The following is a 115,343-nucleotide window of genomic DNA, read 5'->3' as shown; positions in this document are numbered from 1 at the left end:
CAGCGAAAGAAACGTTAAAAATCATGCAAGGTCTATACGAGTCGCACAAAGTCTTAACCTATCCTCGTACAGATTCTCGCTATTTATCTTCGGATATTGTCAGCACAATCCCGGAACGACTAAAAGCATGTGGAATAGGCGAATACCGTTCACTTGCTAATAAAGTACTGAACAGACCCATAAAGCCTTCTAAAGCGTTTGTAGATGATAGTAAGGTAAGTGATCACCATGCCATTATCCCGACTGAAGGATACGTTAACTACTCTTCTTTCTCTGATAAAGAGCGTAAAATCTATGATCTAGTAGTGAAACGTTTCATAGCCGTGCTTTTCCCTGCTCATGAGTATGAACAATTAACATTACAAACGACAATTGGAAAAGAGAAGTTTATTGCGAAAGGTAAAACAGTTATTAACTCCGGCTGGAAAGAAGTATATGAAAATCAATTTGATGATGAAGATTCTTCAGATGATGTAAAAGAGCAATTACTGCCTTATATTAAAAAAGGTGATGTATTAAAAACCAAATTATTTGCACAAACATCCGGGCAAACAAAACCACCTGCCCGATTTACAGAGGCCACCTTATTATCTGCTATGGAAAACCCGGCAAAATATATGCAAACGGGTAATAAAGAGCTTGCAGATACATTAAAAGCGACAGGTGGACTAGGTACAGTTGCTACACGTGCGGATATCATTGATAAACTATTTAATTCATTCCTAATCGAAAAACGCGGCGGCAAAGAAATATACATTACTGCAAAAGGCCGTCAACTGCTAGATTTAGTTCCCAAAGAATTACGTTCACCCTCTACAACAGCAGAGTGGGAACAAAAACTTGAATTAATTGCAAAAGGCAAGCTAAAAAAAGATGTCTTCATCAATGAAATGAAACAGCATACAAAAAAGATAGTGGCTGAAATTAAAGCCAATGATAAGAAATACAAACATGAAAACATCTCTACCAAGTCATGTCCTGATTGCGGTAAGCCTATGCTTGAAGTTAACGGTAAAAAAGGAAAAATGCTTGTATGCCAAGATCGTGAATGCGGCCATCGTAAAAATGTTTCACGTGTTACGAATGCACGCTGTCCACAGTGTAAAAAGAAACTTGAGCTTCGCGGTGAAGGAGAAGGACAAATTTTCGTATGTAAATGTGGCTATCGCGAAAAATTATCTGCTTTTGAAGCAAGACGCAAAAAAGAATCACGCGGTAAAGTAGATAAACGTACTGTTCAGAAATATTTAAAACAACAAAATGAAGAAGAACCGGTAAATAATGCACTGGCAGAAGCGTTAAAAGGATTGAAGTTCGATTAATAAAAAAGGCTTTACCATGCTCTACCATAGAATCAACTAAAACAGCATAAAAGAATAGAAAAAGCGTGTATTGATTAAATTCCATCAAAACACGCTTTTTCTATTCTGCTAAATCATCACCCTAAAATCAGGACGCTTGTTCACCAATTATTTCTGGTATTCCTTTATTAATTCATTCAATATTAATTGTTCTGTATGGCTATAATTGAGATCTGCTTTAGCCAGCTGTTCTTTAGAGCCTACTCCCACTGCAAACATACCTGCGCTCTTAATAGCTTCGACACCTGCTGCGGCATCCTCAATCCCTATGCATTCATAGGCTTTAACTCCGAGCATATCAGCAGCTTTCAGGAAGATTTCCGGATCTGGTTTGCCCCTTTTAATGGTATGAGCATCCACCATATAATCAAATTGGTCACTCAGCTGCAAAGAGTTCAACACAGCCGGTGCATTTTTACTGACAGAAGCAAGACCCAGCTTATATCCGGCATCTTTAATATCAATTAGCAGTTGCTTAATGCCAGGTAAGATATCACTCGGCGTGATCTGCTTAATCAGATCCACGTAATGCGCATTTTTCTGTGCAGCCAGCTTTTCTTTTTCTTCATCAGTATAGGAAGATTGTTTATTCCCAATCTCCAGTATGATTTCGAGAGATTCCATCCGAGAGATACCTTTTAATCTCTCATTATCTTCTCTTGAAAATTCAATCCCCAGCTCACTGGCAAGCTGTTTCCATGCACGATAATGATATTCTGCTGTATCTGTAATAACGCCATCCAAATCAAAGATAAACGCTTTTAATACTTTACTCACGAGATTTCCCCCTCCTTTTTCAGCGGTACATTTACTACACCATCAGCAGGCAATTCGAGCTCACTACCGTAAACTTTGAGTTTCATAACCGGCCCGGTTTGAGAAAAGCTCACGGACTCCTGATTTACTTCAATAGTTATGTGGTGATTTCTGTAATTGATAGTAAAGGAATAACGTTCCCAAGCCGCTGGGATAAATGGCGCAAAGGAAAGCTCTTCATTAAATGTTTTCATACCAGCAAATCCCTGTACAATTCCTAACCAGGAACCCGTCATACTTGTAATATGCAGGCCATCCTCAGTGTCATTGTTATAGTTATCCAAATCAAGCCTTGCTGTCCTTGTATACATCTCATACGCTTTCTCTTCCATACCGAGCTCAGCTGCCAAAATCGCATGAACGCACGGAGACAGAGAGGATTCATGTACAGTCATGGGCTCATAAAATTCAAAATTACGGCGTTTTTCTTCTTCTGTAAATTCATTATTCAGGAAATAAATTCCTTGCAAAACATCTGCCTGCTTAATAAAACAGCTGCGCAAAATTTTATCCCATGACCATTTTTGATTTAATGGGCGGTCTTCAGGCTTTAATTGTGATGCTGGCATCAAATCTTTATCCATATACGTATCATGCTGAACAAATACTTTATTTTCATCATCATATGGATAGTACATTTTATCCTTGATTTCCTGCCAGTTATTCAACTCTTCTTCCGTAATAAATAGGTCTGAAAATCTCGCTTCGTGCCCATTTTCTTTTAAATAGGCAATGACTTCGAGGGTGTAACGTAACGTCCATGCTGCCATTGTATTTGTGTACCAGTTATTATTGACGTTATTTTCATATTCATTAGGGCCTGTTACCCCATGGATCATGTATTGATCCTTCTTTTTATGATAATGAACACGATCAGCCCAGAAGCGTGAAATGCCAACCAGCACATCTATGCCATATTCGTTCAGATAGTTCTTATCCCCCGTATAATTCACATAATTATAAATCGCATAGGCAATTGCTGCATTACGATGAATTTCTTCAAACGTAATTTCCCACTCATTGTGGCACTCTACTCCCGTGAAGGTCACCATAGGGAATAATGCCCCTTTTACGCCCTGCCTTTCTGCGTTAAGATAGGCTCCTTCCAATTGAGCATGACGGTAGATTAAGAGATTGCGAGCCACTTCGGGCTGAGCTGTTGCCAGATATAATGGAATGGCATAGGCTTCAGTATCCCAATACGTTGCTCCGCCATATTTCTCGCCTGTAAATCCTTTGGGCCCGATATTTAATCGGGCATCTTCCCCATAATAGGTTGAAAACAGCTGAAATAGGTTAAAGCGAATTCCCTGTTGTGCTTCAATGTCTCCATCAATTTGAACATCTGCCAAGTCCCAGCGCTCGGTCCATTTATCGCAATGTGCTTTCAAACAGGCTTCAAAACCTTGCTGCTTAGCCGCGTTAACGATCTCCAAGCCCTTCTCACATAGAAATCCGGCATCATGGTCACGATCTGTTGTGATTGCTACATATTTGGTTAAGGTAACCGTTTTGCCCTCTTCTGATGAAACTTCAATTTTATTATCTACATATTCTTCATGTTTGAACGGATTGATCGCGGCTGTGTTACCATCCACTTCAAGAGCCATAGTTGCGGAAACGGTAAAGCGCGCTGTTCCGAAAGGGTTTTCATTTGTTTGCATCACCAAATTGCCAGTGAGCTCAGATGAGCTGGATGATATATATTTCCAAAAGTCTTCTTCATAATTGGAATCTTCATTACGAACTTCCCCATCTAAATAGGGAATAAACGTAATCGTGCTGTCATGGTTAATTGGTGTAACCGCATACTTAATTACGGCTAATTGTTTCTCTGCAATTGATAGATAGCGGACTACTTTCACAGCTGTTTCTTTTCCTGCTTGTGAAATGGTAAAGCATCTTGTGAGAACACCATTTTTCATATCCAGTTCACGGCTGTAATTGCTCACTTCTGACTTATTAAGGTCCATTTCCTCTTCACCTATGAAAACACGGATTCCGATAAAATTGATTGTATTAATGACTTTTCCAAAATAATTGGGATATCCATTCTTCCACCAGCCTACCCTTGTTTTATCCGGAAACCATACACCTGCTATATAGGTTCCTTTATGAGTATCACCTGTATAGGTTTCTTCAAAATTACCTCTTAGCCCCATATGCCCATTACCAAGGCTCGTCATGCTTTCTGCCAATCTGAAATCATCTTTATGCATCTCTTCTTCAATAATCTTCCAAGGATCTATTGAAAACAGCCGTTTCATGCAGTACCCCTTTCCATCTTGACTCGATCATTTATTTTAACTAGTGGTATATTGGCTTCATTGATTGAATTGTGCAATCGGTTGCACGAAAGTACAGTTTTATTATAACTCATTCATTAGTTTATGAAAGTATTATTTTGATAATTCTTAAATTTCCCTAAAATACATTACATAGAAGTGAAGCCAAAGTTTAAATAGTGACAAATGGTCTATATATGAACATTAGCTTCGGGCTCCACATAATAGGTCTTTCCCTACTACGCTTGATCTAACAGACTAAATATAAAAAACCTCTGAAGGATTACTTAATGGAGTAATCCTCTAGAGGCTGAATCCTGCTTTTTATTCATTTGAACGGATATCAGGACTATTTTCGTGCGGTGGCTTGCCGGGATGCATTGGTCCAAAGTGAGGCGGAATGTACCCATTTTCCTGAATCCTTTCAAATCGTTTATTCATATGATTTGTTAACATATCGGCAGACTCTTTAGACATAACACCGAATTCTACATACTTTGCAATAATAGCCTTTTCCTTCTCATACACTTCTTTATGCATCGCAGCCAATTCAGATTTTTGTTGCTCCGTTAATGTTGGTTTTGTTTGTTTATTGCTGTTTTCTGCCGCTTTTACAACCGTATTTGGTAATCCTATGGATGTAAAACTTAGTATAAAAGCCATTATCAAAAGCAGAGACCCTTTTTTCACTCATCCCACTCCTTCATTAGATTCTGACTCTAGTTTTTACCACTCTTCATTAATTATGCATGAGCTTTTCTCTCGTATATAAGTAAAAAAGGCTGTACCCGTTAAGAGCCAGCCTGTTCTTACTTATTTTCTTTTTCCTGGATTTGATTTCTTCTTTGTGAATTTTGGCTTTTGATCATATACAGGCCGAGTATCCACAATCTTTCCTTTATACAGTTCTTTTTTCTGAACGGTTATATTCAGTTCGCGCGCGTATTTTTTCAATTCACGTTCTTCACGTGCGGTTACGATAGAAATGACTGTTCCACTTGCTCCCTGACGGCCAGTCCTTCCTGATCGATGTATATATTGAGCAATCGTTTCAGGAAAATCGACATGGATAACAAATGGCAATCCTTCTATATCCAATCCTCTTGCTGCCACATCAGTAGCTAACAATATAGTAGACTCCTGCCTGCGAAAATCACGTATCGCTGCTTCCCTGTCCATTTTTTTAGAATCACCATGAATGATACCTAAATCTACTCCCTTATATCGAAGCTTAGATGCCAACACATCTAGATTTCCGATATCTTTACCAAAGACAAGAGCTCGCATATCAGCCATTTTTGTCAGTTTCTCAAGGATGAAAATTTTATCACGCGCCTCGGTGACAAAATAAATGTGATCGACTTTTGATTGCACGGTATCTTCCTTTTTAACTCTTACTTTAACTGGATCATTCATCCATTGGTCTGCTTCTTCCTCTAATCCAGCCGGCAGCGTAGCAGAAAAAAGAACAACCTGACGATCTTTCATTGTGCTCTTAATGATTGTTCCAACTGTAGGCAAATGTTCCGGAATCATGAGTTGATCCCCTTCATCCAATACAATTGTTTTGACCTCATGCATTTTTAGCTTTTTTTGCTTAATCAGTTCCTCAAGCCTGCCTGGAGTTCCGATAACAATATGAGGATGTTTTTTCAGCTTCTCCAATTGACGCTTTGGATTGGCACCCCCGATAAATGAGGCAGCTGTGATACCTGTCTCTTTTGCCCATGCTTGTACAACTTCAAAAATCTGCATAACAAGCTCTCTTGAGGGAGCCAGAATAACAGCCTGAACCTTTTGTTCATCCGCTTTTATTTTATTTAGGATAGGAAGGACATAAGCAAGGGTCTTACCAGTCCCTGTCGGAGACTCTGCCAACAGGTCCTTTCCTTCATAGATAGGGAAAAATGTTTCTTTTTGGACTGTCGTTGCTTCTTTAAACCCGGATAATTCCCATTGTTTTTTTAACCCATCTATTAACTCATTGATCATTAAATCATTTGTACTCATTATATTCTCCTAACTAAATCCTTACTTGTATGGTTCTTATTATACATATGCCAAACGATGAATATCAATAAAGGAGAGGCCTCGACACATTCCAAAGGAGTCTCTCCTTCCCAAACACAATTTTATACAGTCTTTAAACCTCAACCATTTGAAGAATCAAGTTCGTTATTTCCTGCGGCAGAGCAACTGTTTTAAGTATTGATTTGCCTTTTACCACTTCGTCAGTTATACACCTGCTGCTGCAACGGGTGTATCCACATAAACACCAGCCAATTTTAAATATGTCTCCTTCATATAGCCAGGGAAGCGTGCTCCAAGCGATACTTTTTAAGCAATATGATGTATTGGTAGAAGAAAATACAGTTATACTACATATATACAATAAAATTACTATATTAAAAGAACGCACAAAAAGTGAAAATGTATTTATTTATAGGCTTCTTGCGACATGGGATTATTTCCATTAGAATGAAACTACTAGTTTATGCGAAAGAGGTTGAAGATGGTGGAGCACAACAATACGTCAAATTTTATTCGTAACATTGTTATTGATGATATAAAATCAGGTAAAACAGAACAGGTTATTACTCGTTTTCCTCCTGAGCCAAATGGGTATTTGCATATTGGACATGCAAAATCCATAGTTTTAAACTTCGAACTTGCTGATGAATTTAAAGGCAAAACAAATTTACGTTTTGATGATACAAATCCGTTGAAAGAAGATACAGAGTATGTTGAATCTATTAAAAAAGATGTCAAATGGCTCGGGTTTGACTGGGACAACCTCTTCTTTGCTTCTGACTACTTTGAAGAAATGTACAATCGTGCGATCTTGTTAATCGAAAAAGGATTAGCTTATGTTGACGATTTAAGTGCAGACGAAATACGAGAGTATCGCGGATCTTTAACTGAGCCAGGTAAAGAAAGCCCTTATCGTACCCGTTCTATTGAAGAAAATCTGGATTTATTCAAACGTATGCGTAATGGCGAATTCGGTAATGGCGAAAAGGTTCTTCGCGCCAAAATTGATATGAGCTCACCCAACATTAATTTACGTGACCCGGTTATCTATCGAATAGCTCATGCTACACATCATAACACAGGTGATAAATGGTGTATCTATCCTATGTATGCATTCGCTCATCCAATTGAGGATGCGATTGAAGGTGTTACTCACTCCATTTGTACTTTGGAGTTTGAAGATCAGCGCCCGCTTTACGATTGGGTTATTAAAGAATGTGAAATGGAAAGTACACCAAGGCAGTATGAGTTTGGCCGCTTAAATTTAACGAATACCGTTATGAGCAAGCGAAAATTGAAGCAATTGGTTGAAGAAGGCTATGTAGATGGCTGGGATGACCCAAGGATGCCGACTATTTCCGGTCTGCGCAGAAGAGGATACACACCTGAATCCATCCGTAATTTCTGCCGTGAAATTGGAGTAGCGAAAACAAGCGGTATTGTGGATGAAAAAATGCTTGAGCACTTCGTAAGAGAAGATTTAAAATTAAAGGCACCACGAACAATGGGAATCTTAAAACCATTAAAAGTAGTCATTACCAACTATCCGGAAGGACAAGTTGAAATGCTTGATGCTGAAATCAATCCAGAAAATCCTGAGATGGGCACGCGTAAAATTCCATTCTCGAGAGAAATCTATATTGAACAAGAGGATTTCATGGAAAATCCTCCAAAAAAATATTTCCGTCTCTTCCCTGGAAATGAGGTACGCCTGAAGCATGCCTATTTCATTAAATGCGAAGAAGTCGTTAAAGATGAGGACGGCAATGTAATTGAATTACGCTGTACCTACGATCCGGAAACGAAGAGTGGATCAGGTTTCACCGGCCGTAAAGTGAAAGGTACCATTCACTGGGTTGAGGCAACACAGGCTGTTCCAGCTGAATTCCGTTTGTATGAACCGCTCATTCTTGATGAAGAAGTAGAAGACGGAAGTTTCCTTGATCATGTAAATCCGAATTCCTTACTCATTGAAAACGGCTTTGTTGAACCTAATATGAAAAACGTTCAACCAAATGAGAAATTCCAATTCTTCCGCCATGGATACTTTAATGTTGACAATAAAAACACAACAGCTGATCATTTAGTTTTCAACTTGATCGTATCTCTGAAGAGTTCCTTTAAAATTTAAACCTTTATACACTGAAGGACCGTGATAATACACGGTCCTTTGTCATGTTGATTTTGAATTGGAATCATGGTTGTTACTCATAATTGCTTGCTTTTAAATACTCCCTAGGCGAGAGCCCAAACTCCTTTTTAAAGGCCCTAACAAAGGTTGAGTAATCATTAAAACCTGCACTTTGGGAAATATGTGTCATCGATTCTCCCTTCGAGAGCATCGATTTTGCCAGATATAATCTCTTCTGCAGGATATACCGATGCAACGTGTACCCTGTATAGGATTTAAACTTTCTCATTAAATGATACTTACTCAAAAAACATTTTGATGCTAATACCGGTATGGAGAGATCCTCATTTAAATGTTGATTAATATACGTTAAGACGTCTGTTATATTTTTATCAAAAAGGATATCCTGTGAATGTATTGTTGCTTCATCATGGATAAAAATACGATTAAGAATAATCAGCAATTGCATTAACAGAGCTGATTTTAAAATATCATCTCCAAAAGCAGCTTCCCGTTCAGTCTCTATTAATTCCTGAACAATGCTTTTAATTTTTCCAAGCGGCTTATTCGAAATTCGTATCAGATTAATTTCACGGCGGGCAGCCAAATCAAAACACATCAACAAATTGCTATTTTCGCTGCTATGCCTGGAAACCATAGCTGGATCAAACCAAATGATAAAACGCTCATATTCTTCCGTTGGGTCGATAATTGGCTTATGGATTTGTCCATGCCCTATGATGAGCAAATCCCACGGTTTCAATTTATAAGCCTTCCCTTCTATCATGTAAGTGACATTTCCTTTAATAAAGATGATGATTTTATTAAAATCGTGATAATGGTATTCAAACTCATTCACAATTTGGTCCTTAATGTGAAATACTTTTAATTCCTGATTTAGGATTCCTCTTCTCTCTGATTGCTGTCTATCAAATTTAAGCATTACATTCCTCCTGCTTAAGAGCACTTTTTGCCATCTTTTAAGCAATATTTTCATAGAACGTGGTAAAATAGTCAAGTATGCTTATAGTAGTAATTATCGAGAGGCAGTGAACAGAATGAAACAAATTTTTTCAAATTATAAAGGCTCCATCATCTTACTGCTGGCTATCACGATTGGCGGAATAGCCGGATATATTATTGGTCCCGATATAGCAGTTATTAAACCATTCGGGGACTTATTTCTGAACTTATTATTCATGATTATTGTTCCGCTTGTGTTTTTCAGTATCACTTCCGCGATTGCAAATATGAGCGAAATGAAGCGACTGGGGAAAATCATGGGCAGCATTGTCATCGTGTTTTTCACAACAGCTCTTATCGCCGCTGTACTCGGCTTCCTGGGTACAACTGTTATAAACCCGATTGGAGATTCAGATGTATCATCCATTAAAGAATTAATGTCAACCGCTGAAGTACCGGAAACAGAAGAAATCTCTTTCCTGGGCCAATTAGTTAATACCTTTACGGTCAGTGATTTTTCGCAGCTATTATCTAAATCCAATATTTTGCAGTTGATCGTATTTTCCGTATTAGTTGGGCTGGCTACAGCAATGGCTGGGGAAAAGGGCCGTCCTGTTGCACAACTGATGACCTCAGCAACTGAAGTATTAATGAAGGTTGTCAAGATTGTCATGTACTATGCACCTATCGGACTGGGCTGTTATTTTGCCACGATTATTGGTGAGCTTGGACCGCAAATTTTAGAAGGATATGCCCGTTCATTCGTTCTTTATTTAATTTTGAGCGTTATTTATTTCTTTGGATTCTTTACATTATATGCCTATATTGCAGCTGGGAAAAATGGGATTAATATATTCTGGAAGAATATCCTCCCTCCATCAATAACAGCTATCGCAACATGTTCAAGTGCTGCTTGTATACCAATTAATCTGGAAGCTACGAAAAGGATTGGAGTACCAGACGATATCGCCGAAACAGTTATCCCCCTTGGCGCCAATACACATAAGGATGGTTCTGTATTTGGCGGAGTCCTGAAGATCGTCTTTTTATTCAGCCTCTTCGGTAGAGATATGACAAGTGTATCAAGTATTTTAAGTATTCTTGCTGTTTCCTTCCTTGTAGGTGCGGTAATGGGCGCTATCCCAGGCGGAGGTATGATTGGAGAGATGCTGATCCTTTCCGTATTTGGATTCTCACCAGAGGTGCTTCCAATTATCGCTGTTATCAGCACCATCATTGATATACCAGCGACCTTATTAAACTCAACTGGAAACACTGTATGTGCAATGCTTGTGGCTCGTTTAGTTGAGGGTAAGAACTGGTTGCAGAACTCACTTAGTAGAACAGCTAAAGCATAAATACTAAAATTACGAGAGTTGAAGTGAAACCAACAACATCAACTGTCACATTTTAAAGCCCCTTAAACTTTCAATAGTTAAGGGGCTTTTCTTTCTTCAATAGCTCCCGCAAACCGCCACAGGAGAATTTATAGTATGCCTGCTGTTTAGTCTACTTTTGGGCACGAATGATTCGGTAACCCAACGCGTCACGATATTGATGTAAAAATCTTTCATGCTGTTCCAATAAATCAAATATAGCAGTTGGAACGTCCTCAGATGGCTGGAATTCTGTCATGAGCTCCTGATCATCATAAAAGGATGGTAATGTTCTAACTTGTACGTCCACAAATCCTGCCTTTATCAAAGCGTCCTTCCACCTATCCTCGTTCCACATTTGCCGAAAACCATAAAACTGCCCAATCTGTTTTTGTTCTATTTCAGCAAGTTGTCTTTGCATGGTTAATTCAATGGCATATAATACGCCACCAGGCTTTAATACCCTTTTTATTTCTCTCAGAGCTGGCTCAATTTCAACGAAAGATAGCACAGACTCAGCCAAACAATAATCAACAGCTTTGTTATCCAGCGGGATTTCATCCAATGAGGCTTCTATAACCTGCACAGGTAAGCCTAATTGTGAAAACCGATACTTTGCTTTCTCTATCATGACTGGATGGGCATCAAGCGCAATCAGGTTTGCATGGTAAGTATTATACAAATAGGCACTGGTTTGTCCCGTACCACAACCTGCATCCAGGATGATGGTATCTTGCTGAATTGGCTCATTCTTCAGCATCATTTCTGTTGCTTTTAACCCACCCGGGTGCGCCCCTCCTATTCCAAGTTCAGATAGTACATCCATATACGTAAATTTGGCCATTTTACACCTCTGTCATTGTTTTTCACATTTTATGGCCCCTTCTTTATTTTGGTTCATATCTTACCATCGGATTTTTATCGTCCAATTAGGTAAACAAACAGTCAAGTTGTCCATCTATCAATACAATACAGAGAAAACATTATTTGAAAGGGGCATCAAGTGGATGAACTACTACAATCTTTGCAATAAACATATTGGACGAAATGTGCGCATTACCGATCGCCATAATCGTGTTCATAACGGCACAATTACAAGGGTCACTAGATCTCATGTATGGATTAAACCTCATGGCGGACAGCATGGCTATGGCTATTGGGGCGGCGGCTGGGGCTGGGGTGGAGGCTGGGGCTATCCGGTAGGACTTGGCCTTATTACCGGCTTTGCCTTAGGAGCTTTATTTTTCTAAACGGACATGGCCTCGTATCCTATTCCGATACGAGGCCATTTTCATCATTTGCTTAATTGGATAAAGACTACTTTCAAGTAATTACCCTCTGAATATTCTTCTATCGTTCTAAAATCCTCCGGCAATGAAAATTCTTCAACAATTTTATATTTCTGATGCATTTCCTTACAAGCCGTATCGATAAAGGCTTTGAATTTATCCATTCCAAACAGACTGCAATTGGTTGAGGCAACAATCATTCCGCCTTTTTCTGTAATTGCGATGGATTCCTTCAGTAAATTCGTATAATCCTTAGCAGCACTGAAAGAGAATTTCTTCGACTTGGCAAAGCTTGGCGGGTCGAGTATAACCATATCAAACTTTAACTCTTTTCTTCTTGCATATTTAAAATACTTAAAGACATCCTCTACGATAATGTCCTGTGCTTCATAGTCGATTCCATTCACACTGAATTGCTCAATCGTTTTCGCTCGGCTTCTATTGGCAAGGTCCACACTGGTTGTCTTTTTTGCTCCACCAAGTGCAGCAAACACCGAGAACGCCCCAGTGTATGAAAACATATTAACAACTTTCTTTCCCGCTGCATAGCGGTCCCGAATCGTTTTACGTACATCACGCTGATCTAAGAACACACCTACCATGGCGCCATCATTTAAATTAACAGCAAAGTTTACGCCATTTTCCTTAACGATGATAGGAAACTCACCTTTTTGACCTTCAACAAAATCATCGTCTTCAATGTATTTCCCTTTTGTATCAAAACGTTTTTTTTCATAAATTCCTTTAAAATCTGTTAATCTGCGCAAAGAGTCTAAAATATATTCTTTGAATGTGTAAATACCCTGACTGTACCATTGAATGACATAATACCCATCATAATAATCAATAATAAGACCCCCAATTCCGTCACCTTCACTATTGAACACACGGAAAGCTGTTGTATCTTCCATGCTGTAATAGTGCGCTCGGTTATCAAGTGCCTTACGAATCTTATCATCAAAAAATGCTTGATTAATAGAAAGATTCTCCTGTCTGGTCAATACCCAGCCATAGCCTTTGTTTTGCTTGCCGAAGTACCCTTTTGCAACAAAACGGCCCTCTTTATCAACAAGTTTAAGAATCTGGCCTTCCTCCTCCAGTTTATGAGGAGACACGATCGCTTCCTTTGATATTAGCGGAGACCCACTCCTTATTTTCTTACTGTCTCTTGGTTTTATTTCACAGATTAATTCCTTTTGACTTGAACTCATTTTTAATTCACATACTCTCTCTCTTTTGATCTTTTCTACTAACAGTATAACGAAAACTCCCTTCCTTCCCAAATTAAACATCATTAAAATGAAGGAATTTCCACTTTCTTCGTCTAATTCTTTATGATAAGTTCTCAGGAAGGAGGTCATTTTATGAAGATTAAACTACTTTCTCTTTTCATTTTATTAATGAGTATTATTTATATTTTCTTCATTCCATCTGAACCATTTGAACTCAAATTGCTATTTAAATTAATTCCTATGTGGATGATTATCTACTTTGCCTTTCTCCAAAAATCTGATGAGGTTCGGCAAAATAAAAGACTTATCATGATCGGACTGTTTTTTTGTATGCTCGGTGATGGACTGCTCCACTGGTTTATAATTGGGCTAAGCTTCTTTTTGATTGGGCATCTCATTTATATTGCTGGATTTCTAAAGCAATGGAATTTTTCCAAACTTCGCTTTTTATCGATCTTTCCGCTTCTCGCTTTTGACTTTATAGTCGGTAACAAACTGATAAATGCCCTGCAGCAGGCAGGAAATGATGAATTGGTTATTCCTATCATCTTCTATATTGGTGCGATTTCTATGATGGCATGGGCAGCCTTTATGACCGGAAATTTGTATGCAATTTGCGGGAGTCTGCTTTTTGTGATTTCTGATACTATATTATCCTGGAATATGTTTATTTCTGATGTATCTCACTCACATATCTGGATTATGACAACCTATTATGCAGCTCAATATTGCATTGCCTTCAGTATCGGAAAAACCTCTGAGCAGACAATTTATTCAACTATAAATCCTTCGAAAGGATAAGGCTCATTTCCTAGACTTAAGGTAAGGGATCGATAACCATAAGGGGGATATTCTATTCCACACTATTAAAAAAAAGCAGATTCAATTGAATCTGCTTTTACGTTTTTCTATATTAAAGAACCAACCCGACAATGATTCCTGATAATACGCTTACAAGAGTGGCTCCAAATAGCAATTTCAAGCCAAAACGTGCGACAACATTTCCTTGTTTTTCGTGTAATCCTTTTACCGCTCCGGAAATAATTCCGATCGAGGAGAAGTTTGCAAAGGATACAAGGAAAACGGAGATGATACCAAGAGTACGTTCGCTGAATGTATTCTCTATTTCTGTCAAGCTGATCATCGCAACAAACTCATTTGTTACTAGTTTTGTAGCCATGATACCACCCGCAGATACTGCTTCACTCCAAGGGACACCCATTATAAAGGCAAATGGTGCGAAAATATATCCTAATATTTGTTGGAAGGAAACTCCGATTGTCATATCAAACAAGGCATCTATACAAGCCATTAACGCAACGAAACCAATCAACATGGCAGCTACGGTAATCGCTACTTTAAAGCCGTCCATGATATACTCACCAATCATCTCGAAAAAGGTTTGTTTTTCTCCTTCTTCTGCCACAACGAGAATATCATCTTTATCATCTACTTCATATGGATTGATCAGGGAAGAAATAATAAATCCACCAAATAGATTGACCACTAAAGCGGTTACTACATATTTAGGATCAATCATCGTCATATATGCACCGACAATTGACATGGAAACGGTAGACATAGCTGATGCACATAAAGTATATAAACGGTGAGGCGGTAACTGCCCTAATTGTTTTTTCACCGTTATGAATACCTCTGATTGTCCAACCATTGCTGACGCTACTGCATTATATGATTCTAGTTTACCCATTCCATTTACTTTGCTTAACAGAAGGCCAATTCCCTTCATAATAAAAGGAAGAATTTTAAAATGCTGTAATATTCCGATTAATACTGATATAAAAACAATTGGCAATAAAACTGTAAGGAAAAATGGTGCTTCTCCTTCATTTGCCAATCCGCCAAATACAAAAGATATTCCTGATTCTGCAAATTTCAGTAAATGTCCAAAAACAGAGGCAATACCTTGGATTAAAACGAAGCCGAATTTGGTATTTAATAATAAAGCTGCTAATGCAATCTGTATAACAATCATTAGCCCAATATATTTATACTTAATTTGTTTCCTGTTTGAACTCACTAACAAAGCTAACCCTACCACTGCCAGTAACCCGATGATTGAAATTAGATATTTCATCATAATTCCTCCACTAAGATGTTTAGATTATTTTTGGTACACCTTAACTAAAAACCCATTCTACTTTACAGAATCCGGCTCCAATTATGTTTGGAGATTGGAGCCGAACACTGTTCTTTATAGTTGAATTAAATTATTTCCCCATGTCCGTTGATTTAAAAAATCCTGGTAGTAATTCTGTAATTGAAGTTTCCAATAAGTCACCCTTTAAGTTGGATAAATAGACTTTCGTATTGTGATCACTAAACTCGGCGATTACTTGTCGGCAAGCTCCACATGGTGATACCGGACCATCTGTATCAGCAACAATAGCAATCGCTTCAACTTTTGGTTCACCTTCTGAAACAGCTTTAAATAATGCTGTTCGTTCAGCGCAATTCGTCAGTCCATAAGATGCATTTTCAATATTACACCCACGGAAAACATGCCCATTTGCAGTTAAAACAGCTGCACCCACCTTAAATTTGGAGTACGGTGTATATGCCTGTTTCCGTGCCTCGATTGCTTCTTGAATCAAACTGTTTTTATCCATAAGGGGCCTCCCACATGCTTCTTCTACTAATTAATAGTCTGTGTTCGCTGTTTCACCTTTGGCAATTGAAACTCCAGAACTCGCACCAATACGGGTAGCACCAGCTTCTGTCATTGCTTTTGCATCTTCAAGACTTCTAACACCGCCAGAAGCTTTAACACCGATTTCAGCTCCAACTGTTTTTCTCATTAGAGCGATGTCTTCCACTGTTGCGCCGCCTGTAGAGAATCCAGTTGATGTTTTAACAAAGTCTGTACCTGCAGATACAGCCAGTTGACACGCTTTCTCAATTTCTTCTTTTGTTAACAGACATGTTTCGATGATAACTTTTACTAGAGCTTTCCCTTTTGCTGCATCTACTACTGCTTTAATATCAGCTTCAACGACATCATAACGGCCATCTTTCATAGCCCCGATATTGATGACCATATCCACTTCATCCGCACCATTTTCAATTGCATTTGTTGTTTCAAAAGCTTTTACTTCAGAAGTATTTGCTCCCAATGGGAAACCAATAACTGTACAAACTTTTACTTCCGGTGTGTCTTTAAGCATTTCTGCACATTTTTTAACCCATGTTGGATTTACACATACAGAAGCAAATTTATGCTCTTTTGCTTCCTCAACAATTGTCGTTATTTGTTCTTCTCTTGCATCTGCTTTTAATAATGTGTGGTCGATTAAAGATGTTAATTTTGTAGTCATTTACTTTTCCTGCCTTCCAAATCTTAAATTAATGAATTTCAGTATATATTAATGTTGGAGCTGTTACTTCTTCATCACTGATGCTGTATGCTCCATAAATCTTTTCTAATACGCTTGCGATATCTTCTGAATTTGAATGTACAGTTACGAGTGATTCACCTTCCGCAACTTTATCTCCGACTTTCTTATTCAGTACAATCCCAACAGCCAGGTCAATAACAGATTCCTTCGTAGCACGGCCAGCTCCAAGCATCATCGCAGCAACACCAATTTCCTCAGCCTGAATGCCAGAAACATATCCAGTAGCTTTTGCCGGAACTTCAATCTGGTATTTAGCTGTTGGTAGTTTGGATGGATCATCAATAACAGATGCATCTCCGCCCTGAGAAGCAAGGAATGTCTTGAATACTTCAAGCGCTTTTCCATTATGCATAACTTCCTCAAGCATGCCACGTGCTTCTTCAGTTGTTTCCGCTTTGCCAGCTAGTATGACCATATGGCTTCCCAATGTTAAACATAGTTCATGCAAATCAGCCGGACCTTTACCCACTAAAGTGTCAATCGCTTCTTTAATTTCCAGTGCATTTCCCACTGCAAATCCAAGTGGTTGACTCATATCGGATATGATTGCTTTTGTATTTCTGCCAACTCCATTTCCGATATCAACCATTGCTCTTGCCAATTCTTTTGCATCGTCAAGGTTTTTCATGAATGCTCCATCGCCTGTTTTAACATCAAGAACAATAGCATCTGCTCCGGCTGCGATTTTCTTACTCATAATCGAGCTTGCAATTAGAGGAATAGAATCTACTGTTGCTGTCACATCACGTAAGGCATATAACTTTTTATCAGCTGGTGTTAAGTCACCACTTTGCCCAATAACAGCGATTTTATTTGTATTAACGAGGTTGATGAAATCTTCATTTGAAATTTCCACATGGAATCCTGGAACAGCTTCTAACTTATCAATTGTACCGCCTGTATGGCCTAAACCACGTCCAGACATTTTTGCAACCGGTACTCCAAGTGCTGCTACCAAAGGTGCCAACACAAGCGTTGTTGTATCACCAACACCACCCGTACTATGCTTGTCTACTTTTACGCCATTTATTTGTGATAGATCAATTTGATCTCCTGATTCAACCATTAACTCAGTTAAGTTAACTCTTTCTTCCTGAGTCATACCTTGAAAATAAATTGCCATAGCAAATGCTGACATTTGATAATCAGGTATACTTCCATTCGTAAATCCTTCAATAACAAATTGGATTTCACTTTTATTCAACTCATGACCGTTACGTTTCTTTTCAATAACGTCAACCATTCTCATGATCTTACACCTCATTTTTGAATTATCGTAAAATAGCCACCATTACTTAGATTAAGTATGTAAGTGAAAATATTGGTAGCACTTACAAAACTAACTATACCATATAAATTGAACAAAAGTAATATTAAAGTTTGAACAAATGTAAAACAATTTTTCGTCATTCTATTTATCCTCTAAAATCCATTTTTTAACACAGAAAACCTCCTATTAATATAAACAGGAGGTTAGAACCATATTCACTTTTTTGTTTATTTATCCAAAATAAATTTGGCCGTATATTGATCTGTAATTATTACATTAGCAAACCCACCCTTTAGCGCCCCATGGATGGAATCTACCTTCTGGGAACCCCCGGCAACCAATATGGAATATTCCTTTTCCTTCAGCTCCTCCAAATCAATTCCCAATGTTCGTTCATTCAACGAATCATTGCAAATTTCCCCATTCTTATCGAAAAAGCGTGAACAAATATCTCCAACTGCTTTGGAATAAAGCATCTCTACATCTTCTTTCGTAAAATATCCCAGTTTAAAAAGCAGAGATTCTGTTTTAATCGGCCCACAAGTAAATAATGCGATATTAGCTTTTTTACCAGTATCTAAAATTCCTTTAATATGTCTGTCTGCCATCAGTGCTTGCTTAACAACTACCCGGTCTACAATTGCCGGTAAAGGTAAATGAAGTGGCATGGTATGAAAGGCTTTGCCGAATAAATAAAGAATTTCCGACACATAGGTATGTGTCTCAGAATGGCTGATTCCACCTTTGAGCTGCACAATCTTAACATTATTCACTATTTTCTTCTTCAACTCTACTGCGACATGGTAGAGAGTCGTTCCCCATGTTACCCCGATGATGTCGTGATCTTTAACGATTGTATCAAGATATTCAGCGGCTTTTAGTCCAATAGTTGTTTTAATAATATGATCATCATACTGGGGAACAGGCACAACCACTGCTTTTTTCAGCCTATATTTTTTCTCAAGCGCAGCCTCCAGACTCTCTATATTTTCCTCATTATCACCTATTTTAATTTGGACAATTCCTTCTCTTTTAGCCGTTTGCAGCATACGTGACACAGTAGGTCTTGATACACCTAGTTTTTTTGCTATTTCATTCTGTGTATAGTCCAGTAAATAATAAAGCTTAGCCGCTTCTACCACTTTATTTTTTTTATCTGCTTCCATATCAAACCCCTATTTTCCTTCATATAGTTCTTATTTCAAACCCTAAAATACGATTGTTTTATTCCCCTGTACAATAATTCTGTCCTGTAAGTGCCATTTTACGGCTCTCGCCAGCACACTTCTTTCAATTGTTTGTCCTATTTTCTTCATTTGCTGAATATCGTCCTGGTGATTAACACGCATAATGTCCTGCTCAATGATTGGACCTTCATCCAAATCGTCTGTTACATAGTGACTGGTTGCTCCAATCAGTTTAACCCCGCGTGCAAACGCTCTCTCATATGGGCGTGCTCCCATGAATGCTGGTAAAAAGGAATGATGGATATTAATAATTTTATTCTTATATAGCTTAACGAAACTTGGAGATAGAATTTGCATATAGCGTGCTAATACTATTAGGTCGATCTTATATTGATTGAGCAGCGCCTTTTGCTTTTCCTCCGCTTCTGTCTTCGTTTCTTTCGTCACAGGTATATAGAAGAATGGGATATGCATCGATTCTACCAACTCTTTGGCATCTATGTGATTACTGATCACAATCGGAACCTCTGTCATTAAATCGCCTGATTGCCATTCCCATAATAGTTCTCGTACACAATGCAGCTCCTTCGAAACAAATATAGCTGTTTTCTTTATATGAAAGTTAAAAATAATATCCCATTTCATCTTAAACTTATTCGCTATTGAAAGGAATCCTTCTTTCAATTCATTCTCTTTTTTACCCAAATCTGGGCACTCGAATTCAATCCTCATAAAAAATGTTCCCGCATTACTGTCTGTTGAATATTGGCTGGATTCAAGGATATTGGCATCTTGTTTAAACAGGAATTCTGATACAGCTGCTACAATACCAGGTTGATCTGGACAATTGATTAGTAGTCGACCCTTATCTCGCTGACTTTCCTTATAGTGATCCACTTGTTTCTGAGCTCTTGTTTCCATTCCCTCACCATCCTGATCCGTTTTCGGTCCATATTAATCCGCTTACATTATTTTCATTTTAACATATATCCATGCCTAATCTCTCTGCTAATATCTTTTCATTTCCCTTTTATGGGATATTCTCTCAAGCAAAAAAGGGCAAGCTTGTAGCTTGTCCCACTTATTCCTTATATGACATATCATTTGAATGAAAAATGGATATCATTTCTGTTGGATCTCCAGCTTACCCTTGCTTTGGCTATGGTGTATTTGGCCCGGGGATAGGCTGGGTCATAGGTAGCTATAGCCCAGTGAAGTCACCTTTTCCTTGGCTTTGGGGTGCCTTTACCCGGGGATAGGCCGCCCATAGCCGGAGTATAGGTGTATCAAGGTATCAAGGGCCTTATAATAAGTTTAAATTTTTTGTGTCCTCCTGCTATCCGTTCTTTTTCACTAACATATACAGATTCTAAAAATATATTTAAATTTATGTTTCTAAAGGTATGCGTAACGGGTAAAACAACGGGTAAATAGGTAAATATTGTTTTATTAGCTGAACTCTGCTAATAGAGAGAATGTGAGGTGGTACAAATGGGACAAAATCATACGATGATGCAATTTTTCGAGTGGCATATCTTACCCGATGGCACTCACTGGAAACGATTAAAAGAATTAGCGCCAGTATTAAAAAACAGTGGAATAGATTCTGTTTGGATCCCACCCCCAACTAAAGGACAAACTCCTGAAGATACAGGTTACGGAATATATGATTTATATGACTTAGGTGAATTTGACCAAAATGGCTCCATTCGAACAAAGTATGGTACGAAGGACGAATTAATAGAAGCCATTGAAGCATGTAAAGAAAATGGGATTTGCGTGTATGCAGATATCGTCATGAACCATAAAGCTGGAGCAGATGATACAGAGAGATTTAAAGTTATTGAGGTTGATCAGAATGATCGAACAGTAGAGATTTCGGAACCATTTGATATTGACGGTTGGACAAAGTTCACGTTCCCCGGACGCGGTGACACATATTCTAACTTTAAGTGGAATAGTGTGCACTTCAATGGAACTGATTATGATGAAGGTACGATTCGAACAGGAATATTTAAAATCCTCGGCGAACATAAAGACTGGAATGAACATGTAGATAAAGAGTTTGGAAACTATGACTACTTAATGTTCGCAAATATTGATTATCGTCATCCAGATGTGAGAAATGAAATGAAGAGTTGGGGGAAATGGCTCGCTGACACGATTAAATGTGATGGTTATCGCTTAGATGCTATTAAGCATATTGATTATACCTTTATTAAAGAATTTGCCGATGAAATGAGAAAGGCCCATGGTGATGACTTTTATATGGTAGGAGAGTACTGGAATCCAGACCTGAAAGCATGTCAGGAATATCTGGCGAAGATTGACCATACTCTTGATTTATTTGACGTGCCGCTCCATTATAAGTTACATCAAGCCTCACAAATGGGACGCGATTTTGATTTAACAACTATTTTTCACGATACCCTAGTGGAATCCAATCCATTAAATGCTGTAACATTTGTAGACAATCACGATTCACAACCGGAAGAATCACTGGAATCATGGATCAATGATTGGTTTAAACCATCCGCTTATGCACTTATTTTATTACGTCATGATGGCTATCCATGTGTTTTCTATGGTGATTATTATGGAGTTGGCGGCGAGAATCCGGTTGGAAGAAAAAATAAATTGATTGATCCTCTTCTATATGCGAGAGTCCATAAAGCTTATGGGGAACAAGTCGATTACTTCGATCATCCTAATACAATTGGATGGGTAAGAATGGGCATTGAAGAGAAGGAAAATTCCGGATGCGCCGTTGTCATCTCAAATGGCGAAGAAGGTGAAAAAAGAATGCTTGTAGGTGTAGAAAGAGCTGGCGAAGTATGGACCGATTTCACCAATAACCGATCAGATAAAATCGAGATTGATGAAGAGGGCTGGGCAACCTTTCCTGTCAATGGAGGCAGTGTTTCTGTATGGGCCAAGCCGGATCCGGAAGAATAATAATTATACAAAACATGAGTGGAATATTTTTGGTGTTAAATCAGTTATCTAAACGTTCAACCATCAGAATTCGCAGATACAGGGGACTCAAGAAACATATTATTTCGCAATGTTTCATGAGTCCCCTGATATTTTTTTCATCTCAATACGACTATTTAATCAGATCATACGAAATAATTGCCGGTTTACCGGTTCGTGAATCCTTCACGATGGAAGCATCAATTTGAAATACTTCTTTTAATAGATCCACCTTCATTACTTCTTCCGAATTCCCCTGTAAAACCAATTGCCCATTTTTAATAGCAACCAATTCATCCGCAAACCGACTTGCGTGATTCAAGTCATGAATCACCATAACAATCGTTCGCCCATCCTTAAGATTAAGTTTTTTAAGAAGTTCCAAAACCTCCAATTGATGAGCTAAATCTAAGTAGGTGGTTGGTTCGTCCAATAATAATAACCCTGTTTCCTGTGCAATTGCCATTGCAATCCAGGCACGCTGGCGTTGCCCGCCAGACAATGAGTCCACTGAGTGGTTTTTAAAATCTGTTAACCCGGTCACTTGAATCGACCAATCGACCATCTCTCTGTCATGTTCGTTTAAACGCGAAAAACCGCCCTGATACGGGGTTCTCCCGTAAGAAACCAAGTCTATGACAGACAAGCCTCCAGGAGCTTCCGGAGATTGGGGCAGGATCGCCATTTTTCTCGCAATTTCCTTTGTGGGTGTATTTTTAATTTCTTTTCCATCTAATATAACAGATCCAGACATTGCTGGATGCAGTCTTGCCATGGTTTTTAAAATTGTCGATTTTCCACAGCCATTAGGGCCAATGATCGCTGTGATTGCCCCTTTTTTAATATCTATATTGAATGAAGGGACGATTACATTTCCATCATAGCCTATCTTTAAATTTCGTGCTGACAATTCCAAAAGTTTCACCCTCCCCTACTTTGACTTCATTAGAAGATAAATAAAATACGGAGCACTAATGACGGAGACGACAACCCCTGAAGGAATATCTACTCTGAGCAAATTTCCCCCCAGCATATCTGCCAGCAGCAAAATAAAAGCTCCAATCATTGCTGCAGTAGGTAAGAATGCCCCATGTTTGGGCCCAACAAGCTTCCTTGCAATGTGAGGTGCGATCAGACCAAGGAAAGCAATTCCTCCACCAACTGTCACACCCAATCCTGCCAAAGCAACAGCAGCTCCAACTAAAATTAAACTTTCTTTTTCTGTACGAATACCCAACCCTGTAGATATTTGGCTGCCAAGATTCAATACATTCAGTGTGTGTGATTTATATATGATAAAAGGAATCAGGATTAAAAACCATGGCAGCAAGGCCCATACATATTTCCACTGTGTAGCCCAAAGGTCTCCGGACAACCACACCATCGCTTTCATAAAATCATGAGGATTTAGTCGAAGCTGCATTGCTGTTATAATAGCTGCGAAACCGGCATTAATGCCAATTCCAACTAAAAGAAGACGAATCGTATCCATCCCTTTTCTCCATGATAAAGCTACTATTAACACAGCTGTAAGTAAAGCCCCGGCAAAAGCAAATAAAGGCATCATAAATGTACCTATTTGGCTCTGGCTACTAATGGTAGATTGAAATACAGTAATATAAATTAATACAGCCAATCCAGCTCCAGCATTAATGCCTAAAATTCCAGGCTCAGCCAGTTCATTCTGGGTTACTGTTTGCAATACCGAACCAGATATAGCCATTCCGGCTCCCACAAGTATAGCCAATACAATAGCTGGCAAACGGATTTCAAACAAAACAAGCTCTTGCTTAGCAGTCCCATTTCCGATTATCGTTTGCCAGACTTCTGCAGGTGAAATACTAACTGTTCCTATATTCAAGCTAAGTAAACAGACGATTACTATGAGCACGAACAGGGCTGTCCACACTCTCATCAATTTTGTACTTTTCATCAAAACAATTGTCTCCCTTCACTGCGGACAAGGTACAGGAAGAAAGGGACTCCTATAAGTGCTGTCATTACGCCAACAGGAGTTTCATAAGGAGGATTGATTATTCTTGAGACAACATCAGCCAATAATAGCAAAACACTGCCCAAAACTGCTGTAAGAGGCAGTAATTTTCTATAATCAACCCCAATGATCATCCTTGTAATATGGGGAATGACCAAGCCGATAAACCCAATCGTTCCAGAGACTGCAACCGAACTTCCAGTAAGCAATAGAATAACAATAATTCCTAGTGCATGCACTAGCTTAATGTTAATCCCAAGCCCCTTCGTCACATCAGTACCTAGCGATAATAAGGTTAACGAATGTGCGATGGTGAATAAAATTGGTAATCCTATCAATCCAACTACCGCTACTATTTTTACTTCCTGCCACTGGCTATTAGCTAAGTCTCCTGCATACCAGTAGCTAATATTTTTGGTGACATCAAAATATAAAGCCATACTGGTTGTTAGAGAACTTAAAAACATCCCGGTGGCCATACCTGCTAAAGCTAGCTTTACTGGTGTAGCCCCTCCTCTGGATAAGGCAGATAACGAAAATACTAATAAAACAGCCAATCCTGCTCCAATCATGGAAGCGATGATTGAACCCATTATGGATAATCCAGAGAAAATCGTTAATGATAAAACTAAGGCGAATGCCGCCCCATTTGATACTCCCAAAAGGGATGGCTCAGCCAGCGGATTACGTGTTAATGCTTGCATAACAGCACCGGAAACGGCTAAGAATGCACCGACCAAGATGGCCATAAGTGCCCGCGGCAGCCGGATTTCCCAAATAATCTGATGGGTCACATTATCTGGATGACGATGAATCAACGCTTCCCATACTATAGAAAAGTCTATCGTTTTTGTCCCTATTATTAACGAAGCAAAAAAGATGACCAAAAGTAATAAAAAAGACATAGTTAGAATTATACTAAATCGTTTCCTTTGAAACGGATTATATTTATTTTCATTCTTCTGCACTTACGTTCAGTCCTTAAAAAATCTTTTCTCATTATAATAAGCAATCTAATGGAATATACCTTTCTATTATTACCACAAAACAGATAGGTATGAAATTTCCATTGACTCTATAAGTGAGAATGATTATCATTATTTACGATGAATTTATTCTACATACTACAGGAGGATATGGCAATGGTAATAAATAATAAATACACACGTCTTCTCGTGTTGATGCTTTGTACTGTGTTAGTGCTTGCAGCCTGCGGCTCAAAGAATAATGATTCTGCTGACACAGAGAAGTCAGCTAAGACGGTTACAGATGCAATCGGTGAAATGAACTTTCCAGCAGACCCTAAACGGATTCTTGCACCTAATTTAGAGGATTATTTAGTTACTCTAGGCATTACACCGGCTGCTCAGTGGTCAATTGGTACATCTGTTCATGGATATTTACAAGATGATTTAAAAGATGTTCCATTAATTGGTTGGGATATGCCAATTGAAGATGTCATTGAAGCAGATCCAGACTTAATTTTGTTTGAATCCGAAGCTGCTATTCAGGAAGGGCAATACGAGGAATATAAAAAGGTTGCTCCAACATATGTATTTGAGAAAGAAGACACTTCTGACTGGAAAACATTATTGACAAAGATGGGCAAGTTATTCGATAAAGAAGATCAAGCCAAAGCAGCGATTCAAAGCTATGAAGATAAAGCTGCAGAAGCTAAATCAACTATCGGTGAGAAAATCGGAGATGAATCTGCCGCTCTTATTTGGGTAACTGGCGGCCAGTACTTTGTATTCGAAGGAGACCGATACGCTTCAAACGTTCTTTATAATGATTTAGGATTTAAGATGCCTACTTTTATTAGTGAACTTGGTGAAGCTCAGGAAACATGGCAAGCCACTTCACTCGAAGCGTTGGCAGATTTAGATGCAGATCACCTCTTTATCGCTGCGGCGAGTGGTGAGGCAGGGATCGAAACATTGGAAAACAGCTCTATTTATAAATCCATTCCGGCTGTCCAAAAAGGGAATGTTTATATGTTTGAGGATTCCTCAAACTGGACCATGAATGCCAAAACGGCCAATGATAAAACAATTGATCTTGTTTTAGAATCTTTAAATAAATAATAAATAAAGGAGGCTCTTTTTAGGAAGAGTCTCCTTTTTATTATAAGTCCGGATTCTATTTCCTTTCATAAAGGTTCTCTCTGCGATCCTTAAAGACAGAGATGCGTGATCTGACCTGATCTACTTCCTGTATATTTAATTCAGCATACAGGATACATTCCTCTGTATCCCCGGTTGTGATCGTATCACCCCATGGCCCGATGACGATGGAATGACCGGCGAATGTATTATGAGGATCTTTCCCCACCCGGTTGACCGCAATAATGAATAGCTGATTTTCAATGGCGCGTGCCTTTAAAAGTGTTATCCAATGGTCTACTCTCATTTCCGGCCATTCTGCTGCTACGAACAGTAATTTCGCTCCTGCTAAAGCATGCTTCCGGACCCATTCCGGAAAGCGAATATCATAGCAAATCAAACCGCCGCAAAGATTCCCATCCATCATAAATATATTTTCCTTTTGTCCTGCTTTAAGGTAGAGATGTTCATCCATCACGTTAAAAAGATGCACTTTATCATACTCTGATAGGACCTCTCCAGAACGGCTAAACACATACATTCTATTAAAATACCCCTTCGATGTTTTCACAGCTACTGAGCCGCCGACAATATAGACACTGTACTTTGATGCCAATGAAGAAAGCATTCTCTTTGTTTCCTCACCATCAGGATCTGCAAGTTCCTCCAACTGCTGCAGGGCATAGCCTATATTCCACATTTCAGGTAATACAATACATTCTGCTCCATTATGGGCAGCTTCTATTATAGAATCCTTTACACGGTTGAAATTTTCACAAGGCTTTGCAAATTTGATATCTATTTGTACACAGGCTATTTTCAATAACTCCACCTCTTCCTCATTTATCTAGAAGGGTATTGGAATGCATGGATGATATCAACTTTATTGCTATATAAGGGGCCAGTGCCAGAAAAACAATGGGTCGTTCAAACTATAGCGGTTATAATAAATGGAATCGATTCTCCTTCGACTCAAATCCTCTTTAATAAGTTTGTTTAATCATCTGTTTGTATCCATTCGGGTTTTGTATTTGCCATTTCCATGAATCCGCACACATATCTGTCAGACTTTTTTCGGCTTTCCAGCCTAAAAGATTTGCTGCCTTATCAACATCAGCATAACAAACAGCTATATCCCCAGGTCTTCTTTCCACCACTTCGTACGGAATTTTCTTTCCATTGACTTTTTCGAATGCGTTCACTAGATCAAGAACGCTGTATCCGTTTCCTGTCCCAAGGTTAAATGCTTCTACCCCTGACTTCCTATCCAAATACTGCAATGCACTCAGATGGCCCTTCACTAAATCGACTACATGAATATAGTCACGGACACCCGTGCCGTCATGGGTGTCATAATCGCCGCCAAACACTAATAAGTGATCTCTTTTACCAATAGCGACCTGAGTAATATAAGGCATTAAATTATTGGGAATACCACTCGGATTCTCGCCGATTTTTCCTGTTTCATGTGCGCCAATAGGGTTGAAATACCTGAGTAAAGCGATACTCCATGACGAATCGGAAACATGCAAATCACGCAGAATTTCCTCTATCATTAATTTTGTACGACCATATGGATTTGTTGCCGATAAGGGAAAGATCTCGTCAACCGGTACAAGATTCGGCATGCCATACACCGTGGCAGAGGAGCTAAACACCAGCTTTTTCACATGATACTTCGCCATTATTTCACATAACTTTATCGTACCTGTTATATTATTATCATAATATTTAAGAGGGATCGAAACAGACTCACCAACCGCTTTTAAGCCGGCAAAATGAACAACTGAATCAATATCGTATTTGATAAACAGTTGCTCAACTGCCTCAACATCTAATAAATCAATTTCATAAAACGGAAATTCTCTCTCAGTCAAATCTTTAACTCTTTCAATTACTTCTATATGACTATTCGACAAATTATCCAAAACCACAATCTCATAACCCGCTTTTAAAAATTCAACAGCCGCATGGCTGCCTATATAACCGGCACCGCCTGTAATGAGTATTGCCATCCATGATCTACTCCCCTGTTTTTCACGATTGGTATTTCGAAAGTCCTACAAGATAATTTTACCTTATTTTGGGTTAAATGGTATTTATTTTCCCTAAAAATTCCAATCACCAAAACAGCATTAGACAGTAGAGTTCATTTTATTAAACCATGAATGGGTTCTTATTAGGCCTTCATCTGAAGGCTCTTTAGGACTCTTTCCCTTTAGCTTTAAGAAATTCCTCTTTAATCTTCCTAAGTAACGCCTGATCTGTTAGAAGCCGATAGCCGGTATTGGCTAATGCTTTTGCACCTGTAAGGATGGCTACATCTCCTTTTTCTGACACAGCGCAATCTCTAAACTCCTTTGTATGAGCTATGAGATCATCCGGACCAATTTTTATATAAGGATGGGCTGTTGGTACAACATGGCTCACATTGCCTGCATCTGTCGAACCGGATGCATTCCGCGCACCCTTTACAACATCTTCCCCAAGAGCAGCCAGTTCCTCCCTTAAGACATCATCGAGAGTCGAGTTTAGTACGAAATCATGAACTTCATTTTGAAATCGATTGATCTTTACTTGGGCTCCTGTTGCCAATGCCGCACCTTTGGCAATCTGAATAATCCTTTCCGAAATTTCTTCGCATCTCTTCCATGTTGGAGCCCTTATATAAAATCTTGCAGAAGCATAATCAGGAATGATATTAGGTGCATCTCCTCCTTCTGGAATAATGCCATGAATCCTGATATCAGTCGGTAATTGCTGCCTTAAGGCTCCAATCCCATTGAATAACTGAATGACTGCATCAAGAGCATTGATTCCTTCCTCCGGAGCAGCTGCAGCATGAGCAGCTTTACCGTAAAATTTAAAATCAAGAGGATTGACAGCCAAAAACGGCCTAGTCGTTCTGGTCTGCCCTGATGGATGAATTAAAATCGCCGCATCCACTCCTTCAAATAATCCATGCTTCACATAACTTCCCTTAGCACTGCCATTTGCCCCTCCTTCCTCTGCCGGTGTACCGTAAACAAGAACCGTTCCGCCTGTTTCCTCTAACACTAATCCAAGTGAAATCCCTGCCGCTACACTCGTTATACCGATGATATTATGGCCGCAGGCATGGCCAAGACCTGGAAGGGCATCATATTCAGCGAGAAAAGCAATCGTTGGTCCCGGCTTCGATGATGATTTCCTCGCTATAAAGCCTGTTTCATGACCAGCGATATTACGTGTGACCTCAAAGTCTGCTTCATTTAATATCCTGGTTAGTGTCTCTGAAGCTAAGAATTCTTCATTCCCTATTTCAGGATTGGCGTGTATGTAATGACTTATATCTATATACTCGTCAGCCTGTTGATCTAAATATCCATTGATTATATCTTTATGGAAAATACGCCCTTCATTTTTAATCATTTCTCTTCCCCCATTCGTTTTATTAAGCTGCCATGATGTGTGCGTTTTCTATTAAGGTTATTCCTTCACAGCCGGGCTAACCCAAGCATCCTGATAATTAACCAATTCTTCTACTGATACAAAAGCAGGAATCGTATTCCCTTTAAACGTTTTATGGATAAAATCCTCTACTTCTTTTGAATGATAAATTTCCACCAGTTTATTTAAATCTTCGCGATCTTTATCCCCTTTTTTTACAGCGATGATATTAATGTATGGTTTAGCAGTGGCACTTTCATGGAACAAGGTATCTTTTAATGTTAACCCTGCTTCAACAGCAAAGTTATTGTTAATAATAGAGGCATCTACATCTTCTAGAAAACGTGGTGTATTACCGGCTGCTACTAGTTCAAGTTTAATATTTTTAGGATTGGTTTTAATTTTATCGACAGACCCAACCCCATCAAAATTTTCTTCTAATGTAATGAATCCTGCCTCTTGCAAGAGCAATAATGCCCGGCCAAGATTTGTACCTTCATTAGGAACAGCGATTGTAGCCCCCTCAGGCAGTTCCTCCAAATCTTTATATTTATTTGAATAGATTCCCATTGGGGCAATAACAGTAGAACTTAGTGGCTCAAGATCTAAATTCCTCTCCTTAACTTGCTCTTCAAAGTACGAGATTGTCTGGAATGCATTTGCATCTACTTCGCCATCATTTAAAGCTGTGTTCGGCAAAATATAATCGCTGAACTTTACGAGCTCTATATCTAATCCCTTCTCCTTGGCAAGTTCGGCAATATAATCCCATGTCCTTGTATCCCCACTGCTTACCCCTACCTTAATGGTGGAACTATCTTCTTTTGCACTCCCTTTTGAATCACTTCCACATGCTGCTGTTACGATTGTGAATACTATTACTAAACAAGTAAGAAATAATTTTTTCATTCGGTCCATCTCCTTCTTTATCGTCTTCTTATTTTTCTTGCCAGCGTATTGCCTGTAGTTTGTAAAAGCTGCACAATGATCACCAATGCGGCTACCGTTACGATCATGGTGATCGTGTCAAATCTCTGATAACCATATGTGAGAGCAAGATCTCCTACACCTCCTGCTCCTACCGCCCCTGCCATAGCTGAGGCACCAACCAGACCGATGGTTGCCGTCGTAAAGGTTAATATAAGGGAACTTAGTCCCTCTGGTATCAAAAAACGAAAAATAATTTGCCATTCGGTCGCGCCCATTGCCTGAGCTGCTTCAATAATCCCCTTATCGACTTCCAATAATGAATTTTCAACTAATCTGGCAATGTAGGGACCCGCATAAAATACAAGCGGGACAATCGCGGCATTCGTCCCAATCGCTGATCCAACAACGAATCTTGTAAATGGAATCAAAGCTACCAATAAAATAATGAATGGGACCGAGCGCAAAATATTGATAATCGAGTTTAATATATTAAACACCCATTTATTCTCCAGGATATGCCCCTCTCTCGTAATAACAAGTAAAATCCCTAAAGGCAATCCGATAATGGCCGAGAATAGTAATGAAAAGAAAACCATATAAAGCGTGTCACTGAAACCGATCAGTAATTGTTCAAGCGTAATTTCCATTCCCCATAACTGTTCATTCATGAAGCTTCACCTCCTGCAGAATTACATCTTCATTCGCTACATAATTGAATGCCTTCCTTATTTCTTCTGTTTCTCCTATAACTTCCACGATTAGATTGCCGAAAGGTGTTTCCTGTATTTCAGATATATTGGCAGAAAGAACGCTTAAATGGACGTCAAAGCTTTTGGCCACTGTCGATAGCAGATGCTTACCTGAAGATGATCCTAAAAAATTGAGTTTCCAGACTGCAGGATTCTTTTCCTTTAAGGAATTCAAAAAGCTTTGTGGTATTTCATCATGGATTACCGTTCTAACAAACCGTTTGGCAATCTCCGTCTTTGGCTTAGAAAAAACATCTAGGACTGACCCCTGTTCAACCACTCCTCCATTTTCCATGACAGCGACCTTATTACAAATTTCTTTAATCACCGACATCTCATGTGTAATGAGCAAAATTGTTATGTTGTATTCACGGTTTATTCTTTTCAATAGTTTTAAAACATCACTTGTCGTTTGTGGATCCAATGCGGATGTAGCTTCATCACATAACAGAATCGATGGGTTTGTGGCCAGCGCTCTCGCAATTCCAACCCTCTGCTTCTGTCCACCTGACAATTCTTCTGGATAACTCTGAGCCTTATCTGATAATCCAACGAACTCCAGTAACTCTCGGACTCTGGTTTGAATCGTTTGTTTATCTGTCCCGGATAGCCTTAATGGAATTGCCACATTATTAAAAACTGTTTTGGATTGGAGTAAATTGAAATGCTGAAAGATCATCCCAATTTTCTTTTTTTCTGCCCTTAATTCCTTAGATTTTAGTTTCGTAAACGATTTACCGTTAACAAGAACCTCTCCTTCAGTAGGTCGTTCCAGCATATTAACCAACCTCAAAAGAGTACTTTTTCCGGCACCGCTGTATCCTACGACGCCATATATATCTCCCTTATCAATTGTCATATTAACCCCATTTAATGCTTCAACCGTCTGTCCATTCGCGTGGTATGTTTTTTTTACGTTTTGAAACTCAATCATGTTCTCTCCTCCAAGCCTTATGGAATTCGAAATGCAAAAAGCCTCTACTGTCATTAGACAGAAGAGGCTTTATATGGAACATATACATAAAAGTGATTAGTAATATGTCCGGTTAGGCTTCTTCTTATCTTTCAAACAGTCGTTTGTTGGATTTAGCACAGTATTTTTACCTAAGTAAAAATCCGCTGCCGAAGTTTCATAGGGCCAAATCCCTCCACTTCTCTCGATAAGAATCGCTTACTATTCAATTAAATTTGATGTTTCCAACTATATCCTAACCTGTTTGCTAATGTCAATTACAATTTTCTGAAATTACAATTAATTTTGTATTATACTATAAATATCCTCAATACTATTTTGATGATTCTATACGATTAATGAATCATTACAGCTTTTCAATCGTATAGGTTAATAAGAGAATTTACATAAAAAACCAGAGGGGGTTAACTAGTGGGAAACATCTTCATCTATTCCATCATCATTGGGATTATATCGGCACTTATTCTAGTGCCATTCAAAAATAACGAAAAATTACATATCCATATGACGGGAAAAACAAAACTGCATGTTTTCATCAGTTTAGCTGCACTGATTACGATAGGGGCATTCTTATTTTATTACTTCACCTTATTGGATCAAACGATTTCTTCTCTGTGGATTTTGGTAATCATACTAACCTTGTTGGGTTCACTGCTTGCTACAGGTATAGAGAGAAAGATTAAAGGTGTTTTATTAGCTCTTAGTTTGCTTGTCGGACTCTACTTTTTAACAGCCTTTCTGTTCAATGCCGATGAAAAGTTTAAGATCGCCAAAATGGATGTCAAAGAAGAAATTCAAACATTTGACGAGAAGAAAACACCCGCCAGCGTACCACCTCAATACGCACGTAATAAAATGAAAAAAGCGTTTGGACAGGTGCCTAATACGAGTTACTATGAATTAGGGAATTTGCAAATCCAAAAAGTGAATGGTGAGTATGTTTATATTGCTCCGGTTGAATTTTCCGGATTTTTCAAATGGTTAAAAGGGAAAGAAACTCCCGGATACTTTATGCTGAGCGCTACAGACTCTTCAGCTAATCCTAAATTTGTTGAAGCAGACATGCGTTATACTCCCTCGGCTTTCTTTAACAAAGAAACTGAACGTCGTATACGCCTGCAGTATCCATCGTATATATTCTACGGTGATGCCCAGCTTGAAATAGATGATAACGGGGCACCTTTTTATATTCGCTCTTATGGTGATTTTGTGTCTGCCAGAAATGGTTTCAAGGTGAAAGGTGTTGTGGTGATGGATGCCAAAACCGGGAAATCTAATTCCTATTCATTGTCTGACACACCTGAATTCATAGATGGAGCAGTGGCCCCTGAAGTTGTCAGTACACAAAACAGCTATTATGGAAATTATGTGCATGGATTTTGGAATAGCCTGTTCGGAAAATCAGATGTAAAACTCCCATCAGATGAAGGCACTGAAGCTAATGTAAGTCCAATCTTTGATGAAAATGGAGAAATGTATTATTTTACTGACTTCACCAGCCCTAAAGAAGGCGTAGATTCTATGCTGGGTTATGCGCTCACAAATTCCAGAACGGGTAAAGCCGTCTATTATACAGGCAATATGGAAGAATCCTATATGGATTCGCAGGGTGCCCTGCAAATTATCGAGAAGAAATTTATAGAAAAGAAATGGGAAGGAAGTATGCCAATCATCTATAATTTCTATGGTGAGGCTAGTTGGTTGACGGGCGTGCTCGATTCCAATGGATTTTTGCAAAATTATTTCATTGCATCTGCAGCTAATCCTGAAATAACTGCCTATGGTTCTACTCCAAACGAGGCCCTGAAACTCTTTAAAACAGCGCTTCAAAAAGGCGGGGGAACGGTCAATGGCACTTCCACGAGTGAGGAGAAAAAAACCGACGGGAAAGTTGTCAGAGTCTATAAGGAAAAATCAGGTGAGTATACCGTCGTTTCTTTCCTCCTGGACAACGGACAAAGCTACAATATGTCCTCTGAAAAGGACCCTTTGATTATTTACTTACAGGAGAATGATCAGGTTGCTATTACCTATTTGGATACTGGAGAAAACTTCTTACCTGTAAATAGTATTATGATTAAGAATTTACAATAAAAAATAAACGATAAAATAGATCATCCCCATTCGGGTTTGATCTATTTTTCTCTGTCTATAATATGATTTATTCTCATTAATCATTATTCTTAAATAAAGTGTTAGACATCGTATTAAATAGGGTAAATAAAGTTAGTCTTAAATACTCATAATAAGAAGCGTATACATTTATTAAGAGACAGACAGGTCTTTTGGCTGATTATTGTAGTGGGAAATATCAATAACGGATAAAGGTTTGAGGGTGATATAAAAACAAAGCTGGAGATAAAGCCTCAGCGAATATAGACTTTGGATTTCTCCATTGGTGACGCAGTTGATTTATCTAACTATATCCCGCAAGTAAAACTTGAACGGTAAGAAGGCTATGGCAGTGCATTACATGCAAATAAACTATATAATGCATATATCTTAGCCTATCTTGGACTCGTTTTGTTCTCGTGTAAAAGGGAACATTTTTATAGCATTGTAATTGTAAACAAGCCTGCCTTTAACATGTGAAATCAGAAATATTTTTAGGTGCCTTTCATCTATTTTATTAAGCATAAACACATGTAAAAGTACGTTTCAGATTATTTCCTACATAACATTTCGGAAGTACTTTCCATTTACAAAGTTCTATTTATTTTATTAGATTAAGTAAGAATATACTAACGCGTTCTTTCGACTCTCCATCCTTTTTTTATCTACTTCTCCACAAAATTTAAAGGAAATCTTATAGTAATCTAATATTATTTGGAAAGTATCCGTTGCAAAAAAACCGTATTTTTATATATACTCATAGAGATACACAATTTGTGATAAGATTCATCATCCCTTTTATCCCATTCATTGGGCAATAGAGGGTTTTTAAACGTTTTTATACAAAGGAGGCTCATAATGAAGAGATTTTCAAAATTCACACTTTTATTTACAATGACTATGATCATGATTGCTTCATTTATATTCCCTGCTTTAGACACAAAAGCAGAAGGAAAAAAATATGAAATTGCAACAGATATCACATTCGCACCATTTGAATTTCAAGAGACGAATGGTGAGTTTGTCGGTATTGATATCGACTTATTAAAGGCTATAGCTGAAAATCAAGGATTTGAAGTAGAAATTAAACCGCTTGGTTTTAATGCTGCTGTACAAGCTCTTGAGTCCAAACAAGTTGACGGCGTTATTGCCGGAATGAGTATAACAGATGAAAGAAAACAGAAATTTGATTTCTCCGATCCCTACTTTGAATCTGGTGTAGTCATGGCGGTTGCCGAGGGTAATGAAGAGATTAAATCATATGAAGATTTAAAGGGAAAAAGAGTAGCTGTTAAAACAGGTACAGAGGGTGCCAGTTTTGCAGACACCATAAAAGATAAATATGGTTTTAAAACAGTAACCTACGATGATTCAGCCAATATGTATGATGATGTTAAAACAGGAAATTCTGCAGCAGTTTTTGATGATTACCCTGTCTTAGCATACGGAGTTACACAAGGAAATGGATTAGAAATCGTAACGGAAAAAGAAAAAGGCGGATCCTATGGATTTGCCGTATCTAAGGGACAAGACCCTGAATTGCTTGAGAAATTCAATACAGGGCTTGCTAATCTGAAAGAATCCGGCGAATATCAAAAAATCATGGATAAGTACTTGAAAGCAGAAAAAAGTACGGATACCGATAATGGTTTCTTCGGCCTATTAGAATCAAGCATGCCAAGTCTGTTAAAAGGGCTTCAAATGACCCTGATTTTAACGGTCGTGTCTCTCATTATCGCATGTATATTGGGAATTATATTTGGTCTATTCCGTGTGTCCCATCTAAAAGTCTTAAGAGCAATTGGAGTCATTTACGTAGATATCTTTAGAGGAACCCCACTAATTGTTCAAGCTTTCTTTATCTATTTTGGTATCCCTGCAGCACTTGACTTCCGGATATCCGCAGTCGCTGCCGGTATCATTACATTAAGTTTAAATGCTGGTGCCTATATGGCTGAAATTGTACGCGGCGGTATCGAATCCGTCGATAAAGGACAAATGGAAGCTGCCCGAAGCCTTGGTCTTCCTTATAAAAAGGCCATGGCAAAGGTTATCCTTCCACAAGCGATCCGTTTAATGATTCCGTCTATCATTAACCAGTTTATTATTACATTAAAAGATACCTCTATCCTATCTATCATTGGTATCAATGAACTGACGCAAAGCGGAAAAATCATCATTGCCAGAAATCTGGAGTCCTTCCAAATGTGGCTGATTGTAGGTTTAATCTACTTTATCATTATTATGATATTGACTAAGGTATCAAACCGTATGGAAAGGAAGATCCAAAATGGGAAAGCTTAAAGTAAAAGGCTTAAAAAAATCATACGGGAAGCTGGAAGTACTAAAAGATATCAGTCTTGAAGTTAAAGAAGGCGAAGTTGTTTGTTTAATCGGCCCTTCCGGATCCGGTAAAAGTACTTTATTACGCTGCCTCAATTTACTTGAAGAAGTAAATGAAGGCGAAGTGACGATTGATAATAAAAATTTAACGGATAAGAATACAGACATCAATAAGGTTAGGGAAAATATCGGAATGGTGTTCCAGCATTTCAATCTCTTCCCTCATATGACTGTACTGGATAATATTACTTTAGCTCCAATTGAGCTGAATAAAGCTACCAAAGAAGAAGCTAAAAAGACAGGCCTAAAGCTATTAGCCCGCGTTGGCCTTGAAGATAAAGCCAATGCTATGCCGGCCCAATTGTCCGGGGGCCAGAAACAGCGTGTAGCAATTGCACGAGCTCTTGCCATGAACCCTGACATTATGTTATTTGATGAGCCTACAAGCGCACTTGACCCTGAAATGGTCGGTGAGGTTCTGAATGTTATTAAACAACTGGCTCAGGAAGGAATGACCATGGTCATTGTAACCCACGAAATGGGCTTTGCCCGTGAAGTAGCCGATCAGGTTATCTTTATGGATGGCGGTTATGTTGTGGAACGAGGAACACCTGAAGAAATCTTCTCTAATCCACAACATGAACGTACCCAGGATTTTCTTGATAAAGTTTTATAACACGAGCAGGGGCTGTTTCTCATCAGCCTCTAACTTTAAAAGGTGGAGAAAAGTAATTACTTTTCTCCACCTTTTTTGTTAGCTGAAATTGTGGCAGCTTTATACTGTTACTTCCAGATGAAGTCAGACGTTGATTTCATAAACCATTTGCAAAGGACTTTCACTTTTCACAATCCTTCCCCTATCCTCCATGCATAAATAAACAAAACGATTATTTAGAGTCTTACTCTTGTACCCTGCCCTTGCCTTCAACCCTCGAACTATCCATCTGAGAGATTTTCATAGTAATGTTCAGTTGAGGGTAAAATAATATTCATTATGATTAGTCCCACTCTACTTTCTGAATTTTCCAGTTTCATGCTGATCTGCAAATGTTATTATTATTTTAGTATAAAAATTTAAATTTTCATCACAAAGTAGGAGTGTTACTTATGGATTCAGTAAGTTTTTTCGAAATAATAAAATTCATCTTTTTAGGATTACTACAAGGATTTACCGAGCCAATCCCTGTATCTTCAAGCGGTCACTTGGTTATTTTTCAGCATTTTTTCGGACTTAACATTCCGGGATTAAGCTTTGAGCTATTTGTAAATTTTGCGTCCCTGCTGGCTGTTATTTTTATTTATCGAGCGGATTTAATGAAGCTGATTAAAAATGGATTTTCCTATTTAACAGTTTCTGATAAAACCATTGCTATGAAAAAGGACTTCTATTTCATCCTTTACCTGATTGTAGCTACAATTCCAGCCGCCTTTATTGGCCTCTTCTTCGAAGATCAGATTGCCTCTATATTTAAAGGTGTGCGTGTCATTGGCTTTACGCTGATTATTACCGGTATTGCCCTATGGCTGATCCGTAATTTTGAGGGTAGGAAAGCTGAAGGCGAACTGACATTTAAGGATGCCATTATTGTAGGATTATCACAGGCTGTTGCTTTAATTCCTGGAATCAGCCGATCCGGTGCAACCATCGTATCCTCTATGGCGATGGGCATGAATCGTGAAACCGCGTTGAAGTTCTCATTCTTCTTATATATTCCAATCAGCCTTGGCGGCATGGTATTTTCAGTATCCGATATGATGAACGATCCTAATTTAGGAAAGCTGATCCTGCCTTATGCATTGGCATTCCTGGCTTCCCTCATTGCCTCCTATTTTTCACTGCGCTGGTTTATGGATATTATGAAAAAAGGGAAATTGGGGTACTTCTCTATTTACTGTTTCATTGTGGGAATCCTCGTTATAATCTTTGGCTAACGCTTAGTAAAAAGGAGAACAAGCATAAATGCTTGTTCTCTTTTTTGTATTTGCTACTCATTTTTTATAGTACAATTTATGTAAATAAGCTTATACATCCCGAACATGACATGACAAACACCTATTACCTACAAAATAGCTTAAGTTACTATTCTGCCAGTCGCAATACTAATAAACAAAGAACGGTGATGGTTATGTTTAAAATTTTATTAATAGAAGATGACACCAGCCTCTTTAAAGAAATTAAGGAGAGGTTAACACAATGGTCCTATGAAATATATGGCGTTCAAGATTTCGGAGAGGTACTTAATGAATTCACAAATATTCAGCCTGACTTAGTCCTTATTGATATTCAATTGCCTAAATTTGATGGTTTCCATTGGTGCCGGCTGATTAGGACGCACGAACTTGGACTTGGGATAGCTATTTTGAGGTTAAGTCAGGCTAGTTCATATTTGGAACAGATATTTGGACGCCGATGTTACTCGTGATGGTATTATATACAGCGTTCTATTCCATTTTTGGTATCTTGTCTGTTACATATTATAAGAAAATCATAAAAGAATCTTTGTAAAAAGGATTTATGAAGCTCTTGCTTTGAATAGCGGAGCTTTTTTCATTTTTAGTATGGAGAGAATAAATCGAGGATAATTACTATACACGTTTGTGTTTTGATTATGAAAATTATGGTACATACTTTAAGCGCCTTTGTCTATTTGATTTAGATAAAGGCATGAAATGCAGTATACACCATTCCTAAAGTAGCTGCTTTAGAGGCAAATATTATCACAATCGCTTTCATATAAGACCAGACCCTCCCTTGATTTAGATGTTAGTCAAACACCTGCATTTAGTTAATTACATTATACAAACAACATAACAGCCATTGTTACAAATTTCAGTCCAAATACAATCGATAATGCTTTCATTCTTGCTTCCTCCTCTAATCTTTTTATTTAATTACCAATAGTCTAATTACATAAAGAGTTGCATAGCTGCATAAACGACTATTAATGTACCTGTTTTAAGAGCAAAAGTTGATACTACACTTTTCATTTTCACAATCTCCTTTCTAAAATGAGCAATCTTTATTAGTTGAATCTTCAACCTTATAGATACAGTATATAAAAATAAACTATAACAGTCCAGTGGAAAATGAAAGCAAAGTTTGTGAAATAATTCACTAGTTACTAACGAAAAATCTAAATTAATTCCTTGATATACATAGTTGTATACAAGTATTGTGTAGAAAATATGATTGTGAAAGCAATGAAAACACTATCAAAATTATGTGATATTTTTCACAAACTGTATCAATAAGATGCGAATGAAAATGTAACAGTTTAGTTATCTTAGTTAGTTTTTTTCAAAATGAATTCACAAACTTTTTTCATGCCTGTATCCTACTTTCTTTGCTATTTTATTTTCCCATTAAAAAAGAGGCTAGGACATAACTTATAGGCAATCCTGAAAAGACGAACGATATCTAATTTATCAGCTTTGTTACTTATTCAAGAGTTAAGTTGGAAGAAAAGTTCGTTCCATTGCGCGCTTACTCCACTCGCTTTCCGCGGGGAGGAAGGCTTTAGCCTCCTCGGCTACGCCTTGCTCAGGTCTCAGCCTTTCCTCTACTTCCCGCAGGAGTCGGTGGCTTCCGCTCCATTCCACTAAGTTTAATAATGGGATACAGTAGTAACCAATCTATTGAAAACAAATAAAAATCCAAACTATTAGGCGAAATATTTATAAAAATATCACCTAATACTTCGGATTTATCATTGACTGAAATTCTTATGTCCCATCCTCTTAAAAATAAAAAAATTTACGTTTTCAATATGACGTAAATCAGCTCAAATAATTCAAAAAGTTGCTTTGGATCCTTATTTGTTATCTCCTTAATCCTGTTCAGCCGGTATTGCAACGTATTTCTATGAATATGCAGCTCTTTTGACGTCAATGTTATATTGCCATTATTATTAATAAAGCTTTGTAAAGTCTCCAACAGTTCTGGTGAGGAAGTAAGATAACCTTTAATGTAGGAAATATCAATTAACGAATCAATTTCTATCTCGTTAATTCTGGACAGAAAGCAAACATCCTTATAATAGACAATCCTCTTTGGAAAATTTAACTTTTCACTGATTTGCATAGCCCTGATCGCTTGATGATAGCTCTCCGAAATAGTATCTACATAGCTTCCAATACTGATTTGCATAGCAGATTCTTCATTAATCAACTGATGAACCAAGGGCACGACATCACTTTTATTTTGTATCATTATGATAGAATATCCTTCTTCCTCAAAAACAGGATAGTTTATTTTACCAGAGGTTGGCTTTGGTTTTGCTACCAGAACAGAAGTTTCCCTTGTCAGATCAAGCTGATAATAAAGGGCTTCTTTTTTTATTTCGGCGGTATACTGCGTTTTTTCATCTACTAACAATCTTAGAAATGCTAACTTTTTTCTACTGGCCTCTTCCATATTCATCAATGCGATTCCTTGTTCAATCAATAAAGAGACGGTCGTTTTAACCAATTTACAAAACGGGATCACCTCATCAGGTTCTCCACTTATTCCGATAACTCCCACCATTTTCCCATCAATTACAATGGGTTCATTTGTACCCTTTTTCTCATACTTGTTGTCCTCTGTTATAGTAACCATCTTGCCTAACTGCAAGGCCTTAATCGCTCCAGTATGAGTGGTTCCAACCCTTCCCTTACTCCCGCTGCCAATGATTACGCCATTTTCATTCATAATATTGATATTATATGGAATATCTTTCACCATTTTATTAACAATATGCTGTGCCTGTTTAGTTGTTAACTGATACATGATGGACAGAACCTTTCTACATTTCTGAAGCTTAATTTTAGCTTTCAAAAAACTCTCTATTTCTAGTATAAACTAACAATCTTCCAATCTCTTTATTTGTGCATTTGCATAAATAAAATCATCTATATATCAATAGAAATGTAACCGCTATCAAAATATAATGATAACGTATTCAATACAACTTAGGAGGTTACGAGATGGACGGGATTATGATTAGTTGGTTTGGGGCTTTAGCCGGTCTGGCAATTGCCATTGTCTTAATCTTAAAAAAGCTGAACCCGCTGTATGCTCTATTTTTAGGAGCCATTATTGGTTGTTTAATAGGTGGAGCCAATCTTGAGGAAACCATTAATATTCTTGTTGGCGGCACTCAAAGTGTTATGGGTACTGTTATTCGCGTACTTGCCGCTGGAGTTCTAGCCGGTGTCATGATGGAATCCGGAGCGGCAGAAACGATTGCCCAATCAATTGTTTCTAAATTAGGAGAAAAGAAGGCACTCATTGCTTTAGCTCTTGCCACCATGATTATTACAGCCGTTGGGGTATTCATCCCTGTAGCTGTCCTGATTGTAGCACCTATCGCCTTATCTATTGGTAACAAAATGGGGATATCAAAGTTAGCTTTATTATTAGCACTCTCTGGAGGAGGGAAAGCTGGAAACATCATTTCTCCAAACCCGAATACCATTGCAGCAGCCCGAGGCTTTGACTTGGAACTTAGCGATGTTATGATTGCCGGCCTTATTCCGGCGGTTTTTGGCTTAATCACTACTGTCCTTATTGCCTCTTTAATAAAAAATAAAGGTGAAAAAGTCTCAAATGATGAGGTTGTAGACTTTAATCATGATTCAGCCCACTATCCCTCATTAAAAAAAGCAATCATTGCTCCATTGGTAGCCATTGTTTTATTAATGATTAATCCATTAGGATCTATTTTAAATATTGAAGCTTTATCCAACTTTAAAGTGGATGCCATGTATATTCTTCCGCTTGCAGGGATTATCGGAACAATCGCCATGGGAAAATCGAAGAATCTGTTGAAATATACTGCATCAGGCTTGGATAGAATGACAGTAACTGTGTTGATCTTAATTGGTGCAGGTGCCATCGGTGGATTAATATCGCATTCTAATCTATCAGCACAAGTCGTTTCTATAATTGATGCTTCTGGTATTTCCGGTACATTCTTGGCACCTATAGCAGGTATTTTAATGGCAGCTGCCACTGCTTCTACATCTACGGGCGTTATTATTGCCACGGGGTCATTCAGCCAAGCCATTTTAGACATGGGAGTTGCACCACTTGCCGCTTCTGTTATGGTCCACTCAGGAGCAACTGTAATTGACTCATTACCGCATGGGAACTATTTTCATGTGACAGCACAAAGCATGAACATGTCTATTAAACAAAGGATGTCCGTGGTCGGCTATGAAGCAATCGTCGGTGCGACTATGACTATTGTTGCCACGCTTATATTCGGATTTATTTTATAAATAATATCTATTATAGGAGGATTTCCAATGAGCAAAACATTTGTACTTGCACCCGATTCCTTTAAGGAGAGTATGACGGCAAAAGAGGTATGTATAGCAATGGAAGCAGGTATCAAAAAGGTATATCCACATGCAGATTATATCCATGTTCCGATGGCAGATGGTGGTGAAGGCACTGTTCAGTCACTCGTTGATGCAACAGGCGGCACTATCTATTCACTGGACGTAACTGGTCCACTCGGCAGTCCTGTTAAAGCTCGCTATGGAATTATGGGAGATCAGGAAACTGCAGTGATTGAAATGGCTGAGGCCAGCGGGATACACCATGTCACCCAAGAAACAAAAAATCCGCTCATCACGACTACATATGGAACAGGTGAATTAATTCGCGCCTGTTTAGATAAGGGCATTAACAAAATTATCATTGGTATTGGCGGAAGTGCTACTAATGACGGCGGAACTGGTATGGCCGAGGCGCTGGGTGTCCAGTTTCTTAATAAAGAGGGAAACCCTATCCCTCAGGGAGGCGGCTACTTAAATCAATTACACACAATTGATACCTCACAGCTTGATTCACGTCTGACTGATATATCTATGATAGTAGCTTGTGATGTGACTAATCCTCTATGTGGTGAAACAGGCGCCTCTAACGTATTCGGACCACAGAAAGGCGCCACACCGGAGATGGTCAAACAGCTGGATCAGAATCTTGCACATTATGCTAACATAGTAGAACAACAATTAGGGCATGCGGTTCGGAACACTCCAGGCGCCGGAGCTGCCGGTGGGCTGGGTGCAGGCTTACTTATTTTCACGAATGCTACCCTTCAAAAAGGGATAAATATTGTAATCGAATACAGCGGTTTACGAGAAAAATTAAAAAATGCTGACTACGTATTTACAGGTGAGGGCGGCATTGACTTTCAAACTCAATTTGGTAAAACACCTTATGGGGTCGCGCAAGCTGCAAAAGAACTGGATAAAAAAGTAATTGCCATTGCCGGTTGCATCGGAGAAGGGGTCGAAGAACTATACGACAAAGGATTTGATGCCATTTTCGGAATCATCCCAGAACTCGCTCCCCTAGACCAAACCCTAAAAAACGGCCCTAAAAATATAGAAAGAACCTGTGAGAATATTGCAAGAGTGCTGAAGGGCCTTGATCAGACGCGACAAGCATAAGAGGAGGTGCGGAGGGAGAGTGCTTTTGCTCTCCCGCAGAAGCTACACTTATGACTCGAGCGTCTAGGCCCTGAAGCCGGACTATCTAGAGTGCTGAAGGGCCTCTAATAAAGGAACGAAGACTAAAGACGCCACGTCCTGTGGCAACGTCTTCATGACCTACTTCCTGTAGGCCCGCGAGGAGCATAAGACAGGATCGCGCGGAGGTTGGCGCTCTTCCCTCCCGCAGAGGTCATGCTTATGTCCTGAGCTTCTAGCCGTTGAAGCCGGACTACCAGAGTGCTGAAGGTCCTTGATCAGCAGCTACACCTTATGACTCGAGCTCCGAGGTCCTGAAGCTGGATCACATCGAGTGCTATTATTTATTTCTTTAATCAAGGATATAAATATAGGCACTTCCTATACGGAGGGTTTTCGGAACCTTGATTCGGAGGCTTCCGATTTACTTATGGTGTAACTGGCAGGAACATTCTCTGCTATCTCAATATAAATTGAGTTACAGTTTCGAACATAAAAGAGATCAGGTTTAATAGCTATGACCTCTTTTTTAGTCTGATCTGATACTTTTTTCCCTTTATAATTATTAATCATCATCTTAATAATAGACAGTTCCTAGTCTTCTTACATTGAATATCTACCACTCTTTCACTTCTCCCTACAGCATAAATGTAAGCACTTCTAAATTACCTATACATTTAAAAAAACTAAGTCATGCTACCTGTTTTTTTATCTAGTCAACTTTATTTTATGGTAGTATTTACCTGTTATTCTCTTTATCTATCCTTTAATTAGAATATATTTGATATATTTGTAAGTGGAGTCTAAAAATTTCAAAAAATACAAAGGATAGGTGCCTAGTATGAAACTATGGAGCAGTAATAAAGGTCGAATCGTTGTATCAAGTACACTGGCAATCGTCTTGACAGCAACCACTTTTATGGCAAGTGAAGCAGGAGCCACCAAGCATAAGCCACACAAACCTAAGGAACAACCACAGGTTAATCTTCGTATTATGGAAACGACAGATATTCATACTAATCTTCTAAGCTATGACTATTATAAAGATAGCACTGCTCCTAAAATAGGATTAGCCAAAACAGCTACTCTTGTAAAGAAAGCACGTTCAGAAGTAAAAAATTCCGTATTAGTTGATAATGGCGATCTTATTCAAGGGACACCTCTTGGCACATATAAAGCAAAAATCGATGCATTAGAAAAAAGAGAAACACATCCAGCCATAAAGGCTATGAATATCATGGATTATGATATAGCAACTCTTGGAAACCACGAGTTTAACTATGGGTTGAAATATCTGAACGAAGTATATAATGACGCTGATTTCCCGGTCATAAATGCAAACGTATACATTGATGATCATGATAAAAACCCACGCAATGATGTTAATAAATTTCAGCCGTATAAAATCGTTAACAAAAAAGTAAAAGATCAATCCGGAAAAACGAAAATCATTAAAATCGGTTATATTGGATTTGTTCCACCACAAATCAACGAGTGGGACAAGGTTAATCTTGATGGCAAGGTCATTACAAAGGATATTATAGAAACAGCTAAAAAATATATTCCGATTATGGAGAAAAAAGGTGCTGATGTCATCATTGCGATGGCTCACTCCGGCTTTAGCGGAACTAGCGATAATACGGAAGATACTGTATATGCTTTAAGTAAAGTATCTGGTATTGACGCGATTACATTTTCACACACACATAAAGTATTCCCGGCAAAAACAGTTGCTGATTTAGATGCCTTATTTAAAGATTCTGCAGGAAACCCTCTTCCTGGTGTTGATAACACTAAAGGAACCATCAATGGCGTGCCTGCTGTGCAAGCAGGTTATGGTGGCGCTGCACTTGGGATTATTGATTTGACTTTGAAACAAGTAAAAGGTGAATGGGACGTATCCAAATCTCAATCCTCCACAAGGGGTGTCGACGAGTCCGTACAACCCGATAAATCGATTGTTCGTGCTGTTCAAAAGGATCACGAAGGCACATTGAAATATATTAATACGCCTATCGGTACCACTACAGATGACATTTACAGCTATTTCGCACTGGTTCAGGATGATCCATCTGTTCAGGTCGTTACGAATGCACAAAAATGGTATGCAGAAAAATACATCGAATTAAATAAACCTGAATTAAAAGATCTTCCTATTTTATCGGTTGGCGCTCCATTTAAAGCAGGCCGAAACGGTGTTGATGAGTTTACAGATATTAAAAAAGGCGATTTAACCATCCGAAGCGCTGGTGATTTATATCTTTATGACAATACATTAAAAGCCGTTAAAATCAAAGGCTCCGTTGTAAAGGAATGGATTGAAATGTCAGCAGGTAAGTATAATACAATAGACCCTGCCAAAACAAGTGAACAAGAACTATTGAACCCTTCCTTTGCGGTCTATAATTTTGATGTCATCGATGGTGTCAATTATCAAATTGATGTGACGAAGGCTCCAAAATATTCGGCAAATGGTACACTTATCAATCCTGAATCAAGCCGTGTTGTCAATCTGGAATACAATGGAATCCCGGTTGATCCGAATCAGGAATTTGTCGTTGTCACAAACAACTATCGCGCAGGCGGCGGAGGTAACTTCCCTGGATTAAAAGGCAGTGAACTTGTCATTGATTCAGCAGATGAAAACCGTCAAGTTCTAATGGATTATATCTCTGAAGTAAAAGAAATTACACCAACAGCTGACCGCAACTGGTCTATTGCTCCTATTTCTTCTGACGTGAATGTCACATTTACGACTTCACCAAAAGCCGAAGAGTATATCACAGATGAAACACCATTCACGTACACCGGTAAAACAGATTCTAAAGGCTTTGGAATCTTCAATATCGATTTAAATCGTGGTATCAATGTTCAGTTATTGGGATTAAATGATTTACATGGTCAGTTGGATACTGTCACTAACGTTGGAGAATTACCAACAGGTCCGATTTCATATACGGCTGCTGCATTAAAGCAAGAAGAAGCTAAAAACCCCAACACATTTCTGGTACACGCAGGAGATATGATTGGAGGAAGCCCATTAGTATCTGCTTTGTTTCAAGACGAACCTACCATTGAAATTTTAGAAGAAATTGGATTTGATGCAGGTACGTTCGGCAATCATGAATTCGATGAGGGAATTGATGAACTAAAACGGATGATGAATGGCGGCGATCATCCTAAAGGAAACGCTGACTACGACGGAATGAACTTCCCATTAGTTGCTGCCAATGCTTTTGATACAAGGGATGGCCAATTAATCACTAAACCTTATACTGTCTTAGAGGCTGAAGGCAAGAAAATTGGTGTGATTGGCGTCGTAACCCAGGAAACTCCTACTATGATCGTTACAAAAGGGAATGAATCGTTAAAAATCACAGATGAAGTAGCTGCCATCAACAAGTATACAGAGGAAATTAAAAAACAAGGCATTGAGGCCATTATCGTGCTGGCCCATAATCCTGCAACACAAACCGGCTATACAGATTCCTTTGATGCAAGCCGGATTGCAGAGCAGATTGATGATGAAGTCGATGTTATTTTCGCAGCGCATAATCATGTAAACGTGAACCGCGTTGTTGATCAAAAATTAATAGTCCAAGCTTACTCCTATGGAAATGCTTTCTCTGACGTGGATCTCGTCATTGATCCTCTAACAGGCGATATTGTCAGCAAAACAGGGGAAATTAAAACGGTTTATCAAAAGGACTATTCTCCGGATCCTGAAGTAACAGCTATCTTAAAAAAATACGCTGACAGAGTAGAACCAATCAAAGCACAAATAATTGGCCAGAATACAGCTTCTCTTGAAAAAAGTTATCCAACTACAACTAGAGAACTCAGTGATATCGCCCTTGGAAACTTGATTGCCGATGGTATGAAGGCAGCCATGGATTCAGATTTCGCCTTAATGAATGGCGGCGGTGTACGCTCTCCACTAGATGCGGGCGAGGTGACATTTGGAGATTTATTCGCCATCCAGCCATTTGGTAATGTATTAAACAAAGTAAAGCTTAGCGGAGCTGACTTAGAGGTTATTTTAAATGAGCAAATCACAGCAAGAGGGTTAGATTACCACGTATCCGGCTTTAACTATACGTACACATATGATGACCTATCAAAAACAGGGAAAGTCGTCGATATCCTCTTACCTGATGGCAGTAAAGTAGATCCGAATAAAGAATATACAGTTGTCATTAACAACTATATGTATGGAAATATCAGCACGAGCTTTGGTAAGCTATCGACAGACATGGAAGTCGGTCCAGTCGATTTAGATGCGACCGTTGATTATGTTAAAACCTTATCTTCTCCGTTTGAATATAAAGTAGAAGGCAGGATTCAGAAGGTAAGTGAATAAATGATAAAAGGACTGCCAAATCCGTACCAACGGATTTAGTGCAGTCCTTTCTAATCTTTACTTTTCAAATAAACTTAAGTATTGTCCGTATCCCTTTTCCTCTAACTGATCAACCGGGATAAATCGGAGCGCTGCGGAGTTAATACAATAGCGAGCTCGGTCCGGACCTGGTCCATCATCAAAAACATGTCCCAGATGTGAATCTGATGTTTTGGATCTCACTTCAATTCTTCTCATCCCATACGAAGTATCAAGCTTTTCTTCCATTTCCTGTCTTTGTATCGGTTTCGTAAAACTTGGCCAGCCACAGCCGGCATCATATTGGTCAAGAGAGCTAAATAAAGGTTCACCCGAAATGATATCTACATAGATTCCCTTTTTCTTATTATCCCAATACTCATTCTGGAATGGCGGCTCAGTCGCATTATTTCTTGTGACCTCATATTGGATTGGTGTTAATTCTGCCCGCAGCTGCTCATCACTCTTCGTATTCTTCCAATTCTCCCTGATAAAACGAGCTCGGCCGGATCCCTCTTTATAGAGATTGTAGTGAAAAGGATTCTTCTTATAATAATGCTGATGCTTCTCTTCTGCCCTGTAAAACGGCCCCGCTGGAAGGATCTGCGTTACAATATCCTTCTGAAAGCGTCCGCTTTCGGCCAGCTCATTCTTTGAGCTAATAGCTAAACGGTGCTGCTCTTCAGTATGATAAAAGATCGCTGTCCGATAAGATTGGCCCCGGTCATTAAATTGCCCTCCGGCATCCGTCGGATCGATTTGCTGCCAATACTGTTTAAGCAATGTTTCATATGACATTTTTTCAGGATCATATGTGATTTGAACCGCCTCATAATGGCCCGTAGTATCACTGCAAACCTCTTCATAGGTGGGGTTCTCTGTATGACCGCCGGTATAACCCGATACCACATTTATAATGCCAGGCTGTTCATCGAACGGGGAGACCATGCACCAAAAACAGCCCCCCGCGAAAGTTGCCAGTTCCAATTGATTACCCATTTGGCTCACTCCTTACTATGCTATATTTTTTTCAGAAAATAATTCCCTACTATCTTTCCAACCCCACTTCCTTCATATTCAAACCAATGGGATGTTCTAGACAACTCTTGATTTCATTCTTATGTCCATTCACACCAATAAAATAAGGGCATTGCAAAGCAGAAAGTTTCTATACCTTTTGCTTTGCAATGCCCCACAACCTCTATACTTTTTTCATACTCAGCATGAAAACCGCTTCGAAAAACCGTTGCTTTGGCTCTCCACGTATACGCCAATTTAACTAAGCACTTCCCTCTTAATTCCATGAAGTATTCATAGGTGGGTTGATCATTTGTATCATGAGCCAGTCTTTACTGATTCATTCCATATCTGCGTGTCTTCATTACTTTCAGCTTCACTTTTTTGCCGCTTCTTCAGATTAATATACCCAATTGCTGTGACAGTAAAGGCGCCGAGGGCATCTACAATGATATCCCCCATCGTATCCATAACAGCATTCCTGCCAATCATGACAACCCCTTCTCCTGTAATGAATTTTTGCATGTTTGTCCCTAATACTCCATCTGCCACAAACTCATAAATTTCCCAAACAGCTCCACAGGTTATAGCAAAACAAAAGGCAAATAAGGTCACAAAAAAGGGACTTAAATCAATGGTTTTCTTGGTATCGTTAAGGTAATTGACAATGACAAATCCTAAAGCCCCCAACATACCCGCACTAAAACAATGTAGAATTGAATCCCAGTATGGAATCTTATAATAAAAATTGCGAACCTCGCCAAGATAGATTGCACAAAATAAAAATATAAAATACATGATTTCCATAATATCAGGGATATCGATGCGAAAGCGATGCTCAAGTTGGGATGGAAGGAAAATGACAATACATCCCGTAAAACACTGCAAAATCATCAGTACATAGTCGCTTTTTACTCGATCATATTCATTTTTGGCAATGCCTGACGGAGCATTAACCATCATATATATGGCATAAATGACTGATATCGCGAGTAGCAGAAGAACCACTCTAAAAATCCAGTTTTTTCTTTTCTCATATTTTAGATATTCCATTCTAATTCACTCCTCCCTCATATTTTAACCTTTCTTCTCTGTAAGTGGTATGGTATTTAGGCACCTGGAGATATAAGACTATAGACATTGAAAATTAAAAGACCAAGGAACCTCCTCAAAAGGTATTCCTTGGTCATCAAAGGTATACAAGAATTCTATCTCATTCACCTATTCCAACAGGAAGGTAATAGGAAAGATTATCGGTAATAATACCCCCAACCCTGAAGCCGAAGGCAGAAGATTTCCCGTTAAGCAGGAAGCTCCCCAAGAGCAGCCGACCTTCCTGATGCCCCTTTTCGCTTTGAAAACCCACCACAGGCTGCTCGACATAAAGCTGGTAAACCGAGGTATATGCAGTGTATGATTTTTGAGTATCTGCATACTTTAATCGGCCATCTTCATGAAAAATTTCTACTGTGTCACCCTCACGCCCAAATGCTGGCTTTTTTACATAAGGTAAACGTTTATCCAAAAAAGGACCGGCTTCAAGATACGAAGGCAGGAAATAATCCTCAATCCATTGATGCTCCAGGTCCGTGAAAAAGGGGTGCATCTCTTCATGCAACCCCCAAATGACAACCTGAACCGCTTTGTTTTGCAGTAAAAAAGCTGATGGTGGATTCAGGATGGAAAGCTTCCCTTCTTCCACCAGCTCAAGCATCCACAAGCCGATGGGATTCCCCGCATCATCCTGATCCAATATGGCATTCTCAATTGGAAAAGTCTGCCGATAGAGGATATCAATCCTGACTCCATCCTCATCGAATAGCCCCACGCCTCTTTGGATTTGCAACTTATGCAGCGGAGTGAACTTAGATGAGGGTACAGCATGTTTAAGATACTGAACTGTTTCTCGATCCTCGAGATTATCCTCATGAGCAGTGAACACAATATGCGGAAATCTCCCTTTGCTGCTTTGACGGATACTATCCTGAACTGCCTTATACAACTGCGCGTCCAAGCCTTCATTGGGATTCTCTACACGAAACTCACTACAAATCCTCCCGTTTACATAAAATAACTCTTTAATAAATGTCGGAGTATCTGAATTAATCTCGATACACTTATATCCATCTCCGAACGGAATAAGATCCAGTCGTGCGATGACACTCTCGACTGGTAGAGTTTTAAGCCTTAAAAAGGAAAGCGTCTCTTTAGGAAATCCCATATCAAGAAATGTTTCATCAGGAACTTTTCGCAACAGCGAGGCTGTTTTCAAGAATATCTTGCCAACCCGTTCAGTGACCAAGCGAATATGTGCTGCCTCTTGCCGGCTTATCAACTTCATATCATACAAGGCATATTCCTCGCCATAAAGATCTGCCCAAAAACTTTCTATGTTTCTATAAAACTGTTGTCGTCTCTCATGGTACTTATTCGTCAACATCACTTATCTCCTTGACATAAATCACATAGACGCCACGATCCTCATCAACCTCAGTAGACGCCACGAGCATCTGCCCGGAGCCCGGTACTTCCACAATATCCTTCAAGAGATAACGCAGGACATCATAATGAGCATCGCAAGGAATGCAGGAAAGCAACCGGTAGTTTTCCCGTAATTCTGGGCTTCGAAATTCAATATGAATTCCTTGACCGCGGTAGTTTGTTTCTTTCTCGCCCTGCAAATTCCTCCCTGTTTCTTTAACCACAAGGATTTCCTCTTCACCAGCCATTTCATTTGATGTAAGCTCATATTGTGTTCCTCTTACAATAAAATATGTGCATAGCTGTCTGGCATAGCACTCATCTACGCCAACTGTCGGGAGGTCATATTGGTAAAATGGTTCATAATCTCCATTTCCTTTATCGAGATAATACGTTAATTGCTTCATCTCCACTTCCCTGCCTCATCTAATAAGATAAACATTTCGCTAAAATTAACCCAATTGCCAATGATAATGAGACCAGTATAATACCTACTGCCTGATTATCCTCCTCAATTGCCTGATGAATACTAAAGCGGATCGTAAGAACTTCTGCGAGTAAGAACACAACAATTTGTGAAATAATCCCTATAACTCCCCAAATCATCATATCCCTGAGTGATACAGAATATTCAACTGCCGCCCCAAGCACAATCGCTAGCCCGACGATTTTACCGCCGAGTGACATAGCTGCTGTTGAATTCTTTTCGGCAATAAGCCTAAATTCCCTCAGCTTAGGCGTAGTAATGATAAATAAAGCGATCCCTACAGCAAGTAATAAAAATGCTACTCCCAAGTACGATAGGAAATTAACATATAAATTCATATAAATCCTCCCTTTCCATTAACTTAACCTCCAAATACTTTCGTTCCGCTCCCAAACCCTGAACTTGCCTTAATCCCTCCCTTAAAAGAAGAGCTATTTTTATAAGATTGATAGGTATCATTATTCAAAAGTGAACTTTTGTTCCTATAGTATGTACCGCCATAGTAATAATGGCCAAAATGACTCGATCTATCATCGTCACATTCCCATACACCGTCTTCATCATCCCAGTCCCAATCCCTACAGTCTTGATCAGTGGGCTTTGGAGGAAGGTCCGCATTTGTTGTACCGCATCTGACCAGACCAATCGTTAATGCAGTTGCAGTCACACCAATCATGATTTTCTTGGTTTTATTCAATGTTATCACCCCTTTTCCTTTTTTATTATATTTTACTAAATAATCCCAATAAATAGTATAATAGTTGGTAAAAGAATTTATATCTTCTCTTAATTTAGCTTGCTTACTTATGCAGAACCATTGCTTACGGAAATAATCGGTATACGTATGCTTGAGCTAATTTCTTGGCTTCTTTTTTCAAACAATCATTAAAAATTCATGCACTGATAAACCGCTCGACCAATTCTAAATAAAAAAGCCTCTAAAACATGTATGTCTTAGAAGCAATTCCAGTGGTTTTTATAATGGTTATGAATTAATTTGTAATTCATCTATTTAACATCTTTTAACAGAGCACTCTTTCTCCTAAAACATGCTAGAAATGATAAAAATAGAATCATTATTTCACTTTGAAAAATATTGATTTCTACTGCCAAATAACTGTCATATGACCAGTTGCTTTTATTGATAAATAATAACAGCACAAAAACTATTAACAATATATTACTTTTTATAAAAAATGGAACTCCTCTTTTAAATAAGAAAAGCTTGTTTACCATCCTATTTTCTTTTGAATTAAGGTAAGCCGTGAAAAAATTTCTTATATGATCCTCTATTAACTGTAAATACTGCTTACTTGTGGTACTCGCTATTGTTACTTCATCATTTCTTACATTCTTGTATTCTATAAACCAAACATAATTCTTTCCTAGAAAGAAAAATTCTGTAAAATTTATACGATTATCATATGCAAATATAATAGGACTAGCCTTTTGTTTATTATCTTTAAAATCTCTTAAAAATTCCTTAATGGGCTTTGCTCTTTCTTCTTCCATTAATTTATCTATCTCTGTTACTATAAAATGATCAAGTTCCTTTTTAGTCATTGCATGAATTTGATCATAGAAATTAGTATCTATATTTAGTGCATATGGTGTTTTAGAATCTACTTGTTCATCCTCTAAACCATAAAACTCTCCTAATAATCTTGATAAATCTGATTGAAAAGGCTGGATAAAAAAAGTATGATTATTATCATTAATCATTTCAATTAGTAATTTTTCATTTAAAGGAGCATATAAAATAAGGTACTTATCCTCAAATTTGCATACAATTTTCTGTTTTGCTTTAACTATGTATTTCACTATCTGTACTAAATCTTCTAATAAGCCGCTTCCCCTACTAGACGAACTTAATATTTCTTTTAATTCTTTACGATCTAAATATTCCATACCAATTCCCGAAATAAAAGTTATTAAAAACAGATGGGCTCCACAAAACAGACCGGCAAATAATTTATTCAGAATAATTGGGATGCGATTAAATATAATTTGTACATGATAATTAATCCCAGAAAGAAATATAGCTATATATTTAAATGTATAGTCTAACAGTCCCTTTTTTTCTTCATAAACATTAATTTCATATAGTCGAAGTATCAGTGTTTGCATAAAGATTGAAACAAAAGAAAATACTAAATTCGTAATAAAAATTAAGTAAATGTACGAACTTGGCAAAGGGATACCTCCCCCTGTTATCAACCCTGCAGGGATGCTACATAAAAGCACAGCCAATAAAAAACCAATATAATTATCCATGTAAGTATCACATCTTAATTGGTGAGTTCATAGTTTCGATTTAATGAATCATTGATACAGCATTAGCCTCCCCATCATTAACTCGCTCAACCATTCTTAGTCAAAAAAAGCCTCTAAAACTTTAAATGTCTTAGAAGCAGTTCGTGTAGTATTTAAAATAGTTTTGAATTAAGTTATTAATTTAATATCTTTAATTTGGCTTTCTCCCTGTGAAAACATGCAAAGAATGATAAAAACAGAATTAAAATTTCACTTTGAATAACAAGGAATATTAAGGACGTATCACCATCATATGCCCAACTATTTTTATTTATTAAAATAAGGGCTACACAAACAATTACCAAAGCATTACTTTTAGCGAAAAACATAAGTCCCCTTTTAAATAAAAACAACTTGTTTCTGACCCTATTTTCTCTCAATTTGAGGAAATCAGTGAAGAACTCTTTTATAAGCCTCTCAACCTTTTGCAAATATGCGTTACTGCTAATACTGGATATTGTTAATTGCTGTTTCTTTATATTTTCGTATTCTACAAACCATATACAATCTATCCCTGGAACGAAAACTTCAGTAAAGTTTATACGATTGTCATTTATAAAGACAATTTGATTTACCTTTTGCTTATTAACTTTAAAATCTCTTAAAAACTTTTTTGTTGGTTTGGCATTTCCATCTATTATTAGTCGATCCACTTTTTCCTCAATAAATTCTTCTAATTCTTTTTCAACCACAGTATGCATTAAATCATAAAAACTGTAAGTAACTTTTATACTACGAGAAGTTTCCGATTCATCTTTCTCAGTATCTAAACTATAAAATTCACTTAGTATTTCGGACAAATTTGAACTTAGGGGCTGAACGATAAAGGTATGCTTTTTATTATCAATCATTTCAACAAGTAAATCTTCATTTCTAAATGGATAAAAAATAAGTTGTCTTTCATTTAGTCTACATTTAATTTTCTGTTTCGTTTTTGTACTAGCTATGTATCTCATAATATACTCTAAATCTTCCGATATATTTACCTGACCTGAAACACTAAGCACTTCATTTAGTTCTTCTGATTGTAAAAATTCCTCGCCAATTTTTTTAGCCCTTTTTTTATAACCCAATCTTACCATTCCAATTATTAAATCTTGTGTAGAAATAGTGAAGCTATCGTGTTTCATTGTATGTTCCCCCTCAATCAACAACCTGTCCAAACAAAAGATTATTCAAAATCTATTCGTTGTTAATCCTTTAGACTAAGCTTGATATCCATCTCAAATAATTTTTTTAATCGAAAACTATCATAATCCAGCCTATAATCCACATTAGAAATAGAAGAAAAGCAATAGATATCACCTTTCTAATTAAGAAGGGAAATGAACTAAATGTTAGCTGAGCGTAATAATTGATACCAGATATTATGATAGCGATATATCGAAATAGATGATCAAAAAATCCTTTTTGTTCTTCAAACACATTTGCTTCATATAAACCTATCACCATTCTTTGGGAAAATATTGAACCAAAAGCAAATATACTATTACAAGATAGTATTATGAAAATATACGTACTCGGAACAGGCATGAAGCCATTCAAAAACCAAGCCAATAATGTTAAACCCATTAATACAGATATAAAAGCACTTATCCTTTTCATATATGCCACTTCCTAGTCTATGGTTTCCTAACTAATTGAACTGTTTTATATATCAAAAAAGTTTAATATCTGGTTGTTAATTAGGTTAAAATAATTATCCTTATATGTTGGAATAACATAAACTTCTTTATTCATAATTTCACTATAATCAAGATGCCATATATGATATTTGTTCGGAAGCATGAAGAGAACTTGTTTTAAATCCATCTTATCCCCAATATAATCCATTTCCATAAAGGTTAAATTGTCGAATTGCTGATTATTGCATTTAAAGTCCTCTAAAAATTCTCTTAAATCGTCGTCTAATCTATCATCTTTTATCATATTTTCTAATATTGAGGGTTCCAAATTATGTAATTCATTATACAGATCCTCGGACAAGAACATTGTCTTTTTTTTCTTCAAAAAATTATTATTTGTTTTAACTACTCTAAAATGCCTTCTTAAAAATTGTTCAAACCCCTGTTTGTTCCGTTTTTTAGTAAAATAGTGAACCTGATTTTTAATTTCCTGGATTAACACATTATCCTTATCTATACAGTGAATAAAGAGAACATGCTCATCTTTAATACATCTTACTTTTCTAGTAGATGTCATTAATAAATGTAAAAGATCTTCTACTTCAGAAACTAATAATGTAGACCGAGATTCATCTAAGTAACCTTTACCTGCGAGAGTAGACCCAGTATACTCTATAAAACGGTTAATAGTCTCTTCATCATTATTACTATTTTTTATGTTAAGGATAAAATCACTTGCAATATTTTTATACCCACATAAGGCTAAAGCAGCAGCTAATTCATTGGTTGATAATTTTACAGAGTTAACTTGAATCAATTAATACCCCTCCCAAATCAATTAAATAATCCTGATACAAAATCTCCTGCATTGGACATTTTATCTTTCAAGGCACCACCGGTTTTATTTGCTGCTTCTTTTAAATCGTCAACTTTATCTTTTACAGCACCACCAGTCTTTTTAGCTATATCTCGTGCATCTTCATACGTATCTTCAACCCATTTCCCTGCTTTCTCGCCATTATCTTTTACCGTATCTTCAAGTTTAAAGGAAGCAACTATTCCAACCGCCGCTCCTACGGCTCCTCCAATGACAGTACCCGGTCCTGGGATAATTGAACCTAATGCTGCTCCTGCGCCTATTAAAGCCGCAGTTCCAGCATCTAGCCCTATTCCTGCAGCTGCTCTTCCTACCTTTTCAAAATCAGATTTATACTTATTCTTATCACTCATTAATTCTCCAGCATTGGTTCCAATTGAGAACACAATTCCTGCATACGGTAATTTTTTTATTAATGCTTTAAATTGATTAACATCTGTAAATTGGCTCAGTGTCGCTTTAATATCGAATGGGAATGCCTTATATGCATCTAGAGCACTATCTGAGTACTTAGCAATTGATCCACCGAATAAATCTTTATAGTTAGCCGTATTTAAATGTGGTTTTACTCCAATTAACGCTCGCAAGACTCTACTCGGAGCATTGCTAAATTTCGAAAAATAATTTTGTATAAAAGATACTGAGCTGTTACTGCCTTTCTTAAGGATTCCATGAATGATTTCGGCAAGTTGGGAATTATACTTCCCTTGACTGTTTTGTTTCCAATCCGGATGTGCACTAATTTTAAATTTACCGTTACCACTTTTCTCTAAAGTAAGTGCCTTTGAGAGGAGTACTGCTGATGCTCCAGCTGCCTTCAAAATTTCTGTGCCGCCTTTAAATTTCCCCATTTTATCAAGCCAATCAGCGACATCTCCTATCACTGTTGAATCGCCTTGTTCTACGGATAACTCTACAGCTGAATCAATCAGTTCATTGAGTGTGTCATTCTTTGCAAAATAATTATTGATTTCCGTGATGGTGTTTTCATTAATAACCATCCCTTTACTGGACCATGTTTTAATCTTTTTAATGAAAGAGGATATGTCTTGTAGATCCTCCAAAGATTTTTTTAGTTCCTTTACACTTTGCTGGTCTAATTCATTGAGGTCTTCTATTGTAGATTTACTTTGAAGTCGTGTGGATTCTATGGAGTATTGTATAGAAGAAGTTACTAGAGGAGAAGCACTGACTAAATCTCTAACTCCATTAAAGTCTTGATTAATATCCTCTATAATTTCGTCTGTCATCCTTTCAATTTTCTTTAAGCCTTGTTCTACATCATGTTCGATGAATTCCTGATTTATTAGGCCATTCTTATCCTCATAATTTAGTATGGAGTCCTTAATCTTATTAAGCTGTTTTGTGTATTGATCCAGGAATTGATTAATCAATAGGACAGCTGGTATATGTAATACTGTAAAATGCTCTCTGATTGCATTTCCCATCTTGCCATCAATAAACTCTTTCGAATCACTTATCTTGTTGAGTGAATCTCTTAAATCAAGAATTTGTTTTTTTTCTTCTTTCTTCTTCTTAATTGAAGTATCAAGCTCAGAAAGAACTTCATTAACATTCAGTACCTTCAAGGCATTAACCTCCTAACTATGGATTTTTACGGGCAAGTTCTCGATCTGTTTCAAGCAAATCCTCGATACTGGATCTTGCAGTCAGCTCGCTATCGCCTAGCATAGCTATATAGTTTTCTATTATCTGATAATATTCCACTTCAACTTGTTTAATCTTATTAATTAGATCCATCTTACTTTCTGCAAATTGAATATGCGGGTTTGTTTTATCAAGAGATTCAATTTTGCTTTTCAAATCATTAAGAATAGAATCTGTTCCACTTTTTTCAACATAGATTTCATGCATCCTTTTACCTCCTTCCTATGTTTCTCTCAACAGCTCAATTCTTGACCTTTTACTTGATATTGAATTGTTTAAATTTCGATTAATAGCATTGTAATGCTCGATTTCATCTCTAATTCTATCTAACATATTTTGAATATCTTTATTGCCAACCTTCATGTATACGTTCTCTATATCATCTCTTTTCTCCATAAACTTATCAGCATGTTTGCCTTTCCAAACGCTGCCGGTAAGTTGCGGCTTATGAATATATCTTTTATTATCGAAATAGTCCTCCTGCTTATTTGATATATTCTTATACGCACGCTCCAATCGTTCTACCTTTTCATTATTCTGACGTATTTGACCGTTTATCGATGAGATTTCATCATAAATTAAGTTAATACTATGACTATTATCTTGCATTTTCTCACCTCGCCATTATTTGATTACGCAGTCTCTCGATATACCATTTATTGTCATATTTTATAATAATAAAAAACATAAAATTATGATACTAAAGTGTCACAATAACGAAATAATCGGGACTTTTTTACTAGTTAACTATCAAAGTAAATCTATAATAATCTTTGTTAATAACAATATGTATTAATAATTACGTTTTGTATTAAAGGCGATCTGTTGCCTTTCGTGCGTTCCATTAAAATTTATATATCCATAAGTTCCTACCACAAACAGTTATTGCAAGCAACACACAATTGGATAACACACATAAGATCCAGGAAATAAGACGTGTGGACAAGAACAACAAATAAGCCAACGTAAAAAATCACCCTCCTCATTTAGTTAGGAGGGTGATTTTCAAATAAAGGATTTGTAAAGATTTTATACGATTTTCTTATTAAGATCGGTTTTTTCTGAAAGTTTCGCGGCAGTTGCTTTAAACCCGAATTTCTTAGTGGTCAATAATCCGATTAAACAAATTACAGCAGCACCGGCAAGCCAAGCCCAAGTATGTACACCAAACCCTTGCTCACTGGCTAAGCCAATTTTAGAGAATACGATATAGAAAGAAATGACACAAAAGATCATTCCCCAGGCAGCTTCCTGGCGATATCTCCATGGCTCCAGATTTACAAGATTGCGACTAGGGAGAACATACGCCTCTTCCCTTGGTTTAATTTTCCCAATTACCAACATGAGCAGACAACTGATGACAAACAGGATAGCCAATTGATATAAGAAACTCATCTCCGGTTTAATAACCAATTGAAGGATCGCATACGTTGCAATAAAGAAGGTGATTGAAATCTTCGCTGCAATGGCTGGAACCCTCTTTGTTACATATCCGATAAAAATAATAGTGAAGATCGGTACATTGAAAAAGCCGTTAATGACTTGTAAATATTGAAATAATCCGCTTGGTGCATACATAATTAATGGTGCGATAAACATGGAAATCAAAGCAATGAAAACACCGAACCATTTGCCTTTCCTAACAATTTCATCGTCAGATTTATTCTTTCCTAAGGTTGGTGCATATACATTGATAGCAAAAAGGGTAGAAGCACTGTTTAAGATTCCATTAAATACACTTAATACAGATCCAAACATCGCAGCGGCAAACAAGCCGATCAACGGTTTTGGCATGACTTCTGTCACCAAAGCTGAATACATGGTATCTGGGTTAGCCCCTGTATTACCAATAATTTGAAAAGCCATGATTCCTGGAATAATTACGATAATCGGTGTAAAGATTTTCAATAAACCGACAAACATAATTCCCTTTTGCCCCTCTTTTAAACTCTTGGCAGCCAAGGCACGCTGAACAATCGATTGGTCCGTTCCCCAATAGTAGAAGTTCACCAGCAGAAGGCCAGTTAAAGCAGCTCCAAATGGGACGACATCCTGATTGGTACCGATTGCATTAAACTTTTCAGGTGTAGCCGCAACAAACTCAGAGAATCCTTGAGACATGCTGCCATCTCCTAAAGTAAGCAAACCAAAGATTGGAACTAATAAACCGCCTATGGCCAATGCAATTCCATTAAATGTATCTGAAATCGCAACCGCTTTCAATCCGCCCAGAATGGCATAGAAGAAACCGATGATCCCGATTAACCAGACCATAATCCAGATTCCTGCCCCGTAGCTGATATGAAATGTACTTTCAACATCGAACATTTGGCTTAATGCAATAGCCCCGGAATATAGGGTTGTCGGCAGCATATTTAACACATAACCCAATAAAAACAAAATAGATACTAAGGACTTAACCTGACTGTCATATCTGTCTTCTAAAAATTCCGGAATGGTTGTAATTCCTTGTTTTAAATAGCGCGGCAGCAGATAAATAGCTACTAGCGCCAAGACGAATCCAGATGTCACTTCATAAGCCATGTTGCTCATATTCCCTGCAAAAGATTGACCGCTCATGCCCACGAACTGGGTGGCATTTAAGTTTGTCAGTAGTAAGGACATTCCAATAACGCCCCAAGTCAAACTTCTGCCACCTAAGAAATAACTATCCTTAGATATGTCAGTTCCAACTTTTTCTTTCTTAAGTTTAGAAAATGTATAGTAGGCAACTACACCTGTAAAAAGAATAAATGATAGAATGATATACCACTGCACGTAAAATCCCCCTGCTGTTCAAGATAAAAACGCTTTCAGGGGTATCATAATAAATTTTAGTAAATTAATCAATTTATTTTACTAAATATTTTTCAAATAAATAACCTATCTCAAACAGAAATCCGAAAGAACATGACGATCACCCTACTTATTTAAAGAAAAATTGTCTTTCATTCTGCGGCTTTCAGACTTATTTCCTTTCCCATTCTTATACAGTAAAACGAATATATTCTTAAAGAAATTTACTAAAAAATATAGTATACTGAAAGCGCTGTATTAAACGGATATATAATTATACAAAATGTGACGTTCATTTTTAAACTAGATGTAAGGAGAGGAGGATGCGGTTCATTGGCAACGATTAAAGATATCGCAAATAAGGCAGGAGTTTCAATTGCAACGGTTTCAAGGGTTCTGAATTACGATGACTCTTTATCCGTCAGTAACGAAACAAAAAAACGCATTTTTGAAATAGCAGAAGAATTAGATTATCAAAAAAAGCCTAAGCGCAAAGCACTCACGTATAAAGTAGGAATCGTCAATTGGTATACCGAAAAAGAAGAGCTGGACGATCTGTATTATATGGCTATCAGACTGGGCGTAGAAAAGCGGTTGGAGTACCATAACATTCAATCGACTAACTTCCCCGTCGATTCTTTACGTTCCCTTCAAAACGAAGGAATCCAGGGGATTATTGCTATCGGGAAATTTAGTGAAAACCAGGCAGAGGAACTAAAGAATGTCACACAAAGGATCGTATTTGTAGATAGTTCACCCAATGACAGCCAATTTGATTCTGTGATCGTTGATTTCGAAAGTGCCACACAAAACGTCCTACACTATTTCCTAGAACAAGGACACACTAAAATTGGTTATTTAGGCGGACGAGAAATTTATAAAGATCAAACATCCGAGATTGATGATCTCAGAAGAGTTAGTTTCGAACAATTTTTAACAAAAAAAGGCCTTTACCAAGACGCTTATGTCTATGAAGGCAAGTTTTCTGTGGATGATGGGTATCATCTGATGAAACAAGCAATCAAAGATCATAAGGATGATCTCCCCACTGCTTTTTTTGCCGGAAATGATTCGATCGCTGTTGGCGCATTACGGGCACTTCAAGAAACAGGCATTCAAGTTCCTAATCAGGTTAGCATTATCGGAGTAAATGATATTAGCATTTCTAAATACATGTCCCCTCCCTTAAGCACAGTTAAGGTATATACCGAATTAATGGGTGAAACTGCCGTTGATTTGCTGCTTGAGCAGTTTACTGGGAGACATATCGCAAAAAAAGTTACCCTTGCCACACAACTAAAAATACGCAAAAGCTCTAAATAAAGCGCACATTTTTTGTGCGCTTTTTTATATAATAAAAAGCCTTAGTAAAAATTTTAGTAAAATTGTTGACGGACTTTACCAATTTTCTATACAATGATATTGGATACGCTTTCAAAAAAAAGGAAACATCTTCGTATAAGACCCAAATATGGGAACTTAATTGCTACAAAATGCCTTATTTAAATGACAAAGGGAAGTGACCTTAATGGATCATCAACAACTATTATCCACATTTCAACGTGTTTTCTTAGGAAGCATACATGATAAAATCCGTACTTTTTTCTCACCCGGACGGGTTAACTTGATTGGTGAGCACACGGATTATAACGGCGGGTATGTATTCCCGGCAGCCATTACCTATGGTACATACGGTTTGGCACGAATTCGTAAAGACCGAAAAATCCGGGTATACTCACTGAATTTCAAAGAGGTCGGAATAATCGAGTTTTCTTTAGATGAACTGAATTACGACCCATCCCATCTATGGGCCAACTATCCTAAAGGAGTCATCCGCTACATAATCGATCACGGACACGAAATACCAAATGGCCTTGATATTCTCATATATGGAGACATTCCGAATGGCGCGGGTCTTTCTTCTTCTGCCTCGCTCGAAATCCTGATTGGCGTAATGCTGAATGAGGTCTTTCAAATAGGAATTGAACGCGTACAGTTGGTGAAGATTGGACAGAAAGTAGAAAACGATTTCATCGGAGTAAACTCCGGTATAATGGATCAGTTTGCAATTGGGATGGGGAAAGCAAAATCTGCTATTTTACTGGACTGCCAGACTCTTCGCTATGAATATGCCCCTTTTGATATCGCTGATCATCAAATTGTTATTATGAATACAAATAAACGTAGAGAACTCGCTGATTCAAAATATAATGAACGACGAAGTGAATGTGAAACAGCGCTGGAAAGACTGCAAAAAGTAACTGACATATCTTCGCTTGGAGAAATGTCTGTTGATCTTTTCATTCAGCATAAAGATCATATTGGCGATCCCATTATTGAAAAACGGGCACGTCATGCGGTTTATGAAAATGAACGTACAAAAAATGCCTTTCAAGCTTTACAGTCTGGCGATTTAACCCAGTTTGGCCTCTATATGAACGAATCCCATATCTCTCTTCGGGACGATTACGAAGTGACCGGACCAGAATTGGACGCATTAGTGGAAGCAGCTTGGCAACAGAATGGGACAGTTGGTGCCAGAATGACTGGTGCGGGATTTGGCGGCTGTGCGATTGCACTGGTTAAATCAGATTATATCGAACGTTTCATTCGGGAAGTCGGGGCTGCTTATAAGCAAGCCATCGGATATGAAGCAGATTTTTACGTTGCCAGTATTGGAGATGGAACAAAGGAAATTATAGAGGAGGCAATTGTATGAGCATTGTAGTTCTTGGAGGAGCCGGCTATATTGGTTCACATGCTGTATATCAGTTAATGGACGAAGGCTACGACACAGTAGTGGTCGATAATCTGCAAACGGGCCATAAGGATGCTATTCATCCTAAGGCGAGATTTTATCAAGGAGATATCCGTGAAAAGGACTTTTTAAGGGATGTGTTTACGAAAGAAAAAGTGGACGCTGTCCTTCACTTCGCAGCTTATTCACTGGTCGGTGAATCAATGGAAAAACCACTTGAGTATTTCCGTAATAATGTATATGGAACGCAAGTGTTGCTTGAAGTGATGAATGAGTTCAATGTTAAACATATCGTCTTCTCCTCTACTGCTGCTACATATGGAGAGCAAGATCGGATGCCGATTACGGAAGAAATGCCGACGAACCCAACAAATGCCTATGGCGAAACAAAACTAACAATGGAAAAACTGATGAAGTGGTGTGACAAGGCATATGACATGAAATATGTGTCGCTGCGTTATTTTAACGTTGCCGGAGCGCGCTCTACAGGGGAAATTGGTGAAGACCATCATCCGGAAACACATTTAATACCAGTTGTATTACAAGTTGCATTAGGACAGCGAGATTCCATTTCCATTTTCGGAGAAGATTATCCTACGGAGGATGGAACTTGCATCCGTGATTATATACATGTGGAGGACTTAATTGATGCTCATATTTTAGCCTTGAAGTATCTACAAAACGGCGGGGAAAGTACTATTTTCAACCTTGGCAGCAATACAGGCTTTTCAGTCAAAGAGATTGTGGAAGCAGCCAGAACGGTCACGGGCCACGAGCTTCCTGCCAAAATAGCACCGAAGAGAGCCGGCGACCCAAGCATGCTGATTGCCTCTTCCGAGAAAGCCGGGCGCATTTTGGGCTGGAAACCAAAACGGACATCCATTCAAACTATTATTGAGGATGCATGGCAGTGGCATCAGACGCATCCAGCCGGATACGAAGATAAATAAAGAGCTAAATAAATTAAAGGGGGATATATCATGGAGATCTATATAGCAGTTCAGCAACTTTTGAATCAAGCGAAAAGGTGTCAAATGCTTGATTCTGTAGATGAAATATACGCCAGAAATCAGATATTGTCACTGCTTCATTTAGATGGCTATTATCAACACCCAACAGAGAATGAACTGCCTATCCCAGATTTATTGGACCTTTTAGCTGATTATGCCGTTAAAACTGGCGTAATTGATAGTTTAATGGCTGAAAAGGATATTTTAAAGGCAAAGCTTATGAATGTGTTTATTCCAAAGCCATCCGAATTAAACCATATCTTTTATCAAAAATACAAAGAGCATCCAAATCAGGCAACCAATCATTTTTATGAGCTTAGCAAGAATAGCAACTATATCCAGACCAAACAAATTGAAAAGAATATCAGCTATACCGTCGAGACGGATTATGGGGAGCTTGACATTACCATCAATTTATCAAAACCTGAAAAAGATCCTAAACAAATTGCATTGGAACGCGAAATGAAGCCAGTATCCTCTAACTACCCAACATGTTTACTTTGTATCGAGAATGAAGGATATGCAGGCCGAGTGAATCACCCTGCTCGTTCTAATCACCGAATGATTCGTATTCCACTCGGGAATGAAGCCTGGTATTTACAATACTCTCCTTACCTATACTATAACGAGCATTGCATTCTGTTATCTGGCGAACATCGTGATATGAAAATTAATTTTCAAACTTTCACCAACCTGCTGACATTTGTTCAAAAATTCCCGCATTATTTCATGGGTTCAAATGCAGACATACCTATTGTAGGCGGGTCGATTTTAACACATGACCATTATCAAGGTGGACGATATGAGTTTGCGATGGCCCGAGCGGAAGAAGAAATACCGTTCTCCATAAAAGGCTTCCCTTCTATATCTGCACAAATCGTGAAATGGCCAATGTCCGTGATTCGTATAAAAGGAGTCCGTCTGAAGGAAGTTGCGGGTGCAGCTGATCGGATACTCAATAAATGGATTCACTATAGCGATCCTTCAGTTGATCTTGCAGCCTATTCCGGAGATACCCGCCACAACACGATTACACCGATTGCCAGAATGCGGAATGGCCAGTTTGAACTTGATCTCGTTCTTCGCAATAATCGAACAAGTGCTGAACATCCGTCAGGCATCTTTCATCCTCACCAGGATGTTCATCATATCAAAAAAGAGAACATTGGTTTAATTGAAGTCATGGGGCTTGCTGTACTGCCGGCTCGTTTGCAAAAAGAACTCCTCGAAGTTGAGAAGTATCTGCTCAATCAGCCTAATGAGATAGCAGACTATCACCAAGCTTGGGCTGAAGAATTAAAACTGGCGAATGGTGAAGTGATAACACCTGAGTCTATAAAGACAATCATCTCTCAAGCAGTTGGCTTTAAATTCCTGAGATGTTTAGAGGACGCTGGTGTATTTAAACGGACCCCTGAAGGAAAACAGGCATTTCAACGATTTATTGATGTGCTTTAATGATTCAACTTCTTTTCAAGAGACAAAAAAGAAGGCAATTAGGTGCCTTCTTTTCTTATTCATATGCATACTGATTCTCCTGCGCCATATAGAAGATTGGTCTATGGTTCTTTAAAAAGGATTTGTTGCAATAAAGCTTGCTGTTTTCACATAAACACGTGGATTCAGCTTTAATTGATCAACTATAAATTCTGCAAGATCCTCAGGCTGAATAAATTTTGAATCATTGTTTTCTTTAATTAAATCCAGGTCCATAGCCAAATCTGTTGCTACTGTGCTAGGTGTCAAAGCCGATACACGGATATTGTTGCGGCGAACTTCCTGCGCTAGAGATTCCGTAAAGCCAATGACAGCGAATTTTGATGCACTGTAAGCGCTAGATGTAGCTGCTCCGTTTAATCCGCTAGTTGAAGACACATTGATAATATCTCCGCCATTTTTTTCGATTAATTGAGGAAGCACAGCTCGTGTAACATAATAAGTTCCCATTAGGTTGATATCAATGATTCGTTTCCATTCTTCCGGGTCCATATCTGAAACCGTCCCAAATGCAGCAATCCCTGCATTATTAATAAGAATATCAGCTGATCCCAACTCATTGGTTAGCCCTTCAATCGCAGCTTCCACTTGATCTTTGGATGAAATATCAGCAGTTGCATAAGCTGCTTTAACACCGAAGCTTTCTATTTCGGCAGCTACCTTTTTAAGAGTATCCTCTGTTCTCGCAAGCAATCCAATGTTTACTCCTTCTTTTGCCAGTGCTATCGCTGTTGCTCTTCCGATTCCTCTGGCTCCACCGGTTATAAACGCTACTTTCCCTTTTAGTGTCTGTGCCATTATAAGAAGCTCCTTTCCAAATCATTTATGAAATACTCCTTAAGTATAATATCTAGGTAGAAATATGACTAAAGGTATGCACCCGTGCTTACTAGTTTATACAGTACTAATTTCCCTCTATATACTTAATATAAGTTTCGCATGTCCCAAAAATCAAAAAGCTTAAACTCCTTTTATTCACCTCTATAGGCAATTTCACATAAATTGAAGGGATGCCGTTTAACTTGATTGAAAATTTTCTGAAAGATAACAATCATAAACTTGAACCACATATAACATTAAAACAATAGTTGGAAAGGAATAATGATATGAATTTACTATCTTTTCAAGGCATTGTGACTGAGATGAATGGATTTATGACAGGGCAAAACGGCGAAACAGAGGGCTGTTTTAAACAAATGACGGTTGAAGATCGGCAAGGTAGGATAGTCAATTTCGTCGTTTCACCTACCACTTACTTTGTAGATCAGGCAATCGTGAACATCGGAGATAGAGTTACTGGTTATTATGATGGAGATGCACCAGTACCTTTAATTTACCCTCCACAATATCGGGCATTAATCATTGTAAAAGAACGTAACGATCAAAACGTCAAGGTAGACTATTTTAACAACCAATTGGTTAGCCGGGACGGCCAATTACAAATAAATCTTTCATCATACACTCCTATCATTCTAAGAAATGGTCAACCCTTTTCAAACTATATCGGGAATCGAAACCTCATTGTGATCTATGGACCAACTACTAAAAGCATCCCTGCTCAAACCACACCTTATAGGATTATTGTTTGGTGCTAAGCAGAGCAATATAGATAGACTCCCCCCTTTTCTCTTTTTTAATAAGATGTGATAGTATCACAACAAATCCATATAGCAGGGTTACTTAGATCAGCTTTTCATTTGAATACCACCTATTAAAAAAGATGACCATTAACTAAAATGGGGCATCTTTTTATCCTTCCTATATGGTTTAGCTGGATTATGAGATATTTCGGATTAAACATCCTGTAATTAATTCCTTCACTGTTCATTTTTCTTAGAAAGGCTTCCGCTCAATAGTTGATAAACGACATCTTCTTTACTGATTTGTTGTGATTGAGTTACTTCGCTTCCCAATTGGAGTTGCGCTTCTTCTAACGTTCCTACAAATTGGAGTTGCCCTTTTTGAAGTATCCCAATTCGATTGCAAAGATGGATAATTTCATGAATGTCATGCGTTATATATAGAATCGTTTTACCCTGCTCAGCCATACTTTTCATATATTTATTAATATCCATTTTAGATTGAAGATCAATTCCGACTGTCGGTTCATCCATTAATAGAATAGGTGGATCATGTATCAAAGCAATCGCAATATTAAGTTTCCGCTTCATGCCTCCCGATAAATCAGATACTTTTTCATTCCACTTATCTCCTAATGACACGGCCTCGCATAGTGCCAATAATCTATCTTCCGTTGGTTTTACATTAGCAAATTTACTCCAATAATAGAAGTTTTCTTTAACCGTGAAGTCCTCCCACAATGCTATTTCCTGTGGGACATACCCAATCATTTGCCGAATTTTTTTCTTCCCATCCTTTATATCGATTCCATTGATTGTGACACTTCCGGCAGAAGGCTTTAAAACTGTAGCCAATATGGATATTAAAGTAGATTTACCTGCCCCATTTTCACCTAATAAGCCAAATATCTCGCCCTCCCGAACATCCAGGGAAACACGATCCAACCTTTTCACCGATCCATACTTCTTTTCAATGTTGTTGATACTAATCATCATACTCGTAACCTCCATACACTCCATCCCCCAAAAAGAAGCGAGCTGCCCAGTGTTATCAAAGGCAATTTCCATCCTTCACCCGACCTTTTTTCCTCCAACAATTGATAGGGGAGCCAACTTGACAAAACCTCAAGTGAGGAGGAAAATTCAGAAACCGAGAAAAAGCCCCCTCCCACTATGGTCAGAATAAATGTCACTAATAACCCTGCTACATAGTAAGCTCCAAGATGCTGAAAAAAGCTAGCCAACCATATACTTAAGGAAAGAGAAACTATAACAAAGGCGAACATCCCCGCAAGCAGGTTACTTTCTCTCTCTATCCATCCAAAATGAGACAGGATTAAAAAGCTCAGGACTGCCTGTCCACAATAAAAAAGGAGGAAGGCTCCTGCTGTTTGCCACAGATAGGACGACAGCCCCTTATAGGTTGTCCTGATACGGGAAAATAAGATAGGACGTTCCTTAACTACCCAAATAGATGTTATAAAGCATGAACTCATTGTGAAAAAGCTCCAAATACCTAAATAAGGTACAAATAACGAGGTCCCTTCTGTTTTCGTTTCTTGCTTCAGTGGGAGCTTATCTTCCGTATAATTTATAGTCATAAGAGGCTCAGGCTCCCATTGCATTAGGGTATAATCGTAAGCATCCTGCCAATCAAACTCACTGCTTATATGGTTCCTTTTATATAATTGCTGAACCTTATTAGATGCTTTGATAGCACTAGTAATTTTAGTTACCTCACTTGCCACCACTTCCTGAATGACTCCGGATAATACGGAATTAGGTGATATCCATAACTCAATCATCTCTTCTCTGCTTTCTTTTAAAAGCTGTTCCTTAAAACCAGGCTTAATTACAAAAACACTATCTACTTCATTGCGCTCCAGAAGTTCATTTCCTTCTTCAGAAGAAACTTCATAAATCAGTAGCATCTCTTGATTATTCAATACCCTAATTATTTCCTTGGAAAAATCACTCTCATCAAGATCTACGATTCCTATGGGAATTACTAACTCCTTCTGCTGTTTTTCTAGAAAACCTCCTAGAATTAGAGTGGCTGCAAGCGGAATTAAAAGTATTAGGAGAAAGTTGGGCCTCAGAAGCCTTTTACATCTACCCATCATAATATGCATCTCTTACACCTTCCTCCTATCCCACTGTAAAATTACACCTACAGTCAAAAGACAACCGATTGCAAAAAGAAACAAATAAAATCCAAGCTGTGCGGACGAGTAAATACTCCAATCAAGATGAAGTGAGAATATCCATTTCAATATCCAGCCATTTAAAGAAAAAGCATTGAGCTTTTCCAGCCAATCTGGATAATAAACAGTCGGGATAAAATGCTCACCAATTATTCCACTTACGATAATGACGAGGAGACTGACAGTTGAGTAAAGCTTTTCACTTTCAAATAAAGCTTCAATGAGCATAAATAAACTCAGAAAGACAAGCGTGATTAGCATGGTTTCCCCATTTAGAACCATTAATTGGTGAAAGTTGGCCACACCTTGCCAAATAAACAAAGGAACCGCTACCATGAGTGCACTGCCGATGACAAGGGTAAATACAATCAGCATACGAGCAAATACAGTATGTACTTTTAAAAAACCCATAGCAGCCAGCCTAAGGCGGATAGCCTTTTTCATATTAGTTTTAAACAGAAGAATGCCCATATAGCTCCATATCATGATTAGAAGAACATAAAACGACAAAGCATAATAAATGAGAATGCTTTGTTGAAATAAGTTCTGTTTCTCAACCGTTTCAAATGTTTCCCCTCTCCCCAGGATATGCAAAGCAAAGGAAAGTACATTTTGTTTAAATTCAGCCCTTTTTTCCTCTTTAGAAAAATCAGCTATCTCCATGAAATAATCCACCGTATTAATCCCGCTTTGAGCCGCAGATGTAAAGTCAGCAGCACTCTCCAATACATACAGGATGAGCTGTGATTGCAGCGGTCGTTTAGCGTTGCCAATCACTTTCACCGGCGTATTGATTCCTTTGGCTACATCTCTGCTGAAGCCCTGCGGAATATGAATGATTGCAGCAATCTTATTATCCTGTAGATAAGAGATTGCTGCTTTTTGGTCTGTTTCTACTGTGGAGAATATCTTTAAGTGAGAGCTTTCTGTCAACTGGCGAATGACAAGCTGTGTTTCAAAAGTTTGATCTTCGTTTACGATTGCTACTTTAAACTGCTCGGTTCGAGATTCTTCTTTAAATTGCTGCATCCCGATAATAGCCGCACCAACTAAAAAGAAAATAGGCGTCAGCCATAAAACTATGGCTGACATCCTATTATTTCTTAACATCTTCAAATAAATGGATGTGAAAATGAGCGTATTTTTCATATGAATTACCTTTTAACTATCAATGCTTTTGAAAGCATTATTCAAAATAGTCAGATTCGGATGTGTCATCAGTTTCGTAATAATCATCCTCATAATAGTAATCTTCTTCAGGGAATAGCCCATACTTAGTCCCAAGTTCATAAATACCCATACTTGCTTCTTCAACTATCGTACCCATTTCTTCATCAGATACTTCGACCACATTAACTCCATTATTAGAATCTGCCGTTAAATCCGGGAATTTCAGATCATCTTTTAAAGTTGTCTTAGAATCAAGATTAAGCGTCAATGAGATAGGGTCATAATCATCTTCTATGTCCAGCTTAAATGTCAGCTTTTCCTTGCTATAATCTTTCTTCAGATTCACATCACTAACCTGTTTAATTTCCCCTTTCAAGCCATTCAGTTCGTAATAACTTGGAGAACTGGATTCCAGTCCAAATTTACGGTTGATTTCCTGTTTACCATCTTTTCCTTTAAAATCACTGTTCATTTTGAACGTAAATTCTTCAGGTTCCCCGTATTCCTCAAGCACTACTTTCACCTGCATATCTTCGGTACGATTTTCCTTTTGTTCTTGAACGTCATTCGTGTATAGCAGGCTCAGTTTATTTCCTCCCTCCTCTTCCGGAGAGACCTCTAGTTTCCATTCATTCCATTCCTTATCATCTTCATAAGGAACATTTTTGCTCGTGAAAACTGCATTTGCTTGTTCTCCATCGACAGAGACTGCAAATTTCATATCTCGATCTATGATTTGTTCGCTCTTATCTAGTAATAAGGTTGATGTAAATCCATCAGGAAAATCAACAAATTTTAAGTCTTCTTTCATGTCTTTGAGGGAATTAACCATTTCTTCCTTCATTTCTTTTTTATCAAGCTGTTCTGCTTCCTCTGCCACAGCAGCTGCATCCGCTATTATTTCAACTCGTTCAATAATAATATTATGAAGCTTATCATCCTTGATCAGTTGATCCATAAAGCTATTTAAAACTGCCTTTACTTCCTTCTCTGTAAGGGTTAGTTTGACAGACCTCAGCTTCATTTCTTCGCCTTTATATTCATAATTAACATTCTTCTTTAATTTGAAATTCTCGTCTTTAAGTGAATCCAGTAAAAATTCCGCATAACGTTCTGTTAAATACTCATTTTCTTCTTCTGATAATTTTAGATCTTCAATTTTTAAGTTTGATAGTTCTAATTTTTCTGGTCCGTCATAATAAGGATCTTCTCTTCTCATCAATTCACCGAATTGATCAAGGTTGAAATATAGATATTTATCATATAGAACAGGGACTTTAATCCCTAGTTGATTCTCTGATTGAAACAACTCAGCATCCATTGCTTTTTCGTTCTCGACATTTAATGCAAGTGCATAATGTGCTGTTGTTTAGCAGGATTTTGCTTTATTTTTGCTTCAATAGAGCTGGAGTCTAATAATTCTTGAAACATATCATAATCTGGATTGCCTTCAGCAGTTGCTTGACTGAAGCCGCCACTTATCTTCCACTCTGATTGAGATGGATTATCTAATGTTTGTTCTTGGAATTCAATTGCATCACCATATTTAACATCGAACCCTGTCATACTTTGTTGAATCGCATTATATTCAGAAAGGAAATATAGTTCCTTTGGAGACTTATTCAATAGTATGGCTGCGGTAACTCCTCCTCCTATCAATAGTAAAATACAGATAATAAAAATAGGTTTTTTTATAAATGCGAATATCTTTTCTTTTCTTGATTCTGTTTGTGAAGATCGTTGCTGAGGTTGCGGATGAGATTGGGACTCTAATGCTGCACTGGATTGTTGTTCGGTAACATTTCCTTGATCGGTCGGTGCACCACATGATTTACAAAATTTCGCACTCTCATCCAAAGGTGCATTACAAGATTTACAATGTTTCATTTCTTCATACTCTCCCCTTTACTAATCTATTACTTTATTCCTAAACTTATATTATACAATAATTAACATAATTTCCTATAATTATAAATAAAGATGTAAAAAGTACTAGTACCCTATTCATAATTTTTTACATTTAGGAGAGGGTGACTGTTCTCTTAGAAACTAGTCATTAAGTTCTATAATGGTATCTTTCCCCAGAATTATGTACGTTTTTTCCCTCTGATTTTAATTTTAACAAGGACCTCTTTTTTGTTCAATAATTCAAAAAATTTAACGTTTTTCACAAAAACCTCTTACACCACTAGATGTTTCCCGCACAATACATACAAGTATACTAATATATCAACGAATCTACTGGAATGCTCTGTACTCACATTGATTCTCTCTTACTTTGTGAAAAAAGGCTTGCCTACTATAAACAATGCTAAAAACCTACATTTCGAGGGATGTAGGTTTTTCTGTATATGCCTTTTCTCAATATAGATCCAATCTACTTGTAATCATTTATCGGTCCTTTATCTCTTATAATTTGCTATAAACAAATTGTTTTAGAACGCTATCATTCCAACTAATCGACCAATGCCATACCCAATTAACACTAATGAAAATCCACCAAAAATATAGATACTGGCTCTAATGAACTCATCATGTTCATTAATCTTTTTAATGATTCTTCGCAAAATTTACCTCCTTTTTTTACCATATTTGTATTATACCAGAATTATGAATAGCTAATTACCAAATAACTACTTCTGTTTGGATGTTCTTCTTCCGCTAACCTACCTAATAAGATGCCAATCTCTATTTAACATCTATTTTTCAGGCATACCAATTGACCCTCTAGATTCATTTATGGGGTTATATGGATAAACAGATTTCCTAAGATTAATCCAAGAAATCCCCTTTTTCAACAAAGTATAAAGCCATAAATGCAACTTCATAATATTATAAATTTGAAAACTCAGATAATTTAATATATCATTTCTCTATTAGACTAAAATGTACATATTAATTTACTGTTCACCTAAGGGAGGGCTTATAACAGCATGACTGTATTGACAGAGCTTAGAGACACCGAAACGATCACTGCGAAAAATTATGTTAATGAAGTATTTGAAACAGTCAAAAAGCGAAATCCTAATGAAAGGGAATTTCATCAGGTTGTTAAAGAAATCTTTGATTCACTCGTCCCTATACTAGCTAGACATCCAGAATACATGGAACAAAGTATCCTTGAAAGAATTGTAGAGCCAGAAAGACTGATTACCTTTCGAGTTCCGTGGGTTGATGACCAAGGTAAGGTGCAGATAAATCGTGGATACCGTGTACAGTATAACAGCGCCATTGGACCCTATAAAGGAGGCTTAAGATTCCACCCCACTGTTAATGCAAGTATTATTAAATTTCTCGGCTTTGAGCAGATTTTTAAAAACGCTCTTACCGGTCAGCCGATTGGAGGAGGCAAAGGTGGAGCCGACTTCGATCCTAAAGGGAAATCTGATGGAGAAATCATGAGATTTACTCAAAGCTTTATGACGGAATTGAGCAGACATATCGGACCGGATATAGATGTACCAGCTGGAGATATTGGCGTTGGGGCCAGAGAAATTGGATTTCTGTTCGGTCAGTACAAGAGAATACGCGGTGGCTATGAGGCGGGTATCCTGACAGGAAAAGGACTTGGATACGGAGGAAGCTTAACTCGAACCGAAGCTACTGGATATGGTACTGTTTACTTTGTACAAGAAATGCTTAAAGAACAAGGCCTTAGCTTTAAAGGAAGTACAGTTGTGGTATCCGGTTCAGGTAATGTTGCCATCTATGCAATCGAAAAAGCTGCACAACTAGGTGCAAAAGTTGTCGCCTGCAGTGATTCTGACGGCTATATTTTTGATCCAAACGGTATTAACCTAGAAACCGTAAAACGTCTAAAGGAAGTTGAAAGAAAAAGAATATCGGCCTATATAGAAGAACATCCACATGCACAATATACGGAAGGATGCTCAGGTATTTGGTCCATCTCATGTGACATTGCCTTGCCATGTGCCACACAAAATGAAATTAACAAAAAATCAGCGGAAATGCTGGTTGCAAATGGATTAAAAGCCATCGGGGAAGGCGCTAATATGCCATCTACCTCTGAAGCTATTGAAGTGTTTTTGAATAACCATATCCTCTTTGGTCCAGCAAAAGCTGCCAATGCAGGTGGTGTAGCAGTTTCTGCCTTAGAAATGGCACAAAACAGCGCTCGATTATCCTGGACATTTGAAGAAGTCGATGCAAAATTGCAGGATATTATGACTAACATTTATAAAGGCAGCGTCAATGCTGCTGAGGACTTTGGTAACCCAGGCAATCTGGTTGTTGGCGCAAATATTGCAGGCTTTAAAAAAGTAGCCGATGCCATGATTGCACAGGGAGTTATCTAACATATCTTTTAATCATATATCATGAGGGCTTTTAACCTAATTGTGTCTTTATCTGATATGGCTTTGAGTAGTTTGAACAAAGATATAACAAAATTCAATACCTATTAAGTTAGACATATACAAAAAGGATGTCTCTTAAAGCCAGACATCCTTTTTGCTTGATTTAAATTTTGTAAGACAATGTGTGATCCATATCTTTCAATGGTATCACTTTAACAATCCGGTACTAAAGTTGCTAAATTCCTTTATGCAAAAATCCTTCTATTTATATACTCAAGAAGTTAGTAGATGATCCTTTTGATCAAGGAAATAGGCTATCAGCTTCTTACATTGAGGAATAGAAAATCCCAAAATTGGACCCAACCCAAACGCAATGAGCACAGTTCCAACACCAACAGGACCTCCTAACATCCAACCAACGAGAAAAACGATTACTTCAATTCCATTTCTGACCAATGGGATACTCCAGCCCATTTTTTCAACAATTAAAAACATAAAGCTATCTCTAGGTCCTGCTCCAAGATCAGCAGAAACATACAATCCAATACCATATCCCATTAAACCAACACCTATGATAAAGGCAATTGTTGCTCCTATCAAATTATCAATACTAGGTATCATCCAATTAAAAAGATCAATAAATAATCCAAGCAACATCATATTCAGGAATGACCCTATTTGTGGCCATGCTTTATTGAAAGCTGAACTGATGAACAAAAGCAATAATCCACTTATAATCGACCAAGTCCCAATAGTAAATCCGAATTTAGTAAATAGTCCATAATGAAATACATCCCACGGTCCAATCCCTAAAAACTTTCCTTTGATTGTTAGCGATATACCAAATGCTAATACCATTAATCCCAAAATAAAAAAAGCCCAGCGTAACATCCATTTCCTTTTCATAACTGTCCCTCTAACGTATATTTTATTTTTCTACTATATCATTAAATTAGGACAGAAATTGTAATCTATATTTTCTGAAAAAAACTAGGGGCGATCCAAAAACAAATTACCTTTTTGTAACTCTTCTTAATTCCTTAACTGCCATATGCAAAACAATTTTTATACTAAAGTAAGACAATGGTCTTTTACTATAATTACGCTTCTTTTCATCTATGTTCAACATGGAAAGCATATTAAGATAAAACAGCTTACTTATGGTACGGTTCCCCACGATTAATCCGAAAAGCCCTATAAATCTGCTCCACCAGGATCAATCTCATCAATTGATGGGGAAAAGTCATTTTTGAGAAGGACAAGGTATCATTGGCACGTTTCATCACATCAGCACTTAAGCCAAGCGATCCCCCAATAACAAAGGCTACCTTACTTTTTCCGTAGGTGGCGAGTTTGTCTATCGTATCTGCGAGTTCCTCCGATGATTTCATTTTTCCCTCTATAGCGAGAGCAATGACATGGGTATCATCAGAAATTTTTGCAAGGATTCGTTCTCCTTCTTTTCCTTTGACCTGCAGCATCTCCATCTCACTTAATGTTTCAGGTGCTTTCTCATCAGGAATTTCAATAACATCTATTTTGGCATAGGCCGATAATCTTTTTACATATTCTTCGATTCCCTGTTTTAAATATTTCTCCTTCAATTTACCTACAGTTATAATTGAGATATTCACATGTTACCCTCACTTTACAAACAATTTATCCACAGGAGTTATCCACATATGCACAACCTGTATCCACATATTGTGCCCGAATATTAGTTCGCCACAATATATATAGCTGGTTGTCCACAGTATTCACAGGTGAATTCCTTAGAATTGTTAGTAACTTCTTTATTTTCTACCTCTGAAATCTCATTTATAAAAGGAGGGACTTCAGCCTCATCCACAATTGTATCCAGTCCAATTTCTACGTGTTCTTTACAGCAATAAATTTTCATATCTATTCTCCATTTCTATTGTTGTCTTTGATAAATTCCTAAAACAGTACAGAAGATCATATTTAAAGCAGGGAATTATAGAATCCCCTGCTTCCACACCTTACTATATCACATTTGGGCTTCAATCAATGTCATTTCGGTTGTCGCTTTTTTCCCATTCCTAAAGTACGTAACTTTCATTTTATCACCAATCTGCTTGTTCACATACAAGTGTTTACGAAGTTCAGGAACATTAGCGATTTTCTTGCCATCCAGCTCTACAATGACATCATATTCCTTTAGACCAGCTTTAGCAGCTGGAGAACCTGTTTCAACACTTGTAATGACCACGCCTTCTGTAACATCAGCAGGCAATTTCAGCGTCTCTTGCCGCTGATAGTTAGTTACTTCATTTAAAGAGCGAAGGCTCGTTCCCATATAAGCACGTTTCACTTTCCCATGCGTCTCTAAATCCTCAATGATTGGTATGGCATAATTGATTGGAATGGATAAACCAATTCCCTCAACAGAAGACTCTGCGATTTTCATCGAGTTTATCCCAATTACCTGGCCGCTTATATTAACCAACGCTCCCCCGCTGTTTCCTGGGTTAATGGCAGCATCTGTTTGGAGTACCTCCGCATTCCAGTCCTCCACGCCATCCGAGTTCACATCAATCGGGATCGTCCTGTTCAAACCTGAGATAATTCCTTGAGTCACGGAACCGGAGAAATTTAACCCCAATGGATTCCCGATTGCAATGACGGGTTCTCCAACCTTTAATTTATCAGAATCTCCAAAGTCAGCAACTGTATCAATACCTTTATCAGCGATTTGGATGACAGCTAAATCTGTCCATATATCGCTGCCTAGGGATGTTGCTTGTGTTTTTGTTCCATCAGCGAGTGTTACTTCTAAAGAAGATGCACCCTCTACCACGTGATTATTCGTTACAATAAACGCTTTTCCATTTTCCTTTTTATAAATGACTCCTGAGCCTGTGCCTGCTTCCTGGGTTTCATTAAAAAAATTAGAGCCTTGGATATTCGTAATTCCTATTACTGCATCTCCCGTTTTTTCAACAGCCTTGGTCACATCAGTCGTTACATCCATAGATACATTTTGGGTCATTTTCGAGGATTCATTCCTATTATTTGTATGGGTATTCTGATTAAAACCATTATTATTCATGTTACCCGTTATTAAAAGGACCAATAATGCACCAATAATAGAACCAATTAAACCGGAAAGAAAATAACCCGCTTTACTGCCTTCCCGCTTATTCTGCCGTTGTTCTGACTGATTATCATCTTGATCATAATAGCCCAATATCCAACATTCCCTTCACTAATTACTTATATACCTATCTAGTATTTGTCGTTTTCCATTTTATAAACACAAACGGAAACGAAAGGAACACTCTTGTCACAGCGTTTAAAGAAATGATTTCAATCTTATGGATATTCTCCAACCTTTACCAATAGTATATATAATACCAAAAAAAATAACAGAGGAAACACCCTCTGTTAAACATGTATTAATTCGGTTGGCTCACTTGGATCTGTATCATACAGGCTAAATTGTTCACCCACTTTGATCCCTTTTGTTTCTAGTGTTTGGCTGACTGACATACGCGCCAGATCCTTCATATTATTGTCTTTACTTAAATGGGCAAGATAAAAACTCCTCGTCCGGTCACCAGCCACTTCACTCATGGCAATGGCCGCATCTTCATTGCAAACATGCCCTACATCACTTAGAATACGCCGTTTCACGCTCCAGGGATATCTCCCCATACGAAGCATACTTACATCATGATTGCTTTCAAAAATATATATATCCGCATTTTTAATAATGCCTTTCATTCGATCACTAACATATCCTGTATCTGTAATAGTCACCAGCTTTTTTCCATCCTGATGAAACACATAAAACATGGGCTCTGCAGCATCGTGCGAAACACCAAAAGACTCTACATCAAGATTGCCAAATGATTTAACGGTTTCCATACCAAATTCAAATTTTAAATCTGTAGGAATTTCTCCAATTAACCCATCCATCGCTCTCCATGTATTGGCATTTGCATAAATAGGCAACTGATATTTACGAGCCAGGATCCCGAGTCCTTTAATATGATCACTGTGCTCATGTGTTACAAAAATCCCTGATAAATCTTCAGGTTTTTTATTAATTTTATTTAATAGCTCGGTCATTTTTTTGCCGCTTAAACCAGCGTCCACTAGGAAGGAATGTTCTCCTGACTCTACATAGAGTGAATTTCCTGTGCTTCCACTGGCCAGAACGCTAAATTTCATCGACATTCTCCATCACTCCGTTACATTACCTTCTTCCGTATTCAGCACTTGTCCTTCTATGCCCTTAACGAAATAATCCTCTTGTTTGTTTACTGTAAAATGCCATGTTGGCACTAGGACCAACACTTTTGATTCAGATACCTCTATTAAGGTATAAAAACCAAGTTCTCCCTTTGAAACTTCACTGCCTTGTGATAAATATCCACCATTCAATAAACTTTCCACGGCTTGAATAGGAGGATTAATTTCTTGATTTTCATTAAATTCCTCAATATCGTCAAGAAGGGTTTGAACATAAGAAACCACTTCATTCTTGTCATTCATCATAAAAACTAAGGCTCCGTTTTTATTATTGAAAAGCAAACGGCCCTTATAGGTTTGGTAATAGGTTATTTTGCCATCCTCTTTACGCCAAAATTTATACTCACTGCCTGAATATATATTTTTATCAATGAAACTTTCAAGCTCAAAATATTTCCCTTCACCGGAACCAATTGGGATTGGTTTATTAAGCGTCGATCGAATCGTTCTTTTATTATCAATGATAACGGTTTGATCTTTAAGAACATCTAGTTCCTCTTTACTGAATTCTTTAGGCTTGGCACTGATCGTCTTTTCCCTAAGTCTTTCCTGAGTACCCACATGATAAGTGATTCCCTCAGCCTTTAGCCTTTCTTCGATGGTTGATTCCTTATTGATTTCAAGTTTTGCTGCCCTAAAATCGAGGAATTGATATAAGAGGAATACATCCAGGATAAGAAACACAACAATAAATAAACTTTTTGTATTATTCCAATCCATCCATAATTCCTCCTATATCCTCTTCGGATATCTCCATCCAATTCCCATCATAACGATAGTACCAGACAGGTTTTAATTCTAAAAGAGTCGTGCCTGAGTTATCATACTGAATCATTCTATATCCAACAGTCATATCCGTAAGCTTATCTGCATCATATTGTTTACTCTTTTCAGCCTTAAAGGCCTTTAAAGCTTCATCTGCAGAAGGAAGTGTAACCTCTTTTTGATCCAATGGATCATCAGCTAGATTAACATAAGACCTTTCATATTTCTTAACATTTTGAGTCCCATATTCCACATTGATTTCAGTCATTCCCTCTTCATTAAATACCGGAATACCATTCATATATAATTGAAAAGAGACTTCACGAGTATTCTCATCCATTGACGCATAACGATGGCGTAGATCCCAACCTGCATGGTTATTGATAAATTCAATACTCCTTTGCAAGATATGAGTCTCCATCGCTGTCTCTTCTTTTGCTCCGACAACAAGGTTTTTATATTCAATCATTGACGTTTTTGAGTTCTTTTTCAATATACTCAATCCATCCGTATAGATATCGCCTTCTTGTTTAACACTGCTTGGTCTGATAAACAGTGCTTCTTTAAAGCTGTTCACATCGGCAGTTTTAATCAGAAAATCATACCCATTTACCTTTATTTGCCCAGCAGGAACAAGGAAGAAGTTAGTTTCTGAAAGTTTCACCTTTTTATATGGCTGCAACATATCCACTCTGGCAAACTCTTTTTTAAAGATTTCAACCAAACTTCTGTCAACTGATGCTTCTAGTACTGTTTTCTTTTTATTGGAAACAAAGTAAATAGAATCACCATCAGTATGAATAAGGATACGGTCAAAACTGACATCCGGCACCTCATCGTCTTCTATTTTTATATGGTTTTTATAAAAAGACAGAGGGACGATATCATTAAAAATTAATTCAATGATACCATCCTTCTCGCTAAACTTCTGGATATCTGAGGCATTTTTATACTTTATTGATTGATCATGAAAGTTAAATAAATTCCACTTTTTTAAGGAACTTGTTGCAAGTGCAATCATATCCTCAGAGTTAGAGCCATAGTATAAACCGTCTTTATGATAAATCATTTTTGTAGGCTTTACGACTTCATCTGGTTCAAGATTACTAAAGATTTTTTCCTGTACATAATTATTTTTTTCCACAACATCATAGCTTGGCTGGTAAAACCAATAGGACCACGTCAGTAAACCGCTTATCAAAATGAGGGAAACCAATAAGATATTTTTTAATCCTTCCCAGCTCATTCCCAATCATCCTCTTGTAATGTTTCATATGGGAGGGTAAAGAATATGGTTGTCCCTTTCCCTTCCTCACTGGAGGCCCAAATATGCCCTTTATGTGCTTCAATCATTTCTTTTGCAATAGCAAGGCCTAAGCCTGTTCCGCCCATTTTTCTTGATCTTGCTTTATCTACGCGATAGAATCTTTCAAAAATCTTTGCAACATTCTCTTTCGGTATTCCCATTCCTTCATCTCTAACACTGATCTCAACAAATTGGCCGATTACTTGCAGCTTAAAAGTAATCTGGCCACCCTCAGGTGAATATTTCAATGCATTAGAGATGATATTATCTAGCACCTGAGTGATTTTATCTTCATCTATTTCAACGCCTATTGGCTCAGATGGAATTAAACGATTAAAGGTTACATTTCTTGATTTGGACATCTCAAACCGGTCAATAATTCTGTGGAAATAGCGGCCAAAGTCAACCCAAGTTGTGGATAGATTATAATCTGTATTATCCAGCTTTGAAAGCTGCAAGAGATCATTGACCAATCTAATCATACGCTCTGTTTCAGTCTGAGCTATATTCAGAAAACGTGGAGCCAGCTCTTTATCATCTATAGCGCCATCTGCCAAAGCCTCCAAATAACTTCTCATCGTCGTCAGCGGCGTTCTCAATTCGTGTGAAACGTTCGCCACAAATTCTCTTCTTTCCTCATCTATCTTTTCCTGCTCCGTGATATCATGAAGAACGACAATTAATCCATTAATAAATCCTGTCTCTCTTTGAATAACTGAGAAGTTCGCTCTTAAATAAAGTAATTTCTTTTCATTACTGTAGTTAAGGATAATGGACTCTTTCTCGCTCAGTAATTGCTCAAAGGTATATGTGTCCTCTAACCCTAAAACCTCTGTGATTGGCTTTGATAAAGATGTTTCACGTGAAACCTTCAACATAGACAATGCCGTATCATTAATCAAGATAACCCGGCCTCTGCGATCCGTTGTAAGTACGCCATCTGTCATATTAGTCAACACAGAAGACAGCTTCCTTTTCTCTGCGTCGGTTGTCGCCTGTGCATCCTGAAGCTTTTTCGTCAAATTATTAAATGTAATCGCCAATTGACCAATTTCATCATATCCATATATCTTAACTTTTCTAGAAAAGTTACCACGTGACATAGCTAATGCCTGCTTACGCATATCGGATATTGGCCTTGTTATTGTCTGTGCCAGTAATATTCCCAAAAAGGCAGTCACCACAAGAGATATAATGGTTCCCTTCGCCATTATGGTGTTAATTTGTTTTAATTGAGCATAGACATTTTCTATTTTCGTGTTCAGGTATAAATTACCAATAATTTGCCCGTCACTTACGATAGGTTCAGACCAAATAAGGATCCTTTTTCCTGTCTGTGGGTCAAATCTGATTTCCTTTTGGGGAGTTCCCTGATTAAATGCACTAATGACTAATTTTTCAGTCGAACGGCTCCCGATTATATTCTGCTTTTCCGGATCAGACGTTCCGATGATTTTTGAGTCCTGATCCATTACCCGTATCTCCGTAATATCGCCGGATGAATATCCCTCTAACGTTGTCTTAATATCTTCTATTAAGGTAGGGTCTTCTACTTTACGAGTTTCAGTTATTTCTTTCTCCAAGCTATAGGATAGTATGGTTACCCGTTCCTGGATGGAACTCTTAAAATTATCCAATAGCTGCTGTTCGAGCCCCTGTGCAAAATAAACCCCAATAATTTGCATCGCAACTAATATAAGTAGCACATAAATTAGCACAAACTTAAAATAAATCGATTTGAAGAAACCTACTTTTCTCATAACTTTTACTCCTGTTCAGGATGACGGAGGTAGTATCCAACTCCTCTTCTAGTAACAATCCATGCAGGATGACTTGGATTATCTTCTATTTTCTCGCGTAGGCGTCTAACCGTTACATCGACTGTTCTTACATCCCCATAGTAATCATATCCCCATACTGTCTGCAGAAGGTGCTCCCTTGTCATTACCTGGCCAATATGTTTAGCCAGATAAAAGAGTAACTCAAATTCCCTGTGAGTTAATTCTATGGTTTCTCCCCTTTTGGATACCATATAGGAATCAGGGTGTATAACCAGATGGCCAATCGTAATTTCATTTGTTTCCGTGTTATCTTCCTGCTGATTTGCAGCATGCTTCTGCCGGCGTAAATTTGCTTTAACACGCGCAATTAATTCACGGGTACTGAAAGGCTTTGTCACATAGTCGTCTGCACCTAACTCAAGACCCAACACTTTATCTATTTCAGAATCTTTTGCCGTCAACATAATAATTGGCATGTCATATTTTTTGCGCACTTCTCTGCAAACTTCCATTCCGTCCTGTTGAGGAAGCATGATATCTAATAAAATCAAATCTGGCTGCAGCTCTTCTACCAGTCTAATGGCATCATTACCATCATAGGCACAATGCACCTCAAACCCCTCTTTTTTTAAATTAAACTGTAATATATCTGCAATGGGTTTTTCATCGTCTACAACTAATATCTTTTTATCCATAGTCTGTTTCTCCCTTTTCATAATAAAATATATATATGAACGTCATCAGAATGTCACTTTGTTGTTAGACTCTCTTAAACCTACTTTACCATTTCTATTAAAACAGGTCATCTTTTAAAAATAAAATCCCAGATATAGGCAATCTTGTATACTAAAAAGGATTAGACTCATATCTAATCCTGAAATGTTTTATATTAAATCCAGAGCACAAGTGATTCATTTAGTAAAAGGCTGACAAACATTTTGTCTGTCAGCCAGTTTTTTATATACCGTATGGGTTGCGAATGATATTCGTTTGATTGCGATCTGGTCCTACCGAAAAGATCGATAATGGAATACCGGATAATTGGGATACCCTTTCTAAATAGGTCCTTGCATTAGCTGGCAGCTCAGACAATGTCTTCACTCCCGTGATATCTTCTGTCCAACCTGGAAGCTCTTCATAGATTGGTTCACATTCTGCCAATACTTTAAGACTCGCTGGGAATTCCTCCATTACTTTTCCCTTGTGTCGATAAGCAACACATATTTTTAATGTCTCGATGCCTGTTAAAACATCAATTGAGTTAAGAGATAGATCTGTGATTCCACTGACACGGCGTGCATGGCGAACTACCACACTATCAAACCAGCCTACCCTTCTTGGACGGCCCGTAGTAGTGCCATACTCTCTTCCCACTTCACGAATTTGATTGCCGATTTCGTCATCAAGTTCAGTTGGGAATGGTCCATCTCCTACACGTGTTGTGTATGCTTTACACACACCCACCACATGATTAATTTTAGATGGCCCGACTCCGGAACCGATTGTAACGCCACCTGCAACTGGGTTGGATGATGTTACAAATGGATAAGTACCTTGATCAATATCAAGCATTACCCCTTGTGCACCTTCAAATAAAACACGGCGTCCTTCATCTAAAGCATCATTTAATACAACAGAGGTATCACATACATATTGTTTAATTTGCTGACCATATTCATAATATTCTTCAAAGAAATCATCCATCGTAAAGCCTTCTGTTTCATAGAAAAGTTCCAGCATTCTGTTTTTCTCTTCCAGATTTCTTTTCAGTTTCTCTTCGAATACTTCTTTATCTAATAAATCGGCAATTCGGATTCCGATACGTGCCGCTTTATCCATATAAGCTGGTCCAATACCCTTTTTAGTAGTACCTATTTTATTATTTCCTTTTCTCTCTTCTTCTACCTCATCCAGTTTCAGATGATACGGAAGAATTACATGAGCTCTGTTGCTGATACGTAAATTATCTGTGGACACTCCGCGATCGTGCAGATAAGATAGCTCTTTAATAAGTGCTTTTGGATCAACGACCATACCATTACCGATTACAGATATTTTATCCTTATAGAAAATACCTGAGGGAATCAAATGGAGTTTATATGTTTCACCATTAAATTTTATTGTATGTCCTGCATTATTTCCGCCTTGATATCTGGCAATCACTTCTGCATTTTCTGAAAGGAAATCAGTAATCTTTCCTTTACCTTCGTCTCCCCATTGTGTACCTACTACTACGACTGAAGACATTCTGTACACCTCCACTAATTTACCAACATCTTGCATTTGGATTACAAACAAATTAAGTGTATCAATTATAACCGGTAATTTCAAGTTAAACACGAACATTTATATAATAGTTCCAATATATGTTCGTGTATAGGAAAATAAATAAGCCCACCAATTTAAGGTGGGTCTTTTACATATTATGCTCCAGACGGGATAGCATCATCCTGGAATCTTCGTTCTAAGTTGACGAACTTATTATATTCTTTTACGAATGCCAGCTGAACCGTTCCAACTGGGCCATTCCTCTGTTTCGCAATGATGATTTCGATCACATTCTGGTTTTCTGTTTCTTTATCATAGTAGTCTTCCCTGTAGAGGAAAGCTACAATATCAGCATCTTGCTCAATACTTCCTGACTCACGAATATCGGACATCATCGGACGCTTATCCTGACGCTGCTCAACACCCCGGGAAAGCTGAGAAAGGGCAATCACTGGAACCTCAAGCTCCCTTGCAAGAGCTTTAAGGGAACGGGAGATTTCCGAAACTTCCTGCTGTCTGTTTTCTCCTGATCTTCCATTTCCCTGAATAAGCTGGAGATAATCAATCAAAATCATGCCAAGGCCATGTTCTTGTTTTAAACGCCGGCATTTTGAGCGAATCTCACTAATTCTGATACCTGGAGTATCATCAATATAAATTCCTGTATTTGATAAGCTACCCATCGCTAACGTCAATTTGCGCCAGTCTTCATCTGTCAGGGAACCTGTTCTGAGGTTTTGAGCATTAATATTGCCCTCCGCACAAAGCATACGCATAACCAATTGCTCTGCACCCATCTCCAAGCTGAAAATCGCTACATTTTCATCAGTTTTTGTAGCGACATTTTGGGCAATATTAAGGGCAAATGCTGTCTTACCAACTGAGGGACGGGCTGCTACGATAATCAGATCATTTCGCTGAAAGCCTGCCGTCATTCGATCTAAATCACTAAAGCCTGTAGGGATTCCGGTCACATCCCCAACGCGGTTATGCAGCAATTCAATATTATCGTAAGTACGAACTAAAACGTCCTTAATATTATGGAAGGCCCCTGCATTTTTACGAGAGGCAACCTCCATGATACTTTTTTCCGCTTCACCCAAAAGATTTTCCACTTCATCTTCACGGGAATACCCATCCTGCACAATGCCGGTTGCTGTATTAATTAATCTCCGCAAGACCGACTTTTCTTCAACAATTCGGGCATAATACTCTATATTGGCAGCTGTAGGTACAGATGCAGCCAATTCAGTTAAGTAGGGAACTCCCCCAACCTCTTCAAGTTGCTTTGTTGCACTTAGTTCCTCTGTTACTGTAAGTAAATCAACAGCTTTTCCTTTATCATTTAGCTTCAACATAACAAGGAAGATTTTTTGATGTGCACTTCTATAAAAATCCTCTGGGATTAAAATCTCAGAAGCAAGTATTAAAGAGGAAGGCACAAGAAAAATTGCTCCTAAAACCGCTTGTTCCGCCTCAACATTTTGCGGTGGAACCAAATCAGTAAAGAGCTCATTCATTCGGCAAACCCCCTTTATATAGTTAAACGTAATCGTGTATTTATCTCATCAAATAGAATGGATTGCTCTTCTATTGTATATGGAAATGATGAGAATAGGTATAGGAAATTTTTTTCCGTCCATATTTGTAAGTTCTATCTTACTAAAAAAAAGTGATGAAATCAGCTAGAAAGCCTTTCATCACTTTTTTAATAAAATTATTTCCCGAGAAATATTCTTCTATTGTTCTTTTACATGGACATTTAATGTTGCAGTTACCTCATGATGGAGCTTAACTGGAACCTTTGTGTAACCAAGTGAACGAATCGCATCCTCTAACTCAATCTTGCGTTTATCAATTTTATGCTTATGTTGTTTTTCCAATTCATCAGCGATTTGTTTGCTGGTGATTGAACCAAATATTCTGCCGCCCTCACCAGTTTTAACCTTCAAATCAATTGTAAGCTTTTCTAATTGCACTTTTAATTTTTTTGCATTCTCTAATTCTTCAGCTGCCAGTTGCTTCTCTTTATTTTTCTGATTTTCCAAGGTTTTTATACTGCCACCAGTTGCTTCTACTGCTAATCCTTGTTTCAAAAGGAAATTATGTGCATATCCATCTGCGACATTTTTAATTTCACCTTTTTTGCCTTTTCCTTTAACATCTTTTAAAAATATTACTCTCATGTACTTGTGCCTCCTTCATATAGCTCATCAATAGCATTTTTTAGCATTTCTTCTGCTTTTTCTATTGATTTTTCATCCAGTTGCGTTGCCGCATTTGTTAAATGCCCTCCGCCTCCTAAGCGTTCCATAATGACTTGAACATTTATGTCACCGAGAGACCTTGCACTGATACCAATGGTTGTTTCTGATTTTTTTGATAAAACAAATGATGCAATTACTCCATCCATTGTTAACAATGTATCGGCAGCCTGGGCAATTAAAACCTGATCTGCAAAGTCATCAATCTCACCATGGGCGATGGCAATCCCATCACGATACAAATAAACATCTTCTATCAGCTTCGCACGTTTCAAGTAAGTCGCCACATCTTCTTTAAGGAGCTTTTGCACCAGAACTGTATCCGCACCATGTCCTCTTAAAAATGAAGCTGCATCGAACGTTCTGGAACCTGTTCTAAAGGTAAAAGATTTTGTGTCTACTATGATACCTGCCAGCAAAGCGGTTGCTTCCAGCATACCCACCCTTACGCGCTTCGGCTGATACTCAATTAGCTCGGTTACTAATTCAGCTGTTGATGATGCGTATGGCTCCATATAAACAAGGAGAGAGTTATCAATAAACTCTTCACCGCGTCTATGATGGTCAATCACGACAATTTTTTCTGTTCGAGAGACCAGTCTTTCCTCAATAACCATGCTTGGTTTATGTGTATCTACGATAACCAGTAATGTTTTGTCGGTTACTAACTCAACACCACTTTCAGGCGAGATGAACCTGGAATCTAATTCAGGCTTTTGCTTCACTTCAGAAAGAAGTCGTTTAACACTGGAGTCCAGCTCATTTCTATCAAGAATAATATAACCTTCACGATTATTCATTTCAGCAATTTTCAATATCCCCAATGAAGATCCAATAGCATCCATATCAGGGAATTTATGACCCATGATAATAACTTTATCACTATCAGCAATTAAATCCCGCAATGCATGTGAGATAACTCGTGCACGTACCCTTGTTCGTTTCTCCATAGGGTTTGTTTTTCCGCCATAGAATTTTACCTTACCATTCGGAAGCTTTATAGCAACCTGATCTCCGCCTCTTCCCAAGGCCAGATCCAAGCTTGATTGAGCGATGCTTCCAAGATCAGGTAGAGCAGAAACTCCACTGCCCACTCCAATACTGAGTGTTAAAGGTACGTTTTGTTTGGCTGTCGTTTCTCGCACATCATCTAATATGGAGAACTTTGTTTTTTCCAATTGATCCAGTATGCTTTCACTAAAAATAGCAATAAAGCGATCAGATGAAATTCTCTTTAAAAATACTCCATAATCTTTAGCCCAATTATTTAATAAAGAGGTTACAAAACTATTTAAGCTGCTTTTACGTTGGTCATCCATTCCTTGTGTCACATCATCATAATTATCCAAATAAATAATACCGATAACGGTTCGTTCCTCTTCGTACATTTTTTCAATTTCTGTTTGTTCCGTAACGTCAAAGAAATATAATAATCTCTCCTCCGGTTTATGAACGATTCGAAAATTGCGGGTATAAATTGCTATAATATCTTCGCTTTCTTCTCTTTTCACCAAAGGTATCAAAGATTCAGCAACCTCAGATAAATCCTTACCAACCAGTGTATCTTCCTGTAGGCATCTTGCCAAATAGGGGTTGGTCCATTCAATTACATATTCCTCATTGAAAAGTAGAATACCTATTGGCATTTCTAAAAGAGCTTCTTCCCCTACTTTTTTTAATCGATAGGAGAGAGTGGAAATATAGATTTCCGTTTCTCTTTGTATCCCAAATTCGATTTTTAATATTAGAAAGAAAAACAAGCCAAAAAGCAAAGAAGCTACTATCGCAAATACCCAATTATAATAAGCAAGAACTCCGATAATCACTAAAGATACAACCAATAATGCATAGATGGGATAACGGATCACTTGCCTGTTTAAATAAGATGGCATAGATTCAGCTCCTAAACAAAGTGGATCAATTTATGTATTACTTATCATTATACTTGATAAAACTCCATTATGACCAACATGGTAATAAATTACCTTCACGCAGCGAAGAATTAATACCCTTCATTGTATCTGTTTAAAACTAAAAATAAAAATAAAGAATATTATATAGTATAAATAATATGATAGACAAAAAACAAGACACTCAATTCAAAGTATTTACTATTTTTAAATAGTATTCAAAAATAATGTTTACCTTTTTGAACTTTCCCTCTTAATTATAGGATCTTTATTTTCATTTTCATTCCCTAAATACAATTAAAAAACGGAAAGGAGTATCCTTTCCGTTTCTTGTTTGTAAAATCTTATTTTTCCTCTGCTACGAATGGTAGAAGAGCCATAGTACGAGCACGTTTGATTGCGATAGTCAATCTACGTTGGTACTTAGCGCTTGTTCCAGTTACACGACGTGGAAGAATTTTTCCACGCTCAGAGATAAACTTTTTAAGAAGATCTACATCTTTATAGTCGATGTGCGTAATGCCGTTTGCTGTGAAATAACAAACTTTACGGCGTTTTGCACGTCCGCCTCTGCGTCCGCCTGCCATATTATTCACTCCTTTTCATTATATATATTTTTTTCCGTTCGAATTATCAATGTTAGAATGGAAGGTCATCATCCGAAATATCAATGGTTTGTCCATTACTGCTGAATGGATCATCATCTATTTTCGTATAATTACTATCCTTCCGTTGATTCTGGTTTTGGTTGTTATTCCCCTGGCCAAATGGATTAGTATCATTACCACCATATTGGCTTCCGCTGCTTTTTTCGCCAGAAGATGCACCTTTGGGCTCTAGGAATTGTACGCTTTCTGCCAACACTTCTGTTACATATACACGTTTTCCATCCTGACCTTCATAATTACGAGTTTGAATACGTCCATCCACTCCAGCAAGATTACCCTTTTTCAGAAAATTAGCTGCATTTTCCGCTTGGCGTCGCCAAACTACACAGTTAATAAAATCTGTTTCCCGTTCACCTTGTTGGTTAGAAAATGGACGATTTACTGCTAATGTAAAGGTTGCAACAGGAACACCGTTTGGAGTATAGCGGAGATCAGGATCCTTCGTTAAACGACCTACCAAAATGACACGGTTTATCAACAGAATCAACTCCTAATATTAGAAAATTGTTCCATGTGAAACAATTTATGTTCAATCAATCTTACTCTTCTTCTTTAACTACAATATGACGGATGATATCTTCACTGATTTTAGCAAGACGGTCAAATTCTTGAACAGCCTCAGCATTTTCAGCTTGGATTTTGTTAATTGTGTAATATCCATCACGGAAATCATTGATTTCATAAGCAAGACGGCGTTTTCCCCAGTCTTTTGTTTCAAGAACTTCAGCACCTTTGTTAGCTAAAATTCCATTAAAACGCTCAACTACAGCTTTTTTGCTATCTTCCTCAATGTTTGGACGGATGATATACATAATTTCGTATTTTGTCATCACTGTCACCTCCTTTTGGTCTAAACGGCCCTAATGGGCAAGGAGCAATTATTTACAATTACTCACAAGTAAAAAGTATATCATATATCTGATAAATTTGCAATAACAGTTAAAGGACCAGTTTGATAACCGGTCCTCTTGGTTTATACATTAAAACGGAAGTGAATAATATCTCCATCCTTCACTTCATATTCTTTTCCTTCTAGTCTAACTTTCCCTGCTTCTTTCGCAGCATTCATTGAACCGGCTGCCATTAGATCATCATATGATACAATTTCTGCTCGAATAAATCCGCGTTCAAAGTCAGAGTGAATAATTCCGGCACACTGTGGAGCCTTCATCCCTTTTCGGAAAGTCCATGCGCGCACCTCTTGTACACCCGCCGTAAAATAAGTCGCCAACCCAAGCAAATGATAGGAAGTGCGAATCAACTGATCCAATCCAGACTCTTCTATACCAAGTTCTTCAAGGAACATTGCTTTTTCCTCTCCATCGAGCTCTGCAATTTCAGATTCAATTTTGGCACAAATCACGATTACTTCAGCATTTTCAGAAGCTGCAAATTCACGTACCTGACGCACATATTCATTATCAGAAGCATCAGCTATTTCATCTTCATCAACATTAGCAACATATAAAACTGGTTTGATAGTGAGGAGATGCAATCCTTTCACTATTTTCAGCTGTTCATCGGTGAATTCTACTGCCCTCGCCGGTTTTTCCGCTTCAAATGCTTCTTTCAGTAAGGAAAGAACTTCATATTCAACAACGGCTTCTTTATCTTTTTGTTTTGCTAATTTCCCAACACGATCGATTCGTTTCTCAACTGTCTCCATATCTGCTAGAATTAATTCCAAATTAATGGTTTCAATATCATCAATTGGATTCACTTTACCTGAAACATGGGTAATATTCTCATCAGCAAAACATCTTACTACATGGCATATCGCATCTACCTGTCGGATATGGGAAAGGAATTTGTTCCCCAACCCTTCACCTTTACTTGCCCCTTTTACAATACCTGCAATATCCGTAAATTCAAAAGCAGTCGGAACTGTTTTTTTAGGAACTACAAGTTCCGTCAGCTTTTGTAATCTATAATCCGGTACCTCAACAATCCCTACATTGGGATCAATTGTACAAAATGGATAGTTGGCGGATTCTGCTCCTGCCTGAGTTATTGCATTAAAGAGAGTAGACTTTCCTACGTTAGGCAATCCTACTATTCCGGCTGTTAATGCCACATCATTCACTCCTTATGTGAAAACATTTTAAATGTATATATAAATAGATTATATGTGATAAACCTTTACCAATTATAGTGACAAGTCTTCTAAAAGACAAGCCGCTCTTGTTCATTTAAGTACATGCATGACCCTTTATATGATAGCATACTCGCTGCATAATAAGCTTACTCAATTTAGGCTTCGTGTTTCTCCACTATCTTTTTCATCTTCCTGACAAAATCTTTGCGAGGCAACATGACACTGTGGCCACACCCTTCGCACTTTATCCGGACATCCATACCCAACCTAATAATTTTCCAGCGGTTAACACCACATGGATGAGGTTTTTTCATTTCAACTATATCATTTATTTCAAAATCCTTATCATCCATAGCTCCTAATCCTCCAATATCTAAACTTTACCCATTATACCAATGAATTATATCAGCATATAGCCAGACCTCCAATTAAAACCAAAAACCAGAATGACCCTCCTTTTTCTTTACCTTTCCTCTTATGATTTCACGATCTAGCTTTTACAATAAACTTCCCATCTTCAACCATCAGCATCTTGTTATAATACAAGGAATTGCAACTGGGAATTAAAAAATTTGAAAACAATAACTGTGGAGTTTTACTTCTGATAGAGATACATTTATCCGATCATGAATAAGATGATGTGATTGAATAAATTATCTTAATATAATTTATTCAATCATAATCATTCAATATACCTGCTTACATCATTTATCACAATGTTTTCTTATTCCAATCTGTTGGGTATACAAATGATAAATCAATCGTGTGATATAGCATTTTATAAAATAGTTAAATCAGTACTTTAAAGTGTGCATTTATAGAAGGATTCAATCTTATCCCTTCACAGTTTAAAAAGGGCATAGGATTTGTAATCATGCCATTTATTCTAAAGTTAAGTGTATAAAAATCCCTTTTTTTCCGTATACTGATAGTACTTTTGCAGAGGAGTGGTAATTATGAACATGAGGCCTTCTTTTTTTGACCAACGCAACACAGCAAATCGAATATCTTATGAGGAAGAGAATGCCCACCATGTTATTTCTAGAGAATTACTAACGATCCTCCCTACTCATAAAGTACGTCCTATTGTAATAGTTTGTATTGGTACTGACCGTTCAACTGGGGATTCACTTGGTCCCTTAATTGGAACATTGATAAGTGAAAAAACGCTGCCCAACTTTTATGTATATGGTACTTTAGAGGACCCAATCCATGCTGTTAATTTAAAGGGAAAGCTCGATTACATTCACAGTACACATGAAGATCCATTTATTATTGGGATAGATGCTTGTCTTGGCAGAGTTAAAAGTGTAGGTATCATCCAGGTTGGTAAAGGGCCCGTAAAGCCTGGTGCCGGTGTAAATAAAGAATTGCCCGATGTAGGAGAAGCCCATATTACTGGAATTGTGAACGTTAGTGGATTTATGGAATATTTTGTTTTACAGAATACCCGATTAAATCTGGTTTTAAAAATGGCTAAAGCAATTACTAAAGGTATCTATTTAGCTGGATTAGCCTATAATCATGCCAATCCTTTAACTACTACCTTTAATTGGAGTTTCGATGAGGAAAAAATACATGATAATCTATAGTTATAAATAAAAAACCATTTTAAATGGTTTTTTATTTATCTAAAATTTCCAGGAGTCTTTCCAAATCTTCCTGAGAGAAAAATTCTATTTCTATTTTCCCTCTCTTTTTATTCTGTTTTATGGTTACAGAAGTTCCAAATCGTTCCCTTAAAAGATTTTCTCTTTCTTGGATAAAGATATCCTTGGAAGGCACTCGCTTTGTTTCACGTGGAACACTCGCATTTAGGTTTTGAATAATCCCCTCTAGTTGCCTGACATTGAGATTATCCTTGATTACTTTATCCGCTAAAGGGTTAATTTCCTTTTTAGCTTTCAAACCGAGCAACGCTCTTCCGTGTCCCATTGATAATTTACCTTGAGAAATATAATCCTGTATCTGTACAGGTAAAGATAAAAGACGAATATGATTGGCTATATGAGGACGACTTTTCCCCATTCTCTTTGCCAATTCTTCTTGTGTGATATCAAGATTTCTCAATAAGGACTGATAAGCAGCCCCCTCCTCCACTGGATTTAAATCCTCTCTTTGAAGGTTTTCCAGTAGAGCCAGTTCCATCATCTGCCGATCATCAAATTGACGAACTACAGCAGGGACGGATTTTAATTTTGCTTCTTTTGCTGCACGAAAGCGCCTTTCCCCTGCAACAATCTCATATCCCTTTATACTGCTTTTTCGCACAATAAGAGGCTGAAGAATTCCGTGTTGTAAAATTGAATTTTTCAGTTCCTCAATAGCTTCAGGCTGGAAGGATTTTCTCGGTTGGTATGGATTTGGCCGCAAACTTTTAATCGAAATTTCTTGCACTATTTCTTCTTTGCTGACTTCCATATTAGTAATAAGGGCATCAAGGCCTTTTCCCAGTCCTTTACCCATTCGCAACCACTTCCTTTGCCAAATCTATATATACTTCCGCTCCGCGTGACTTAGGATCATAAATAATAATCGGTTCACCATGACTTGGTGCTTCACTTAAACGTACGGTACGCGGGATGATTGTCTTATATACTTTATCCTGGAAGTACTTCTTAACCTCTTCAATGACTTGTATACCCAGATTTGTACGAGCATCAAGCATCGTTAATAGTACTCCCTCTATTTTTAAATCATGGTTCAAATGTTTCTGAACTAATCTAACTGTATTAAGTAATTGACTGAGGCCTTCAAGGGCGTAGTATTCACATTGCACAGGTATAAGTACAGCATCAGATGCTGTCAGGGAATTGAGAGTCAATAAACCTAAAGATGGAGGACAATCAATAATAATATAATCATACTGATCAGTAACTGCTTCTAACGCTCTTTTCAGGCGTACTTCTCTGGATATTGTAGGCACCAATTCTATCTCAGCACCTGCAAGTTGAATAGTAGCTGGTATGACATCTAAGTTTTCAACTTTTGTTGCCTTAATAACGTCAGCAACCTCAACATCATCGATAAGCACATCATAAATGCATTGTTCTACATCAGCTTTCTCAATCCCTACTCCGCTGGTCGCGTTTCCTTGTGGGTCAACATCGACTAGCAAAACTTTCTTTCCTATGTACGCCAAGCAGGCCCCCAAATTGACGGAAGTTGTTGTTTTACCAACTCCTCCTTTTTGGTTTGCAATAGATATTACTTTTCCCATGTTGTCACCTGCCTCACTTTACATTCAGACTTATAACGTTTCTATTTTAACATGTTTCTTTTTTTCAAAGTTCATATATTTAAAATATTGTAGAGAAAATATCGATTCATGTAAAAATAAAGGTAATTATAAAAAAATGGCAACCTACTGGATTGCCAATTTACTAATAAATGAATCTATTATTTATTTTTTTTAGGAATGCGGATGGTAATTTGATAAAAATCATCAAATTCCGCTTCTTCTGAGTCTAAATTAATTCCATTATCCTTTACCATGCTCATAGATTGGCGGATGGTATTCACCGCTATTCTCATATCCTTACTGAATGCTTTTCGGATCGCACGCGGCTTTTTGTCTTCATCTGCTGAGAGCAGTTTGCTGACCCGTTCTTCTGTCTGTTTCACATTCAGCCCTTTCTCAATGATCTCTTCAACAAGCTTTGATTGTTTTTCAGAATCTTTCAAAGGAATTAAGGAACGTGCATGTCTCTCTGTAATTGTCTTTTGCATGACCGCGTTCTGAACCACCTGCGGTAATTTTAATAACCTAATTTTATTAGCAACCGTAGATTGGCCTATTCCAAGCCTGTTTGCCAAGCCTTCCTGGGTCAATTGATGTAATTCAATCAACTTGCTATAGGCTACAGCTTCTTCAATAGGTGATAATTCTTCACGTTGAAGGTTCTCAATTAATGCTACGGAAGCTGTTTCAGTATCTGAGAGATTATTAATAATGGCCGGAATCTTATCCCAACCCAATTTACTTATAGCCCTGTATCGGCGCTCACCAGCAATAATTTCGAATTGGCCATTATGAATCTCCCTGACTACAATCGGCTGTATAATGCCGTGTGTCTCTATAGTCAGAGCAAGTTCTTCAATTTTTTCATCATCGAAAATGCTTCTTGGTTGAAAACGATTTGGAACGATTGAAGAAATTGGTAATTTATGGATTTCGTCGCGGTTTATTTCTTCCTTTACTAACGCAATTTCTGATTCCCTGTCTACATTTTCTTCTTTATCTCCAAGTCCAAAAAAACGTGAAAAAGGATGTTTTGTCATCCCTACACCACCTTTAAAAAACTTCCAACTAGCTTAATATATTGGAAAAAATCATAGAAATATGAATTCCAACTGTCTCATTATTTGGTAATGACTATCTTTATTATACCGTCTTTTAGAATATCCGTCTCAATAAAGTTTATTCTAATGGTTGCTTATTCGGTGTTCCTGGTTTACGTGGATATTTTTTTGGTGTGTCCTTTACTTTGTCTATCAAAATAATATGACGTTGACTATCTTCCTTAGGCAGTTGGAAATAGAAGTCTTTATTCATTTTACCACCTAGAATGGTCAAAGCTTTTTTACCTGCCAATACTTCATCATCAGCACCTGCCCCTTTTAAGGCGATGAATTTTCCTCCTTTTTTTACTAAAGGAAGGCATAGCTCACTCAATACGGATAATCTGGCAACCGCTCTGGCTGTAACAAAATCGTATTTTTCACGGTGTTCTGCTAATTTCCCGAATGTCTCTGCGCGATCATGATATAGACTTACATCCTGTAGATTCAATTCATCTGTTAACGTTTTTAAGAAATTAATTCGTTTGTTTAGAGAATCTACAATTGATAATTTAATGGATGGGAAGCATATTTTTAACGGTATGCTTGGGAATCCCGCTCCAGCTCCAACATCACATAAAGATAGATCCTGATTAAAATCAATAAAGAATGATGGCGAAATTGAATCATAGAAATGTTTTAAATAAACTTCTTCTTTATCTGTAATAGCTGTCAGGTTAACTTTTTCATTCCATTCTACCAACAGTTTAAAATATGTTTCGAATTGCTCAAGCTGAGAAGGAGAAAGAGCAATCCCCTTCTCCTCCAATGCATTTTTAAATTCAGATATATTCATGTATTTACCTCTTAGTTATGGGGTATTTTTGCAATCTTACCTTGTTCAATATAAACAAGCAATATAGAAATATCGGCTGGGTTTACTCCTGATATACGGGAAGCCTGTGCCATTGATAATGGACGTACCTGTTTCAATTTCTGGCGTGCTTCTGAAGCTAACCCCGTGATGTCATCATAATCAATAAAATCAGGGATTCTCTTATTTTCCATCTTTTTCAGCCTTTCAACTTGCTGAATGGATTTTTCAATGTATCCCTCATATTTAATCTGTATCTCCACCTGCTCAGCTACATCGTCCGATATTTCAATATCAGAGGGGATTAATTGGCTGATGTGCTTGTATGTCAATTCTGTCCGTCGCAACAGTTCATTGCCGCGTATCCCATCCTTCAGCTCACTGCTAGCCCATTCTCTTAAATAGGATTGAGTGGTTTCATTCGGCTTAATAATAGTAGTAGCAAGCCTTCCGATTTCATTCTGAATGGCTTGTTTTTTGGTTAAGAAGCGTTCATAACGATCCTCGCTGATCAATCCAATGCGATAACCTATTTCTGTTAACCTCAAGTCAGCATTATCATGTCTCAGCAATAAACGGTATTCAGCACGGGATGTCAACAATCTGTATGGCTCATTTGTACCTTTTGTTACCAAGTCATCAATCAGAACCCCTATATAAGCATCCGAACGGCTCAGAATAATCTCTTCTTCATTCAGAGCTCTGCGGCCAGCGTTAATACCTGCCATTAAGCCCTGACCAGCAGCTTCTTCATAACCTGAAGTGCCATTGATTTGCCCAGCTGTATATAAGTTTTTGATTTTCTTCGTTTCTAAAGTTGGCCAGAGCTGTGTCGGTACGATTGCATCATACTCAATAGCATAGCCAGGACGCATCATTTGGACATTTTCGAGTCCCGGGATAGTCGCAAGTATTTCTTTTTGCACATCTTCCGGCAAACTTGTAGATAGTCCTTGTACATATACTTCATTCGTATTCCTGCCTTCAGGCTCAAGGAAGATTTGATGGCGAGGCTTATCATTAAAGCGAACGACTTTATCTTCTATTGATGGGCAATAACGCGGTCCAGTTCCCTTGATCATTCCAGAATACATCGGAGAACGGTGTAAATTATTATCTATAATTGTATGTGTTCCTTCGTTCGTGTACGTAAGCCAGCATGGCAATTGGTCCGTGATAAAGGCTGTTGTTTCGAAAGAAAAGGCCCTTGGTATATCATCGCCCGGCTGTATTTCAGTTTTATTATAGTCAATTGTATCACCGTTTACCCTTGGGGGTGTACCAGTTTTGAAACGAACCAAATCCAATCCGAGTTCTTCTAGATGTTCTGAGAGCTTAATGGATGGCTGCTGATTATTTGGACCGCTGGAGTATTTTAGTTCTCCTAAAATAATTTCACCACGTAAAAAAGTACCTGTTGTGATGACAACTGCTTTTGAATGATAGATCGCGCCTGTCTGCGTTATAACACCTTTACATTCTCCATCCTCAATTAATAACCGGTCTACCATCCCTTGCATTAAGGTTAGATTTTTTTCGTTTTCAAGAGTTTTTTTCATTTCGTTCTGGTAAGCAAATTTATCAGCCTGTGCTCTTAACGCACGAACAGCCGGTCCTTTACCCGTATTGAGCATCCTCATTTGAATATGGGTCTTATCAATATTGCGGCCCATTTCACCGCCCAGAGCATCAATCTCTCTGACTACAATCCCTTTTGCAGGTCCTCCCACTGAAGGATTGCAGGGCATGAACGCAACCATATCCAAATTAATCGTTAATACAAGTGTTTTAGCCCCTTGTCTGGCTGCGGCCAAACCTGCTTCACAGCCTGCATGTCCTGCGCCTATTACTATTACATCAAATTCACCAGCATGATATGCCATAGTTTACCTCCTTATTTCCCAAGACAGAACTGCGAAAACAATTGATTAATTAAACTTTCATGGACACTTTCTCCAATAACTTCCCCTAATAGTTCCCATGATTTTGTTAAATCAATTTGAACCAGGTCAATAGGCACACCTTCATTAATGCCAGCCAGCGCGTCATCAATTGCCTGTTTAGCTTGATTCAAAAGGGCAATATGACGCGAGTTAGATACATATGTCGCATCGCCGGTATTTAAGTTCCCTTCAAAGAAAAGATTAGAGATGGCTTCTTCTAAGTCATCAATACCTTTGTCTTCTTTTAACGATGTTAAAATAATCGAATAGTCCTTTGCAGCAGCTTTTACTTTATTTATATCCAGTTTTCCTGGAAGATCTGTTTTGTTAATGAGCACGATAACATCCATGCCATTCACGGCTTCAAACAATAATTGATCTTCTTCAGTAAACTCTTCAGCATGGTTTAATACTAGTAGAATCAAATCAGCTTTTTTTAATACCTCTCTGGAACGTTCAACTCCAATTCGTTCAACTATATCTTCTGTTTCACGAATCCCGGCAGTATCCACTAAACGCAGGGGTACACCTCTTACATTAACATATTCTTCAATTACATCCCTCGTTGTACCGGGAATATCGGTAACAATCGCTTTGTTTTCCTGAACCAAACTATTTAATAAAGAAGACTTCCCTACGTTTGGTCTTCCAACAATAACAGTCGAAATGCCTTCTCTTAAAATTTTTCCCTGATGACTGGTTTGCAGCAATTTTTCAATTTCAGCGCTGACAAACTCGCAACGTTCCTTAAATAGGTGATGGGTCATTTCTTCCACATCATCATATTCAGGATAATCTATATTCACTTCCACCTGTGCCAATGTTTCAAGAATATCCTGGCGCAGGTTTTTTATTAATCTTGATAGTTTCCCTTCAATTTGCCCCAAAGCTACATTCATTGCTTTATCTGTTTTAGCTCTGATTAGGTCCATAACCGCTTCCGCTTGAGATAAATCAATCCGTCCATTTAGAAATGCCCGTTTTGTAAATTCACCAGGCTCAGCTAAAGCAGCTCCCTGTCTTAAAATAAGTTGAAGTACCCGATTCACAGAAACTAAGCCACCGTGGCAATTGATTTCAACGATGTCTTCACGTGTGAACGTATTTGGAGCTTTTAACACGGTCACCATCACTTCTTCTATGAGGGAATTTGTTTTAGGGTCTATGATATTCCCATAATGAATGGTATGGCTTGGTACTTCAGTCAATCTTTTTCCTTTTGGGCTGCGATAGACCGTATCTGCAATATTTATTGCTTCATTGCCACTAATACGAACAATCCCAATCGCTCCCTCGCCCATGGGAGTCGATATCGCAGCAATTGTATCAAAATCCATGAAGTATACTCCTTTCATAAAAGAAATAAACAATACTATTATATATCGGCTAATATCTTTATCTGCCGTTCTTATCCACAATCATTAAAATGCAGTACGTATAATTTTAACTTATCCACATGTGAATAACAAGAATCTAAGCACATTCTTCCTTTTCATGACATTATTATCTTTTGCAATTGTCATATTGGATAGTTTGTTCATTAAATGGAAATTTTACTTTATTTTACTTCTTAAGCCGCTCCATCAAAAAAATCTCCGAAATCATCCGGAGATTTTAATCACACTATTTATTTTGACGCAATCACAATATGTCGATTAGGTTCGGAACCGGCAGAATACGTTTTGACTTTTTTGTTATTCATCAATGCCGTATGAATCACTTTTCTTTCAAAGGAAGGCATCGGTTCCAATGATACTTCTTTTTTGGTGTAGATGGCTTTGTTTGCCATCTTCTCCGCAAGATTAGTTAATGCTTCATTTCTTCTGCTCCGGTAATCCTCCGCATCCAGCATAATCGTTAAATATTGAGAAGAGTTTTTATTGGCAACAAGTTGCGTCAGGTATTGAAGGGAATTTAAGGTTTGACCCCTTTTTCCAATCAGCATGGCTATTTTTTCACCTGATAACTCAAATGTAACTACTTTGCCTTCTTGCTTATGATGAACATGTACCTCTGCACCCATTTTTTCTGCTACATTCTCGATGAATTGCTTTGCTTCTGCTAACGGATCATGCTTAACAGTCACCTTAACAATAGCCGGTTTTGAGCCAAACAGGCCTAAAAAACCTCTTTTTCCTTCATCTACAACTTGGATTTCAATCTTTTCCTTCGTTGTATTTAATTCCTTAAGAGCAGATTCAACAGCTTCATTAACTGTTTGGGCTGTAGCGGTTACTTGTTTCACTTTTTCTTACCTCCGGCATTTACATTTGATTTATCGGCTCTTGCTTGCTTTAAATCAGGCCCTTTAATGAAGTAAGTTTGGGCAATCGAGAAAATATTACCAACAACCCAGTATAGAGATAGTGCTGCCGGGAAGTTAATTGCGAACACAATAATCATAATCGGCATAATGTATAGCATCATTTGCATAGTTGGATTATCATCCTGTCCAACCATGGATATTTTTTGTTGAATAAAGGTTGTTACCCCTGCAATCAGCGGAAGGATAAAGTATGGATCCTTGTCTCCTAAATCAAACCAAAGGAAACTATGATTAGCGATTTCAGTTGTTCTCATAATTGCATGATAGAACGCAATCAAAATTGGCATTTGGATAAAAATCGGCAAACATCCTGCTAAAGGATTTACACCATGTTTTTGAAACAAAGCCATTGTTTCCTGTTGTAGCTTTTGCTGAGTTTCAGCATCTTTAGAGCTGTATTTCTCTTTCAACCTATTCATTTCCGGTTGAATAGCCTGCATAGCTTTTGTGCTTTTAATTTGTTTAATCATCAATGGCAAAATCAATAATCTAACCATTATAGTGACAATAATAATGGAAAAGCCAAATTCATTTCCAAGTAACTCAGCCATTTTGGTTATCAGCCAAGAAAGCGGATAAACAAAGTATTGGTTCCAAATTCCTGTACTTTCTGAAGTGATCGGTTGATTAACTTCACTACATCCCGATAGAACAGCGGTGAGAAAAATAACCGAACCAAAGAGAAGCATATGTTTCTTCTTCAAGCTTTATTTCCTCCTAACTAACTTAAAAGGTTTTAACCTCTTATATGCAATAAATGTATTTTAACATCTTTTAGATGTCCATGCCTAACATGTTTTAGGCTTTTTTGTAACAGAACGCCATGCTTATATTTTTTTCAAGACGCCTGCACGTTTTAAAACATGAATAAGGCTTGCTTTCGATTCATGAAAATCCATTTCTGAAGTTGGCTTTCTGGCCACTACAATATAGTCATTTCCTGACATGATTCGATCTTCTAATTCTAAGAAAGATTGTCTAACATAGCGTTTAACACGATTTCGTGTCACTGCGTTACCAATCTTTTTACTTACTGAAAGTCCAAGCCGAAAATCTGCCTGTCCCCTCTTTTTAAATACGTATATGACAAATTGTCTGTTTGCAAAAGACTTGCCCTTTTGAAATACTTCCTGGATTTCCTGATTTTTTTTTATCCTGCGCTCTTTATTCATTTATCCACCTGCACTTAACACATACATTTCAACTTATAATTGGGGTCAATTTTCCAAAAACCCATTACAGTTCCATTGTACATCATTAACAAATTTCAGCATTATTAAAACGTCAATTTAAACTTATAAATTATATATTCCAGATCTCTTTCCACCAAAACTGCTCTAAACTTAAAAAAAGACCACTGAAAAGGTCAGTGGTCTAGGCAGATAAAACTTTTCTTCCTTTACGACGACGAGCTGCAAGAACACGACGTCCGGTTTTAGTGCTCATACGGGCACGGAACCCATGAACTTTGCTGTGTTTACGTTTATTTGGTTGGTACGTTCTTTTCATATAGTACACCTCCCTGAGGATTACAGTTAAAGACAGTCTTTACAATTATATAGATGGCAATACGTAATTGTCAACTTATACTTTTAAACAACGAAAAACTCTCCATACTGATCCCCTCAAACTTCTCTAAATGAATCTGCATGAAGTTTTCCTCATTTCTTTTTTACAAATTAGACTTGCCGTCTATGGATAGGTTGTGGATAATTAAATTAATCAATTTTAACAATCCACACCCCTTTTCGACAGGTTTCTCACAAATAAACCTCTTGTGGAAAACTTTAACCCCCATCCACTGCATATTGTGGATAAACAACAAAAAACGTTGCAACTCCAGCAAATTTTTGATATCATATTTTTTGTTTTCATTCTTAATAACTTATCCACATAAATAACTTATCCACACATTGTTAATAACATGTGGATAGAATTTTGCGCAGTACCGTATAACTTTGTCCACAGGAAGTGGATATTGTCGAAAACTAATAATCCCCATAATATTCCTTATGCATAGTTTTTTATATTTATACATTTTCTATTTATTTTGTCTAAATTCGAGTTTATGGTGGTTTGGCTGTCTTAGAAGGAGGATCAACGAGTGAAAAATATAGATGAACTATGGAAGCACTCATTATCAATATTAGAAAAGAAAATAAGCAAGCCAAGCTTTGAAACCTGGCTAAAATCAACAAAGGCACATTCCTTAAAAAAGGACACACTTACTGTGGTAGCACCAAACGAATTTGCCCGCGATTGGCTGGAAGAACGTTATTCAGATGTCATAGGTGAGGTTTTATACGAAAGTACAGGGGAACAACTGGAAGTTAAGTTTATTATTCCCCATAACCAAAAAGAGGAAGACTACGATTTACCGGCTCCGGCGAAAAGGGTCAGAAGAGGAAGTGATGAGCAGCATGAGATTCCGCAAACCTTATTAATACCTAAGTATACATTTGATACTTTTGTTATTGGGTCCGGTAATCGTTTTGCACATGCTGCATCCTTAGCTGTAGCAGAAGCACCTGCAAAAGCCTACAATCCTTTATTTATATATGGAGGAGTTGGGCTTGGGAAAACGCATTTAATGCATGCAATTGGTCATTATGTTTTAGAGCACAACCCATCAGCCAAGGTTGTTTATTTATCTTCAGAGAAATTTACAAATGAGTTTATTAACTCAATCCGTGATAATCGAGCAGAAGATTTCCGCAATAAGTATCGCAGTGTCGATGTTCTGCTAATCGATGATATCCAATTTTTAGCTGGAAAAGAGTCTACTCAGGAAGAATTTTTCCATACGTTCAATGCACTTCATGAGGAAAGTAAGCAAATCGTAATCTCAAGTGACCGCCCTCCGAAGGAGATACCTACTCTTGAAGACCGGCTGCGATCTCGTTTCGAATGGGGTTTAATCACCGATATTACGCCTCCGGATCTTGAGACTAGAATTGCGATCCTACGGAAAAAAGCGAAAGCTGAACGTTTGGATATTTCAAATGAAGTCATGATTTATATCGCAAATCAAATCGATTCCAATATTCGTGAGCTCGAAGGTGCACTCATACGTGTCGTAGCTTATTCATCCTTAATAAATAAGGATATTAACGCTGATTTAGCTGCTGAAGCGTTAAAAGATATTATTCCTAATTCGAAACCAAAAATCATTTCTATTGCGGATATTCAGAAGGTAGTTGGAGAATACTTTAATATAAAACTAGATGATTTCAAAGCTAAAAAACGGACAAAATCGATTGCTTTTCCTAGACAGATTGCCATGTATCTCTCCAGGGAGCTGACGGACTATTCTCTTCCTAAAATAGGTGAAGAGTTTGGCGGACGGGATCATACAACTGTTATACATGCCCATGAAAAAATATCTAAGCTTATGCAAAGCGATCCTCAGATGCAGGATCATGTTAAAGAAATTACGTTAAAACTTAACAGTCACTGATTAACAAAGTAGTTACTAACTGTTGATAATCAAGTAAGTTGTTATCAAGATTACTCACAGTCTGTCCACATGTGGATAGACTGTTTTTCAGTCGAAAAGTCTAGTTATCCACATTTCCACAGGCCCTACTAGTACTTCTTCTTTTATTTTTAAATATAAATTAATAAATATGTATCTAAAATCAATCATCATTATTGGGAGGATTACTCATGAAAATTACGATTCAGCGTGACCGTCTCGTCCAAAGCGTGACAGATGTTCTAAAAGCGGTTTCGACCCGAACTACTATACCGATTCTAACTGGAATAAAAATCAAAGCGACTGAAGAAGGAGTTACCTTAACAGGAAGCGATTCTGATATATCTATCGAATCTTTCATTCCAGCTGAAGAAGAAGATAATGAATTAGTTGAAATTAAAGAGCCTGGATCTATTGTTTTACCAGCCCGTTTCTTTGCTGATATCGTAAAAAAACTTCCTGAAAGTACTGTAGATTTAGAAGTATATGCCCATCTACAAACAATTATTCGTTCAGGAAAAGCTGAATATAAACTCAATGGGCTAAATGCTGAAGATTATCCACAGCTTCCTCAAATGGAGGAACAGCATATGTACTCCATGCCAATAGATTTGTTAAAGAATATCATTCGTCAAACTATATTTGCAGTGTCCACCTCAGAAACACGCCCTGTGTTGACAGGTGTAAACTGGCGTATTGAAGATGGACAACTTATCTGTATTGCAACAGACAGCCACAGGCTGGCCATGAGGAAAACGGTGATTAATGGAAATGGAGACAGCTACAGTGTAGTAGTCCCAGGGAAGAGCTTGAATGAATTGAGCAAAATCCTTGATGATACGGATGAAGAAATCAATATTATATTTACAGAAAATCAGGTTCTGTTTAAATCAAAAAATTTATTATTCTTCTCAAGATTATTAGAAGGAAATTATCCAGATACATCCCGATTAATACCAAATGAAAGTAAAACGGATGTTAAAATCAATACAAAAGAACTTCTCCATGCCATTGATCGTGCTTCTTTATTAGCGAGAGAAAGCCGGAATAATGTCGTTAAGCTTTCTACGATTGAAGATTCTTATATTGAAATTTCTTCCCATACACCAGAAGTTGGCACGGTAACAGAGGAAATCCTTACACAAATGATCGAAGGTGAAGAATTAAAAATATCCTTTAGTGCGAAATATATGATGGATGCCCTAAAAGCATTAGACGTAACAGAAGTGACGATTAATTTCACTGGAGCCATGAGACCGTTTGTTCTTAAAGGTGTGGAAGACGACAGCATGCTTCAGCTTATATTGCCAGTAAGAACATATTAACTTTATTCATTCAAAGAACCTGTTTGTATATATGCATCGAAACAGGTTCTTTTTGTGCAAAACCAAATTATTTAGTAAAATAAACTTTTAGAGACTTTTACAGGTGGGATCTTATGATGGAATCAATACACATTCAAACCGAGTATATTACTCTCGGACAATTTTTAAAATTAGCGAGTATCATCGATTCTGGAGGAAGTGCAAAATGGTTTCTTGCAGAATATGAAGTATACGTAAATGGTGAACTGGATGTTCGCAGAGGCAAAAAACTCCGGGTTGGAGACCGTATTGAAATCCCGGAAGTCGGTTCCTATATCATTACGGATTAAAGTAAAGGATCTGAGATATGTATCTTGAAAAGATTAGTCTTCAGCATTATAGAAACTATGAAAGTCTGACTGCAGAATTTGAAAATAAAGTGAACGTTATACTGGGGGAAAATGCCCAGGGAAAAACAAACGTGATGGAAGCTATGTATGTATTGGCAATGGCCAAGTCTCACCGCACCTCAAATGATAAAGATCTTATTGGGTGGGACCAGGAGTATGCTAGAATAGAGGGTAGAGTGCTTAAAAAAAGAGGGACTCTTCCCTTAGATTTAATTATCTCCAAAAAAGGCAAGAAAGCCAAAATTAATCATTTAGAGCAAAAGCGTTTAAGCCAGTATGTTGGCAATATGAATGTGATCATGTTTGCCCCTGAGGATTTAAACCTGGTTAAAGGCAGCCCTTTAATTAGAAGACGATTTATAGATATGGAAATAGGACAAGTATCACCTGTTTATTTACATGATAGTAATCAATACCAAAAGATTCTTAATCAGCGAAATGCGTTTTTGAGACAGGTGCAACTGAGCAAAAAATCAGACGATGCCATGCTTGCTGTTCTAAATGAACAATTTATTCATTATGCTGCAAGAATTCTTTTAAAAAGATTTGAATTCCTAGAATTGCTTAAAAGTTGGGCTAAACCTATCCATAAAGGCATTTCAAGAGGCCTTGAAACACTGGATATTCAATATAAACCATCCATAGAGGTATCAGAATCTATGGATTTGTCGAAAATAGTAGAAAGATTTCAGGAAAAATTTGATAAAATAGGTACAAGGGAAAAAGAACGTGGCACAACATTAATTGGTCCCCATAGAGATGACTTGCAATTTTTCGTAAATGGACATGATGTGCAAACGTTTGGATCACAGGGTCAGCAAAGAACTACGGCATTATCTTTAAAATTAGCTGAAATTGAACTAATTCATTCAGAAATTAATGAATATCCAATTCTTCTGCTTGATGATGTTCTTTCTGAACTGGATGACTACAGACAATCTCATTTGCTGAATACCATTCAAGGTAAGGTACAAACATTTGTAACGACCACAAGCGTTGATGGAATCGATCATCAAACATTGAGGGAAGCCGCGACCTTTCAAGTGAAAAGCGGAACAATGTCCAGAGTGAAATGAGGTGGTTCGGATGTATCTTCATGTCGGAAACGATATTGTAGTTAAAATCAGTGAACTGGTTACGATACTTGATGCTAAGATGCTATCTGGTTCAACTGGTCTGCAAAAATTTTTGGATGAAAATAAGGTCATTGATTTGGCTGAAGGTAAGTCCAAATCAATTGTGGTCACCGGTTATCACATCTATCTTTCACCAATTGGACCAACTGCTTTGAAACGAAAAACCGCAAAGATGTCTACGTTGTAACACAACCGATAAGATACGAAATAATGCATGAAAAGTGTAGGTGAAATGGTTTGACAATGGAGCAAAAAGAAATACAAAAAGAATCTTATGATGAAAACCAGATACAAATACTTGAAGGGTTAGAAGCGGTACGTAAAAGACCCGGTATGTATATTGGTTCTACAAGTTCCAGAGGGCTTCACCATCTGGTCTGGGAAATTGTTGATAACAGTATCGATGAGGCACTGGCAGGATATTGTGATGAAATTAATGTATTCATCAATAAAGATAACAGTATTACGGTAAAGGATAATGGCCGTGGTATTCCGGTTGGTATACACGAAAAAGTAGGCCGTCCTGCAGTAGAAGTTATTATGACTACTTTGCATGCCGGCGGTAAATTCGGCGGCGGAGGCTACAAGGTCTCCGGCGGGCTTCACGGTGTAGGTGCTTCAGTTGTTAATGCCCTGTCTACTGAATTAACCGTGCGTGTAGAACGTGAAGGCAAGATTCACCTTCAACGTTTTGAAAGAGGAGTACCAAAAGGTGAGCTTGAGATCTTAGGTGAATCCGACCGTACTGGTACAACTATTACATTTAAACCGGATGACGAAATTTTCACAGAAACTCTTATTTATGAATATGAGATTTTGGCTGTAAGGTTAAGGGAATTAGCCTTCTTAAATCGTGGCATTAAGATTACGATTAAGGATGAACGTGAAGATGGTAAAGAAAATGAATATTACTATGAGGGCGGCATTAAATCCTATGTAGAACACCTCAACCGTACAAGAGAGGTACTTCATGAAGAACCAATCTTTGTAGAAGGTGAAAGAGACGGAATTTCTGTTGAAGTTGCTTTGCAATACAATGACAGTTTTACAAGTAATATTTATTCATTTGCCAATAATATTCATACTTATGAAGGTGGGGCCCACGAATCTGGTTTTAAAACAGCCTTAACGCGTGTGATTAATGACTATGCAAGAAAATACGGTATTTTCAAGGAAAATGACCTGAATCTAACCGGCGAAGATGTTCGAGAAGGCTTAACAGCAATCGTATCGATTAAGCATCCGAATCCCCAGTTTGAAGGACAAACGAAAACCAAGCTAGGCAATTCTGAAGCAAGAACGATTACAGACTCTGTTTTCTCTGAAAAAATGGAAAAATTCCTGCTTGAGAATCCAAGCGTAGCAAGAAAAATTATTGATAAAGGATTAATGGCAGCGAGAGCGAGAGCGGCAGCCAAGAAAGCCCGCGAACTGACTAGAAGAAAGAGTGCCTTGGAAATATCCAACCTACCAGGGAAATTAGCAGATTGCTCTTCCAAAGATCCATCGATAAGCGAAATTTACATCGTTGAGGGTGATTCTGCCGGTGGATCGGCAAAATCCGGCCGTGATCGTCACTTCCAGGCCATTTTGCCATTGCGCGGTAAAATATTAAACGTAGAGAAGGCACGTCTGGATAGAATTCTTGGCAATCAAGAGATCAGAATGATTGTAACAGCCTTAGGAACAGGTATTGGCGAGGATTTTGATATTACGAAGGCTCGATATCATAAAGTTGTCATTATGACTGATGCCGATGTTGATGGAGCTCATATCAGAACTTTATTGCTGACGTTCTTCTACCGTTATATGCGACCGCTTCTTGAAAATGGGTATATCTATATTGCACAGCCGCCTTTATACAAAATACAGCAAGGCAAACGTATAGAGTATGCTTATAATGATCGAGAGCTGGAAAGTATTTTGAAGGAGCTTCCTAACCAACCAAAACCTGGTATGCAGCGTTATAAAGGTTTGGGAGAAATGAATGCGACCCAGCTATGGGATACAACCATGGATCCGGAACACAGAACCTTGTTACAGGTCACTCTAGAAGATGCAATTGATGCTGATGAAACCTTTGAAATGTTAATGGGTGACAAGGTAGAACCACGTCGTAATTTCATTGAAGACAATGCATTGCATGTTAAGAATTTGGATATATAAATTCGGTTGATTTTTCAGTATGGTCTTAAATGCGATTGTTATGAAATTGGGAAATAGCAATCCATACATGTTTCCTGCAGGATAGACAACAACTATCCTGTCTTTTTACATGTATAACTGGATTTTGCGGATAAGAGGAGGTAATTCCATGGCGGAAATGGAAAACTCGAGAGTTAAAGAAATAAATATAAGTCAGGAAATGCGAACATCGTTCTTGGATTATGCTATGAGTGTTATCGTAGCCAGAGCACTTCCGGATGTTCGTGATGGGCTAAAGCCTGTTCATAGGCGTGTACTGTACGCTATGAATGATTTAGGTATGACGTCGGATAAAGCATTTAAGAAATCAGCACGTATCGTTGGTGAAGTTATCGGTAAATACCATCCTCATGGTGATACGGCAGTCTATGACACGATGGTTCGTATGGCTCAGGACTTCAACCTTAGGTACATGCTGGTAGATGGACACGGTAACTTTGGATCTGTTGATGGTGATTCAGCTGCGGCAATGCGTTATACAGAAGCCCGTATGTCTAAAATATCAATGGAGTTAGTCAGAGACTTAAACAAGGATACAATTGATTACCGAGACAACTACGATGGTTCAGAAAAGGAACCTGTTGTACTTCCATCACGTTTTCCTAACCTGCTTGTAAATGGTTCTTCCGGAATTGCGGTTGGTATGGCTACGAATATTCCTCCGCATCAATTAGGAGAAGTCATTGATGGTGTGCTTGCTTTAAGTAAAGACCCTGAGATCACCATACAGGAATTGATGGAAATTATCCCGGGCCCTGATTTTCCAACTGCTGGACAAATTTTGGGTAGAAGCGGTATTCGCAAGGCTTATGAAACTGGCCGCGGTTCCATCACGTTAAGGGCAAGATCGTTTATTGAGGAGAAACCAAACGGTAAACAGGTCATTATTGTAACTGAACTTCCATACCAAGTGAACAAAGCCAAACTAGTTGAACGTATTGCAGAGTTGGTACGGGATAAGAAAATCGAAGGTATTACAGATTTACGTGATGAGTCTGACCGTAATGGTATGCGTGTCGTAATTGAATTAAGAAGAGACGCGAATGCGAACGTACTTTTAAATAATTTATATAAACATACAGCTATGCAAACAACATTTGGTATTAATATGCTCTCTCTTGTTGATGATCAGCCAAAGGTTCTAAATCTGAAACAAATGCTATATTACTATTTGGAACACCAAAAAGTAATCATTCGCAGAAGAACGCAATTTGAGCTTCGTAAAGCAGAAGCAAGAGCGCATATTTTAGAAGGATTGAGAATTGCACTCGACCATATCGATGAAATTATAGCCTTAATCCGTGGTTCTCAAACTACTGATATAGCAAGAGAAGGATTAATGACTAAGTTTGAATTGACTGAAAAGCAAGCTCAGGCAATCCTTGATATGCGTCTGCAACGATTAACAGGTTTAGAGAGAGATAAAATCGAAAATGAATATAAAGAGCTTATGACATTGATTGGCGAATTAAGAGCCATTCTTGCTGACGAAGAAAAGCTTCTTGACTTAATTCGTGAAGAGTTAACTGAAATTAAAGAACGGTTCAATGACGAAAGAAGAACAGAAATTGTATTGACCGGTCTTGAACACATTGAGGATGAAGACTTAATTCCTCAAGAGAATATCGTTATCTCTTTAACAAATAAAGGGTACATTAAGCGACTTCCGGCTTCAACTTACAGAAGTCAGCGCCGTGGAGGACGCGGCATTCAGGGAATGGGTACCAATGAAGATGATTTTGTTGAGCATCTGCTTACAACTTCAACGCACGATACGATCCTCTTCTTCACGAACAAAGGGAAAGTATATCGTTCGAAGGGTTATGAAATCCCTGAATATGGACGTACAGCTAAAGGACTCCCAATTATAAACTTACTTGAGATTGAAAAAGGTGAGTGGATTAATGCGATTATTCCGGTTGAAGAATTTGTGGATGATTGGTTCTTATTCTTTACTACAAAACAAGGGATTTCTAAACGTTCGCCATTATCTTCTTTTGCCAATATAAGAAACAATGGACTGATTGCAGTTGGTTTACGTGAAAATGATGAATTGATATCCGTTAAATTAACTGATGGCACACGAAACATAATCATTGGAACAAAAGATGGGCAATTGATCCGATTCCCGGAAACTGATGTACGTTCAATGGGACGTACAGCAACGGGTGTTAAAGGTATTACCTTAAGTGAAAATGATGAAGTAGTCGGTATGGATATACTCGAGGAAAATCATGATATATTAATTGTTACTCGCAATGGATACGGTAAGCGGACCGGAGAAGAAGAATATAGAATCCAAAGCCGTGGCGGTAAAGGAATCAAAACATGCAATATAACGGATAAAACAGGTTCTTTAGTATCTGTAAAAACTGTTACAGGGGAAGAAGACCTTATGGTTATTACTGCAGCTGGTGTGGTCATCCGTATGGATGTTGGTCAGATATCCCGTTTAGGCAGAAATACAATGGGTGTTAAATTGATCAGACTTGAAGCTGGTGATGATCAATATGTGTCCACGGTAGCTAAGGTACAAAAAGACGAAGATTCACCTGGGGACGACGAGCAGGAAGAATCTATAGAAGAAAAAGATCTAGGTACAGATACCGAATCACTGAATTCAAGTGAAGAAGAATAATAGATGTATATTAAATAGACTTTCCTGACAACACCTCTTTCTTTTGATAAGAGGTGTTGTTTTTAGTGAGGATTGTTTAAGTTATTTTTTGTTTATTGAGCATTAACATTGGTCTGACTTGGCGGGTATGCTAATGAGTGAAAGAGAGTTCAGATTGTAGGGATGAAGCTGATAAGTGTCGGAGATTGCATCTGATTTTAGGTAGTCATGTGATTCAGTAAACTTTTTTGTTATTTTTTAAATAAATGTATTGCATTACTGATTAGAAGTTGATATACTAATTTAGCTGACCGAGAAACATCGGGAAGCAAAGAGCTATAAAAATAAAATTAAAAAGTTGTTGACAAACGATTGCTAACTTGATATGATAGTTAAGTCGTTAAAACGACAATAAAACAGATTGTTCTTTGAAAACTAAACAAAACGAAACGCCAAGCAAGTCTAAAAAACAAGAGATTTTATAAATCTCGTCAATTTGCTTTAAAAATTTAGCTAGATCAAACATCTTTCGGAGAGTTTGATCCTGGCTCAGGATGAACGCTGGCGGCGTGCCTAATACATGCAAGTCGAGCGAATCAAAGGGAGCTTGCTCCCAATGATTAGCGGCGGACGGGTGAGTAACACGTGGGCAACCTGCCCGTAAGATTGGGATAACTCCGGGAAACCGGTGCTAATACCGAATAGGTTCTCTTTTCACATGAGGAGAGAAGGAAAGTTGGCTTCGGCTAACACTTACGGATGGGCCCGCGGCGCATTAGCTAGTTGGTGAGGTAACGGCTCACCAAGGCAACGATGCGTAGCCGACCTGAGAGGGTGATCG

General features: G+C 37.9%; 99 protein-coding genes, 1 rRNA gene, 2 pseudogenes and 1 riboswitch (1 of these 103 running past the window's edge). Of the genes and pseudogenes, 31 read left to right on the top strand and 71 right to left on the bottom strand.

The window, feature by feature from the left end; all coding sequences use genetic code 11:
* Nucleotides 1-1,322: the 3' portion of a DNA topoisomerase III gene (locus AC4G3L_RS12390; RefSeq protein WP_491077293.1), read on the top strand. Its footprint begins 865 nt before the window's first position; 1,322 of the gene's 2,187 nt are visible here — the last part of the coding sequence; its start codon lies beyond the left edge, outside the window; its stop codon occupies nucleotides 1,320-1,322.
* 147 nt (nucleotides 1,323-1,469) lie between these two features.
* Here the strand turns inward: AC4G3L_RS12390 and pgmB are convergent, their stop codons facing one another.
* The 4 genes from pgmB to AC4G3L_RS12370 all read right to left on the bottom strand — a co-directional run bounded on the left by pgmB (nucleotide 1,470) and on the right by AC4G3L_RS12370 (nucleotide 6,472).
* The gene (gene pgmB, locus AC4G3L_RS12385) at nucleotides 1,470-2,138 is read right to left on the bottom strand and encodes a beta-phosphoglucomutase (protein ID WP_491077292.1); all 669 of its coding nucleotides are present in this window, start codon (nucleotides 2,136-2,138) and stop codon (nucleotides 1,470-1,472) included.
* Nucleotides 2,135-4,444, bottom strand: a complete 2,310-nt coding sequence (locus tag AC4G3L_RS12380) for a glycoside hydrolase family 65 protein (protein ID WP_491077291.1) — start codon at nucleotides 4,442-4,444, stop codon at nucleotides 2,135-2,137. The genes pgmB and AC4G3L_RS12380 overlap by 4 nt, the downstream gene beginning before the upstream one ends.
* A gap of 342 nt (nucleotides 4,445-4,786) precedes the next feature.
* Nucleotides 4,787-5,152 carry a YckD family protein gene (locus tag AC4G3L_RS12375; RefSeq protein ID WP_491077290.1) on the bottom strand — a complete coding sequence of 122 codons (366 nt, stop codon included), beginning with the start codon at nucleotides 5,150-5,152 and terminating at the stop codon, nucleotides 4,787-4,789.
* A 123-nt stretch (nucleotides 5,153-5,275) separates the two neighbouring features.
* Complete coding sequence (locus AC4G3L_RS12370; protein ID WP_491077289.1) at nucleotides 5,276-6,472, bottom strand: DEAD/DEAH box helicase; 1,197 nt, start codon at nucleotides 6,470-6,472, stop codon at nucleotides 5,276-5,278.
* Between the two features lie 502 nt (nucleotides 6,473-6,974).
* Here AC4G3L_RS12370 and AC4G3L_RS12365 point away from each other — a divergent pair.
* A complete protein-coding gene (locus tag AC4G3L_RS12365) occupies nucleotides 6,975-8,624 on the top strand; it encodes a glutamine--tRNA ligase/YqeY domain fusion protein (protein WP_491077288.1) in 1,650 nt (549 codons plus the stop codon).
* Between the two features lie 73 nt (nucleotides 8,625-8,697).
* Here AC4G3L_RS12365 and AC4G3L_RS12360 read toward each other — a convergent pair whose 3' ends face one another.
* The gene (locus AC4G3L_RS12360) at nucleotides 8,698-9,567 is read right to left on the bottom strand and encodes an AraC family transcriptional regulator (protein WP_491077287.1); all 870 of its coding nucleotides are present in this window, start codon (nucleotides 9,565-9,567) and stop codon (nucleotides 8,698-8,700) included.
* 115 nt (nucleotides 9,568-9,682) lie between these two features.
* Between AC4G3L_RS12360 and AC4G3L_RS12355 the strand changes: the two genes are divergently transcribed.
* Nucleotides 9,683-10,945 carry a dicarboxylate/amino acid:cation symporter gene (locus tag AC4G3L_RS12355; RefSeq protein ID WP_491077286.1) on the top strand — a complete coding sequence of 421 codons (1,263 nt, stop codon included), beginning with the start codon at nucleotides 9,683-9,685 and terminating at the stop codon, nucleotides 10,943-10,945.
* A 151-nt stretch (nucleotides 10,946-11,096) separates the two neighbouring features.
* Here the strand turns inward: AC4G3L_RS12355 and AC4G3L_RS12350 are convergent, their stop codons facing one another.
* Nucleotides 11,097-11,807 (bottom strand): class I SAM-dependent methyltransferase, encoded by a 711-nt coding sequence (locus AC4G3L_RS12350; RefSeq protein WP_491077285.1) that lies wholly within the window; start codon nucleotides 11,805-11,807, stop codon nucleotides 11,097-11,099.
* 163 nt (nucleotides 11,808-11,970) lie between these two features.
* Here AC4G3L_RS12350 and AC4G3L_RS12345 point away from each other — a divergent pair, with 163 nt between their 5' ends.
* Entirely contained in the window at nucleotides 11,971-12,213 is a 243-nt protein-coding gene (locus tag AC4G3L_RS12345) for a hypothetical protein (RefSeq protein ID WP_491077284.1), read from the top strand.
* A gap of 44 nt (nucleotides 12,214-12,257) precedes the next feature.
* Here the strand turns inward: AC4G3L_RS12345 and AC4G3L_RS12340 are convergent, their stop codons facing one another.
* Nucleotides 12,258-13,463 (bottom strand): class I SAM-dependent rRNA methyltransferase, encoded by a 1,206-nt coding sequence (locus tag AC4G3L_RS12340; RefSeq protein ID WP_491077283.1) that lies wholly within the window; start codon nucleotides 13,461-13,463, stop codon nucleotides 12,258-12,260.
* Nucleotides 13,464-13,616: 153 nt separating this feature from the next.
* On the opposite strand from AC4G3L_RS12340, the gene AC4G3L_RS12335 reads away from it, so the two are divergent.
* Nucleotides 13,617-14,285: a lysoplasmalogenase gene (locus AC4G3L_RS12335; RefSeq protein WP_491077282.1), complete on the top strand. Its 669-nt coding sequence runs from the start codon at nucleotides 13,617-13,619 to the stop codon at nucleotides 14,283-14,285.
* Between the two features lie 112 nt (nucleotides 14,286-14,397).
* Here the strand turns inward: AC4G3L_RS12335 and AC4G3L_RS12330 are convergent, their stop codons facing one another.
* From AC4G3L_RS12330 to purU, 6 genes are all read right to left on the bottom strand, one after another.
* Nucleotides 14,398-15,582: a NupC/NupG family nucleoside CNT transporter gene (locus AC4G3L_RS12330; protein WP_491077281.1), complete on the bottom strand. Its 1,185-nt coding sequence runs from the start codon at nucleotides 15,580-15,582 to the stop codon at nucleotides 14,398-14,400.
* A 133-nt stretch (nucleotides 15,583-15,715) separates the two neighbouring features.
* Nucleotides 15,716-16,114, bottom strand: a complete 399-nt coding sequence (locus AC4G3L_RS12325; protein ID WP_491077280.1) for a cytidine deaminase — start codon at nucleotides 16,112-16,114, stop codon at nucleotides 15,716-15,718.
* Nucleotides 16,115-16,144: 30 nt separating this feature from the next.
* Entirely contained in the window at nucleotides 16,145-16,819 is a 675-nt protein-coding gene (deoC, locus tag AC4G3L_RS12320) for a deoxyribose-phosphate aldolase (RefSeq protein ID WP_491077279.1), read from the bottom strand.
* A gap of 28 nt (nucleotides 16,820-16,847) precedes the next feature.
* Nucleotides 16,848-18,149, bottom strand: coding sequence for a pyrimidine-nucleoside phosphorylase (locus AC4G3L_RS12315; RefSeq protein ID WP_491077278.1), 1,302 nt, complete (start codon nucleotides 18,147-18,149; stop codon nucleotides 16,848-16,850).
* Between the two features lie 248 nt (nucleotides 18,150-18,397).
* Nucleotides 18,398-19,336, bottom strand: coding sequence for a DNA-binding transcriptional repressor DeoR (gene deoR / locus AC4G3L_RS12310; RefSeq protein ID WP_491077277.1), 939 nt, complete (start codon nucleotides 19,334-19,336; stop codon nucleotides 18,398-18,400).
* Between the two features lie 42 nt (nucleotides 19,337-19,378).
* On the bottom strand, nucleotides 19,379-20,278 hold the full coding sequence (purU, locus tag AC4G3L_RS12305) for a formyltetrahydrofolate deformylase (protein ID WP_491077276.1): 900 nt from the start codon (nucleotides 20,276-20,278) through the stop codon (nucleotides 19,379-19,381).
* 570 nt (nucleotides 20,279-20,848) lie between these two features.
* Between purU and AC4G3L_RS12300 the strand changes: the two genes are divergently transcribed.
* Nucleotides 20,849-22,312 (top strand): alpha-amylase, encoded by a 1,464-nt coding sequence (locus tag AC4G3L_RS12300; RefSeq protein ID WP_491077275.1) that lies wholly within the window; start codon nucleotides 20,849-20,851, stop codon nucleotides 22,310-22,312.
* Nucleotides 22,313-22,463: 151 nt separating this feature from the next.
* On the opposite strand, the gene AC4G3L_RS12295 is transcribed toward AC4G3L_RS12300, so the two are convergent.
* Genes AC4G3L_RS12295 through AC4G3L_RS12285 form a run of 3 tightly spaced genes read right to left on the bottom strand, consistent with a single transcriptional unit; the run spans nucleotide 22,464 to nucleotide 25,291 of the window.
* Entirely contained in the window at nucleotides 22,464-23,246 is a 783-nt protein-coding gene (locus AC4G3L_RS12295) for an ABC transporter ATP-binding protein (RefSeq protein WP_491077274.1), read from the bottom strand.
* A 15-nt stretch (nucleotides 23,247-23,261) separates the two neighbouring features.
* Nucleotides 23,262-24,263, bottom strand: a complete 1,002-nt coding sequence (locus AC4G3L_RS12290) for a FecCD family ABC transporter permease (protein ID WP_491077720.1) — start codon at nucleotides 24,261-24,263, stop codon at nucleotides 23,262-23,264.
* Nucleotides 24,263-25,291, bottom strand: a complete 1,029-nt coding sequence (locus AC4G3L_RS12285) for a FecCD family ABC transporter permease (protein WP_491077273.1) — start codon at nucleotides 25,289-25,291, stop codon at nucleotides 24,263-24,265. The genes AC4G3L_RS12290 and AC4G3L_RS12285 overlap by 1 nt, the downstream gene beginning before the upstream one ends.
* Nucleotides 25,292-25,465: 174 nt before the next feature.
* Between AC4G3L_RS12285 and AC4G3L_RS12280 the strand changes: the two genes are divergently transcribed.
* Nucleotides 25,466-26,407: an ABC transporter substrate-binding protein gene (locus AC4G3L_RS12280; RefSeq protein ID WP_491077272.1), complete on the top strand. Its 942-nt coding sequence runs from the start codon at nucleotides 25,466-25,468 to the stop codon at nucleotides 26,405-26,407.
* Between the two features lie 55 nt (nucleotides 26,408-26,462).
* Here the strand turns inward: AC4G3L_RS12280 and AC4G3L_RS12275 are convergent, their stop codons facing one another.
* From AC4G3L_RS12275 to AC4G3L_RS12250, 6 genes are all read right to left on the bottom strand, one after another.
* The gene (locus AC4G3L_RS12275) at nucleotides 26,463-27,257 is read right to left on the bottom strand and encodes a carbon-nitrogen family hydrolase (RefSeq protein ID WP_491077271.1); all 795 of its coding nucleotides are present in this window, start codon (nucleotides 27,255-27,257) and stop codon (nucleotides 26,463-26,465) included.
* A gap of 151 nt (nucleotides 27,258-27,408) precedes the next feature.
* Nucleotides 27,409-28,440 carry a UDP-glucose 4-epimerase GalE gene (gene galE / locus AC4G3L_RS12270; RefSeq protein WP_491077270.1) on the bottom strand — a complete coding sequence of 344 codons (1,032 nt, stop codon included), beginning with the start codon at nucleotides 28,438-28,440 and terminating at the stop codon, nucleotides 27,409-27,411.
* Nucleotides 28,441-28,627: 187 nt separating this feature from the next.
* Complete coding sequence (locus AC4G3L_RS12265; RefSeq protein WP_491077269.1) at nucleotides 28,628-29,836, bottom strand: M20 family metallopeptidase; 1,209 nt, start codon at nucleotides 29,834-29,836, stop codon at nucleotides 28,628-28,630.
* A gap of 57 nt (nucleotides 29,837-29,893) precedes the next feature.
* Nucleotides 29,894-30,763, bottom strand: a complete 870-nt coding sequence (locus AC4G3L_RS12260; RefSeq protein WP_491077268.1) for a MetQ/NlpA family ABC transporter substrate-binding protein — start codon at nucleotides 30,761-30,763, stop codon at nucleotides 29,894-29,896.
* Nucleotides 30,764-30,780: 17 nt separating this feature from the next.
* On the bottom strand, nucleotides 30,781-31,431 hold the full coding sequence (locus AC4G3L_RS12255) for a methionine ABC transporter permease (RefSeq protein ID WP_491077719.1): 651 nt from the start codon (nucleotides 31,429-31,431) through the stop codon (nucleotides 30,781-30,783).
* A 13-nt stretch (nucleotides 31,432-31,444) separates the two neighbouring features.
* Nucleotides 31,445-32,467, bottom strand: a complete 1,023-nt coding sequence (locus tag AC4G3L_RS12250) for a methionine ABC transporter ATP-binding protein (RefSeq protein WP_491077267.1) — start codon at nucleotides 32,465-32,467, stop codon at nucleotides 31,445-31,447.
* Between the two features lie 121 nt (nucleotides 32,468-32,588).
* Nucleotides 32,589-32,700: riboswitch (SAM riboswitch) on the bottom strand.
* A gap of 217 nt (nucleotides 32,701-32,917) precedes the next feature.
* Here AC4G3L_RS12250 and AC4G3L_RS12245 point away from each other — a divergent pair.
* From AC4G3L_RS12245 to AC4G3L_RS12220, 6 genes and pseudogenes are all read left to right on the top strand, one after another.
* The gene (locus AC4G3L_RS12245) at nucleotides 32,918-34,600 is read left to right on the top strand and encodes a hypothetical protein (protein WP_491077266.1); all 1,683 of its coding nucleotides are present in this window, start codon (nucleotides 32,918-32,920) and stop codon (nucleotides 34,598-34,600) included.
* A gap of 876 nt (nucleotides 34,601-35,476) precedes the next feature.
* A complete protein-coding gene (locus tag AC4G3L_RS12240) occupies nucleotides 35,477-36,922 on the top strand; it encodes an amino acid ABC transporter substrate-binding protein/permease (RefSeq protein ID WP_491077265.1) in 1,446 nt (481 codons plus the stop codon).
* Entirely contained in the window at nucleotides 36,909-37,637 is a 729-nt protein-coding gene (locus tag AC4G3L_RS12235) for an amino acid ABC transporter ATP-binding protein (RefSeq protein WP_491077264.1), read from the top strand. The genes AC4G3L_RS12240 and AC4G3L_RS12235 overlap by 14 nt, the downstream gene beginning before the upstream one ends.
* A 431-nt stretch (nucleotides 37,638-38,068) precedes the next feature.
* Nucleotides 38,069-38,893: an undecaprenyl-diphosphate phosphatase gene (locus tag AC4G3L_RS12230; RefSeq protein WP_491077263.1), complete on the top strand. Its 825-nt coding sequence runs from the start codon at nucleotides 38,069-38,071 to the stop codon at nucleotides 38,891-38,893.
* 194 nt (nucleotides 38,894-39,087) lie between these two features.
* Nucleotides 39,088-39,298 (top strand): annotated as a pseudogene (locus AC4G3L_RS12225) (response regulator); the annotation flags it as partial.
* A gap of 16 nt (nucleotides 39,299-39,314) precedes the next feature.
* A pseudogene (locus AC4G3L_RS12220) lies at nucleotides 39,315-39,467 on the top strand (hypothetical protein); the annotation flags it as partial.
* Between the two features lie 1,248 nt (nucleotides 39,468-40,715).
* Here AC4G3L_RS12220 and AC4G3L_RS12215 read toward each other — a convergent pair.
* Nucleotides 40,716-41,729, bottom strand: coding sequence for a CdaR family transcriptional regulator (locus tag AC4G3L_RS12215; protein WP_491077262.1), 1,014 nt, complete (start codon nucleotides 41,727-41,729; stop codon nucleotides 40,716-40,718).
* A gap of 197 nt (nucleotides 41,730-41,926) precedes the next feature.
* Here AC4G3L_RS12215 and AC4G3L_RS12210 point away from each other — a divergent pair, with 197 nt between their 5' ends.
* The 3 genes from AC4G3L_RS12210 (at nucleotide 41,927) to AC4G3L_RS12200 (ending at nucleotide 48,782) form a co-directional block, all read left to right on the top strand.
* Nucleotides 41,927-43,222 (top strand): GntP family permease, encoded by a 1,296-nt coding sequence (locus tag AC4G3L_RS12210; RefSeq protein ID WP_491077261.1) that lies wholly within the window; start codon nucleotides 41,927-41,929, stop codon nucleotides 43,220-43,222.
* A 27-nt stretch (nucleotides 43,223-43,249) separates the two neighbouring features.
* Nucleotides 43,250-44,404 (top strand): glycerate kinase family protein, encoded by a 1,155-nt coding sequence (locus tag AC4G3L_RS12205; protein WP_491077260.1) that lies wholly within the window; start codon nucleotides 43,250-43,252, stop codon nucleotides 44,402-44,404.
* A gap of 859 nt (nucleotides 44,405-45,263) precedes the next feature.
* A complete protein-coding gene (locus AC4G3L_RS12200; RefSeq protein WP_491077259.1) occupies nucleotides 45,264-48,782 on the top strand; it encodes a bifunctional 2',3'-cyclic-nucleotide 2'-phosphodiesterase/3'-nucleotidase in 3,519 nt (1,172 codons plus the stop codon).
* A 57-nt stretch (nucleotides 48,783-48,839) separates the two neighbouring features.
* Here the strand turns inward: AC4G3L_RS12200 and msrA are convergent, their stop codons facing one another.
* The 13 genes from msrA to AC4G3L_RS12135 all read right to left on the bottom strand — a co-directional run bounded on the left by msrA (nucleotide 48,840) and on the right by AC4G3L_RS12135 (nucleotide 62,046).
* Nucleotides 48,840-49,799, bottom strand: a complete 960-nt coding sequence (gene msrA / locus AC4G3L_RS12195; protein WP_491077258.1) for a peptide-methionine (S)-S-oxide reductase MsrA — start codon at nucleotides 49,797-49,799, stop codon at nucleotides 48,840-48,842.
* Between the two features lie 336 nt (nucleotides 49,800-50,135).
* Nucleotides 50,136-50,870: a DUF2238 domain-containing protein gene (locus AC4G3L_RS12190; RefSeq protein WP_491077257.1), complete on the bottom strand. Its 735-nt coding sequence runs from the start codon at nucleotides 50,868-50,870 to the stop codon at nucleotides 50,136-50,138.
* Nucleotides 50,871-51,030: 160 nt separating this feature from the next.
* Complete coding sequence (locus tag AC4G3L_RS12185) at nucleotides 51,031-52,257, bottom strand: glutathionylspermidine synthase family protein (RefSeq protein WP_491077256.1); 1,227 nt, start codon at nucleotides 52,255-52,257, stop codon at nucleotides 51,031-51,033.
* Nucleotides 52,244-52,705 (bottom strand): RNA helicase, encoded by a 462-nt coding sequence (locus AC4G3L_RS12180; RefSeq protein WP_491077718.1) that lies wholly within the window; start codon nucleotides 52,703-52,705, stop codon nucleotides 52,244-52,246. Before AC4G3L_RS12180 ends, AC4G3L_RS12185 begins: the two co-directional genes overlap by 14 nt.
* A gap of 19 nt (nucleotides 52,706-52,724) precedes the next feature.
* Nucleotides 52,725-53,123: a DUF350 domain-containing protein gene (locus tag AC4G3L_RS12175; protein ID WP_491077255.1), complete on the bottom strand. Its 399-nt coding sequence runs from the start codon at nucleotides 53,121-53,123 to the stop codon at nucleotides 52,725-52,727.
* Nucleotides 53,124-53,146: 23 nt separating this feature from the next.
* Entirely contained in the window at nucleotides 53,147-53,482 is a 336-nt protein-coding gene (locus AC4G3L_RS12170; protein WP_491077254.1) for an aminotransferase yhxA, read from the bottom strand.
* Nucleotides 53,483-53,793: 311 nt separating this feature from the next.
* Complete coding sequence (locus tag AC4G3L_RS12165; protein WP_491077253.1) at nucleotides 53,794-55,059, bottom strand: hypothetical protein; 1,266 nt, start codon at nucleotides 55,057-55,059, stop codon at nucleotides 53,794-53,796.
* A gap of 176 nt (nucleotides 55,060-55,235) precedes the next feature.
* Nucleotides 55,236-56,228, bottom strand: coding sequence for a hypothetical protein (locus tag AC4G3L_RS12160; protein WP_491077252.1), 993 nt, complete (start codon nucleotides 56,226-56,228; stop codon nucleotides 55,236-55,238).
* 520 nt (nucleotides 56,229-56,748) lie between these two features.
* Nucleotides 56,749-57,540 carry a hypothetical protein gene (locus AC4G3L_RS12155; RefSeq protein WP_491077251.1) on the bottom strand — a complete coding sequence of 264 codons (792 nt, stop codon included), beginning with the start codon at nucleotides 57,538-57,540 and terminating at the stop codon, nucleotides 56,749-56,751.
* Nucleotides 57,541-57,557: 17 nt separating this feature from the next.
* Nucleotides 57,558-59,189: a T7SS effector LXG polymorphic toxin gene (locus tag AC4G3L_RS12150; RefSeq protein WP_491077250.1), complete on the bottom strand. Its 1,632-nt coding sequence runs from the start codon at nucleotides 59,187-59,189 to the stop codon at nucleotides 57,558-57,560.
* Nucleotides 59,190-59,205: 16 nt separating this feature from the next.
* The gene (locus AC4G3L_RS12145; protein WP_491077249.1) at nucleotides 59,206-59,475 is read right to left on the bottom strand and encodes a DUF5344 family protein; all 270 of its coding nucleotides are present in this window, start codon (nucleotides 59,473-59,475) and stop codon (nucleotides 59,206-59,208) included.
* Nucleotides 59,476-59,490: 15 nt separating this feature from the next.
* Nucleotides 59,491-59,877 carry a YwqH-like family protein gene (locus AC4G3L_RS12140; RefSeq protein ID WP_491077248.1) on the bottom strand — a complete coding sequence of 129 codons (387 nt, stop codon included), beginning with the start codon at nucleotides 59,875-59,877 and terminating at the stop codon, nucleotides 59,491-59,493.
* A 420-nt stretch (nucleotides 59,878-60,297) separates the two neighbouring features.
* On the bottom strand, nucleotides 60,298-62,046 hold the full coding sequence (locus AC4G3L_RS12135) for a solute:sodium symporter family transporter (RefSeq protein WP_491077247.1): 1,749 nt from the start codon (nucleotides 62,044-62,046) through the stop codon (nucleotides 60,298-60,300).
* Between the two features lie 351 nt (nucleotides 62,047-62,397).
* On the opposite strand from AC4G3L_RS12135, the gene AC4G3L_RS12130 reads away from it, so the two are divergent.
* The 4 genes from AC4G3L_RS12130 (at nucleotide 62,398) to galT (ending at nucleotide 67,290) form a co-directional block, all read left to right on the top strand.
* The gene (locus AC4G3L_RS12130) at nucleotides 62,398-63,387 is read left to right on the top strand and encodes a LacI family DNA-binding transcriptional regulator (RefSeq protein ID WP_491077246.1); all 990 of its coding nucleotides are present in this window, start codon (nucleotides 62,398-62,400) and stop codon (nucleotides 63,385-63,387) included.
* 205 nt (nucleotides 63,388-63,592) lie between these two features.
* Nucleotides 63,593-64,783 (top strand): galactokinase, encoded by a 1,191-nt coding sequence (locus AC4G3L_RS12125; RefSeq protein WP_491077245.1) that lies wholly within the window; start codon nucleotides 63,593-63,595, stop codon nucleotides 64,781-64,783.
* The gene (gene galE / locus AC4G3L_RS12120; protein ID WP_491077244.1) at nucleotides 64,780-65,772 is read left to right on the top strand and encodes a UDP-glucose 4-epimerase GalE; all 993 of its coding nucleotides are present in this window, start codon (nucleotides 64,780-64,782) and stop codon (nucleotides 65,770-65,772) included. Before AC4G3L_RS12125 ends, galE (AC4G3L_RS12120) begins: the two co-directional genes overlap by 4 nt.
* 30 nt (nucleotides 65,773-65,802) lie before the next feature.
* Nucleotides 65,803-67,290 (top strand): UDP-glucose--hexose-1-phosphate uridylyltransferase, encoded by a 1,488-nt coding sequence (gene galT / locus AC4G3L_RS12115; protein ID WP_491077243.1) that lies wholly within the window; start codon nucleotides 65,803-65,805, stop codon nucleotides 67,288-67,290.
* A 111-nt stretch (nucleotides 67,291-67,401) separates the two neighbouring features.
* Here galT and AC4G3L_RS12110 read toward each other — a convergent pair whose 3' ends face one another.
* Complete coding sequence (locus AC4G3L_RS12110; RefSeq protein WP_491077242.1) at nucleotides 67,402-68,127, bottom strand: 3-ketoacyl-ACP reductase; 726 nt, start codon at nucleotides 68,125-68,127, stop codon at nucleotides 67,402-67,404.
* Nucleotides 68,128-68,435: 308 nt separating this feature from the next.
* On the opposite strand from AC4G3L_RS12110, the gene AC4G3L_RS12105 reads away from it, so the two are divergent.
* Nucleotides 68,436-68,924: a hypothetical protein gene (locus AC4G3L_RS12105; RefSeq protein WP_491077241.1), complete on the top strand. Its 489-nt coding sequence runs from the start codon at nucleotides 68,436-68,438 to the stop codon at nucleotides 68,922-68,924.
* 222 nt (nucleotides 68,925-69,146) lie between these two features.
* Here the strand turns inward: AC4G3L_RS12105 and AC4G3L_RS12100 are convergent, their stop codons facing one another.
* The 6 genes from AC4G3L_RS12100 to AC4G3L_RS12075 all read right to left on the bottom strand — a co-directional run bounded on the left by AC4G3L_RS12100 (nucleotide 69,147) and on the right by AC4G3L_RS12075 (nucleotide 74,850).
* A complete protein-coding gene (locus AC4G3L_RS12100; RefSeq protein ID WP_491077240.1) occupies nucleotides 69,147-69,905 on the bottom strand; it encodes an ABC transporter ATP-binding protein in 759 nt (252 codons plus the stop codon).
* A complete protein-coding gene (locus tag AC4G3L_RS12095; RefSeq protein WP_491077717.1) occupies nucleotides 69,902-71,029 on the bottom strand; it encodes an ABC transporter permease in 1,128 nt (375 codons plus the stop codon). Before AC4G3L_RS12095 ends, AC4G3L_RS12100 begins: the two co-directional genes overlap by 4 nt.
* Nucleotides 71,030-71,044: 15 nt before the next feature.
* Nucleotides 71,045-72,205 carry an ABC transporter permease gene (locus AC4G3L_RS12090; RefSeq protein WP_491077239.1) on the bottom strand — a complete coding sequence of 387 codons (1,161 nt, stop codon included), beginning with the start codon at nucleotides 72,203-72,205 and terminating at the stop codon, nucleotides 71,045-71,047.
* Nucleotides 72,206-72,299: 94 nt separating this feature from the next.
* On the bottom strand, nucleotides 72,300-73,604 hold the full coding sequence (locus AC4G3L_RS12085; protein WP_491077238.1) for a hypothetical protein: 1,305 nt from the start codon (nucleotides 73,602-73,604) through the stop codon (nucleotides 72,300-72,302).
* 20 nt (nucleotides 73,605-73,624) lie between these two features.
* The gene (locus AC4G3L_RS12080; RefSeq protein ID WP_491077237.1) at nucleotides 73,625-74,170 is read right to left on the bottom strand and encodes a zinc-ribbon domain-containing protein; all 546 of its coding nucleotides are present in this window, start codon (nucleotides 74,168-74,170) and stop codon (nucleotides 73,625-73,627) included.
* A 548-nt stretch (nucleotides 74,171-74,718) separates the two neighbouring features.
* Nucleotides 74,719-74,850, bottom strand: a complete 132-nt coding sequence (locus AC4G3L_RS12075; protein ID WP_491077236.1) for a hypothetical protein — start codon at nucleotides 74,848-74,850, stop codon at nucleotides 74,719-74,721.
* Nucleotides 74,851-75,216: 366 nt separating this feature from the next.
* Between AC4G3L_RS12075 and gdhA the strand changes: the two genes are divergently transcribed.
* Nucleotides 75,217-76,599, top strand: coding sequence for an NADP-specific glutamate dehydrogenase (gene gdhA / locus AC4G3L_RS12070; RefSeq protein ID WP_491077235.1), 1,383 nt, complete (start codon nucleotides 75,217-75,219; stop codon nucleotides 76,597-76,599).
* 273 nt (nucleotides 76,600-76,872) lie between these two features.
* Here the strand turns inward: gdhA and AC4G3L_RS12065 are convergent, their stop codons facing one another.
* The 18 genes from AC4G3L_RS12065 to AC4G3L_RS11980 form a co-directional block, all read right to left on the bottom strand.
* Nucleotides 76,873-77,505, bottom strand: coding sequence for a YczE/YyaS/YitT family protein (locus tag AC4G3L_RS12065; protein ID WP_491077234.1), 633 nt, complete (start codon nucleotides 77,503-77,505; stop codon nucleotides 76,873-76,875).
* A gap of 248 nt (nucleotides 77,506-77,753) precedes the next feature.
* Nucleotides 77,754-78,233: a 23S rRNA (pseudouridine(1915)-N(3))-methyltransferase RlmH gene (gene rlmH / locus AC4G3L_RS12060; protein ID WP_491077233.1), complete on the bottom strand. Its 480-nt coding sequence runs from the start codon at nucleotides 78,231-78,233 to the stop codon at nucleotides 77,754-77,756.
* Between the two features lie 83 nt (nucleotides 78,234-78,316).
* Nucleotides 78,317-78,499, bottom strand: coding sequence for a CxxH/CxxC protein (locus tag AC4G3L_RS12055; RefSeq protein WP_491077232.1), 183 nt, complete (start codon nucleotides 78,497-78,499; stop codon nucleotides 78,317-78,319).
* Nucleotides 78,500-78,607: 108 nt separating this feature from the next.
* Nucleotides 78,608-79,807 (bottom strand): S1C family serine protease, encoded by a 1,200-nt coding sequence (locus AC4G3L_RS12050; protein WP_491077231.1) that lies wholly within the window; start codon nucleotides 79,805-79,807, stop codon nucleotides 78,608-78,610.
* Nucleotides 79,808-80,004: 197 nt separating this feature from the next.
* Nucleotides 80,005-80,799 carry an MBL fold metallo-hydrolase gene (locus AC4G3L_RS12045; RefSeq protein WP_491077230.1) on the bottom strand — a complete coding sequence of 265 codons (795 nt, stop codon included), beginning with the start codon at nucleotides 80,797-80,799 and terminating at the stop codon, nucleotides 80,005-80,007.
* A 6-nt stretch (nucleotides 80,800-80,805) separates the two neighbouring features.
* Nucleotides 80,806-81,594, bottom strand: a complete 789-nt coding sequence (locus AC4G3L_RS12040) for a two-component system regulatory protein YycI (protein WP_491077229.1) — start codon at nucleotides 81,592-81,594, stop codon at nucleotides 80,806-80,808.
* Entirely contained in the window at nucleotides 81,581-82,885 is a 1,305-nt protein-coding gene (locus AC4G3L_RS12035; RefSeq protein WP_491077228.1) for a YycH family regulatory protein, read from the bottom strand. Before AC4G3L_RS12035 ends, AC4G3L_RS12040 begins: the two co-directional genes overlap by 14 nt.
* The gene (gene walK / locus AC4G3L_RS12030; protein ID WP_491077227.1) at nucleotides 82,882-84,705 is read right to left on the bottom strand and encodes a cell wall metabolism sensor histidine kinase WalK; all 1,824 of its coding nucleotides are present in this window, start codon (nucleotides 84,703-84,705) and stop codon (nucleotides 82,882-82,884) included. The genes AC4G3L_RS12035 and walK overlap by 4 nt, the downstream gene beginning before the upstream one ends.
* A 5-nt stretch (nucleotides 84,706-84,710) precedes the next feature.
* Nucleotides 84,711-85,421, bottom strand: coding sequence for a response regulator YycF (gene yycF / locus AC4G3L_RS12025; RefSeq protein ID WP_491077226.1), 711 nt, complete (start codon nucleotides 85,419-85,421; stop codon nucleotides 84,711-84,713).
* Nucleotides 85,422-85,683: 262 nt separating this feature from the next.
* The gene (locus tag AC4G3L_RS12020; protein WP_491077225.1) at nucleotides 85,684-86,973 is read right to left on the bottom strand and encodes an adenylosuccinate synthase; all 1,290 of its coding nucleotides are present in this window, start codon (nucleotides 86,971-86,973) and stop codon (nucleotides 85,684-85,686) included.
* A 176-nt stretch (nucleotides 86,974-87,149) separates the two neighbouring features.
* On the bottom strand, nucleotides 87,150-88,514 hold the full coding sequence (gene dnaB, locus AC4G3L_RS12015) for a replicative DNA helicase (RefSeq protein ID WP_491077224.1): 1,365 nt from the start codon (nucleotides 88,512-88,514) through the stop codon (nucleotides 87,150-87,152).
* Between the two features lie 219 nt (nucleotides 88,515-88,733).
* Entirely contained in the window at nucleotides 88,734-89,180 is a 447-nt protein-coding gene (gene rplI / locus AC4G3L_RS12010) for a 50S ribosomal protein L9 (RefSeq protein WP_491077223.1), read from the bottom strand.
* Nucleotides 89,177-91,150 carry a DHH family phosphoesterase gene (locus tag AC4G3L_RS12005; protein ID WP_491077222.1) on the bottom strand — a complete coding sequence of 658 codons (1,974 nt, stop codon included), beginning with the start codon at nucleotides 91,148-91,150 and terminating at the stop codon, nucleotides 89,177-89,179. Before AC4G3L_RS12005 ends, rplI begins: the two co-directional genes overlap by 4 nt.
* 362 nt (nucleotides 91,151-91,512) lie before the next feature.
* Nucleotides 91,513-91,755 carry a 30S ribosomal protein S18 gene (rpsR, locus tag AC4G3L_RS12000; protein WP_066109691.1) on the bottom strand — a complete coding sequence of 81 codons (243 nt, stop codon included), beginning with the start codon at nucleotides 91,753-91,755 and terminating at the stop codon, nucleotides 91,513-91,515.
* 52 nt (nucleotides 91,756-91,807) lie between these two features.
* Nucleotides 91,808-92,314: a single-stranded DNA-binding protein gene (gene ssb, locus AC4G3L_RS11995; protein ID WP_491077221.1), complete on the bottom strand. Its 507-nt coding sequence runs from the start codon at nucleotides 92,312-92,314 to the stop codon at nucleotides 91,808-91,810.
* Between the two features lie 61 nt (nucleotides 92,315-92,375).
* On the bottom strand, nucleotides 92,376-92,666 hold the full coding sequence (gene rpsF, locus AC4G3L_RS11990) for a 30S ribosomal protein S6 (protein WP_491077220.1): 291 nt from the start codon (nucleotides 92,664-92,666) through the stop codon (nucleotides 92,376-92,378).
* Between the two features lie 143 nt (nucleotides 92,667-92,809).
* A complete protein-coding gene (gene ychF / locus AC4G3L_RS11985; protein ID WP_491077219.1) occupies nucleotides 92,810-93,910 on the bottom strand; it encodes a redox-regulated ATPase YchF in 1,101 nt (366 codons plus the stop codon).
* Nucleotides 93,911-94,086: 176 nt separating this feature from the next.
* Entirely contained in the window at nucleotides 94,087-94,284 is a 198-nt protein-coding gene (locus AC4G3L_RS11980) for a DUF951 domain-containing protein (RefSeq protein ID WP_491077218.1), read from the bottom strand.
* Between the two features lie 603 nt (nucleotides 94,285-94,887).
* Between AC4G3L_RS11980 and yyaC the strand changes: the two genes are divergently transcribed.
* Nucleotides 94,888-95,523 (top strand): spore protease YyaC, encoded by a 636-nt coding sequence (gene yyaC / locus AC4G3L_RS11975; RefSeq protein ID WP_491077217.1) that lies wholly within the window; start codon nucleotides 94,888-94,890, stop codon nucleotides 95,521-95,523.
* 31 nt (nucleotides 95,524-95,554) lie between these two features.
* Here yyaC and AC4G3L_RS11970 read toward each other — a convergent pair whose 3' ends face one another.
* From AC4G3L_RS11970 to rpmH, 10 genes are all read right to left on the bottom strand, one after another.
* The gene (locus AC4G3L_RS11970; RefSeq protein WP_491077216.1) at nucleotides 95,555-96,397 is read right to left on the bottom strand and encodes a ParB/RepB/Spo0J family partition protein; all 843 of its coding nucleotides are present in this window, start codon (nucleotides 96,395-96,397) and stop codon (nucleotides 95,555-95,557) included.
* Nucleotides 96,390-97,151, bottom strand: a complete 762-nt coding sequence (locus AC4G3L_RS11965) for a ParA family protein (RefSeq protein WP_491077215.1) — start codon at nucleotides 97,149-97,151, stop codon at nucleotides 96,390-96,392. Before AC4G3L_RS11965 ends, AC4G3L_RS11970 begins: the two co-directional genes overlap by 8 nt.
* Nucleotides 97,152-97,330: 179 nt before the next feature.
* A complete protein-coding gene (gene noc / locus AC4G3L_RS11960) occupies nucleotides 97,331-98,212 on the bottom strand; it encodes a nucleoid occlusion protein (protein WP_491077214.1) in 882 nt (293 codons plus the stop codon).
* 139 nt (nucleotides 98,213-98,351) lie between these two features.
* A complete protein-coding gene (gene rsmG, locus AC4G3L_RS11955) occupies nucleotides 98,352-99,068 on the bottom strand; it encodes a 16S rRNA (guanine(527)-N(7))-methyltransferase RsmG (RefSeq protein WP_491077213.1) in 717 nt (238 codons plus the stop codon).
* A gap of 11 nt (nucleotides 99,069-99,079) precedes the next feature.
* Nucleotides 99,080-100,969, bottom strand: coding sequence for a tRNA uridine-5-carboxymethylaminomethyl(34) synthesis enzyme MnmG (gene mnmG, locus AC4G3L_RS11950; RefSeq protein ID WP_491077212.1), 1,890 nt, complete (start codon nucleotides 100,967-100,969; stop codon nucleotides 99,080-99,082).
* Nucleotides 100,970-100,980: 11 nt separating this feature from the next.
* Nucleotides 100,981-102,366, bottom strand: coding sequence for a tRNA uridine-5-carboxymethylaminomethyl(34) synthesis GTPase MnmE (gene mnmE / locus AC4G3L_RS11945; RefSeq protein ID WP_491077211.1), 1,386 nt, complete (start codon nucleotides 102,364-102,366; stop codon nucleotides 100,981-100,983).
* Nucleotides 102,367-102,656: 290 nt separating this feature from the next.
* Complete coding sequence (jag, locus tag AC4G3L_RS11940; RefSeq protein ID WP_491077210.1) at nucleotides 102,657-103,274, bottom strand: RNA-binding cell elongation regulator Jag/EloR; 618 nt, start codon at nucleotides 103,272-103,274, stop codon at nucleotides 102,657-102,659.
* Entirely contained in the window at nucleotides 103,271-104,059 is a 789-nt protein-coding gene (spoIIIJ, locus tag AC4G3L_RS11935) for a YidC family membrane integrase SpoIIIJ (protein ID WP_491077209.1), read from the bottom strand. The genes jag and spoIIIJ overlap by 4 nt, the downstream gene beginning before the upstream one ends.
* A gap of 123 nt (nucleotides 104,060-104,182) precedes the next feature.
* A complete protein-coding gene (rnpA, locus tag AC4G3L_RS11930; protein WP_491077208.1) occupies nucleotides 104,183-104,527 on the bottom strand; it encodes a ribonuclease P protein component in 345 nt (114 codons plus the stop codon).
* A gap of 202 nt (nucleotides 104,528-104,729) precedes the next feature.
* Complete coding sequence (rpmH, locus tag AC4G3L_RS11925; protein ID WP_491077207.1) at nucleotides 104,730-104,864, bottom strand: 50S ribosomal protein L34; 135 nt, start codon at nucleotides 104,862-104,864, stop codon at nucleotides 104,730-104,732.
* Between the two features lie 595 nt (nucleotides 104,865-105,459).
* Between rpmH and dnaA the strand changes: the two genes are divergently transcribed.
* The 8 genes from dnaA to AC4G3L_RS11885 form a co-directional block, all read left to right on the top strand.
* On the top strand, nucleotides 105,460-106,812 hold the full coding sequence (gene dnaA / locus AC4G3L_RS11920) for a chromosomal replication initiator protein DnaA (protein ID WP_491077206.1): 1,353 nt from the start codon (nucleotides 105,460-105,462) through the stop codon (nucleotides 106,810-106,812).
* A 209-nt stretch (nucleotides 106,813-107,021) separates the two neighbouring features.
* Nucleotides 107,022-108,155 (top strand): DNA polymerase III subunit beta, encoded by a 1,134-nt coding sequence (gene dnaN / locus AC4G3L_RS11915; protein WP_491077205.1) that lies wholly within the window; start codon nucleotides 107,022-107,024, stop codon nucleotides 108,153-108,155.
* A gap of 113 nt (nucleotides 108,156-108,268) precedes the next feature.
* On the top strand, nucleotides 108,269-108,484 hold the full coding sequence (yaaA, locus tag AC4G3L_RS11910) for a S4 domain-containing protein YaaA (protein ID WP_491077204.1): 216 nt from the start codon (nucleotides 108,269-108,271) through the stop codon (nucleotides 108,482-108,484).
* 17 nt (nucleotides 108,485-108,501) lie between these two features.
* Nucleotides 108,502-109,620 (top strand): DNA replication/repair protein RecF, encoded by a 1,119-nt coding sequence (gene recF / locus AC4G3L_RS11905; RefSeq protein ID WP_491077203.1) that lies wholly within the window; start codon nucleotides 108,502-108,504, stop codon nucleotides 109,618-109,620.
* A gap of 10 nt (nucleotides 109,621-109,630) precedes the next feature.
* Entirely contained in the window at nucleotides 109,631-109,867 is a 237-nt protein-coding gene (gene remB, locus AC4G3L_RS11900; RefSeq protein ID WP_491077202.1) for an extracellular matrix regulator RemB, read from the top strand.
* Between the two features lie 56 nt (nucleotides 109,868-109,923).
* The gene (gene gyrB, locus AC4G3L_RS11895; protein WP_491077716.1) at nucleotides 109,924-111,846 is read left to right on the top strand and encodes a DNA topoisomerase (ATP-hydrolyzing) subunit B; all 1,923 of its coding nucleotides are present in this window, start codon (nucleotides 109,924-109,926) and stop codon (nucleotides 111,844-111,846) included.
* Between the two features lie 148 nt (nucleotides 111,847-111,994).
* Nucleotides 111,995-114,523, top strand: a complete 2,529-nt coding sequence (gene gyrA / locus AC4G3L_RS11890; protein WP_491077201.1) for a DNA gyrase subunit A — start codon at nucleotides 111,995-111,997, stop codon at nucleotides 114,521-114,523.
* Between the two features lie 505 nt (nucleotides 114,524-115,028).
* Nucleotides 115,029-115,343 (top strand): 16S ribosomal RNA (locus AC4G3L_RS11885); the annotation flags it as partial.

It is taken from the genome of Bacillus sp. z33 (assembly GCF_058313615.1).
The sequence above is the reverse complement of the archived record's forward strand: the minus strand, read 5'-3'. Positions and strand labels throughout refer to the sequence as shown.

Bases quoted from the DNA above. Each gene is read 5' to 3' on its own strand.
- AC4G3L_RS11980 (WP_491077218.1), bottom strand. From the start codon at position 94,284: ATGGATGATAAGGATTTTGAAATAAATGATATAGTTGAAATGAAAAAA.
- AC4G3L_RS12330 (WP_491077281.1), bottom strand. From the start codon at position 15,582: ATGAAATATCTAATTTCAATCATCGGGTTACTGGCAGTGGTAGGGTTA.
- mnmE (WP_491077211.1), bottom strand. From the start codon at position 102,366: ATGGATTTTGATACAATTGCTGCGATATCGACTCCCATGGGCGAGGGA.
- rsmG (WP_491077213.1), bottom strand. From the start codon at position 99,068: ATGAATATATCTGAATTTAAAAATGCATTGGAGGAGAAGGGGATTGCT.
- purU (WP_491077276.1), bottom strand. From the start codon at position 20,278: ATGGAAACAAGAGCTCAGAAACAAGTGGATCACTATAAGGAAAGTCAG.
- galE (WP_491077270.1), bottom strand. From the start codon at position 28,440: ATGGCAATACTCATTACAGGCGGTGCCGGTTATATAGGCAGCCATGCG.
- AC4G3L_RS12360 (WP_491077287.1), bottom strand. From the start codon at position 9,567: ATGCTTAAATTTGATAGACAGCAATCAGAGAGAAGAGGAATCCTAAAT.
- AC4G3L_RS12055 (WP_491077232.1), bottom strand. From the start codon at position 78,499: ATGAAAATTTATTGCTGTAAAGAACACGTAGAAATTGGACTGGATACA.
- AC4G3L_RS12160 (WP_491077252.1), bottom strand. From the start codon at position 56,228: ATGAAACACGATAGCTTCACTATTTCTACACAAGATTTAATAATTGGA.
- deoC (WP_491077279.1), bottom strand. From the start codon at position 16,819: ATGACTACAAAATTAACATCTTTAATCGACCACACATTATTAAAAGCA.
- dnaN (WP_491077205.1), top strand. From the start codon at position 107,022: ATGAAAATTACGATTCAGCGTGACCGTCTCGTCCAAAGCGTGACAGAT.
- AC4G3L_RS12300 (WP_491077275.1), top strand. From the start codon at position 20,849: ATGGGACAAAATCATACGATGATGCAATTTTTCGAGTGGCATATCTTA.
- rpsR (WP_066109691.1), bottom strand. From the start codon at position 91,755: ATGGCAGGCGGACGCAGAGGCGGACGTGCAAAACGCCGTAAAGTTTGT.
- AC4G3L_RS12215 (WP_491077262.1), bottom strand. From the start codon at position 41,729: ATGTATCAGTTAACAACTAAACAGGCACAGCATATTGTTAATAAAATG.
- mnmG (WP_491077212.1), bottom strand. From the start codon at position 100,969: ATGGCATATCATGCTGGTGAATTTGATGTAATAGTAATAGGCGCAGGA.
- AC4G3L_RS12175 (WP_491077255.1), bottom strand. From the start codon at position 53,123: ATGAATTTATATGTTAATTTCCTATCGTACTTGGGAGTAGCATTTTTA.
- AC4G3L_RS11965 (WP_491077215.1), bottom strand. From the start codon at position 97,151: ATGGGAAAAGTAATATCTATTGCAAACCAAAAAGGAGGAGTTGGTAAA.
- AC4G3L_RS12080 (WP_491077237.1), bottom strand. From the start codon at position 74,170: ATGAAACATTGTAAATCTTGTAATGCACCTTTGGATGAGAGTGCGAAA.
- AC4G3L_RS12035 (WP_491077228.1), bottom strand. From the start codon at position 82,885: ATGAGCTGGGAAGGATTAAAAAATATCTTATTGGTTTCCCTCATTTTG.
- AC4G3L_RS12250 (WP_491077267.1), bottom strand. From the start codon at position 32,467: ATGATTGAGTTTCAAAACGTAAAAAAAACATACCACGCGAATGGACAG.
- msrA (WP_491077258.1), bottom strand. From the start codon at position 49,799: ATGGGTAATCAATTGGAACTGGCAACTTTCGCGGGGGGCTGTTTTTGG.
- AC4G3L_RS11970 (WP_491077216.1), bottom strand. From the start codon at position 96,397: ATGGGTAAAGGACTGGGAAAAGGCCTTGATGCCCTTATTACTAATATG.
- rnpA (WP_491077208.1), bottom strand. From the start codon at position 104,527: ATGAATAAAGAGCGCAGGATAAAAAAAAATCAGGAAATCCAGGAAGTA.
- AC4G3L_RS12205 (WP_491077260.1), top strand. From the start codon at position 43,250: ATGAGCAAAACATTTGTACTTGCACCCGATTCCTTTAAGGAGAGTATG.
- rplI (WP_491077223.1), bottom strand. From the start codon at position 89,180: ATGAGAGTAATATTTTTAAAAGATGTTAAAGGAAAAGGCAAAAAAGGT.
- AC4G3L_RS12045 (WP_491077230.1), bottom strand. From the start codon at position 80,799: ATGTCGATGAAATTTAGCGTTCTGGCCAGTGGAAGCACAGGAAATTCA.
- AC4G3L_RS12190 (WP_491077257.1), bottom strand. From the start codon at position 50,870: ATGGAATATCTAAAATATGAGAAAAGAAAAAACTGGATTTTTAGAGTG.
- AC4G3L_RS12165 (WP_491077253.1), bottom strand. From the start codon at position 55,059: ATGGATAATTATATTGGTTTTTTATTGGCTGTGCTTTTATGTAGCATC.
- AC4G3L_RS12235 (WP_491077264.1), top strand. From the start codon at position 36,909: ATGGGAAAGCTTAAAGTAAAAGGCTTAAAAAAATCATACGGGAAGCTG.
- AC4G3L_RS12370 (WP_491077289.1), bottom strand. From the start codon at position 6,472: ATGAGTACAAATGATTTAATGATCAATGAGTTAATAGATGGGTTAAAA.
- AC4G3L_RS12085 (WP_491077238.1), bottom strand. From the start codon at position 73,604: ATGGATGCTGAGTTGTTTCAATCAGAGAATCAACTAGGGATTAAAGTC.
- dnaB (WP_491077224.1), bottom strand. From the start codon at position 88,514: ATGAATGAGCTCTTTACTGATTTGGTTCCACCGCAAAATGTTGAGGCG.
- AC4G3L_RS12005 (WP_491077222.1), bottom strand. From the start codon at position 91,150: ATGCCATCTTATTTAAACAGGCAAGTGATCCGTTATCCCATCTATGCA.
- AC4G3L_RS12340 (WP_491077283.1), bottom strand. From the start codon at position 13,463: ATGAGTTCAAGTCAAAAGGAATTAATCTGTGAAATAAAACCAAGAGAC.
- AC4G3L_RS12350 (WP_491077285.1), bottom strand. From the start codon at position 11,807: ATGGCCAAATTTACGTATATGGATGTACTATCTGAACTTGGAATAGGA.
- rpsF (WP_491077220.1), bottom strand. From the start codon at position 92,666: ATGACAAAATACGAAATTATGTATATCATCCGTCCAAACATTGAGGAA.
- AC4G3L_RS12265 (WP_491077269.1), bottom strand. From the start codon at position 29,836: ATGATTAAAAATGAAGGGCGTATTTTCCATAAAGATATAATCAATGGA.
- AC4G3L_RS12325 (WP_491077280.1), bottom strand. From the start codon at position 16,114: ATGGATAAAAACAGTTTGATTCAAGAAGCAATCGAGGCACGGAAACAG.
- galE (WP_491077244.1), top strand. From the start codon at position 64,780: ATGAGCATTGTAGTTCTTGGAGGAGCCGGCTATATTGGTTCACATGCT.
- AC4G3L_RS12380 (WP_491077291.1), bottom strand. From the start codon at position 4,444: ATGAAACGGCTGTTTTCAATAGATCCTTGGAAGATTATTGAAGAAGAG.
- AC4G3L_RS12200 (WP_491077259.1), top strand. From the start codon at position 45,264: ATGAAACTATGGAGCAGTAATAAAGGTCGAATCGTTGTATCAAGTACA.
- gyrA (WP_491077201.1), top strand. From the start codon at position 111,995: ATGGCGGAAATGGAAAACTCGAGAGTTAAAGAAATAAATATAAGTCAG.
- rpmH (WP_491077207.1), bottom strand. From the start codon at position 104,864: ATGAAAAGAACGTACCAACCAAATAAACGTAAACACAGCAAAGTTCAT.
- gdhA (WP_491077235.1), top strand. From the start codon at position 75,217: ATGACTGTATTGACAGAGCTTAGAGACACCGAAACGATCACTGCGAAA.
- noc (WP_491077214.1), bottom strand. From the start codon at position 98,212: ATGACAAAACATCCTTTTTCACGTTTTTTTGGACTTGGAGATAAAGAA.
- AC4G3L_RS12230 (WP_491077263.1), top strand. From the start codon at position 38,069: ATGGATTCAGTAAGTTTTTTCGAAATAATAAAATTCATCTTTTTAGGA.
- AC4G3L_RS12145 (WP_491077249.1), bottom strand. From the start codon at position 59,475: ATGCATGAAATCTATGTTGAAAAAAGTGGAACAGATTCTATTCTTAAT.
- yycF (WP_491077226.1), bottom strand. From the start codon at position 85,421: ATGGATAAAAAGATATTAGTTGTAGACGATGAAAAACCCATTGCAGAT.
- AC4G3L_RS12100 (WP_491077240.1), bottom strand. From the start codon at position 69,905: ATGATGATTAGTATCAACAACATTGAAAAGAAGTATGGATCGGTGAAA.
- AC4G3L_RS12090 (WP_491077239.1), bottom strand. From the start codon at position 72,205: ATGTCAGCCATAGTTTTATGGCTGACGCCTATTTTCTTTTTAGTTGGT.
- AC4G3L_RS12280 (WP_491077272.1), top strand. From the start codon at position 25,466: ATGGTAATAAATAATAAATACACACGTCTTCTCGTGTTGATGCTTTGT.
- yyaC (WP_491077217.1), top strand. From the start codon at position 94,888: ATGAACATGAGGCCTTCTTTTTTTGACCAACGCAACACAGCAAATCGA.
- deoR (WP_491077277.1), bottom strand. From the start codon at position 19,336: ATGGAAGCAGATAAAAAAAATAAAGTGGTAGAAGCGGCTAAGCTTTAT.
- AC4G3L_RS12140 (WP_491077248.1), bottom strand. From the start codon at position 59,877: ATGCAAGATAATAGTCATAGTATTAACTTAATTTATGATGAAATCTCA.
- remB (WP_491077202.1), top strand. From the start codon at position 109,631: ATGTATCTTCATGTCGGAAACGATATTGTAGTTAAAATCAGTGAACTG.
- AC4G3L_RS12255 (WP_491077719.1), bottom strand. From the start codon at position 31,431: ATGGAAATTACGCTTGAACAATTACTGATCGGTTTCAGTGACACGCTT.
- AC4G3L_RS12335 (WP_491077282.1), top strand. From the start codon at position 13,617: ATGAAGATTAAACTACTTTCTCTTTTCATTTTATTAATGAGTATTATT.
- AC4G3L_RS12105 (WP_491077241.1), top strand. From the start codon at position 68,436: ATGAATTTACTATCTTTTCAAGGCATTGTGACTGAGATGAATGGATTT.
- AC4G3L_RS12095 (WP_491077717.1), bottom strand. From the start codon at position 71,029: ATGGGTAGATGTAAAAGGCTTCTGAGGCCCAACTTTCTCCTAATACTT.
- AC4G3L_RS12040 (WP_491077229.1), bottom strand. From the start codon at position 81,594: ATGGATTGGAATAATACAAAAAGTTTATTTATTGTTGTGTTTCTTATC.
- walK (WP_491077227.1), bottom strand. From the start codon at position 84,705: ATGAGAAAAGTAGGTTTCTTCAAATCGATTTATTTTAAGTTTGTGCTA.
- AC4G3L_RS12345 (WP_491077284.1), top strand. From the start codon at position 11,971: ATGAACTACTACAATCTTTGCAATAAACATATTGGACGAAATGTGCGC.
- AC4G3L_RS12355 (WP_491077286.1), top strand. From the start codon at position 9,683: ATGAAACAAATTTTTTCAAATTATAAAGGCTCCATCATCTTACTGCTG.
- AC4G3L_RS12365 (WP_491077288.1), top strand. From the start codon at position 6,975: ATGGTGGAGCACAACAATACGTCAAATTTTATTCGTAACATTGTTATT.
- AC4G3L_RS12185 (WP_491077256.1), bottom strand. From the start codon at position 52,257: ATGTTGACGAATAAGTACCATGAGAGACGACAACAGTTTTATAGAAAC.
- AC4G3L_RS12210 (WP_491077261.1), top strand. From the start codon at position 41,927: ATGGACGGGATTATGATTAGTTGGTTTGGGGCTTTAGCCGGTCTGGCA.
- AC4G3L_RS12260 (WP_491077268.1), bottom strand. From the start codon at position 30,763: ATGAAAAAATTATTTCTTACTTGTTTAGTAATAGTATTCACAATCGTA.
- gyrB (WP_491077716.1), top strand. From the start codon at position 109,924: ATGGAGCAAAAAGAAATACAAAAAGAATCTTATGATGAAAACCAGATA.
- AC4G3L_RS12315 (WP_491077278.1), bottom strand. From the start codon at position 18,149: ATGAGAATGGTTGACGTTATTGAAAAGAAACGTAACGGTCATGAGTTG.
- AC4G3L_RS12020 (WP_491077225.1), bottom strand. From the start codon at position 86,973: ATGTCTTCAGTCGTAGTAGTAGGTACACAATGGGGAGACGAAGGTAAA.
- recF (WP_491077203.1), top strand. From the start codon at position 108,502: ATGTATCTTGAAAAGATTAGTCTTCAGCATTATAGAAACTATGAAAGT.
- AC4G3L_RS12110 (WP_491077242.1), bottom strand. From the start codon at position 68,127: ATGGCACAGACACTAAAAGGGAAAGTAGCGTTTATAACCGGTGGAGCC.
- AC4G3L_RS12290 (WP_491077720.1), bottom strand. From the start codon at position 24,263: ATGAAAAGTACAAAATTGATGAGAGTGTGGACAGCCCTGTTCGTGCTC.
- AC4G3L_RS12240 (WP_491077265.1), top strand. From the start codon at position 35,477: ATGAAGAGATTTTCAAAATTCACACTTTTATTTACAATGACTATGATC.
- AC4G3L_RS12125 (WP_491077245.1), top strand. From the start codon at position 63,593: ATGGATCATCAACAACTATTATCCACATTTCAACGTGTTTTCTTAGGA.
- AC4G3L_RS12180 (WP_491077718.1), bottom strand. From the start codon at position 52,705: ATGAAGCAATTAACGTATTATCTCGATAAAGGAAATGGAGATTATGAA.
- yaaA (WP_491077204.1), top strand. From the start codon at position 108,269: ATGATGGAATCAATACACATTCAAACCGAGTATATTACTCTCGGACAA.
- AC4G3L_RS12065 (WP_491077234.1), bottom strand. From the start codon at position 77,505: ATGAAAAGGAAATGGATGTTACGCTGGGCTTTTTTTATTTTGGGATTA.
- galT (WP_491077243.1), top strand. From the start codon at position 65,803: ATGGAGATCTATATAGCAGTTCAGCAACTTTTGAATCAAGCGAAAAGG.